Genomic DNA, 115343 nt, shown 5'->3' on the forward strand with positions numbered 1-115343 from the left:
CACGTCCGACACCGTCGAGCTTGTCGAAGGCAACAGCTACCGGGCACAGGGCACGCTCTCCATCAAGGGAATTTCCCAGCCGGTCGAGATGGATTTCACCCTGGACATCGCGGGCGACACCGCCACAGCTAAGGGGACGGCCATCGTCAACAGGCTCGACTATCAGCTTGGCAGCGGCGTCGGCACCGATACGGTCGGAGATATCGTCACCGTTACCCTGGATCTTACGGCGATCCGCTGACATCGCGTTCGGCAAACAAGACTTCCGGCTCCGACCATTTGATCAGGCTGCGGCACTTGGCGTCCGCAGCCTTTTTGCCGTATGAGAACAGCACTCAACGTTCCAGCGCTTCCCGATGTGACGGGAAGCAGCCAGATCAGGAAAGCCTCCTATGAACGCTCCGCTCACACCTCCAGCTTATCAGCACAGCGCCCTTTTCCCTCAGGGAGAAGACAAGACCCCGTATCGGAAATTGACGTCGGACCACGTCAAGACAGCCGAGTTCAACGGCGAAGAGGTACTGGTTGTCGAAGCTGAAGGTCTACGCCTTCTTGCCGAAGAGGCCTTCAAGGACATCAACCATTTCCTGCGTCCAGGCCACCTGGAACAGCTGAAGAAGATCCTGGAAGATCCGGAAGCGACCGAGAACGACAAATTCGTTGCGTTTGATCTCCTGAAAAACGCGAACATCGCCTCCCACGGTGTTCTGCCAATGTGCCAGGACACGGGCACCGCAATCATCATGGGCAAGAAGGGTCGTCGGGTCTGGACCGACGGGTCGGACGAAGCGGCACTCGGCGAAGGTTCCCGGGATGCCTATTTCAAAAAGAACCTGCGGTATTCCCAGCTTGCGCCGATTTCCATGTTCGAGGAAAAGAACACGAGCAACAACATGCCGGCACAGATCGAGCTCTATGCCGAAGGTGAAGATGCCTACAAGTTCCTGTTCATGGCCAAGGGTGGCGGTTCGGCCAACAAGACCTTCCTGTTCCAGGGCACACCATCCCTGCTGACCCATGACCGGCTGGTGGAATTTCTCAAGGAAAAGATCCTCACGCTCGGTACTGCTGCCTGCCCGCCCTATCACCTTGCGATCGTCATCGGCGGCACGTCTGCGGAAATGAACCTCAAGACAGCAAAACTGGCTTCGGCCCGATATCTTGACGGCCTGCCGACACAAGGGTCGGAACTCGGACATGCCTTCCGTGACCTTGAGCTGGAAGCCGAGATCCACAAACTGACCCAGGCAACCGGCGTCGGTGCCCAGTTCGGCGGCAAGTATTTCTGCCACGATGTGCGTGTCATCCGCCTGCCGCGTCACGGCGCGTCCTTGCCAATCGGCCTCGCCGTGTCCTGCTCTGCGGACCGGCAGGCCGTCGGCAAGATCACGAAAGACGGGATTTTCCTGGAACAGCTCGAGATGCACCCGGAAAAATACCTGCCGGAGGTCACCGACGACCACCTGTCCGACAATGTGGTGAAAGTCGACCTGACCCGGCCGATGTCCGAAATCCTGGGCGAACTTTCCAAACACCCGATCAAGACCCGGTTGTCGCTTTCCGGACCGCTGATCGTTGCCCGCGACCTTGCCCATTCCAAGCTGCGCGACCGGCTGGAAAGCGGTGAGCCCCTGCCCGACTATTTCAAGAACCATCCGATCTATTACGCTGGCCCGGCCAAGACACCGGAGGGAATGCCTTCAGGTTCGTTCGGTCCGACAACTGCAGGACGCATGGACGCTTACGTCGATCAGTTCCAGGCAGCTGGCGGTTCCATGGTCATGCTGGCCAAAGGCAACCGTTCCGCTCAGGTGCGCCGCGCCTGCCAGGCTCATGGCGGGTTTTATCTCGGCTCCATCGGCGGTCCGGCCGCTCGCCTTGCGCAGGATTGTATCAAGAAGGTGGAAGTGGTCGAGTTCGAGGAACTGGGCATGGAAGCCGTCTGGAGAATCGAAGTCGAGGATTTCCCGGCCTTTATCGTCATTGATGACAAGGGCAACGACTTCTTCAAGGAATTGAACCTCGGCTGAATGCGGCTTCAGCTGAAAACACCAGACCCGCGGCTGTTGCCGCGGGTTCTTTTTTGTCTGTCGACACACCAACAACAGTAACCACGCGCCGTTTTGGCGCGATTTGGATCGCGGTCATACGATTCGGCATCAGGCGCGGAATCGCCCAATCCGGATCAAAGATAGCTGACGATTTATGCCAAGGCGGGCAAATTCCACAATCTCAGCGAGCAAGCGCGTCTTCATCGCGTTTTTCACGAAAAATCCGTTGCAATTTCAGCACAGACGCAGGACATGGTCGGTGGTCACATCAACGTGAGATTTTCCCGAACGCCGTTTTGCGACATAATAATTAAGAGTGCGGCAAGGACATTTTCGTAACGTCACTTTGATTGAGAATCGCATCGTTGAGGCACGAGCCCGATGCTGATGGGGGATCGGAATGAAGAAACTTTTATTTGTAATGGTTGCGGTTCTGGCGGGCGCTTTTGCGCTGACCGCTCAGGCAGCTCCGCGATATGGCTACTTTGACCACAGCACGAACACCTGGGTCACTCCGAAATATCATCCGGGCGGCCCGTCCCCGGTCAAACGCAAGCGCGTGAAATATGATGGCCCCTACCCTGCAGGCACGATCGTCATCGATACCTCCGAGCGCCGTCTTTATCATGTCCTGCCTGGTGGCAAGGCCATGAAGTACGGCGTCGGCGTAGGCAAGGATGGCTTCCAGTGGGCCGGCACGCACCGCATCACCCGCAAGGCTGAATGGCCGAGCTGGACCCCGCCTGCACAGATGCGTGCTCGTGAACGTGCGAAAGGCCGTATCCTTCCGGCTTACATGCCGGGTGGACCGAACAACCCGATGGGTGCTCGCGCGATGTACATCGGCTCGACCCTCTACCGCATTCACGGCACGACTGAGCCGTGGACCATCGGTTCGGCTGTCTCTTCCGGCTGTATCCGTCTGGCAAATGAAGACGTGATCCACCTCTACAACAGCGTGACTGTTGGTTCGAAGGTCATCGTGAAGCGCTAAACTGCGGCACCAATTATCAAGAAATAAAGCCGGGCCCTGCCCGGCTTTTTTATTTGATGCTCACTTCTAAATCCCAGACTTGATCAATTTTCCGGGATGTGGGCATCGATCAGTACCGCTGCCGCGTTCTTTGCCGCACCTGACGGATCCGGGTCGAACCCCATCTGAGCGGCAACGATTGCCCCCTCCTTGAGAAGGAGGATCTGTCGCGCCAGCAGATCCGCCTCGCGAGACCCCGCGTGTTCCGCAAGGCTCCTGAGTGCCGACAGAAGCAGGCGCTTGTGTTCGGTGGACTGGACATATGCAGGGTGTACAGGGTCCTGAAACTCAGCCGATGCCTTGATGAACATACATCCCTTGAAACCGGGCTCTTCGAACCACTCCTTCAAAATATCAAAAACTGCCAGCAGCTTTTTCCTTGGCGAAAGATCGCGTTCATCCAGCCTGCGCAGGAACCAGTTCCGGAAAGTCTCGTCCCGGTATCTCAACACCGCCAGGATCAGATCATCCTTGGTTCTGAAATGCTTGAACATCGTCGTCTTGGAGATGCCTGTTTCAGCAACAAGCGTATCCATGCCGGTCGCATGGAAACCGTCTCTGTAAAAGACAGCCAGAGACTTGCGTACCAGTTCATCGCGTTTGCTTGGTCGCATGAGCTTCCTTTCTGTACTGACTTGTAAATAGTCAAACATCAGCGATCGTTCAAGATACCCAAAATAGGTGCTACCCAAACAGCCGAAACACGACCTCCTCACGTTTTAATGATCTCAGGCACGAAGTTAGCGCCTTGCCATCATGTACAGATCGGTACATATATAACTCGTAACTGAACAGATCGGTACACATTTATCTGTTTAACACTGCGAGGCAAACCCATGTTCTCACCAAGACCTGCATATCCGCGCGGCTTCTATCTCTTCGGCGCACTTGTTGCCGGGGTACTTGTGATCACATCAGCCTTGACCCCGGCCCCCCAGCCGCTGGACGCCCGCCTTCATGCGGGGTTGGCCTCGTCTCCTCAAATTCAGACTCTGGAGCTAGCGCGATGACAGAACAGCGCCCCCCGCTGCCGCCTTTTACCCTTGAGACCGCCCGCCAGAAGGTGCGTGCTGCGGAAGACGGCTGGAACAGCCGGAACCCGGAGAAGGTCTCGCTAGCCTATACACCGGACACCATTTGGCGGAACCGGTCGGACTTTCCGGTCGGTCGGGAGCAAGTGGTGGAATTCCTCACCAGCAAATGGCAGAGGGAACAGGAGTACCGCCTGATCAAGGAACTGTGGACCTTTGCCGGCAACCGGATTGCGGTTCGCTTTGCCTACGAATGGCACGATGCGGCCGGACAATGGTACCGCTCCTACGGCAACGAGAATTGGGAGTTCGCTCCCAATGGACTGATGCATCGCCGATTTGCCAGCATCAATGATCTCGCCATTTCCGCGAATGATCGCAAGATGCACTGGCCTCAGGGCCCGCGCCCGGCAGACCATCCTGGCCTGAGTGAACTCGGACTTTAAACATCCACAACCCACAAGCCCGCGAAAGCCCGGAACGTTTCAAGACGTTCAAGCAACCGGTGCCCTGCGTTCAGCAGGACACCGGCCGGTTATCTAAAAGACCGGCAGGGCAACTCAATGTCCGGACAGCATCATCTCGCCGTCGTGCAGGAAACAGCCCTTGTCGAAGTGCGATAGATCGACAGGATTGGTCGTGCGGATATCGGAGAACCCAGGCAGTGACCGGATCTCGGGATCAAAGCTTCTGTGGACCTGCGACAGGAAGACGAGCGTGATACGCTGCTTGTTTGCAAATTGTCTCAGCTCCTCGATCTGCGCACCGAGCGGAGGTTGCGAGCGATGCTGATCCATGACCTGAAGATAATCGATGACGGCTATGGAGCCCGGCACAGCGTCAGCCAGCGTCTCTTCAATCTTCTCGGCGCAGACGTTGTCGGTAAGCCTAATCCGGAACGATCCCGATTTTTCCGGATCGCGGTACCCGCTGGCGGATAGCTTCATACGAACATCGCGATAAGAACATTCTGACGAGAAGAACACGGACGTTCTGCCAGCCTTGGCCGCTTCTGCAAGCAACTCAAGCCCCAGCACCGTTTTGCCGTGCCCTGGCCGTGCACCAAGGATGACCATATCGCCGGGTTCAAGCGCTGACAAAAGCATGACCGACGGGCCTTTGTCGCGTACAGCAGACGCGAGATGGCTCCAGCTTCTGAAACCTTCGCGAACAGCAATTGCGTCCAATGCGCGGCTCAACGCGATGGATTTGCTGCGGGCGAGTGTCCGGGCTTCACGCTTCAGGCGGAAAACGGGTGCAGTGAGTTTCATGGTGCGACCTCCAGATCGCGTGCATCAGCCGCAGTCCCTCCATATGCGAACGCACGATCGTCTGGTTGCCAGTATGAAACGACCCTGCAGTTCGGCTGCTGCTCCTGATGGAGGGGGATGGCTTGGGTCGAGCCACCCATTTGTAGCTGATTCCAGCTGGCTTCAGCCAGCCCAGCCAGCTCTCAGTCAACGATCCCGTGTCAGGCCCTTGGCCGCCAGTTCCTGCAGGTAGACACCCCAGTGTGCTTCCGGATCTCTGCCTAGCTCGAGGAAATACGTCCAGGTAAAAATCCCGGAGTTATGCATGTCGTCAAAATGGATACGGACAGCATAGTTGCCGACAGGTTCGATCTTCATGATCTCGACGTTGCGTTTGCCGGGCACGGTCTGCTTCTGGGACGGATTGTGGCCCTTCACTTCCGCCGAAGGCGAACACACCCGGAGATATTCAGCAGACAATTCGTGCCGTTCACCCGTGTTGAAAGCAACAGTCAGGCTCTTCTTGTCTTTCGATACGCGTAGTTCCGTCGGCCAGGGAGCAGTCGGGTCGGTCATCTCCGGGTCCTTTGATTCCACCCGGCACATGTCGCCGGGACTTGCGCGCGGACGATACCGGTAGCACCGGCACCGTCAAGCGGCGTCTTGTCCCGCCTGCTTCACCGCTTCATAGCCGTCGAGCGCTGCCTTGCGTGCCTTGGCATGGTCGACCAGCGGTTTCGGATATGTCTCGCCAAGCGTGATACCTGCCTTTTTCAGGGTTTCGGCCGGGGCATCAAACGGCGCAAAGAGATAGTGCGTGTCCAGATCGCGCAGCTCTGGAACCCATTTGCGGATGTACACACCGTCCGGATCGAATTTTTCTCCCTGGGTGATCGGGTTGAAGACCCGAAAATAGGGAGCAGCATCAGCACCTGATCCTGCGACCCACTGCCAGCTTGCGGAATTGTTGGCAAGGTCCGCATCCACCAGCGTGTCGCGGAACCAGGCCTCGCCTTGGTGCCAATGAATACGCAGATGCTTGATCAGGAAACTCGCCACGATCATGCGCACCCGGTTGTGCATGTATCCGGTCTGCCAGAGTTCGCGCATGCCGGCGTCGACAATCGGATATCCCGTTTGTCCTTTCTGCCACTTCTCCAACGCGTCGCCCGGCTCCTGCCAGGGATAGGAATCAAAGGTTGAACGCCAGTTGTCCGACGGCAATTTCGGAAAATGGTAGAGCAAGTGGTACGCAAATTCCCGCCAGGCAATCTCGGACAGGAATTTCATACCGTCACCGGCAACCGACGATTTCCGGTCCATTACCTTCTGCGTTGCATGCCAGATCTGTCGGGGTGAGATTTCGCCGAAGTGGAGATGCGGCGACAAGCGCGACACGTTCGGAAGATCCGGGCGATTGCGCAATGTGCCATAGCCCTTTAAGCCTTCCTCGAAGAAGCCTTCCAGCCGCTCCGCAGCACCGGCTTCACCGGGCTGCCAGCAATCCTCCCATCCCTTTGCCCAGTTCGGTTTCGTGGGCAAGAGGTCAAAGCTCTCAAGCTTTTCACCGCCATCGTAGTCCGCAAATTCCAGCTTCTCCGGTGCTGGCAAGATGTCATCGATGGTCTTTTGCTGAGCAGCCTTCCAGAACGGCGAATACACCTTGAAGGGGCCGCCGGATTTTGTCTCCAGTTCCCAGGGTTCGAACAAGAGGGACGCCTTGAAGCTTTTGACTTCAAACCCGTCTTCTTTCAGCACCTTCTTGAGATCGGTGTCCCGCTCGATTGCATGTGGTTCGTAGCATCGATTCCAGAAGACGGCCTCGGCCTCGACTTCCTTTGCAAGCTGTGGGATCAGGTGTCTCGCGCTCCCCCGCAGGAAGATCAGACCTGGCAGATCCGCCTTCAATGACGCCAGGCTATGATGCAGCCACCAGAGGCTTGCCCCGCCAAGCGGGTGCGTTTCACCGGTCTGCTCTGCTGGTTCAAGGATGAAGACCGGAAGGACACGCCCCTTGCGGGCCGCCTCGAGCAGGGCCGGATTGTCCTTGATGCGCAAATCCTGTCGAAACCAAACAAGTGTTGTCATGCTGCTCCTGCCGCTTGCTACAGCTCAGATACGCCGCAAAACACTATCGGATCAACGGCGTGCCGGATTTATTGGCTCCAATACCGGGCGAGCGGCAAGTAAAGTGGAGCTCCTAGGATTGTGACCGGACCAAGCACTCGTCAGTGGGCGCTTCGATGCATGTTCCTGGTCGCGCAGGCGAGCGAATTCCGGCATCTTTCCAATTGATTTGACAAGAGTACACTCACGAGTTTACCTGATGCCGTAAACCGGACATTTGCAGTCCGGTTTCAATTGATCTTGCCCGCATCGACGCCATATGATCTGGATAAGATAAAAATCGAGGGAGAGCGAAACGTGACAGACGGCAAGATTGTGGTCCCGGCACAAGCGGCAATCGGAAAAGCGGAATCACATGGTCCGATGATCGACCCGTTCGGCCGCGCCGTCACCTACCTTCGCGTCTCCGTGACTGATCGTTGCGATTTCCGTTGCGTGTATTGCATGGCGGAAGACATGACCTTCCTGCCCAAACGCGAAGTGCTCAGCCTTGAAGAGCTCGACCGCCTGTGCACTGCCTTCATCGAAAAAGGCGTCCGTAAACTGCGCCTGACCGGCGGTGAGCCGCTGGTCCGCAAGAATATCATGAGCCTTATCCGCAGCCTTGGCCGGCATCTGGACAGTGGCGCTCTGGAAGAGTTGACCCTGACCACCAACGGCTCGCAGCTCGCCCGCTACGCGCAGGAACTCTACGATTGCGGCGTGCGCCGGATCAATGTGTCGATCGATACGCTCGATCCGCAGAAATTCAAGGCAGTCACCCGCTGGGGCGACCTTGGCAAGGTCATGGACGGGATCCGCGCAGCGACTGCCGCAGGCCTCCAGATCAAGATCAATATGGTTGCTCTCAAGGACGTCAACGAGCATGAGATCGTGACGATGCTTGAGTGGTGTCATGAGCACGGTCACGACCTGACCCTGATCGAGACCATGCCACTTGGCGAGATCGACGGCGACCGCACGGACCAGTATCTGCCGCTCTCGACCGTGCGTGCGCGCCTGGGCGAGCAATTCACATTGACGGACATCCCCTACAAGACTGGCGGACCTGCCCGGTATGTGACTATCGAGGAAACCGGTGGTCGTCTCGGCTTCATCACGCCGATGACGCATAACTTCTGTGAAAGCTGCAACCGGGTGCGCGTCACCTGCACCGGCCAGCTATACATGTGCCTTGGTCAGGAAGACATGTCGGATCTTCGGGCGCCTCTGCGCGCTTCGGAAGGCAACGACCTTCTGAACGATGCGATTGATGAGGCCATCGGACGGAAGCCAAAAGGGCATGATTTCGTAATTGACCGGAACCGCAACCAGCCTGCAGTTTCCCGGCACATGAGCGTCACCGGCGGTTAAACAGCCAAACCTTCAGTTACCCAGGCAACAGCAAGTTCAGCGACCTTGAAAACCGGCAAAACTATTCTGCCGGAACGAGGTCGGCGCGCGTGGTGTAGAACCTGATGCAGACGGTCGCGATCAGGCTGCACCCGATGCCCAGTCCCATCATCAGGATCATGCCCCAGGGCGAGGAGGCCAGCAGGCCATCGGCATAAAGCGAGGCGACAATGGATCCGGCCAGCGCGCCCATGGCGACCTGAAGTGACGCCGTCAGGCCGGAAGCAGCTCCCGTCAACTCCGGCCGCACACTGACAGCACCGGACAAGGCACTTGGCAGGCAAACCCCATTGCCGAGACCAAGAAGGAACATCGGCAGGAAGAGGCTGGGCGCGCTCAACGCTCCGAAATAGGCAAACCCGGAGATTATCGCCACGCAGACAACGCCGATGAGAGTGCCGGACAGTATCATCCGAAACAGGCCAACTCGCTCGGCAAACCGGCCGGAGATGAAGTTTCCAGCGATATAACCGAGCGCCACGAACATGAAGTAGAACCCCATTTCCTGCGCACTCAGGGACAGGAGATCGGCGGCGATAAAGGGAGCCCCTCCCAGATAGGCGAAGTAGGCAAGCGCGTTGGACGCCGCTGTCAGACTGTAGCTCCAGTAGAGCGGCTCACGGCAGAGGGTCGCGTAGGATTTCAGGATCTGCCGCCCACCGGCCGCTTTTCGGTTCAGGTGCGTTTCAGGCAGAAGCGCAATGCTTGCCCACAGAACCGCCACTCCGAACATCAGCAGCAGCACAAACCCGCCCTGCCAGCCATAGTATTGATCCAGAATTCCGCCGATTGCTGGTGCCACTGTCGGCATCACCGCCATGCCCATCGTGACGTAGCCGATCATGCTGGCCGCCTGCTTGGGGCTGTAGAGATCACGCAGGATCGCACGGCCAAGGACCATTCCCGTACAGCCACCGGCTGCCTGAAGAACCCGGGCGGCGATCAAGGCTTCGATTGTTTGTGCAAACAGACAGAACACGCTGCCGATTACGAACAAAGCCATGCCGAGAATGATTACCGGCCGGCGGCCGAACTGATCCGACAAGGGTCCCCAGAACAACTGGGAAACCGCAACCGCGATGAAATAAGCGGACATCGACAGCTGGATCTCTCCCGCGGTTGCGGAAAAGACCACCATCATCCCTGCCAGGGACGGCAGGTATATCTGCATGGCAAGCGGGCTGACCGATGAAATCGCTACAAGCACCGCCAGGGATGGTTTGGCATCGGTGCTGGAAGTCTGAGTTCGGCTGGTGAGCATGCCCGGGAAGGAACCTTTTGGTTTTCACCCTCGCGGGCGATATATTCAGGTTCGAATATATATTGGCCGCGTGATCCGGGCGTGAAAACCTGAATTGTTACAGGCCCAACATCGAAAGACGGCAGAAACCGCTAATGTTTCCCCTCATTGACTTTGAAATTGTTTCAAATTTTCAAGGCTGACCCGAGCCTTCGCAACGGGTGGAAACTGCTGCATTTCACGGATACATCTGCGATCAACACCACTAGTGCTGCAGCCAGCTAAACCCGGACGAAAAAAGGCCACAGCTCTCGCCGTGGCCAAAACTTGTCTCGTCGCCTAATCAGGAATTACCCAGGGATCGACCCTGCCCTGTATCAATCGAAGACGATGTTGGGGGCGGCTCGTGTGGGTTCCGCGCTCTCCCGATCAATGCTGTCGAGTACCTTGGCAGCAATGTCCTTGTAGATGCCTGCGACTGAGCCTTCCGGATCGGACACCACCACCGGTGTTCCGGCATCGGAGGTTTCACGGATCTTCATCGTCAAGGGCACTTCGCCCAGGAACGGAACGTTCAGTCGGTCCGCTTCCGCACGCGCTCCGCCATGGCCGAAGATATCATGGCGACCACCGCAATCGGGGCACAGGAAGTAGCTCATGTTCTCGACAATCCCCAGCACGGGAACATCGACACGCTTGAACATGTTGAGACCCTTGCGGGCATCGATCAGGGCAAGGTCCTGCGGTGTCGACACGATCACAGCTCCGGCCAGCGGCACTTGCTGGGCCATGGTGAGCTGGGCGTCGCCGGTTCCCGGTGGCATGTCGACGACAAGGACGTCAAGTTCGCCCCAGGCCACTTCGCGCAACATCTGGGTAAGCGCGGAAATCACCATCGGTCCACGCCAGATCATTGGCGTTTCCTCTTCCACCATGAAGCCCATGGACATCACCTTGATGCCATAGCCTTCCATTGGCTTGAGCATTCTGCCCGACAAAGCTTCCGGCCTGCCGGAAACATTAAACAGCCGCGGCACCGAGGGCCCGTAGATATCAGCATCCAGGACGCCGACCTTCTTGCCGAGGGAGGCCATCGCCAAGGCGAGGTTCGCCGTGGTGGTAGATTTGCCAACACCGCCCTTGCCGGACGCAACCGCAACAATGTGCTTGATGCCCGGCACGCCCGGTTTTGCAGGCGCTTGCTCTTCCGCAGGTCGCCGAGGCTGTTGGGGGGCTGGTTTGTGAGCTGATTGTGGTGCCGCATTGCGAGCGCCGCCTGCCGCCCGTTCGGCAGTCAGCGCGACCATCACGGTTTCGACGCCATCCACTTCCTTGACCACCTTTTCAGCGGCCTGGCGCAGAGGCTCAAGCTCCTGTGCGCGCTCTGCGGGAACTGTGATGGAAAAAACAACACGGCCATCGGACACAAACACATCCGAGACAAGGCCCAACGAGACGATATCGCCTTCAAGGTCTGGTCCCTTGATCTGCCTCAGTCGTTCCATGACTGCGCTTTTTATGGTGTCGGTCATCTTTCGGTCCTGTTTCGTACACCGGCCACTGTGTTCAACCGGCTATTTCCGGTACGAACTCTAGTTCGCCGCTCCTTTCAGGCAACCTGCCAAAATGAAGCACGGCGCGTTCCGGTTTCAGACCGCGAGTCATAGAAGGGGTGAAAATCCGACACAAGCCCTGCGCAGTTGAAAGCCGCAAGCTTCAGAAGCTTTCATAACCATGGAATTGGCCATGGTTGCTGCTGGATCTCGTGATTGTTACCCCTCCTCAAAGGGAGACAATGTTTTCGTTGAACAGTCAGACGGCCCGGTTAATTTGTTACGGCCCTACACAGCGTCCTTCCCAAGACATTCCAGTTTCAGGAATTTGACATGCCAACCTGCCTCATCACCGCAGCCAATCGCGGGATCGGTTATGAACTTGCCCGCGCCGCACTGGACAGTGGTTGGACCGTTTACGGCTCCGTCCGCACGCAGCAGTCGGCTGACGAGACAGCGGAACGGCTCGGCAAAGATTTTCATCCGTTGGTTTTCGATGTGAGAGACCATGCCGCCGTTCGCGCGGCCGCCGGCGACCTCGACACCCCGCTGAACCTTTTGATCAACAACGCGGGCATCATCACTCCGGAACGTCAAAGCGCGCTCGATATGGATTTCGAGGGTTTTGCCGAAACCCTGGCCGTCAACACCCTTGCACCTTTGGCGGTCTCACAAGCTTTCTTGCCTCATTTGCGCCGGTCGGGATCCAGTCGAATCCTGACTATCTCCAGCCAGATGGCCTGGATGGGATACCGGAAGTCGGACACCCTCGCCTACCGTGCCTCCAAGGCGGCAGTGAACAAGGTCATGCAGGGGCTGGCGACCGATCTGGAATCCGAAGGCATTCCGGTCGCACTGATAGATCCGGGCTGGGTGCGTACGGACATGGGCGGCCAGTTGGCAGACAATGACCCGGTGGATGTGGCGCGGGGCGTTCTGAAGATTGCCGGTTCCCTGTCTGTTACCGATACCGGAAAGTTCTTCAAATGGAGCGGAGAAGAGCGTCCGTTCTGACCTGCCAATTCGACTGGAGACACATGATGGCCTGGCCTCTCCCCGTAACCCTGAAGGGCAGTACCGGCACACTTGCGCCCTTGAGCCTTTCCCACGCCGCCGATCTGTCTGAAGCTGCCGCCGACGGCGAACTGTGGAAGCTTTGGTATACCAGCGTCCCGAAGCCGGATGCCGTTCGGGCGGAAATTGAAAGACGGCTCTCGCTTCAGGAAGCCGGCTCGATGCTTCCGTTCGCCGTGTTGACGCCAACCGGCAAGGCCGTCGGCATGACGACCTATATGAACATCGATGCGGCCAACAAGCGCGTCGAAATCGGTTCGACCTGGTATCGCAAGGCCGTGCAGCGCACTCGCCTCAACACGGAATGCAAACGCATGCTGCTGGCACATGCGTTTGAGGAACTGGACTGCATCGCGGTCGAATTCCGGACGCACTTCATGAATCACCAGAGCCGCGCCGCGATCGAAAGGCTAGGTGCCAAACTGGATGGTGTTCTGCGATCCCACCAGCGCTCGCCCAATGGAGCGCTCAGAGATACGGCGGTTTATTCGATTCTTCCTCACGAGTGGCCTGCCGTAAGAGCCAGTCTGGATTTCAAGCTCGAAGCCGGTGCCTGACCTCCTTATCCACACAAAGATGTGCGCACGTTGTTTTGCACAGTTTTCTTGTTCTGTTCACCGGACCGCAAAGCACACTTTTGCGGAGGACTTGGCGACGCTTCGGTAACACGAAAAACTCTTCTTCGTATTTGATTCAAATTTTAAGCAAATGTGAGGAATTGAAGCGCAGGCTGGTTTCATCGGCAAAAGGATGGACACACCATGGAACTTTACCGCGCCTGCTACCGAAGCAAGATCAACTGGGGCAAGATGCGTCTGCCCCTGCCCGACGAAATCGACAAGACGTTGCTGCGTATTCGGCGGATCAACAGAAAGGCCGGCGTAACCGGTGCGCTTCTGCTGGTCGATCAGCACATCATCCAGGTTCTGGAAGGCCTGACCGGCCCGGTGCTTGATACCGTCTATTGCGTGATGAACGATCCGCGTCTTGAAGCTATCGAGGGCATCATTCACGAACCGGCGGATTTCCGGCTGTTCCCGAATTCGCTGATGTTCTTCCGGGATCTGACCGATGGACTGGCTGCTTCCAAGCACGACGTGCTGCGCCCTCTGCTTGACCACCCTGCCGACGTAACGCGGGAAGAAGCCTACCGGGCGTTCGGACATTTCGCGCAGGAACTTCAGGAAGGCCGCCTGACCAACGACATGTTGATGATCTGAGCCGCTCCGGGTTTTCTGCCACGGAGCCCCAGCTCATCACATGTTTCGCAAAATTATCCGGTCCGTGGCCGCAAGGTCCTAGTCCGATTGCCAGGCATGCCGATATTGTGCGCCCTTGTTAACTGGGGGATTGCATCATGTCAGGCAGGTTCGCCGGCCTTCGCCCGGTATCAGCCGGCTTTCTTGCCGCCATTGTCGGCTTTGCAAGTTCATTCGCTATCGTCATTCAAGGGCTGACAGCAGCCGGCGCTTCCCCAGCCGAAGCAACCAGCGGCCTGATGGCACTGTCCATTTCCATGGGCCTTTGCGCGATCGTTGCCTCCCTCGCCACGAAGATCCCCGTCAGCATCGCGTGGTCGACACCCGGTGCCGCGCTCCTTGCGACAGCCGGCCCGCTCGAAGGAGGCTTTTCGGCAGCCGTTGGTGCTTTTCTGGTTTGTGGCGCGCTTATCGTACTCGCGGGCCTGATCAAGCCTTTCGGACGGGCGGTCGCAGCCATTCCGGCACCACTTGCCAACGCGATGCTGGCAGGTGTCCTGTTCGGACTGTGCCTTGCGCCGGTGAGAGCTGTCGCAGAACTGCCTTACAGCGCACTAGCCATCATTGCCGTCTGGGCGATTGCCCTGCGCTTTTTCAGGCTCTTCGCGGTTCCCCTTGCCATGGTCATGACATTCGCGATCGGCCTTTCGAGCAGCGGCCCGATCGACCTGAGCAACGTCCAGCCGATCACCGAACCAGTCTGGATCGCACCCTCGTTTTCCCTGGAAGCATTGATCAGTATCGCGCTGCCGCTCTTCATCGTGACGATGGCGTCCCAGAACATCCCTGGCGTCGCCGTGCTGTCCGCCTATGGCTACCGCCCCAAAAGCGGACCGCTTTTCACTCTCTCCGGCGTCTTCAGTTTGCTGTCTGCCCCATTTGGCGGACATGCGGTCAACCTTGCCGCCATCACGGCAGCAATGTGCGCAGGTGAAGATGCGCACAAGGATCCGGCAAAGCGTTACTGGGCGGCCGCGACCGCAGGTGCGGTCTATGTCCTGTTCGGCCTATTCGCAGGACTGGTGATGGCCTTTGTCGCGGCCACGCCGACTATCCTGATCGAAGCCGTTGCGGGATTGGCCCTGCTGGGTGCTTTTGCCTTTTCCATCAGCGAGGCCACAAAGGCTCCCACGGACAGGGACAGTGCCATCATTACCTTCATGGTGACGGCTTCCGGGGTTAGTTTCCTGGGTGTTTCGGGTGCATTCTGGGGACTGCTGGCCGGCGGTGCCTTCATGGCACTTTCGCGAACCAAAACGGCAAAGTAACACCTTGCCCCGCGGCAATCGCGTCCCATAGTGTTGAGACAATCGAAGCAAATGGAGTCGTTTGCCTGTGTCAGGCTCATATGTGCTGCAACCCGACCCGGAAGATTCGCGTCTTTCGACGTCCGTAACCGGTATCGATCAGGACGGACAGCCGGTCGAAACGCGTGTCGTGACGGAAAAACCCCTGACCCTCTACCTGAATTCTCAGGAAGTGGTCACCATGATGACCATTGGCGATCATCCGGACCTTCTCGCCGTCGGTTATCTGAAAAACCAGAACATGCTGGCCGAAGACGATGTCATCACCGGCATCGACCATGATGACGATCTGGATGTTGTGGTGGTTCGCACCGAGCGCGAAACCAATTTCGAGGAAAAGCTGAAGAAGAAGGTGCGCACCTCCGGCTGCGCCCAGGGCACGGTGTTCGGCGATGTCATGGACGGCTTCGATACCGTTCAACTCGACGAGGACGCCCGTCTCAACACTTCATGGCTCTATGCGCTGACCAAAACCATCAACACAACACCTTCCCTCTATCTCGAGGCGGGGGCGATCCATGGCTGTGTTCTGTGCCAGAAAGACCGTGCGCTGGTCTACATGGAAGATGTCGGCCGCCACAATGCGGTCGACAAGATCGCAGGCTGGATGGTCCTGAACGACATCCCCGCACACGACAAGATCTTCTATACCACTGGCAGACTGACCTCCGAAATGGTCATCAAGACCGTGATGATGGGCATTCCGATCCTCGTGTCACGCTCGGGGTTTACCGCCTGGGGCGTCGAACTCGCACGCAAGGCCGGCCTTACGCTGATCGGCCGCGCACGCGGCAAGCGGTTCGTTGCCTTGTCCGGTCACGACAGGATCGTGTTCGACATGTCCGCAAGCGACGTGGAAGACGAGCCGGATACGGCCCGCCGAAAAGGGAGCGTCCCGGCAGAATGACCAGACACAAGAAGACCCTTGAGAGCAGCAAGGTGCTTGGTTGCGTACTTGCCGGCGGCCAATCCCGCAGAATGGGCGGCGGCGACAAGAGCCTGATGGATCTTGGCGGCAAGACGATGCTTGATATGATCCTCGCCCGTCTGAAACCACAGCTGCACGATATAATCCTGAACGCCAATGGTGACCCAGACCGGTTTGCGCGCTTTCAGCTGCCTGTTGCCGCTGATCCGGTAGGCGATTTCGCAGGACCGCTGGCAGGTGTCCTGGCCGGCATGACTTATGCTCACAACGAACGACCGGATATCAGCCATGTGATTTCGGTAGCCGGTGACACGCCGTTTTTCCCTACCAGCCTTGTCAGCCGGTTCTGTGCTGCAGTCCCCGGTGACAGACCGGTCATTGCCCTCGCCTCCTCTGCGGACAAGCTCCACCCTGTCTTCGGTCTTTGGCCTGTCAGCCTGAAAGCGGATCTCGAGGACTGGCTGCAATCCGGCAAGACAGGCAAGGTGCTTGCCTTTGTCGACTGTTACGACAGTGTCGAAGTCGCCTTCGATGCGGATCCCGACAGCGGGTTGGACCCCTTCTTCAATGCCAACAAACCTGATGACCTTTCGACTGTCAGAGACGCGCTGAGCTTACATTCCAGATGACCACCACCCCTGTATTCGGCATCACCGGCTGGAAGAATTCCGGCAAGACACAACTCGTGGCGAGCCTCGTGGCCGAGTTCACCGCGCGGGGCCTGAAGGTTTCGACCGTAAAGCATGCTCATCACGGCTTCGATATCGACAAGCCGGGCACGGACAGTTTCCGGCACCGCGAAGCAGGTGCAGTGGAAGTTGCACTGGTGTCTGGACGCCGTTGGGCCTTGATGCATGAACTGAAAGAGGAAGACGAGCCGCCGTTGGAAGACGTTCTGGAGCGGCTTGCTCCCTGCGACCTGATCCTGATCGAAGGCTACAAGAGCGAACCCCATCCGAAGATCGAGGCACGCAGAACCGAGGCAAGCGAACGCGGCCCCCTTGCCGTTTCCGATCCGAATATTCTGGCCATCGCAACCGATCACGATTTACCGGACGAGGTGTTGCCGGTGTTTCATCTGGACGACATTGCCGCCATGGCGAATTTCATCGAGACCCATCTCGGGCTGAAAAGGTCGACAACATGACCGGCAAACAGCTTCTGGATGACTGCTTCCTGCACGACAAGGACCGCCTGCGCCACCACGAGGCGCTGGAGATCCTGAAACAGCGGCTGCATTGCATTGCCGAGACCGAAACCGTACCCCTGCAGGATGCCGCCGAACGCATCCTTGCAGGTACGGTGACCGCTCCCCGCAACGTGCCACTGGCCGACAATTCAGCCGTTGACGGTTACGCCTTCCGCAACGCCGATTTCGAGGAAGCCGGAGGTTTCTTCCGTCTGGAACAGAGGATAGCTGCAGGGCACGCGAGCAACGCCGATCTTGGCCCATGGGCAGCAGCCCGGATCTTTACTGGAGCGGTGATGCCACCCGGTGCGGATACGGTCGCCATGCAGGAAGATTGTGAAACGCACCAGCAGGATGGGCAGGACTTCGTGATCGTGCCGCAAGGCCTGAAAACGGGTGCCAACCGCCGCAAGGCGGGAGAAGACGTGGCGGAGGGAACGACGCTGCTGAGCCCCGGTCAGCGCTTGCGCCCGCAAGATATCGCGGCAATCGCGTCCACCGGACAGGCAGACGTTTCCGTTTACCGGAAACTGAAGGTGGCCCTTGTGTCGACAGGCGATGAGCTACGCCGGCCTGGCGACCTCATCACGCTCGGAGACGTTTACGATTCCAACCACTTTCTGCTGCGCAGCCTGTGCGCAACGCTGCCTGTCGAGATCGACGATCTGGGCATTCTGAAAGATGACGCCGACGCACTTGAAGAGGTGCTTTCGACGGCAGCAGCCAGCCATGACGTGATCCTGACCACCGGCGGAGCAAGCCGCGGCGAGGAAGATCACATGCTCAAGGTTCTGGACAAGATCGGAAAACGCCACATGTGGCAGCTTGCTATCAAGCCTGGCCGACCGATGATGTTCGGAAATATCGGATCCTGCGTTGTCCTCGGACTGCCGGGAAACCCGGTTGCCGCGATGGTCTGTTTTCTGCTTTACGCACGGCCGGTCTTCAGCGTTCTTGGCGGAGGTGCCTTTCTGGAGCCGCAGGCCTTTCAGGTTCCGGCAGCCTTCGAAGTTCCCAAGAAAAAGCCGGACCGCCGAGAGTTCTACCGTGCTTATCTGAAGCCTCGTCCAGACGGATCACTTGCAGCGCATAAATTCCAGCGCGACGGCTCCGGCCTGATCACTGGCCTGCGCGAGGCCGACGGTCTTATCGAAATACCTGAAGACGTGACCTCGATCCGCAAGGGTGAGCTGGTATCCTTCCTGCCCTTCTCCGGGTTCGGACTGCGCTGACCCGGCATCGTTGCCGGGCCAGAAAGAGTTTCTTCGTTAGTAGGCGTAGGGCCAGTTGGCCGGGACGAAGCGGTAACCCTCGCCGTCCTTTGCAACACGGCCCATACCGGGAAACGGAATATGCGCGCCTGCAAAGAACAACTTGTCGGCGGCGGCCTGGTCCAGGAATGTCTTGCGTGTCGACACTGCCTGCCCGGGATCAATGTCGAACCCGATACCCCAGTCCGGCCGGTTGAACTGATAGACGGCCATATGGACGATATCGCCTGCAATCACGAGGGTTTCGCCGTTGCTGTCGAACAGATAGCCGGTATGCCCCGGCGTGTGACCCGGAAGAGCCATCGGCCGGATGCCGGACAGGATTTCCTTGTCGCCGGAAATCAGGGTCTGGCTGTCCTTGTAGGCATCGGCAGCCTTGCGTGCACCGAGGAAGAACGGTTTGAACTGCTCGGGAGCGCCGTTCATTGCCGCATCATCGAACCAGAAGGCCTTGTCCACCTCCGGGAGGATCAGTTCCGCATTCTTGAACACCTTGTTGCCGTCACCATCGATCACGCCGAAGAGGTGATCCGGATGCATGTGGGTGATCAACAGCGCGTCCACCTGATCGGGCGATACACCTGCGGCTGCCAAGGCATCCGGCAGACGCCCCATGGTCGGGCCCAGAGCATCCGCAGTGCCGGCATCGACAAGGATCAGCCGGTCACCGGTGTTGACTAGGTAGGCATTGACGGGAATACGCAATGCCTCACCTTCAACCATGGCTGCATCTCTCAGGCGCTGCCCTTCTGATGCGTCGTAGCCGATCACCAGTTCCGGCGTGACATCGAGATAGCCGTCGAGCAAGGCGGTGATTTCAAGATCGCCGACCTTGTAGCGGAGTGCACCTGCCATCGGCTTTCCGGCCTGATCGACAGCGGCCTCTGCGGGTGCGGAAAGAAAAGTGACACCACCGGCAGCGGCAAGCGCCCCTGCCCCGGCAGCCGCACCGAGCAGCGAACGTCTGGAAACGGAAATCTGTGAAGTGGTCATAATTGGCCTCCCGGCTCGACCTGATGGAAAACTTTGACGCTCGAACCGTTGGATCGGTCCGGCAGCCCTAAAAGTGTTTCATTGGCTTTGTTTTTAAAGCGGCCAATATCTTATATTACTCATAACCCGTGCTTATGTATGAGATCGTTCCTCACTCGCTCTCCAACTGGGGCCGCCATGGACAAGCTTTCCTCCCTTTCCGGCTTTGTGCAGGCTGTCAATCTCGGCAGCTTCTCAGCAGCTGCAAAACTTCTCGGCATCTCGCAACCTGCCGTCAGCCAGCAGGTTCGGGCGCTTGAAGACGATCTGGGCATCAGACTGCTGAATCGGACCACACGTCAACTCAGCCTGACGGAAGCCGGGGAACGCTATTATGCCTATGCAAGGGATATTCTGGAGCGCCTCGATGAGGCCGACCGCTCGGTTCAGAGTGAAGAGGCCCAGATGTCCGGCCCGCTATCGGTGGGGCTGCCCCTTGGCTTTGCGGAAACCATCCTTTCGGACTTCCTGATCCGCTTCAAGAAGGATCACCCCGGCATCCTGCTGGATGTGTCGTTGTCCGACCAGTTTGTCGATGTCATCCAGCAACGGCTCGATGTGGCAATCCGCATGGGTGAGATCGAGGACGACCGGCTGATTGTTCGAAGGCTCGGGCTTGCTCAGCGCTGCCTGGTGGCATCACCAGACTATCTGGATAAACGTGGACGCCCTGACCATCCCGACGAGCTGCCCGATCACGATTACTTGCTTTACAAGAACATCGCGACCGGGAACCGGGTTCCGTTCATCAGTCCGATCGGTGAAAAGCTGTCTATCAAGATCACGCCGACAATGCTGGTCAACAACTCTTCGACCCTGCGCCGTGCGGCACTCGCCGGTCTCGGAATTGCGCTTTCCAATCGCTGGCTCATCGAGCCGTACCTGCGAACGGGAGACCTGGAAGTGGTGCTGCCACAATGGCAATACCCGCCGCACCCGGTCCATGCGGTCTATCCTTCCAATCGGTTCATTCCGCTGAAAGTACGCCGGTTTGTCGACAGCCTTTATAGCTTCTTCGAAGACGAAGGCGCATTCCAGTACGCCGGCAAACCTGATTCAGGCAGCCGTGATTTTCAGCAACGTGAGGACACTGCGTTGGCCAGCGACGCGGTTACGGCCTGATAGCCGCCCGGCGGCTGGCGCCGGGCTGACAGGAACCTCACTCGGTATCGACGACCCAGGTTTCCTTGAGTGCGGCCTCTTCCCAGACTTTCCAGGCCTCGGTTGCCTTCATGGCTTCGCTGTATTTGCTCACCACAGGGTCGTTGGATAGCTGGTAGGTCTCGAAACGGCTGACGACGGGCGCATACATGGCGTCGGCAATCGTGAAATCGCCAAACAGGAAAGGACCGCCTGATGATGCCAGGCATTCTTTCCAGACGGTCACGATGCGGTTGACCTCACCCTTAACCGCGTCGCTGACGGCTTTTACCGCCACAGGGCGCTGCATGTTCATGGAACATTCGCTGCGAAGAGCGGTGAAACCGGAATGCATCTCCGCCGAGATGGACCGTGCCCAGGCGCGCTTGGCCTTGTCCTTTGGCCACAGGCCTTTGTCCGGAAAGCAGTCGGCGACATATTCCAGGATCGCCAGGCTGTCCCACACCGTCAGGGTACCATCCTTGAGAACCGGTACTTTTCTGCTTGGTGAAAATGCCGCGAATTCCGGATTTCCATTTTCGAAATCGAAAGGAACCAGGGTCTCCCGGAATGGAATATCCTTGTGCCTGAGAGCGATCCACGGCCTGAAAGACCAGGAAGAGTAGTTCTTGTTTCCGATGAAAAGTTCGTAGTCCGACATTGCTGGGCCCTTTTCCGAAACCCGGCAGAAATAACCATGTGTCACCGGGTAGTCTTTTCCTAGGAAGTTCGGCTTCCAGCTTCAAATTCAATAAGTTCATGAGATTCATCAGGGTTTTTAATATCCCCTCTCGGCACAATTTTTGCTTGCATATTTGACAATGCCTGCAGCCAGAAAGAGGATCTGATGACATCTGCTCTGCCGCCCACGCCTTCCGTGTCACCGCAATCCGCCAAGGCGCCCCAAAAGCAGCCAAGCGAAACCGAAAGCCGGTTTCTGCAATTCCGCAGCATTCTTGCGGAACAATATGCAGAGTGGCGTGAACTGCCTGAAGAAGAGCGAATTCGGCACAAGTATCTTGAAGATCACGGGCTGACCGAACTCGGTCTGGACAACCTTTCCCCCAGAAACAGGGCTGTTCACGAAGAAAAGATCGCCGAATTGACCAAGCAGCCGGTTGTCTCGCCGACACCCTATCGTGGGGCAGATGCAGGGGATGCGCTTTCCCGCCCGGTGATTACCCTGCAATCCGTTCTCGACGTTCACGACGCTTCCCGGGAAGCTGAAGCAGCAGAGGCAACAGCCGACTCAAAGGCCTGATTTCTGCCCTTCGGCCGACATTTGGTTCAGGGTGGCATGCTTCTACAGCACGAAGAAAGGGCCTCAGGGAACAGTCAGGTTTCCACAATGACTTGACGCTTCCCCAACGACATGCCGGAAAAATTGAAAATTCGGCGAAATCACGCTGTGTTTTTTTCGTAGGCATGCTTGAAATTTGAACCGAAGTGTATGGAATAGAGCGCTCGGGCAAGAAGGCGGGACGAACCCGCTTGCGCCGCGAAGAAGATATTAGGGGAACAAAATATGCGTGTATTGCGTATGGCTGCGGCCGCAGTAGCAGTACTGGCTGCCGTGAGTGGCGCTGAGGCGAAAGACTGGTCAAAGGTGCGTATCGGCACCGAAGGCGCTTATCCTCCGTTCAACTCCCTGACCGCAGACGGCCAGCTGATAGGTTTCGACATCGATATTGCCAAGGCACTCTGCGAAGAAATGAAAGTCGAGTGCGAATTCGTTACCCAGGACTGGGACGGCATGATCCCCGCCCTTCAGGCTGGCAAGTTCGACGCCGTGATCGCTTCCATGTCGATCACCGAAGAGCGCAAGGAAAAGGTCGACTTCACCAACAAGTACTACAACACCCCGCCGGCAATTGCCGTGCCGAAGGATTCCGCTCTGACCGGGACGTCAGATGAAGACCTCAAGGGTGTCGCACTTGGTGCACAGTCCTCCACCACCCACTCCAACTATGCTGAAGAAAAGCTGCCGTCCGCAGACCTGAAGCTTTATCCGACGCCGGATGAATACAAGCTCGACGTTGCCAGCGGCCGTGTCGATGCCGTCATTGACGACGTTGTGGTTCTGTCCGATTGGCTGGCGACCGATGACGGTGCCTGCTGCAAGCTGCTGGGCACCCTGACGCCGGATCCGGTGATCAACGGTGAAGGCGCCGGCATTGCCATCCGCAAGGACGACGGCGAGTTGAAGGAAATGTTCAACAAGGCCATCGAAGGCATCCTGGCGAACGGCAAGTACAAGGAAATCAACGACAAGTACTTTACGTTCGACGTTTACGGCGGCTGATTGGCCTCCAGTTGATCGCATTCCGGTGTAGCGCGCCCTGTGCGCTGCACCACCTGCAGGGAAAAATCCCGCAGTACGGCCGGAGGGGCGGCCGGAATAACAACGACAAACAGAAAGAAGCGCCGGCTTATGAATGAAGCTTTGACGCTACTCTCCTTCGGACCAGAGGGTTGGGGAGACGAAATTGCCTGGGGCGTGGTTGTAACCGTCTGCCTGGCAATAGTGACTTTGCCGTTCGGATTGTTTCTGGGATTTCTGATTGCGCTTGCGAAAAAGTCATCGGAACCCAGCTTGCGCCTGGCGGCCAATATCTACACCACTCTTTTCCGGGGCTTGCCGGAACTGCTGACCTTGTTCCTGGTTTACTTCGGCCTACAGATCGCGATACAGGTCTTGCTGAAGATGGCCGGCTTCGACTTCTATTTTGAAGTCAATTCGTTTGTCGCCGGTGTCATCGCACTGTCCTTCGTCTTTTCTTCCTACGCTTCCGAAGCGTTTCTTTCCGCCTTTCGCGGGATCCCGCAGGGACAATACGAAGGCGGATATGCGCTTGGACTGTCGAAAGGCAAAACCCTTCGACTGGTGGTACTGCCGCAATTGATCCGGCTCGCACTGCCCGCACTTGGAAACAGCTGGCTCGTCCTTCTCAAGGACACCTCGCTCGTTTCGGTGGTCGGCTTGTCTGACGTCATGCGCCAGTCCGGGATCGCCGCAAGGGTGACCAAGGAACCCTTCATGTTCTTTGGCATCGCCTGCCTGATCTACCTGGTCCTGGCAATGATATCGTCCACCGGTCTCGTGCGTATCGAGCGCTGGAGCAAACGCGGAGATACGGCACGATGATCTCCGCTAACCCCGCCACAGGCCTGAAACGGCCGCCCGCACCGCCCCGGGGCTGGACCAAGACGCGAATTCTCGGCCATGTCCTCATGGCGCTCTGGATCGTCTCCGGTGCCTGGCTGCTCTACTATCTGGCGATAAACGTCGCCAGTCCTTTCGTGCTGAAGTATTGGCCCGAGTACCTCAGCGGTTTTCTGGTTACCCTTCAGATCGTCGGCCTGTCGTTGCTGATAGGTGCGGTGCTGAGCGTGCCCATCGCAGCTGCACGAGCGTCGAAATGGTGGCTTTTATCGAAGCCTGCCTATTGCTTCGTCTATTTCTTCCGCGGCACACCGCTGCTGGCACAGACCTTCCTTGTCTACTATGGCGCAGGCACCTTCCAGGCACAGCTGGAGGCAGTCGGCCTGTGGGGTCTTTTCCGGGAAGCCTGGTTCTGCGTGATCTTCGCGTTTTCACTGAACACCTCCGCGTATCAGGCCGAGATCCTGCGCGGTGCCATTCAAAACGTGCCCAGAGGTCAGTGGGAAGGGGCTGCTGCTCTCGGCCTCAACAAGCAGATCACCTTCTTCAAGATCATCCTGCCGCAGGCACTGATCGTTGCTCTGCGGCCCTATGGCAACGAGATCATTCTCATGCTCAAGGGTTCCGCCATTGCGGCAATCGTGACGGTGTTCGATCTGTTTGGAGAAACCAGACGGGCCTACTCGAGATCGTATGATTTCCAGGCCTACATCTGGGCAGCGGTGATCTATCTGTTCCTGGTAGAGATGCTGCGCCGTCTGTGGGACAAAATCGAAGCACGCCTGACGCGGCACCTGATACGCTGAGCAGACTTTCAGCGTTCGAATTAATTGGGCCGGACTTTTCAAGTTCCGGCCCGTTTTTCTGTGACCTTTCCCGCCTTCGCCTTCTCGATATTCCTTTGGAGGCAAGTCGGCACCGCTCTCCCAAATGGATTGATTTCATTTGATTATCGAAGCAGACGGCGATAACCCGAAGGGACCCCCATTCACGGAGCTCTCCCATGCCGAAAACGCCCTCCATTGCCCATGGCCTTCACCTCGACAGCCTGCTGGCCCATGGTGGTGGCGGTTTTGATGCGGCAACAGGCGCCATCGTGCCGCCGATACAGACTGCTACCACATTCGTGCGTGACGAAACCTATGAGCTGGTCAACCCGGGTCATATCTACAGCCGTGACGACAATGCGCTTTTCAAGAAGACCGAAAAACTGATCGCCGCTCTTGAAGGGGGAGAAGACAGTCGGCTGTTTGCATCCGGCATGGCTGCTGTCGCCGCCGTCGCCCGCATCGTCAAGCCAGGCGGCACACTGCTTGCCCAGTCCGGCATTTACTGGGGGACCACGTTGTTCCTGCGCAAGATGTGTGCACGCAACAACATTGCCCTCGTAGAAGCTGATGCAAGCGACCTTCAGTCCTTCCAGGACGAGATAGCCGTCACTCGCCCGGATCTTGTCTGGCTTGAAGTGCCCAGCAATCCGTTTTTGAAGGTCGCCGACATCAAGAACATCGCCAACCAGTGCAAACAGGCGGACGCTCTGCTTGCCGTCGATGCGACCGCCGCAACACCACTGATCCTCAAGCCTCTGTCGCTCGGAGCAGACCTGGTAATGCATTCGGCGACCAAGGCCCTCAACGGTCATTCAGACCTTCTGGGTGGCGTCGTCACAACCGACAATGCCGGCAGCGAAGCCTGGGCGTTTCTGACCGAGGAACGCAAGTTGGCCGGCGCCGTGCTCGGTTCGTTCGAAACCTGGCTTTTGCTCCGGGGCCTCAGGACACTTGCCTTGCGTGTGGAGCGCATGAACATATCGGCACAGGTTTTCGCGGAACACTTCGAAAAACACCCGAAAGTGGAGGCGGTGCTTTATCCCGGCGTCAAGAGCCACCCTCATCACGAACTTGCAAAAAGCCAGATGACCGGCGGTTTTGGCTCGCTCATGTCCATTCAGGTCAAGGGCGACAAAACGGCCGCCCTGAATGTCACCGGTGCGCTTGACCTGTTCCAGCGAGCAACCTCCCTCGGCGGCACCGAGAGTCTTGTCGAGCATCGTTTCACCATCGAGGGCGAAGGCTCCGGCATTCCGGAGAACCTGTTGCGGCTGTCCATCGGCATCGAGCATTGCGACGACCTGATTGCGGACATGGAGCAGGCCCTCACTGCAATCTGACGTCTGCCCAGGCTAATCGGCGAGCTGTTCGGCGCGCATGGCCCTGAGCCAGCTCATGAAGGCCTTGAGTGGTGGACGGTTGACACCGGGGCGGGTCACCAGATGGTATCCCGTCCCCGGATAAACGCCGTCTTCAAATAAGACCCTGAGGTTACCCGCCTCGATTTCAGGTTCGACAAAGGTCTTGGCAGTGGCTGAAATACCATCGCCCCGCCGCAAACCTTCCAGCACCATATAGCCGGGCAAATGGGTGATGTTGAGCTTGCCCTTGGGCACGACGCCCTGGCGCTCCAGCCAGATGGTCAATTCGTTGGTGCCGTATTCCTGCAACCAGGGAAACTCCAGGAGATCTTCAGGGCTTTCGATCTTCTTGTCTCCGATCAGGCAATTGGCACCGATCACCGCAAAATTCGTCGGGATGAACAGTTCCGATTCAAGCCCAGTCCAGTTGCCCTTGCCGAAGCGGATCGCCAGGTCGACGCCACCAGGTCTGAGTTCAACCACTTCGGCCGTCGGATTGAGCATCAGTTCGATGTCGGGATGCTTGTGCCGGAAATCGCTGATCCGTGGCATCAGCCAACTTATGGCAAAGGACGGCGTCATGGTGATGTTGAGCGGACGGACCAGATCTTCCCGCGTCAATTCATCGACTGTCTCCCTGATGATTTCAAAGCCTTCGCTCAGACCTTCAAAGAGCTGCTTGCCTTCAGGGGTCAATGCAATGCCCCTGCCCTCACGGACAATCAGTTTCAACCCCAGAAACTGCTCCAGAGCCTTGACCTGCTGACTGACGGCCGCGTGAGTGACGTTCAATTCTCTTCCCGCGGCCGAGAGACTGCAGGTCTCGGCAACGGCAGTAAAGGTTCTCAGACTGTTCAGGGATGGGAGAGATCGCCAATCCATATGTAATTTCACCTTACATTTTGAAAATCTTCCTGACTGGCATCAGCAGCCATAAACAGCCACATTACTCTCACACAACGCAGCGAGAGGATGTAAGCATATGTTTGATATTTACGCACGTAGCTTCCTGGAAGCAACCCGGTTCTCCAGCAACACTCGTCCGGATCCACGCACCCAGCGGCACCTGGACGCCCAGTCGGCGAAGCGGGAACGTCATTTGCGGCTCTGGCAGCGCGGGCCCTATTGGATCTAAGCTGACAGCAAGAGGCAAATGGCCTAAAACCATGATGAACCAGTTCAATTAAAGGCCCGGCTCGTACCGGGCCTTCGCATGCGAAGGGAGCGTCGTCATGGCAAAGGTTGCATTTATCGGTCTGGGCGTCATGGGATATCCGATGGCCGGATACCTGAAAACCAAGGGTGGGCACGACGTCACGGTCTATAACCGCACGACTGCTAAGGCCGAGAAATGGGCTGCCGAATATGGCGGCAACTTCGCCAAGACCCCGAAGGAAGCAGCTGAAGGTTGCGACTTCGTCTTTTCCTGCGTCGGAAACGACGATGATCTGCGCTCCGTCACGACCGGCGAAGATGGTGCCTTTCATGGATTGAAAGAAGGCGCAATCTTTGTCGACAACACCACCGCGTCTGCCGAAGTTGCCCGTGAGCTTTATGCAGCGGCCAAGGACAAGGGCTGCGGCTTCATCGATGCTCCGGTTTCCGGTGGCCAGGCAGGTGCCGAAAACGGCGTCCTGACAGTAATGTGCGGCGGAGATCAGGATGCTTTCGACAAGGCCAAGCCGGTCATCGAATGCTTCGCAAAATTCGTCGGTCTGATGGGAGAAAGCGGCGCAGGGCAATTGACCAAGATGGTCAACCAGATCTGCATTGCCGGCCTGGTGCAGGGCCTTTCCGAAGCCATCCACTTTGCCAAGAAAGCGGATCTCGACGTCGCAAAGGTCATCTCCGCAATTAAAGGCGGGGCTGCCCAATCCTGGCAGATGGAAAACCGGTGGGAGACCATGAATGCCGGCAAGTTCGACTATGGCTTTGCGGTCGACTGGATGCGCAAGGACCTCGGCATCTGCCTGAAGACCGCAAATGATACCGGTGCCCGCCTGCCTGTTACGGCGCTGGTCGATCAGTTCTATGCCGAAGTTCAGGCCATGGGTGGCAAACGTTGGGATACGTCCAGCCTGATTGCCCGCCTGGAAAACGCCGACAAGTCATAAACGGGCACCCATATGCCCCAGGTTTCGGACACGACCTTCACGCTTGAAAACGTATTGAACGATCTGCGTGAAGCGGGAACAGAGCCGAACCGTGCTGGAATGGCGCGGTTCGGCATCGAAACAGATCGGGCCTTCGGCGTTCCACTCTCTGTGCTGCGTCCGTTGGCCAAATCCATAGGCCCCTCACCGGACCTTGCCCGGGAACTCTGGGCCAGCGGCTTTCACGAAGCGCGGCTCTTGGCAATCCTTCTGACCCCACCCAGGCACCTGGCACCCGAGCTCGCTCTTAATTGGCTGAACGACATCAATTCCTGGGATCTGTGCGATCAGCTCATGAATGTTCTTGCCCGGCGTGCCGGTTCAAATGAACTGGTTCCGGCACTTGCCGCAGACGAACGCGAATTTGTCCGGCGGGCCGCCTTTGCACTGATCGCCTGGCGCGCCGTCCACGCCAAGACAGCGCCCGAAACCGAGTTTCTGGACTACTTTCCCTTGATCCGCGCTGCTGCCACGGACGAGCGAAACTTTGTCTGGAAAGCGGTGCACTGGGCCCTCCGCCAGATCGGCAAACGCTCCTTGCCTCTGCATGGCGCCGCTCTCGCGATTGCCGAAGACCTGGCAACATCCGAAAACCGGACAGCCCGCAAGGTCGGCAATGCGGCTGCCCGGGAGCTTTCGTCCGAGAAGGTTCTGAACCGCCTCAACAAGGCTGCAGACATCTAGTCAAATGTTGCTGTCGATCAGTTGCGGACGACCGCTTACTGACCTGCCGCTTCCTTGGCGATGGCATCCAGCAAGGCATTCACCTCGCCGATAGCCGCCTTGGATTCCTCAGAGCCTGTTTCACCGAGGTGACGATATCCGACTGTTACGGTGCCAGGCTGGTCCGGCGTTTCGTAGACGAATACCGAATAGGGGCAATAGGCGATGTTCGCAGCGTCAGCCTCCATCACCTTGCGCGAGAGATTGGCCGAGCAGAACAACATGGCCTGCGCCTTGACGAAGATCTGCTTCTTACCACCGACATCTTGTGATGTGCGATCCAGCATGTCGCCTATGTGTGAGACGTAATCGATGACCAGGCCACGATTGACGATGGCATTTTCAAGATCGAAACGCACATCATCAAAGGCCGCTGAAACCTGGTAGACGGTAACGCCTTCCGGAATTGACTGGGCGCTGGCGGCTCCGGTGCCGCAAACTGCGAGGCCCACAAAAGCAATTGCGATCCGAAACGGCTTCCTGAAACTTTCAAACATGCGACGTCCTCCCGAGCATGAAGACCAGAATACTCCGCTCTTCATGCCCGCGCCATTGATACATCGCAAACTTTGAATATTTCCTCGACTATCTCCGGCTCAGATATCGACCTCGACTGTACCGATCGGATTCGAGCAACAGGCCAGAATGAAACCGGCCTCGATATCTTCATCGCTGATGCCGCCAGAGTGGACCATGTGAACTTCACCGGAGAGTTTCTTCACCTTGCAGGTGCCACACACACCGAACGTACAGCCCGACGGGATATTGAGCCCTGCATCCTTTGCAACTGCCAGAACCGTGTCGGTTTCCGAACACCAGGAAGACACCTTGGAGTTGGCAAAGACGATCTGGGCCTGCACGTCGTCCTGAGGTACGACGTCATCGAACTCTGTCAGTTCAGCCTTGGTTTCTGCGGGCGCCTGGAAGCTTTCCTGGAAATAGTTTTCCATGTTGAAACCGAGCGAGTTCAGAATCTCGCGTACGGATTCCATGAAGCCTTCGGGGCCGCAGCAATAGACTTCGCGCTCCAGATAGTCGTTGCACATCAGGCCCAGCATCAGCTGGTTGAAGTGCCCGCGATAACCGGTCCAGACCTCGTAAGGATCGCTCTTCGTGACGACGAAGTGCAGTTGCAAACCGTTTACGCGGCTCGCCATGTACTCAAGCCGCTTGCGGAAGATCAGATCAACAGGCCGCGTTGCGCACTGGATGAAACAAATGTCCGGATCCTCACCGCGCTCGAAGAGCGTCGTCGCCATCGACATCATGGGCGTAACGCCGGAACCGGCTGAAATGAACAGGTACTTGTTGTCCGGATTGCGCGGCAGATGGAATAGCCCAGCCGGTCCATAAGCCTTGATCTGCATGCCGGGAACAAGGTTCTCCAGCATCCATTTCGTACCGACGCTGTCCTGCTGGACCTTTACCGTTACGGAGATATAGGCATTGGTCACCGGCGAAGAGGAAATCGTATAGGTGCGTTGAACGTTTCCGCCAGGCACCGGGAGATCGAGCGTGATGAACTGGCCGGCCCGATAGACGAAAGTCGCGCCTGATGGCGGACGGAAGGTGAAGGTTTTCACCCCCGGCGCCTCGGGCAGAACACTCACGCATTCCAGAACTTCACTGTCGGACCAGACCGGCGTATCGCGTCCGGGCATCGGGATCATCGTACTACTCCGCCGCGACACGGAAACGGCCCATCAGACCGTTTTCCAGGGTTCGGGCGTACCAGTCGACGAACTGGATGACGCCGCTTTCCTGAGCCGGAGAATACGGCCCCGGTTCATAGGCCGGCGACTTGATGCCGATCTGGTTTTCCTCAACGATCTGACGATCCTCATCGTTGGTGTGGACCCAGACTTCCGTCAGCCGCTTGAGGTCGTAGTCAACCCCTTCCTGAGCGTCCTTGTGCACCAGCCAGGTGGTTGTCACCTCGGTTTCCATGGGACTGATCGGCAAAACACGGAAAGTCAGCACCTGGTCGGACAGGAAGTGGTTCCAGGTGTTCGGATAATGGAAGAACAGGCAAGACCCCGCGTTGTCGAAGGGCACGGACCCGATACGCTTGGAAACGGCTGCCTTGCCATCCATGGTGTAGCTGACCGCATCTCCCAGGAACGGAATGCGCACGAAACGCCATTGCTCGGACGGCGAAATCAGGAACCTGGACGGAAGCCCTGCGCCTTCGCAACGTTCCACATGCGCCTTGCCGACGTTGGAAGAGGTTGAATCGTCACCACCCACGAGGTTGGGATCGTCCGGGAATGTCCGGCATAGCGACGGATGAGACCCGGAGCAGTGATAGCACTCGCGGTTGTTTTCCAGAACAAGCTTCCAGTTGCCCTGCTCGACGATGGTCGACTGGTGGGCAACCTTGAGGTTGGAAAGGTCGTGCGGACCGAGATAGCGTTCAGCCTGCTTTTCCAGTTCCGTGGTGTCGGGAGCAACGGCAGCAAGGCAGATGAACACCATGCCTGAAACGGTCACGCAGTGTACGGTCTTCAGTCCATGGTTTTCCGGCTTGAACTCCGGCCCCATTTCGCGCGCCCACAGAAGCTTGCCGTCGAGTTCGTAGGTCCACTGGTGGTACGGACAGACCAGCTTGGGCGCAGAACCTTTGGATGCTGCACAAATGCGGCTGCCGCGGTGACGGCAGGAATTGTGGAATGAGCGAATGACACCGTCGGCTCCACGCACGATGATGATGTTGTAATCACCGATCTGAAGCGTGACGTAATTTCCCGACTTCGGCAGCTCGGCAGACGGAATGGCGAAAATCCATTCCTTCTGCCAGATGTTCTTCAGGTCCGCCTGGTAGACGTCGGCATCGGTATAGAAGGCCTGGGGCAAAGAATACCCGGCTCGTCGGCCCATCAGAAGTGTTAGAATTTCCGCATCGCTGAACATGGTGACACATCCTCTTTGGCCGAGTCTCCCGGCCTGTCCTTGCCGGGAACGTTAGGCCCACCCGACCCCACCGCCGTAGCGCAAAAGCGTCATTTGGTTATCCATGTAAGACGCTGCCCAAATTTTCCGCGTGCGGTGCAGCATCACGTCAAATGTCCTTGACCAAGCGTAACGCATCATAGATTGCCGCATGGGTGTTGCGAGCCGCAACCGCGTCGCCAATGCGGAAAAGCGCGAATGTGCCATCCGGGTTGGCCTCGAGAGGCTGCGGGCGGCCAAAAATCAACGCTTCCTGCTGAACTGCACCAAGGTTTTTCGACATCGGCTTCAGCTCGAAATAGAGTTCGTCCATCGGTATTGTACCGTGATTGACGACGATTTGGTCGAATTCCCGCTCTTCCGTGTGGCTGGAATAGTCTGTTCCGACGACAGCGGTGATCAAGTTCCCGGAACGCTTTGCAGCTTTCAGGCGGTAGGTGACCGTGAAGCGAACGTCCTTGTCCTGCAGCGATCGCATGTAAGGCACCAGGTTCATTGCCATGACATCCGGGGCGAAGGACCTGTCCGGCGTCATGATCTCCACATGAGCGCCGGATTTTGCGATCATCTCGGCCGCCTGAAGTGCGGGATGATCACCAGCATCGTCGTAGACGAGTACACGTTTGCCCGGCTTGACGTCGCCAGCAATGATATCCCAGGCAGAGACAACAAGATCATTGCCTTCGCTCAGGACTTCCGTATGCGGCAAGCCTCCTGTTGCGACGATCACCACATCCGGGTTTTCTCCTGCGATATCTTCTGCTTCTGCAAAAGTGTTGAAACGGAACTTCACGTCTTTCGCCAGGCACTGGTCCATTCGCCAGTCGATTATGGAGATCATTTCGCGCCTGCGCTCGGATTGCGCTGTCAGCCGGACCTGACCACCGGCATGTGGCGCTGCCTCGAACACGATCACATCGTGCCCCCGTTCGCCTGCAACGCGCGCCGCTTCCATGCCGGCGGGCCCTGCGCCAACGACGACCACCTTCTTTTTCGTGTCCGCGAGTGGGATCTCGTGGGGCATGGTCAATTCCCGACCGGTTGCCGGGTTGTGGATGCAAAGTGCATCGCCAGCCTGATAGATGCGGTCGAGACAATAGGTTGCTCCCACACAGGGGCGGATATCCCCTTCCCGCTTTTCGGCAATTTTCCTGACCACCATCGGGTCGGCCATATGTGCCCGCGTCATGCCGACCATGTCCAGAAGCCCTTCAGCAATGGCATGGCGCGCTGTTGCGACATCGGGGATCTTGGCTGCATGGAAGGTCGGCATGCCGACTTCCTTCTTGATGCGGCCGGCGAAATCCAGATGCGGGGCGTTGCGCATGCCCTGAACGGGAATCACGTCGGTGAGCCCCGGATCAGTGTCGATGTGGCCCCGAATGACATTGAGGAAGTCGACCTGTCCCGTAGCCTTCAGGCGACGGGCAATTTCAAGACCTTCGTCTTCCGTGATGCCTCCGTCCAGATCCTCGTCCGCAGTAAAACGGATGCCCAGAATGAAGTCGTCACCAACCCTCTGCCGAACCGCCTCGATGACTTCGAGTGAAAAGCGCATCCGGTTTTCCAGTGAACCACCGTACGGCCCATCCAGCGTGTTGGTGACCGGAGACCAGAACTGGTCCATCAGATGACCGTAGGCCTGTAGCTCTATGCCATCCATCCCGCCGGCCTTCATGCGTTCCGCCGCGTCGGCATAGTCGGCGATGATGCGGGCGATGTCCCACTCTTCGACCTGCTTGGGAAAGGCCCGGTGCGCCGCTTCACGTTCATGGCTGGACGAAACCGCGGGCAACCAGTCACCCTTGTTCCAGTGTGTCCGGCGACCAAGATGGGTCAGTTGGATCATCACCGCACAATCGTGTTCGTGGCAGGTATCCGTGAGCCGCTTGATCCACGGCACGACTTCGTCCTTGTAGGCAAGGATATTGTTGAAGACGGGCGGCGAGTTGCGAGAGACGGCTGCGGAGCCGGCGGTCATGGTCAGTGCGACACCGGCCTTTGCCCGAACCTCGTGATAGGCGCGATACCGGTCTTTTGGCATGCCATCCTCAGGATAGGCAGGCTCGTGCGACGTGATCATGATCCGGTTTTTCAGCGTTAAATGTTTCAGCTGATAGGGCTGCAACAACGGATCTTTCGACATCTCTTTCCTCTCCGGGCATTCCACCGCGTCACGGATTTCCTCAGGTTTGCAAAGATTAATTCCCACCGATCAACTTTGAAAAGTCTGAAAAGCGACATAGGTGTCGCTTTTGTCGACATTGGTGTCAATTTTGATTGTCGGCAAGCCGGAGCTTTGTTATCGCAAGCACATGAGCGACCTATTGATCGAAAAAACGTCCGGTTGGCGCGGCACACGTGAAATCTGGATCGAAGCTGCCTACCAGGCGCTGATTGAACATGGCATTGATGCCGTCAAGGTGATGCCCCTGGCCGACAGGCTCGGTCTGTCGCGGACCAGTTTCTATGGCCATTTCTCAGACCGGAACGACCTGCTCGACGCCTTGATCACCCAGTGGCAAACGAAAAACACCGGCAATCTGGTGAAACGGACCGAGGATTACGCGGAGACAATCACCGAGGCGATCCTGAACCTTTTCGATTTGTGGCTACTGCCGGAGCTGTTCGATTCCCGGCTGGAATTTGCGATGCGCAACTGGGCACACGCGGATCCGGACCTGACGCCCATGCTGGAAGAAGCCGACCGGGTGCGGATTGAGGCTTTTACGGCGATGTTCGAACGTTTTGGCTATGAACACGCCTCGGCCGACGTGAGAGCCAACACCATGTATCTGACGCAGATCGGCTATATCTCCATCGTCAAGGATCGGCCGAGCGAGCCGCTTGGCCCCAGGCTTCAGCGCATGCCCCACTACATCGAGATCTTTACCGGGAAAACCGTATCCGATGCGGAATTCGCCAGGTTTCGCGCGCGCCATCCGCTGGGTCCCGGTGAGACTGAATGATTATGGGTGACCAAGACCCGAGTTGATCCTATCCTGCCCCGACAAGGAAGGATCATGACCACCTCGCAAGATGCCTCACCGCCCTCCTCCTCGGTTCCCCCCGGCATTGATGCCGGTTTCTGGCGCCGGACAGCACCGCCGGACTTGCGCAGCCTTTTCACCGACATCATCGGCTACGAAGAGCGAAACCCGCAGACGAACAGGCAGGTTGAAACCGCCTCGCTGACCATTCCGCTCATCCTGAGTTTCGGCGATCCGTTTGAAATCGCACTCGGTCAGCATCCAACCGCTGAAAATGAGCGTCCCACCTTTCTGGCTGGGCTCAGTAGTTCTCCGGTTTTCATTCAGTCAAATGGCCGTGCCAAATGCCTGCAGATCAACTTTACTCCCGTCGGTGCCCGTCATTTTTTCCGGTTCCCAATGGACCTGCTGACGGACCAGATGTTGCCGTTTGCCGATGTCGCGGAACCGGAACTGGCTGAATTTGTCCGCCGGATCGAGGATCTGACAAGCTGGAATGCGCGGCTTGATCTTGCCCTTGCCTACGTCATCAAACGCCTACGGCAAGACACCGTCCAACTGACCCCGGCGGACCATGTGTTGCGACGGCTACTTGAAACCGGAGGCCAGGTCTCAGTCACATCGTTGGCTAAGGAGATTGGCTGGAGCCGAAAGCACCTGGCACAAAAATTTCGGAAGGATATCGGCCTTCGACCCAAGACGGTTGCCCGGGTGATCCGCTTCGGCAAGGTGCTCAAACATGCTCAGAACTGCTTCGACATCGACTGGGCCGGCTTGGCGGTCGATTGTGGTTACGCCGATCAGGCCCATCTCATTCGGGACTTTTCCGAGTTTTCCGGTCAGTCACCGGAAGTCTGGCGCGCACGGCTGCTGAATGGCACTGCCAACACCTGGTAGGTAACAAAACTTCAATCCCGCAAAATCGCGAAGAGCTATCACCTCCTTCATCAAAGGAGGTACGAAATGTCTCATGAAGCAAGCAGAATTTATCCCGTTTTCCGGTTCGGCAATGCCAATGCCATGATCAAGTGGCTCGCAGATTCATTCGGGTTTGTCGAACACGAAGTGCACAGGGACGACCACGGCACTGTGGTGCATGCAGAGCTGGCTTTCGGATCAGCCATGATCATGGTCGGTCAGGCCCGCGAAGACGCTTTTGCAAAGATCATCGGGCATCCGGACGGCCCTTGCGGCAAGGCAATTTACCTGGCGGTGGAGAATGCCGACAAACTGTTCGACCGCGCCACTGCGGCTGGGGCGACAGTCCTGGAGGGGTTGACGAACCGGGACTACGGCAGCCGGGAATTCATTTGCCAGGATCCTGAAGGAAACATCTGGAGCATCGGCACCTATTGGCCCAAAACGTCCACGTGAACCAACCAGAAGACCGAATGAACCTGAGGGGTTCGCTGGCCGGAACGGATCGTGTTGCCGGCCAGTTTACTTGTCCCGGTCGGGTTTAGGCTTTTCCGGTGCAACATAGCTGAGCGGCAAGGCCGTCGTGTTCTTGATCTGCTCCATTGCGAAAGTGGTCGAGACATCCGAAATGTCGATCCGGGAAATCAGCTTCTTGTAAAAGGCGTCATAGGCCTCGATGTCCGGCACGGCGACACGCAACAGATAGTCGACCTGACCTGCCATCCTGTAGAATTCGACCACTTCGGGAAACTCCCGGATGACATCGGCGAATTTCTTCAGCCAGTCTTCGGAGTGCTGGCTCGTGGTAATGGCGACGAAGGCCGTTACCTTCGCATTGACCTTTGCCGGGTCCAGCAAGGCGACGCGACCGGTGATGACCCCGTCTTCTTCCATTTTCTGAATGCGCCGCCAGCACGGCGTGGTCGACAGCCCCACCCTGCGGCCGATTTCAGCCACCGGAACGGTACAATCTTCCTGGAGAATGGACAGGATGCGACGGTCGATACGATCAATCATGAATTCAAGATCCGGCCAGGAGCAACAGAGATTCCCGACCGCGCAGACCGCAACATGTTGGGAAATCATTTTCATTGAAGATAAAAACTCGTAACTGAGTTTCAATGAAAATGTCAATTCTCACCGAAATGAGAATTATTTTCGAATTCCAGCAATTAGGGCACCATTGTAAGTCGCTGAACCTCGCCTCTCAGAACCGGCAGCAGCTCGGTTTCAAACCACGGGTTCTTTCTCAGCCACGCATTGTTGCGCCAGGAAGGATGCGGCAATGGCAGGACCGCCGGTTTGCCGTCCATCTGCCGAGCAAAATGCTGACGCCAGTTCGACACTGTCTCGGTAAGGGATTTCTGCCGATTTGACCCGAGATGATAGGCTTGGGCGTATTGGCCGATAACCAGCACCAGTTCTATCTGCGGCATGGCAGCAAACAAGCGGTCATGCCAGGCCTTGCGGCATTCGGTGCGCGGCGGCAGATCGCCCCCTTTTGCGTCCAGTCCAGGAAAACAAAACCCCATCGGCACGATGGCCAGTTTACCGGCGTCGTAGAAAATATCCTCGTCGATGCCCATCCAGTTTCTCAACCGGTCACCTGAGGGATCGGTGAACGGTCTGCCGCTCTGGTGAACGCGTGTGCCTGGCGCTTGTCCGCAGACACAAAGCCTTGCTGTTCCAGACACTTGCAGAACTGGTCTGGGCTCATGCGGTAACACCGACTTTTCAGGGTTCTCGACGCAGATCCGGCACGACCGCACGTCAGCCGCAAGTCTGTCGAGTGTTTTGGAATTCGTCTTTTCTGACAATGAGTTGCACCTTGGCACAGCCTGTTAACACTTCCCTTACCACGATCTTGAGGATGATCTTAAGGAATGGTGAGTCAGGTTGAATAAACACGCGGCAGCGCGATAACAAAATCAAAACTTTGGGCAGCAAATGGCATCGGTTGCGTCAGAAACCGGCGACGACAAAGTCACCATCAACGAACAGCGCGCCAAGCGTCGTCGTGAGATGGCGCGCTCGGCCAACGATGTGCGCAGCCGCCTTGGTACGCCTGAAAACTGGTACACGTCTTTCGATCTGGAACGGCAGCATCTGTTTGCCGACACCCGCATCAACGCTGCCTATGCGGTCCCCCTTCTCGCCCTGATCGTTGCCGCGATCTCCGTTCTGTGGATCAACCCGCTCTTCATCGGCGCCTGGTTTACGGCGACGCTTTGCACCCACTTCATGATGGTGATTACCAGCCATTCCTACGAGAAGGCTCCTTCCGACCAGAAAGCCCGCATCTACTGGCGGCGCAGGTTCGCCTTTGGTGACTTCGTCTACGGCTGCAGCTGGGCCAGCTTCTTTCTGCTGCCTCAGACCAGCGAATCCGGCGACGGATTTGTCATCTTTCATTTCGCGACGCTGCTGATCGTGGTTGCCATGAACACGATGCAGTCGGCCACCCTGCCGAAATGCCTGCTTGCCAGCACCTTGCCCATGACACTGATCGTCACCGTCAGCTTCCTGCAGCAGGTGAACCCGATCCACTATACGCTCGCCGCCATGGCGATCGGCGCGCAGGGTTTCTTCCTGATCCTGGGCAACCAGCTTCTGAAGAACGCCAACACGATGCTGGAATACCGGGCCGACAAGGATCACCTGATCGCCGAGTTGGAAACTGCGAACGCGATGTCGGACGAAGCGCGCCGCCGCGCAGAAGCTGCCAACCTTGCCAAGTCCCGCTTCCTGGCCACGATGAGCCATGAACTGCGGACACCGCTCAACGCCATCCTCGGATTTTCCGAAATCATGAAGGATGAAGTGCTCGGCAAGATGCACAACAAGAACTACCAGTCCTATGCCGAAGACATTCACGGCTCGGGACAACACCTGCTCAACCTGATCAACGAAATTCTGGACCTGTCCCGCATCGAGGCCGGTCGGCACGAATTGCACGAGGAACCGATCTTCCTGGACGATATCGTCGAGGAATGCGGGACCATGATGAAGGTTCGGGCGAAGGCCAAGACGATTTCGCTTCACCACACTCACGAGCCGGACTTGCCGCGCGTTTGGGCGGACGAGCGAGCCCTGCGTCAGGTGGTGCTCAATCTCCTGTCCAACGCCGTGAAGTTCACACCGGTGAACGGCGAAGTCTGGATCAAGGTCGGACCAACGTCAGATGGCGGACAATACGTCTCGATAAAGGATACGGGCCCCGGCATTCCGGAAGACGAAATTCCGACCGTACTGGAAGCTTTCGGTCAAGGGTCTCATGCCATCAAGACGGCAGAACCGGGGACAGGTCTTGGCCTGTCCATCGTCCAGGCGCTGATCAACATGCATGACGGCAAGTTCTCGCTGAAGTCCAGGCCCGGCGAAGGCACTGAGGTGATCGTCACCCTGCCGAGAGCCAGGATCATGAACTATTCGCCGGATGTCATCTGGGTGGACCCGAACGACAAGGACAGCGGCGTACCCTCCGGCAAGGCAAGATCGGCCTGATCCGCATCAGCGGTTTCAGGCCGCTTCAATTTCAGAAAGAGCTTCAGTCGTCTTTTTCGGACACACCGGCGTCCGCAAAGGTGGCCATGCCGGAGTGCATTTCGGCGGCTGCCTTGGCAATACCTGCTGCGAGCGCAGCACCGGAGCCTTCACCCAGACGCATGCCAAAATCGAGCAGCGCATCCTTGCCCATGTGCTCGAGCACCTTCGCATGGGCCTGCTCTGCCGAAACATGGGCGAAGAGGCAGTGGTCGAGACCGGCCGGGTCCATCGCATAGACAACAGCAGCAGCAGCCGTCGTGACAAAGCCATCGACAATCACCGGAACGCGCTGCAGGCGTGCGGCAATGATGAGGCCGGTCATGGCAGCAATCTCACGGCCACCGATGCGACGCAGGATCTCCAGCGGATCACGTTCGCCGTTCAGTCGAGCAACTGCTTTTTCGACAGCATCGCGTTTGCGGGCAAGGCCCTCGTCGTCAACGCCGGTACCGCGCCCGATCCAGTCTTCAGCCTTGCCGCCGAACAGCGCATTGATAACCGCAGCAGCGACTGTGGTGTTGCCGATCCCCATTTCGCCAAGACAGATCAGGTCAATCCCGCCGGCGAGCGCTTCCATGCCGTATGCCATGGTCGCAGCGCAATTGGCTTCGTCCATCGCGTCTTCCCGCGTGATGCTGGGGGTCGGCATATCGACCGCCAGGTCGAATACCTTCAGACCGATGTCGTATGCCCGGCAGATCTGGTTGATTGCAGCACCGCCAGCCGCGAAGTTCTCGACCATCTGCCGGTTGACCGCACTTGGAAACGCGGACACGCCTTCATCCGCAACCCCATGGGCGGTCGCGAAGATGCCGACCATCGGCCGCGTAATCTTCGGCGGTGCCTTGCCAGACCAGGCAGCCAGCCATTCGGCAATTTCCTCAAGCCTTCCGAGCGAACCGGCAGGTTTGGTCAACTCCGCATCCCGGGCCTTCACCCTCGCGAGCGCATCCTCGTCCGGCCCCGGCATGGATTTCACCAGATTGCGGATATCGTCAAAGGGCAGCGCGGTCTCGGAGAGGGACATGTTCTTTTGGTTCCGGTTGTTCGCGGCCGTCGAGTGGCCACTTGGTCTCGCTTAGCCGCTGTTCTATAACTTCGCCCGGTAAAAACTCAAGCACGGGACCGGCCTGATGAGCTCTGAAACCGACCAAGAGCCTGATTCACAGGTTGAAACGCGGTCCAGGAAAACCCGGGATCAGCACCAGGTCTGGCTGCACGGGGGCAAGGCACTCGCCGCGGACACGGCAGCTTGCGTACGATTCTTCTCCCGGCTGCCGCTGCCTGCAGTCAACACCGAAGACGACCCGATGTCCCCTCCGGACTTTGTTCGGATCGCCCGTGCAGCGCCTCTGGCAGGTGCAATCATTGCCCTGCCCGCGGCCGGCGTCGGTGTTGCGCTCGGTTTCACTCAACTGCCACTTCTGGCCGTTGCAGTTCTCCTGACCGCGGTTCTTGCGGCAACAACCGGAGCTCTTCACGAAGATGGCTTGAGCGACGTAGCCGACGGCTTCTTCGGCGGTGCAACCCGCGAAAGACGCCTCGACATCATGAAGGACAGCCGCATTGGAGCCTTTGGGGCTCTCGCCCTGATGATCTCGGTACTCCTGCGCGCCGTCCTGCTTGCAGCGCTTTGGCAAAAATTCGGACCGGCTGATGCGGCGCTGCTTTTTCTGGCGGGAGAAGCCCTCAGCCGGATGCTGCTTGTCTGGCAGTGGCAATGTCTGCCATCTGCAAGACCCGAAGGGCTCGGAGCTCGCTTTGGAAAGCCGTCCCGTTCAACCGTGCAACAAGCTTTTCTTGTGACCTTGCCCGTGATGCTGCCTGCGTTCTTCCTGCTCTCCCTGCCGACCTTGCTGCTGGCCCTTGTCATCGCCATCGCTGCGGCACATGCGACCGGTCGGCTTGCCGTGGCCAAGATTGGCGGAGCCACTGGCGATGTTTTAGGCGCAGTTCAACAACTCACTGGTCTTGGCTTTCTTGCAGGGATGCTTATGGTGCCGTGAGTATCGGATAGAGGCCTTGGTGGCGGGAATAGCTCACATGTCAGTATCGGGCAATTCAGTTAGACGAGAAGCAACAGGTTTGCGCGCAGCAACCCTGTTGATCGTTTTTGCCATCTTGTCCGCCTGTTCCGGAAGGCCGGAAGTCGGAGCGCTCGCGCTCAACGAGGACCCGGTCGTTGGTGCCAGGGTAAATGATATCCTGATCGTCACCACCCGCCAGCGGGACGACCGCCCCGACACCTATTTCAGCGGTGAGCGTTCAGCCGCGGTCAATTACGCGGAAGCCTCGATTTCGGTACCGCCTTCTCACAAACCGGGACAGATCGAGTGGCCCGAAAGTCTGCCGGGTAACCCCAAGACCGACTTCGTTGCGCGCAAGGCCGACTACATTGCCGACAAGGCCGCCTTCCGGCGTTCCGTCAACGCCAGGCTTGCCAGTTTGCCGCGCGGCGAACGCGACATAATGCTGTTCATTCACGGCTACAACACGCGCTTTCCGGAAGGGCTTTACCGGTTCGCGCAGATTGTCAACGACAGTCAGTTCCAGGGCGTCCCGGTTCTGTTTACCTGGGCCTCACGCGGCAAGCTTCAGGATTACGTCTACGACCTCAACAGCGCCGCGATTGCTCGTGGAGCCCTTGAAGAAACGCTTGTGGAACTTGCCAAGACCAATGCCGACAACATCACCATTCTCGCCCACTCCATGGGCAATTGGCTGTTGATGGAAACCGCGGTACAGGCACGACCGGAAAACCGCCGGCTTGTCGCAAAGCATGTCAACGACATCATTCTGGCGGCGCCCGACATCGATATCGACCTCTTCAAGACCCAGCTCAAGCGAATTGGCCCGATGCCCCGACCATTTACCGTTATCGTTTCGCGTGACGACAAGGCCCTGCGCATCTCGCGCACCATCGCAGGCGGCAAGGAACGTGTCGGGGCTTTCTCCAACGATCAGGAACTGGCGGAACTCGGTGCTGTCGTTATCGATGTGACCGAGCTTGAATCGCTGGACAGCACGAACCATTCGAAATTTGCACAGCTTGCACAGCTGCAGCCTGACTTGCGCAAGGCACTCGGCAGCTCCGCACTCGGGTCCGGTGCCGACCACAACCGTGGCGCCAATCTTGGCGATGACCTGGGGTCCTTTGTGGGCACGACGGCACAGGCAGCAGTTACCTTGCCGATCAAGGTCATCACCGCGCCGTTCACCTATGCGTCAGGCGGCTATTGATCCGGTCATTATTCGCTGTTTTCCGCCCAATACAGTCTTGGCAACGCCACAATCTGCGGCCATATGCGCTTCATGAAGTCACCTTGTATCAACATCTGCCAGATCGACGCCAAATCAGGCCTTTGCGCAGGCTGTCTGCGCACTCTTGACGAAATCGCGTCCTGGGCGAGTTACAGTGAGGCCAAGCGCAACCAGATCCTCGCAGAATTGGCGAACCGACCTCAGCCGACCACTGAGCCCGGAGTGCGCGGATGAACAATCCCAGAAACTACCGCGGCCTGATGGTCGTCATTCTGGTGCTGGTCATGGCAGTTGCCGCTTTCTATGCGTTTTTTGGTGACCCGACCGACCCGGCGAATGTCAACTTCGATGACACTGGCCCCCGGGTTGTTGCCCTTTCCGCACTCGCCTTCGTTTTTCTGGCCAGTTTCCTGTTCGGCCAGCCGAAAGCCCGCGAAATCCTGCATGGCACGGTTTTCTGGGGTGGGTTCTGTGCCCTGCTCGTTGTCGGCTATGTCTACAAGGCGGAACTGGTTCAGGCGGGTTACCGCGTTCTTGGGGCACTGGCACCCGGACTTGCCGTGACCCAGCCCGACGGCACCATTCTGATTGTCCGCGATGCTGGCGGGCATTTTGTGTTGGATGGACGCATCAACGGTGCCCGTGCAGAGTTTCTGCTTGATACAGGCGCCAGTGCCGTTGTCCTGACCTATGAAGACGCGCTGCGTGCCGGCTATCGGCCACAAGACCTGACATTTTCAGTACCGGTTTCCACCGCCAACGGCCGTGCACTGGTCGCCCCGGTGAAGATCGACACGATCACGATCGGCGATCACACGCTGCGCAACATCCGCGGTTTCGTCGGGCGCCAGGGGACGCTCGATTCCAGCCTTTTCGGCATGACCGCACTTGATCATCTGCGCAGTTGGCGCATCGAAGGCGACAAGTTGATCATGACGCCTTGAGCGGATCGGGAACTGCGCGATAATCCTACTCGGCTGCCGCCAGTTCGGCTCCTGCAGGACTGACCGCTGCAAGCGCCTTTTCGACCACTTCCAGACCAGCACCGGGCTTGATCGCCTCCACTGTCAGAATGCGCCGCCAGGACCTCGCCCCCGGACGCCCGTGGAACAGGCCCAGCATGTGCCGCGTCATATGTGCCAGCTTTACGCCCTTGCCCAATTGATCCTCCAGATAAGCCATATGCGCCTTCACCGCATCCCAGGGCGAGACGTCCGGCCCGCTGGCGCCATAGAGCCGCCGGTCGACCTCTCCCATGATCTGCGGAGTGTGATAGGCAGCGCGGCCAAACATCAGGCCATCCAGGGTCTCCAGGAATGGTTCCGCCTGGTCCAGCGTCTGCAAGCCACCGTTGAGGCCGATGAACCTGTCCGGCAGACGCTGCTTCAGGCGCAGAACCCGCTCATAGTCGAGCGGCGGAATGTCCCGGTTTTCCTTTGGGCTGAGTCCCTTGAGCCAGGCCTTGCGCGCGTGCACCCACAAGGCATCTGCACCCGCAGCAAAAACGGCATCTGCCATGGCGTCAAGCGCCACTTCAGTGTCCTGTTCGTCGACACCGATCCGGCATTTCACGGTTACGGGAATATCGACGGCGGCCTTCATGGCTTCGACACATGCCGCCACCAATGCCGGTTCTTCCATCAGGCACGCGCCGAAGCGGCCGGATTGAACCCGGTCGGACGGGCAACCGACGTTGATATTGACCTCGTCATAGCCAAAATCAGCAACGGTCCGCGCGGCTTCCGCCATGTCCTTCGGATCGGAACCGCCCAACTGACAGGCAACCGGGTGCTCAATATCGGAAAAGCCTAGCAGATGCTGCCGGTCGCCATGGATCACCGCTCCAGTCGTCACCATCTCCGTATAGAGCAGCGCATGCCGCGTCAGTTGCCGGTGAAACGCGCGGCAATGGCGATCCGTCCACTCCATCATGGGGGCGATGGAAAACTTATGCTCTTGATACTGTTGCATTTTTCTTCAACTGCAAGGAACTGGCTCCGGACGTCCACCGTCCAGGATGGACAGGCCGCGTGTCGCGTCGTCCAAGCTTGTTCTCATGTCGATCGACTTTAGTAGACGCGAAATAACAAATTTCGCGGCTTTTCAAAAGCTCCGCTTTTCACAAAGGGTAATTTCAACGTCCCTTGCGTCTATTCCCCCAAAGACCGCCAGCGCGACACGCCAGTGCCCTGAACGCCGGCTGATCTGGAAGGAACTGGCCGGACGGCGGAGGTTGGGCGGCGCAGAAATTGCGATGTCCCGATCGTCAGCCAAGGTAAAGCTGACGGTGGTCAGATCGGCTGTAATGCCCAGGCCAACAGCTTTCAGATACGCCTCTTTCAGCGTCCAGAAATCCAGAAATCTGGAGGTCTTGTGAGCTCCTTCAACCTTCGCCAGCTCTTGTCTTTCTCCGGGTGAACAAACGTCGCGCATCAACATGTCTACTTCGACCGTGCGCTGATCCGTTTCCGCATCAATGCCGATCACGCCTTCCCTTGTCACGGCGCACGCAACCAGGCCACGTGTATGCGTCAGGCTGAAGTCGAGTTCCGACCGACCGGCGACTGCCGGCTTTCCCGTAGCCATTGGCGCGAACTGCCAGTCGCGCGGTGCCGTACCTGGTTCCAGATCACTCAAGGTTTTCCGCAGCAACCCATGTGCAAGCGCGTAGTCCTTCCGGTCCTGATCGAAATGAAACGCATGAAACCGCTGAAGTTCATCCTCCGAGAGAATTTCCAGCGCAGATTCGAGATCCTCGGAGCTGCAGCCGGTCGTCTCCAGAATGATCGCCTTGGTGCCTGGCAAGTTAACTCCCGGAACTCTGGAGATGGTAATCGGAAGGCAGAGTGTTTCACCCTGTTGAGAAGTGACCTGGACACTGGCCAGGCTTTACCGTCAAGAACTCAGCCGACGGTTTCAGACCGTGGCATCAGCCGGACTGGACACCTTGCTGATCCTGCCTTCTTCCATCCAGACGATCTTGTCTGCAACATCGAAATACCGGTCGTCATGCGTGATCGCGATGACTGTGCGGCCCTCTTTCTTCAGTTTCATCAGGAAATCTGTATAGAACCAGCGCCGATACTCCGGATCCTGATCGGCGGCCCATTCGTCAAAGAGGTAGACATCCCTGTCTTCCAGCAGGGCAACGACCATGGCGAGCCGCTTTCTCTGGCCGGTGGACAGGTTCGTCGTGCTGAACCTGTTGTTCCGGTAGTGAACCTTCTCGTCCAGTTTCATGTCTTCCAGCAGGTCGTAAAGCTTCTGCTCGTCCGTCAGATCCACACCATAAAGCCGGTCGAAGAGGTGGAAATCGGAAAAGATGACCGAAAACAGGCTGCGATACCGGTCGATGTTTTCAGGTTTGACGACCTTGTCGTCCCAAGACAGATGACCGCCATCCGGCTCATAGAGACCGGTCAGGATCTTCGCGAGAGTCGACTTGCCGCTGCCGTTGCCACCAACGATGAAGACCATTTCGCCCGATGCAATTTCCAGGTCACAAGGCCCGATCGAAAATGGGCGGTCGCCATCTTCGCTATGATAGGTGTAGGCAATCTTCTTCAGGGATATACCTTTGGAAAGCCTTGCCTGCCGCACTTCGCTGCGCTCATCCATGGCTTCGCTGTGTTTTTCCAGAAGCTCTCTCAATTCCTCGATATTGGACACCGCCAGATTGGCACGCGAAACCACCGGCAACATGCGGATGATCGAGGTGATCGCGCCGCTGGCAAAGACGATCACCGTGACAATCTTGCCCGGGATCGAGAGGTCCGACACATAAAACGGTATCGCAAAGACCAGCGTTCCCATGAGCGTATAGAAGAAGACATCACTGACAGATTGGCCATAGTTGAAGGAGCGGCCGGATTCCACACGTAGATCCTCGACCTGCTCTGATCGCGGAATGATGTAGTTGTGGAAGAGATCGTCGCTGCGCTGCGCGTTCAGCTTCACTTCCTTGAAGCCGCTGAGAATGTTCTCGAAGCTGTTGTGAAAGGCCTGTTCGCTTAGGCTTGCCTGGCGCATCAGTTCCTCCGCATCGCGGTAGCTCTTGCGATAGAAGAAGATGGCGCCTGCCAGAAACGCCAGGGTGACGATGAAGGCAAGCGGCGAGAGATAGCAGATATAGAGCGCCGACATGACCAACTGCATGACGAAATAGATCAGACCGACAAGCGCTGGCGCTGTTTCCTCGATTGTCTGATGGTCACGACCAACTGCTGCCCTGATACGGGTCAGGCCGATTTCTTCTACGGTTGCGAGGTTCAGACTGCGGACTTGCGCGGTCACCCGGATCCGCAAGCGACACAGATAATCGGCGATGATTGCGGTTGCCATGTTGAGGGCGCGATTCATCGTGAACAGAACGGTCGCGCAGCCAAGCACGAAGAGACCGAGATACTGCCACTGCAGACCGGTGTTCTGCTGATAGTTCGTCACCGCGTTGATGACAGCGATGATCAGCCCCATGACCAGCCCGGGCACCAGGGAAAGCAGCAGGAAGGTGCGTTTGCTGTCGCCCGCTTCACGATACAAGAGACGAAAGAAATTCATCGAAGACCAGGCGCTCCAGGTGGATCATCACCGTTTGAGAAATATGTCAGTTCAGGGCAGCATCCCGAAGGCTTTTCGGGCGGATGTCGGTCCAGTTGGCGTTGACGTAGTCCACGCAGTCCTGCCGCTTGCCGGGGCCGAAGACCGACCGCCAGCCATCGGGGATCGGCACGAATTCGGGCCAGAGAGAATGCTGTTCCTCGTCATTCACCAGCACATGGAAAATGCCGTCCGGATCGTCGAATGGATTTGTCATCGCCGTCTCTCCCAACCTTGCGCGTCAGTCTTTCCACGCCGTGTTGCACCAGCCGAATTCATCATAATCATCAAGGCACTGGTCAACAAGCGACAGCATCTGGTCCATTGAACCGTCGCGCCGTGCGATTGCAGGAAGCTGCAGTTTCACCTCTTCATGATTGCCGGCATAATTGCGCTCGTAAAGCTCGTGACGCCCTGCAAATTCCGAGCCCGTGGCGTCCCACAGCAGCTTCATCAGCTTGATACGGTCTTTGTAGCCGACGCCGTTGGAGCCGCGCACGTACCGTTCCAGATAACCGTCGATTTCAGGGTTCTGGAAATCCTTTGCGGAAGACGGCAGATAGATCAGCGCGGACGCGACGATCTTCTGGACAATCTCCTTCACACGACCGTAGGCATCGGGCGCAAGCGCGCGATAGGCCTGCGCGGCCGATAGTCCCGGCAGGAAAGCGCCGTCTGCAAAGGCTTCTGGTGTCCGGGCCATTGCATCCGACAACGACCAGAACAGGTGACGCAGGGCGATCACCTCCCCTTGCAGAACCTGATTTCCGCGAAACTCGTCACCGCTGGTGATGTGCAACGCCCTGGTCAGCAGACCGGCGAGAAAGTCCAGCTTCACCGCAAACCGGGTGCATCCGTGGAAACAGGTGCCTTGCAGGTAGCCCGTGTCCATCAGGAAGTCGATCGGCTTGTGTGCAGGCCCATAGACCAGCACGTTCTCCCAGGGCACGAAAACATTGTCGAGAACGAGGATGGCGTCGTTTTCGTCGAAGCGGGAAGACAGCGGGCTGTCGAACGGCGTCGAGGATTGGCTCGCCGCATATTCGTAGGAATTCCGGCAGATCAGCTTGATGCCCGGCGTCGACATGTCGAGAAAGAACATGAAAGCCGTAGGCGGTTCGTTGGTTTCCGAGACCGCGTGGTGGCTGAGAAAGTTGTAGTGGGTCAGTGCTGCCGAAGTCGCGACGACCTTTGCACCTGAAAGATATAGCCCCGCGTCTGTTTCCTTGACAACGTGAACCAGGATGTCTTTTGCATCGCTGAAAGGCTTCGCCCGGTCAATCGGCGGATTGGCCACAGCATGGTTCATGAAATAGGTGCGCTGCTGAGCCAGATGATACCAGCAACGCGCGTTGTCTGCGAAAGGCCCATAATAGGCCGCGTTGGCGTCCAGCGTGTTGACGATCGCTGCCTTGTAGTCCGGTGAGCGCCCCATCCAGCCGTAGCTCATCTTTGCCCATTCCGCGATCGCCTTCTGTTGACCGAGCAGGTCCTCTGCCGATCTGGCCACCTTGAAATATCGGTGTGTGTAACCGGTTGGATCGGCATCGGCAGGTGCGGTCAGGACGTTGGTGCCACTATCGTGATCCTGATGCAGGGCATCGTAAAGCCGTGCCAGGGAACGTACCGAGTTGCGAAAGGCAGGATGACCCGTCAGATCGGTCACCCGCTCTCCATTGAAATAGACACAGCGCTGGTCCTGGAGACTGTCGATGAACTCCGCGCCGGTCATGGGTATCGCGCGCTGTACAGCGTGTTCAGGTTCCACGGGATTGAGGATATCAACCGACATTCTTTAGTCTCCCTTCCGCAACGGCCTGCCTGAACGGCTGATCGCCAAGGTTCATCAAAGCATTCAGCCCCTCGCCGATTTCGCAAAGGGCCTGCTGCGATGTCATTTCATGGTGTGTACAGTCGAGTGCGTGCGCCTCGAATTGTCCGCTTGTCCGGTTTTCCCAGGGATCGGCCTCAACACCCAGCATACGCTTCGTATCGTTCGAAGCGTAATGCACCAGGGGACAGTTTAACGTCTTGGGCCGATAACCATGTGCGAGCAGCGCGTTGTTTCGGGCGATCCGCAGCATGTTGTTGAAGTCGACTGGGCTGAGGTCTGCCAGAGGATGGGCACTGTCTTCCAGAAATCTCCGGACATCATCAAAGGTAATGTCTTCGGGTACTCGTCCATGCGGATCGAAGCCGATCATTTCAAGGAACGCACCGCGCGCTCCACTATCTGAAAGATCCGGCAACGGGTCTCCTTCGTGCATCGGATAACTGTCCAGAAGCATCAGGAACTCGACGTCTCTGCCGCTTTCTTCCAAAAGACGTGCCATTTCGAAGGCAGCCAGCCCTCCGAACGACCAACCAAGCAACCGAACCGGGCCCGTGCTGGCCACCTTGTTGACACTTGCGACGTAATCGGCCGCCATTTGGTTCAGCGTTGAAGGCAAATCGGCCTCGCCGATGTAGCCGCGCGCCTGAAGCGCGATGATCGGGACATCGGCTGGCAGGACTGAAGCAAGGCCGGCATACGTCCAACCAAGACCGAAGCCCGGATGAACGCAGAATAGTGGCGCCTGACATCCTGCCCGCCGGATCTGCAGCACCGGCTCCAGCAAACCGGTCTTGCGCCCCTGCCGGAGCGACAGCAGACCGCGCACCGTCGGTGTTTCGAAAATATCTCGAAGGCTGACGTCCAGGCCCATGCGTTCCTTCATCAGTGCCTTCAGGCGTGCGGCGAGCAGCGAATGCCCCCCCATATCAAAGAAACTGTCTTCCGGTCCCGGCACTACGCCGGGCAGCAGTTCAGCGAAGAGATTGCACAACAACGTTTCCTGGAGTGTTGCCGGACTTGTTTCTCCCTGTTTCCAGACAGGATCCGGCAGCGCCAGACGGTTCAGCTTTCCATTTGGTGTCAGCGGCAATTCCGGGAGTACGATAAAAGCGCCAGGCACCATGTAGTCAGGCAGGTTTCGCTGGAGCACGGAACGAAGCTCTTCAGTTTTGAGTTCAGCCCCTTCTTCCGGAACAACATAGGCAACGAGCGAAGAACCTCGCGCTCCATCCGGCCGGTCCAAGACCACCGCCTGCGCAATATTCGTCATCGATGCGATGGTCGCCTCGATCTCGCCAAGCTCGATACGATGGCCTCGAATCTTGACCTGGCTGTCTCCGCGTCCCAGGAACACAAGCTCACCGTTGCGTCTGCGATAGACCGTGTCCCCGGTCCGGTACATGCGAGCTCCATGGCCTGCAAACGGATCGGCAACAAAGCGTTCGCTCGTCAGATCCGAACGCCCGTGATAGCCACGTGCGAGCCCAAGCCCGCCGATGTAGAGTTCGCCGGAAATACCTTCGGCGACAGGCTGAAGGGTCTCATCAAGTACGTAGACCTGCGAGTTCCACAAAGGTTGCCCGATAGACGGAATGCCAGAACTTTCGAGGGAAACAGATGCGCTCACAGACCAGATCGTTGTCTCGGTCGGGCCATAGACATTCGTCACCGGCCCTGCGGTTTGCAGCTGCGACGCTAGTCCGCCGTCCAGAGCCTCACCGCCCACAAGAACCTGCAAACGCGGCAGTGGCCCAACCTCCAGAAGCGACCGCCAGAGCGATGGCGTTGCCTGCATGACCGTTGGTTTTTCCTGGCCGATCCAGTCATGGAGGCGATCCGCTTCGCGCTGATTGCCTTCAAACAGCACTACGCCTGCACCAACCAGCAGCGGGCCGTAGAGCTCAAGCCCGGCAATGTCGAACCCGATCGTGGTCGCGCTGAGCACCTTGTCCTGCGGCAGAAGGCGAAGCTCGGTACTCAGGCAACACAGAAGGTTCTTGAGCCCCTCGCGTGTAACGACGACACCTTTCGGCTTACCGGTGGAACCAGACGTGTAGATGACGTAGGCCGGGTGCGCGGAATCAATCGGTTGTTTCCGGTCGGCATCGGTCAGGGTCGAAGCGGACATTGCAGCCAGCTCGGCACCGGTCGCCTCGGCATCCAGCAGCAGAAGTGCCGATGTCGGCGCACCGTCCGTCAAGGCGGCGGCGGTCACCGTCTCGGAGATCACAAGACGCGGCGCGGCATCGTCCAGCATCATCGCAATGCGGGCTGCCGGATAGTCCGGATCCAGCGGCAGATAGGCGGCGCCCGTTTTCAGCACCGCCAGCAGCGCCACGATCATGTTCGGGTTTCTCGGCAAGGCGATCGCGACCCGGTCCTCTGCACCAATGCCGCGCCGGATCAGAAGATGCGCCAGGCGGTTTGCCCGCGCCTCAAGCTCGGCATGGGTCAGCCGCTCCGTGCTGCCGATAACCGCTTCCCGCGTTCCAAACCGGGAAGCCATTGCAGAGATCAGCTCTGTCAGATCCCCTTCCGGCAAGGCGTGCCGTGTTGCGTTCCACCGGTCCTGCACAGCCTTTCTTTCAGAAGCCGGCAGCATCTCGAGAGATCCGAGCGGCGCTTCCGGACGGGAGGCCATCTGCGCCAGTACATTGCACAGCTGCCCCAGGAGACTGCGGCCAAGGTCTGCGCCGATCCTCTCTTCCCGGCAATCCAGCCGCAGCAGCAGCCGTTTGCCCGGAACAACCATCAGGCTCAAAGGATAGTGGGTCTGGTCATGCACCTCGACACCGCTGATACGCAGGCCATCCGGCGAAGCCTCATGGGTCTCGTCGCTGAAGGGATAGTTCTCGAACACCACCAGCGTGTCGAACAGGTCTCCAAGTCCCGCTTCTGCCTGAATCTCCGGCAGCCCCAGATGCTGGTGCGGCAGAAGTGCGGCCTGACGGGACTGCAGCTCCTTCAGGAAGCTGCTGACGGTTGTTGCCGGAACAGGCTTTGCCCTTACCGGCACGGTGTTGATGAAGAGGCCCGCCATGGTTTCGACGCCGGTGATCTCGGCAGGTCGGCCGGAGACCGTCGTGCCGAAGATCAGATCATCCCGTCCACAGATGCGGCCAAGCACGACCGACCAGGCGCCCTGGAGCACCGTGTTCAAGGTGATGTCCAGCGTGCGGGCCAGGCCTTCCAATGACCGGGTTGCGTCCTCGCTCAGGAGATCGTCAAAGCGCAACACCGCACTGCCTTCAGCAGACGTGGAGCCGGAGGAAGTGTTTGCAGACTGGCCATAGACAGAGGCCGCCAGCCGGGTCGGTTCCTCCAGACCGGACAGAGCTTCTTGCCAGGCCGCTTTCGCAGCCGTCTTGTCCTGGTGCTGCAGCCAGCCGAGATACCGGTCAAACGGCGTTACAGGCGGCAGCCCCCCTGCCTCGCCGGCTTCGTAAATCTCCTTCAACTCCCGCATCAGCACCGGCAGCGACCAGCCGTCGAGAAGAATGTGGTGATTGGTCAACACCAGCCAGGCACCGCCGTCCGGACGTTTTACGAGGCAGACACGCAGCAATGGACCTTGAGCAAGGTCGAAACGGGTCTTCCTGTCTTCCCGAAGAAAGAGATCCAGCTCCGCTTCCGGATCTGCGTCCTCGGACAAGTCCACCTGCTCAAACGGCAGCTCGACCTTCGACAGGATCACCTGAACGGGATCACTCAGGCCTTCGTGGCAGAAGACAGCCCGCAGAGATGCGTGCCGGGCAACGAGAACCTGAAGGCTCGCCTCAAGACGCTGCGCATCCACCGGGCCATCGAGGCTGACAACCGTCTGCACCTTGTAGGCGTCCTCCCCCGTCTCAGCGTCCATCAAGGCGTGAAACAGCAAACCCGACTGAAGACCCGTCAACGGCCACACCGTCGATAACAAACCGCCGTAGCGTTCAACAAGCAAGTCGACATCGTCCTGGGAAACAGCAGCCAGCGGGAAATCCGAAGGCGACTGACCACCGGCTTTCGACCAGTTGCCGTGTGCTGCCAGCCGGATCAGAGCGTCTTCCCAGAGAGCCCTGAATTCAGCGGTCTCTTTTTCCGAAAGATGTCTGCTGGCAAACCCGAACTCGGTGTGGAGGCAAAAGCCCTTTTCCTCTTCGATCGCCTGACAATCGATGGAAAGCATGTGAGCAAGCGGTGTTACCGGATCGAAACCGCCGCGCAATCCTCCAAAGAACGGCGCCGCGCTCCAAGCACCACCAGCCCCGGCCGGAAAACGACCGAGATAGTTGAAGGCGATCTGCGCCTTGTTTTCACTCACAAGTTTGGCGGAGGTCTCCTTGTTGAGATACCGCAGCATTCCATAACCAAGGCCATGATCGGGACGTACGGAGGCTTGCTCCTTGATCTCGATAATGAGCTGCTTCAAGTCCGCGTCGGAGATACCGGAAATTCCATTTCCTGCCTTCGTGACCTCCAGCCGTGCCGGGAAGACGCTAGTGAACCAGCCGACAGTTCGGCTGAGGTCGGCGTCTCCAATCGCTTCGCGTCCATGCCCTTCGACGTCACACAGGATCGGACCACCCGGTTTTCCAAACCTGGAAGTTTTGAAAGCCCCAACGGCAAGGCCAAGTGCCGCCAGAAGCACATCCTGCGGTCCGCAGCTGTAAAGAGCAGGCAGACGGGTCAGGATCTGCTCGGTTTCCTCAGCGCTCAGAAGGCTGGCAAGGGACTTCAACGTCTGAACCGTATCCTGCTTGCGATCCAGATCACCTGCCAGAAAGCGCTCAGCGCCGGATGATAGAAGCGCGCTCCAGTACCCCTCTTCAGATACGCGCGCATCGGAGGCCGCATCGACTTGCAGCAGCCTACTCCACGCTGGGAAAGAAGTGCTTTCAGGTTCCAGGCTGATCGGGCGGTCGGCCGACCAATCGTCCCAAGCTGTCCGAAGATCATCGGTCAGGATGCGCCAGGAGACACCATCGATCACCAGGTGATGCGCCACAAGCAGAAGCAGACCCGGCCCCATCTGGCCACGGTCAAACCAGATGGCACTGAATACCTTGCCTCGGGAAAGAGACAAGGCTTCAACTGCGGCGGCATGCTCTTCTTCCAGAAGATCTTTCAGCCCGTTTTCGTTTTCGATCTCACTCAGGCTGATGTGCTTTAAAGGGAAAACGTCGGCGAGCTCGGCAACCGGAGCAATCTTCATCGCCGGCGTAGTCTGGTTCGCTCGAGCCCGCAGCATCCCGTGTCGCTGGACGATTGCCCATAGTGCAGCTTGCAGGAATTCGGCATTTGCCCCCTTCGGAAGCATCAGACAGGTCGACTGGAAAAAGCCGTCGGCGGGACCACCCAGTTCTGCAAACCAGCGCAGGATTGGCGTCTGCAAAACGGTATCTGACCCGAATTCGTTCAGTTCATTGACTTCCGGTCCTTCAAACGTCCTTGCCACGCTCGCAAGCTTTGCAACCGTCTTGTGATCGAAGACGTCTTTCGGTGTTGCCTTGAGACCCTTTCGACGCAACAGTCCAACAAGCCGGATTGCCGATATGCTGTCGCCGCCGAGACCGAAGAAGCTGTCGTCGAGCGCGGGAGGCGATATGCCGAGCGTTTCGGCAAAAGCGGCGGCTACCGCCTGTTCTGCCGGAGACTGCCGTCTTGTTTCTTCAGCTCTTTGCGGGCGGCTGGGTGCCGGCAGGGCTTTCCTGTCGATCTTGCCGTTCGGAAGCCTTGGCAAGTAGGGCAAGAGGTCTATCTGTGCCGGAACCATATAATCCGGCAGACGGTCGGCGCAGTAGCGCTGCAGCTCTTCTGCACTTGGATCCGATCGTTCCTGCCCGATCACATAGGCAACAAGCCTAGAAGCGCCCTTCCGGTCGCTGTAGACGCTCACGAGACATTGGGCGACATCGCTGCGTTCCAGAAGCACACGTTCGATCTCGCCCGGCTCGATACGTCGTCCCCTGACCTTGACCTGCGCATCACTGCGGCCCAGGAAAAAGAGGTTGCCGTCCTCCGCCCGATAGACGAGATCCCCTGTTCGGTACATTCGCTGTCCGGCACCGGCGAACGGGTCGGCGACAAATCTGGAAGAGGTCAGATCCGCAAGGTTCTGATAGCCCCGCGCAAGACCGGCACCGCCGATGTACAGTTCTCCAGCCACACCGTTCGGGACGGGCTGAAGCGTTTGATCAAGTACGTAGAGGCTGGAATTCCAGATCGGCAACCCGATGGGCGCGATATCGACTTCCTGAACAGGTGTCAGCGGCAAGCTCATGGAACCGCACACGGTCACTTCTGTAGGGCCGTAAGCATTGACGAGGCAACAACGGTCAGACCATCTGCGAACTTCCGGCACGCTGATGGCTTCGCCGGCCGTTACCAGCACACAACCTTCGGGAAGATCTGTCGTCGACATCACGCTCAAGAGGCTCGGCGACAACGTGATATGCGTTACCCGTTGCGCATACATGAATGTCTTCAGGGCTGCAGGATCTGTGAATGCCTGTCTTGGCCAGATCACAAGAGCCGCACCGGAGACCAGGGCCGTGGCGATTTCCGAAAAGGCGGCGTCGAAACTGAAGGATGCGAACTGCGCGACCCGAGACTGTTCCGAAATCGCAAACCGTTCGATCTGGGCATAGGCGAGATTTGAAAGCCCCTCGCGGGTAACGACGACACCTTTCGGCTTACCGGTCGAGCCGGACGTGTAGATGACGTAGGCCGGGTGCGCGGGATCAATCGGCTGTTTCCGGTCGGCATCGGTCGGGGCCGAAGCGGACATCTTGGCCAGCTCGGACCCGGTCGCCTCGGCATCCAGCAGCAGAAGCGCCGATGTCGGCGCACCGTCCGTCAAGGCGGCTGCCGTTGCCGTCTCGGAGATCACAAGACGCGGCGCGGCATCGTCCAGCATCATCGCAATGCGGGCTGCCGGATAGTCCGGATCCAGCGGCAGATAGGCGGCGCCCGTTTTCAGCACCGCCAGCAGCGCCACGATCATGTCCGGGTTTCTCGGCAAGGCAATCGCGACCCGGTCCTCAGCACCAACGCCGCGCCGGATCAGAAGATGCGCCAGGCGGTTGGCCCGCGCCTCAAGCACGGCATAGGTCAGCCGCTCCGTGCTGCCGATAACCGCTTCCCGCGTTCCAAACCGGGAAGCCGTTGCAGAGACAAGCTCCGTCAGATCCCCTTCCGGCAAGGCGTGCCGTGTTGCGTTCCACCGGTCCTGCACAGCCTTTCTTTCGGAAGCCGGCAGCATCTCGAGAGATCCGAGCGGAGCTTCCGGGCGGGAGACCATCTGCGCCAGTACATTGCACAACTGCCCCAGGAGACTGCGGCCAAGGTCTGCGCCGATCCTCTCTTCCCGGCAATCCAGCCGCAGCAGCAGCCGTTTGCCCGGAACAACCATCAGGCTCAAAGGATAGTGGGTCTGGTCATGCACCTCGACACCGCTGATCCGCAGGCCATCCGGCGAAGCCTCATGGGTCTCGTCGCTGAAGGGATAGTTCTCGAACACCACCAGCGTGTCGAACAGGTCTCCAAGTCCCGCTTCTGCCTGGATCTCCGGCAGCCCCAGATGCTGGTGAGGCAGAAGTGCGGCCTGACGGGACTGCAGCTCCTTCAGGAAGCTGCTGACAGATGTTGCCGGAACAGGCTTTGCCCTTACCGGCACGGTGTTGATGAAGAGGCCCGCCATGGTTTCGACGCCGGTGATCTCGGCAGGTCGGCCGGAGACCGTCGTGCCGAAGACCAGATCATCCCGCCCACAGATGCGGCCAAGCACGACCGACCAGGCGCCCTGGAGTACCGTGTTCAAGGTGATGTCCAGCGTGCGGGCCAGGCCTTCCAAGGACCGGGTTGCGTCCTCGCTCAGCAGATCGTCAAAGCGCAGCACCGCACTGCCTTCAGCAGACGAGGAGCCGGAGGAAATGTTTGCAGACTGGCCATAGACAGAGGCCGCCAGCCGGGTCGGTTCCTCCAGACCGGACAGAGCTTCTTGCCAGGCCGCTTTCGCAGCCGTCTTGTCCTGCTGCTGCAGCCAGCCGAGATACCGGTCAAACGGTGTTACTGGCGGCAGAACCCCTGCCCCGCCGGCTTCGTAAATCTCCTTCAGCTCCCGCATCAGCACCGGCAACGACCAGCCGTCGAGAAGAATGTGGTGATTGGTCAACACCAGCCAGACGCCACCGTCCGGACGTTTTACGAGGCAGACACGCAGCAATGGACCTTGAGCAAGGTCGAAACGGGTCTTCCTGTCTTCCAGGAGAAACCGCTCCAGCGCCGCTTCCGGATCTGCGTCCTCGGACAAGTCCACCTGCTCAAACGGCAGTTCGACCTTCGAAAGGATCACCTGAACAGGATCGCTCAGGCCTTCGTGGCAGAAGACAGCCCGCAGGGGAGCGTGCCGGGCAACGAGAGCCTGAAGGCTCGCCTCAAGACGCTGCGTATCCACCGGGCCATCCAGGCTGACAACCGTCTGCACCTTGTAGGCGTCCTCCCCCGTCTCAGCGTCCATCAAGGCGTGAAACAGCAAACCCGACTGAAGACCCGTCAACGGCCACACCGTCGATAGCAAGCCGCCGTAGCGGCTGCTGACAATGCTCAGATCTTCCTCGCTGATCCATCCTGACTTGAGATCAGTTCCGATCTCCGGCAATTGCTGCCTTTGCGCAGCCGTTGCCAGCTCTGCAGGGGTCTTGTTGCTGAAGACATCCCTTGCCGAAAACACCAGCCCTGCTCGCCGTGCTCGACTGACCAACTGAATGGAGAGAATACTGTCGCCGCCAAGTGCGAAGAAGTTGTCGGCAGGCCCTACGGTTTCCAGACCCAGTACATCAGCAAACAATGCGCAGATATCGGTCTCGGTTTGCCCCGCAGGTACCTTCGCTCCATCGCCGTGAATTTCAGGCGCAGGCAGGCGCTTGATGTCCAGCTTGCCATTGGTCGTGAAAGGAAGTTGTTCCAGAAGAACAAAATGGGCTGGCACCATGAATGCAGGGAGTGTCTCGGCAAGCCTTTTTCGCAAGCCTGCAAGATCTGGTTCTCCTGTCCCCGTACCAACCACATAGGCAACGAGTTTCTTTTCCCCGGGCCTGTCTTCACGCACGATCACCGTGCACTGGCCTATGTCCGACTGCCTACCGATAGCGTTTTCGATTTCCTGCGGCTCGATACGGAAGCCATTGATCTTGACCTGGTGATCGGCACGTCCGACGAAGGTCAGCAAGCCGTCGCTGCGCCAGCGCACCAGATCCCCGGTCCGATACATTCTGCTGCCTGCGGGCCCCGCGGGATCGGCAACGAAGCGCTCGGCCGTCAGACCGGTCCGGTCGAGATAGCCAAGCGTCAGGCAGTCACCGGCCAGGTAAAGCTCGCCCACCATGCCGATACCGACAGGTTGCAGGCGGTCATCCAGAATTCGGACGCTACAATTGTCACGCGGCAACCCGATGGGAACCTTGTGCGCGGATTTCTCCAGCGTGTGCATTGCATGCCAGGTCACGAAGGTCGTGCCCTCTGCCGGGCCATAGCCATTGACGAACCGCGTCCCTGGCGAGGCCGCCGTTGCCCGGCGCAAGGCTTCTGCGGAAGCCGCCTCACCACCTATCAGCACTGACCTCAAAGGCTTGAATGCTTCGGGTTTTTCACCTGCAATGATGTTGAAAAGACGTGTCGTGATACAGGCCGCAGATACCTTGTGCTCTTCGACCAGCCGCGCAATCGTTTCAGCATCGAGAATGCCAGGCGGCGCGACGAAAAGCTCCTGCCCCAACATGAGCGGTGTCCAGATTTCATAGGTCGAAGCGTCAAATGCATAGGGCGAATGCAGCAAGACCCGCTCATGGGAGCCTTCCGGCCAGCATCCGTCGAGCGCGAGGGCCTGAATATTGCGGTGGCTGATCGCGATCCCCTTCGGCCTGCCTGTGGAGCCGGAGGTGAAGAGAACGCAGGCGATCTGTCCATTGGTGATATTCGGTAAGGTCTCCTTTCCCGCCGCCACTTGCAGGTGGCTGAAAGGAACGCAGGGTGCATCATTGAAACTGACTGATATCGCGTCTTCACTGTCAGTCAGCACGAGGTGGGCCCGGGTGTCGGCAACGAGTTGTTGAAGCCGGTTGGCAGGATCGTTCCTGTTCAAGGGAACATATGCCCCACCTGCCTTCACGATCGCGAGCGTTGCGACGACAAGATCAATGGAACGGTCCATCAGGACCGCGACCCGCGCCCCGGGTGCAACGCCCCAGCGGAGGAGGTTTTGCGCAACGCGGTCCGACAATGCATCGAGCTCTGCATAGGAAAGCATGCGGGTCTGGCTGGAGAGAGCGACCTTCTCGCCCTTTTCCCTGGCCAGCAGACGAAACCGCTCGGGCAAAGACATTTCGATCGCAGCGTTTTCGACCCGCTCGCCTTCGCACAAGGCGGCAAGGCGTGACGCTTCGTCGGGATCGACAATCATGAGGTGGTCGATCCGTTTGTCCGGATTTTCCACGGCTGCGCGAAGCAGATCGATGAAACGCCGGGAAATATTGCCCGCAACCTCCCGATCCAGAAGATCTGTCCGGAATTCGATCCGCCCGTCGATACCGCCTGCGCCTCCGACCTCGTCGCGATGAGCAGTCAGGTCGAAGGAAAGATCGAACTTTGAGGCTTCGACAGGCACGTCTTCAACTTCGCAGTCCAACCCCGGCAAGGTAAGAACAGTCGCTCCTGCCATATCGAGCGCCAGAACGGTCTGGAACACCGGATGAAAGGACAGGTCCCTGCGTGGTGCGACCTTGTCGACCACGAGCTCGAACGGCAAGTCCCGGCGGGAATAGGCGGCAAGGTTCCGCTGACGTGTATCGGCCAATAACGCGCGAAAGGTCGGCCTGCCGGAAAGATCGCTCCGGAGCGCCAGCATGTTGACAAAGAGACCTATGGTTTCTTCGAAAGAGCTGTCCGGGCGGCCATCGACAGGCGTTCCGATGACGATGTCGTCCCCTGCGCCGAGCCGCGACAAGGTCGCAGCCATCGCAGTCTGCAGTACCATGAACAGGCTGGTCCGAGTTTCCGTTGCCAGTCGCTCAAGCTTGCAATGAAGCTCTGGCGGGATTGCGACGGCTACTCCGTCGCCTTGCCAATAGGTATTCTTTCGTTGCCCTTCGGCACAAGGCAGATCAACGCAATCCGGAGCGCCTGCGAGGTCTTCGCTTGCTTCAGCAAGACGAGCGGCAAGTTCCTGTTCTGCTGCCTCGGACAGCCGGGTATGCTGCCAACTTGCGAAGTCGGCATATTGGACTGCCGGCTTTTGCCAGACAGGTTCCTTGCCGCTCATTCTCGCCGCAAAGGCCATCTCGAAGTCGGCAAGCAATGGACGCAGGGCGCCACCGTCAATCGCGATATGATGCACGACAATCTGCATCATGCATTGCGGTTCAGGACCGAAATTTTCGTCTGTAACGATCGACACTCTCACCGGCAGGTCCTTGCACAGATCGAACGGACTGGAAGACTGACGGGAGAGTTCTGACCGACCTTCAGCTACTGGTACTGAAACAATCCGTATGACATCTTCCGAAACGAAACCCGTACGGATCTCCTGATACGGCTCTCCGGCCCCGTCTTGCGGATAAACGGTCCGCAAGACCTCGTGCCTCTCGATAACGTCTGACCAGGCTTGCCCGAGAACGGACGGATCGACAGCGCCGGAAAGCCGGAAGCGGTAGGCCAGATTGTAGGAAGTATCTTCCGGGTGAAGCCGCTGCAGGAACCAGAGACGCTTTTGAGCAGAAGACAGCGGAACCTTGTCGGGTCGCGCAACGGATTTCTGTTTCAGGGAACATGGTTTCGCTGCCCCTATCAGACGGGCAAGCGCAGCCGATGTCGGCGCGTCGAAAATCTCGCCTGGAGCGATCTGCACGCCAAATCGGTCTCTCAGTCGATAAGCAAGACGCGCGGCGAGCAGTGAATGCCCACCCAGGAGAAAGAAATTATCCTGGACTGAAACTGAGTGGACGCCGAGCAGCTCTGTAAATGCCTCACAGATTGCGGTTTCAAGGTCGCTCTGCGTTCCGCTTGCGCTCCGCCCAGCCGTCGGCACCGGATCCGGCAACGCTTCCCTGTCCAACTTGCCATTGGGTGTGAGCGGAAGTGCATCGAGAGCCATGATCGCCGACGGCAGAAAGGCTGGGGGGAGAGCTTCTGCCAAGGCGACCATAAGCCTTGCGATATCCTTGTCGGCTCCCACTTCCCAGACAACATAGGCAGCAAGATAGACGTCCGTGTCGTCACGTCGCTTCGCAACGACAGCCGAGCGGGCAACTTCCGGCAATCTGTCCAGGGCTGCTGCGACCTCTCCCGGTTCGACACGAACGCCGCGTATCTTCACCTGATGATCGGAACGCCCCAGATATTCGTAACCACCGTCAGGCATTCGCCGCGCAACGTCGCCTGTTCTGTAAAGCAAGGCACCAGCGGGTCCAAAGGGCGAAGCGACGAACCGTTCTGCGGTCTTGTCCGGTTGGCGATGATATCCAAGCGCAAGACCTGTGCCGGTTATGTAGAGTTCACCGGTCTCCCCGTCGGAGACAGGCTGAAGCAGATCGTCGAGCAGGTAGACGACTGTTTCCCGTATAGGGTAGCCGATGGCAATTTTCCTGTCTGCATCACATCGCGCCCAGAGGCTGTCCCCCGCAGCTTCTGACGCACCGTAGAAGTTGAACAAGCGGGCGTCTGGCAGTTTCTCGCAGAATTTTTGCAGGAGACTTGATGGTAGAGGCTCGCCACTCGTGACCCAGGTCCGGCAGCCCTTCAAGTCTGGCAAACAGTCGTCCTCGAGAAGACTTGCCAGCAGGCTCGGCACAACGGTCAACCGCGTGACGGCAAACGTCGCCACCGTCTCTGCCAGTCGCCTTGGGTCAGCGGAAACATTTCCACCTTCGAGGACGACCGCACAACCATTGCACAAGGCGCCCAACAGCTCGGTCGACCCGTCAATGAAGTTCAAGGAGGTCTTGAACAGCGTCCGCTCACCCGGAACGAAGGGCAAGGCTTCCGATATCCAGGCCAGCCTGTTGGCAAGAGCGGCCTGCCGTCCCAGCACGCCCTTGGGCCGCCCGGTGGAACCGGACGTATAGACCAGATAGGCAGGATCATCGCCCGTCAGCCGGCGAACAAGATCACCACCCACAGGTGCGATATCAGGCTGTCTGGCGATGTCCCGGCTCAGCGAACCGTTTCCAAGCATGACCGCCCGTGCTGTCTGACCAGCCGCCTTTACAACGCCGGTGACCGGTTGCTCCGCTAGGATCAGATCCGGTTCTGCGTCTTGAAGCATGTCAATCAGACGCTGTCGAGGATAGGTCGGATCGAGCGGCATGTAGCACGCTCCGGTCTTGATCACGCCCAGCAGGCTTACGACGAGGTCCGGCCCGGCAGCACAGCCGAGTGCCACGATCTTGCCAGGCCCGATACCCCGGCCGATGAGGTACCACGCGACACGGTTCGCCTTCCGGTCCAGTTCCTCGAAGGTCAGAACCTTATCCGGCAGTATCAGTGCCGTGTCACCAGGTCTCGACTTCACCTGCCTGGCAAAAAGTGCGCGAACAGAATCAGTCTCATTGTCCGATGTTGCTTCCAACGGCAAATGGCTGGCATCCGGACGCGCAATGCTGCCTGAGGCAGCCTTTGCCCTTGCTGTCTGGAAACCACTTTCGCGGGATGTCATTGAGATCAACTCCGTCGAAGAATTGCCGTTTCTGTTTTGCCTGTCCGGCCGAAACCGAATTGAAATATCGTCAGCCTTGCAGCCCGAGGCGCTGCCTGAGTGTCAAAGGTTCGTGCCCCGCCGGCCGTACGTGCCCTCGCTGGCGGAGAATTGGCACGACGGAGCGGGAAAACTCGTCAAAGCTTCCGGGAAAGTGGGTCGGGGTAATCACGAAGCCGTCGCAAGCGCCGCTTGTAAAATAGCTCTCAAGCTGATCGGCTACCTGTTCCGGTGTTCCGACAAGACGCGGCGTCGACGTGCTCCGCGCCATCCGAATGGCAATGTCGCGAAGCGTCCAGAGCCTTCCCCTGTCCTCTTCCCGGATCCTCTCCAACCAGGGAAATGCGGCTCCGCCATCGACAGCCGCCTTGTTTGGCGACTTGCCAGAACTCTCCAATACCTTGTCGATTGGCGTATCAGGATCGAAACCTGTCGCGTCGACGCCGATCATGCCCGACAGAAAGGCGATGGCGACATCCGGATGGATCAGCTCGTCCAGATATTCGGCCCGCGCTTTTGCAATGGCTTCTGTTTCACCGATCACAGGCTGCACCGCCGTCAGCAGGAATATCTTCTCCGGGTCGCGCCCCATCTCTGCAGCCCGGCGGCGAACATCTGCACGCAGTTCCGACATACCCTCGGCGTCTGCCTGAATGGCGAAAACGACATCAACCCACTTGGCGGAAAAATCACGACCCCGCGGAGAAACGCCGACACTCATCAGGATCGGTTCGCCGTCCGGTCCGGCGGGAAGTGACAAGGGACCTCGGAGCTTGAAGCGTTCGCCTTCGTGATCAATGGGATGGATCTTGCCGGTGTCCGCGTAAAGCCCGGACGCCTTGTCACTTACCAGCGCGTCCGGTTCCCAGGACTTCCAGAGCTTGCGGCAGATCTCCAGGATCTCTTCCGCCCTGTCATAGGCTTCGGGAGAAATGAGCTTTGGGAAATGACCGAAATTGTGCCCGTTGCTCGGACCAGCAGAGGTCACGACGTTCCACGAGATCCGGCCCCTGCTGAAATGGTCCAGCGTACTGAGCGTACGGGCCAGATGATAAGGTTCCATGTAGGTGGTCGATAGCGTGACCGTAAAACCGAGCGACTTCGTTACCGAGGCCATGAGGGAAACCAGCAGGTTCGGGTCATGGCGGATGGCACCAACCGCACCGTGTTTCAAAAAGGTTTCGTAGTTGTCGTTCAGTCCGGTTGTCACGCTGAGCGATTCTGGAATGAATGCGAGGTCGAACCCGCCCCGTTCCAATGTGACCGCCGTATCCTTGAAGAGATCGGGATCACAGAAATCCGTTTCGCTGTACGGGTGGCGCCACATGCCGGCGAAATGGCTTCCAGGCACCAGAATATACCCGGCCAGAAACATATGACGATTTGCAACACCAGAACTCAAATCACCCCCCAGGACCGGTTTTAAGCAAAGTAATCGATCGTTTAAATTAGCTACCTACTCACTTTTCATTCTCATGACCTAACGGCAATAAAAAACAATTCACGAATTTTTCGCAGAAGATAAGTTAATTTTTATTCACATTCGTCGTTCAACATATCTCTTTTCGACGTTTACTAAATTTTTCGAAAAACCCTCAGGGTGTTGCCGTAAAAGACCCTTGGTATTTCGAGACTCTCGACCAGTTCAAAGCCCGCAGCCCTTACCTGCTTCTCAACTTCTGCGGTTTTCACCTGCTTCACCCATTCACCGGAAAAAATCAGGTCATCGATATTGTGGGCCAGGCGGCGCCAGAAAGGTGCTTCGACCATATCCTTGAAAAGGAACACTCCTGCGGGACCGACCCGTTTGATCGCCTCTTCAACAGCCGTCATCCGTTCAGGTTCGGCAACATGGTGCAGCACGTCGACCATGGTCACCACATCGAAGCAGTCGTCCGGCAGCTCCGCGAAGCTGCCAATTCGCAGGAAGGATACTTCCGCTGAGTGCCCCGTTCTCCCCGCTGCCTTGCGGGCCGAGGCAAGAGCGCCTTCGTGTACATCGCAGCCGGTTGCTTCGCTTATCCTCCCGGATGCCAGCAGAATCGCCAGCAACGCGCCATTGCCGCAGCCTACATCCAGAACCTTTGCATTTGCTGGAACATGCCGCTCCATCTCTTCGAATGGGCAGACGTAGGGCCTGGCGGAGATCAGCTTGCGCAAGAGCCTTGGCTCATAATCGTAAAGGTCGAAAAGGAACCGGCTAAGGTCCTTGCGATCGAAACTGAATGACCCTGTGCTGGCTGACACTCACCACTCCCATTGTCTGTTTCGATCTTGGTTTCACAAACCGTGAAATTAACCATACGTTGTAGTGACGCAACGCTACACAACACAACTTAAGCAAATTCTTTGGCTCTTGCCTAGCTCAAGAAACACGCTTGCCACAGAGTTGTTTTCTTGCAACTGTGCTGCAATTGACGCAGACAAGACTGCTCGGAAAGCATTGAGAGTTCTTGTTTTTATGCGTTTCTTGGCCGCTAGGTCACCTTAACGAGCTGCGGAGCCGTTTCAATTCCTGGGAGCGCTGAATGAGCGTTGCGGAAGACGACGTCGAAGTTGGTAAGCCGAAAAAGAAGCCGCGCAAGATCCACAGGATGAGCCGGACCGACAAGGCCATCGCCTATCTGCTGCTGCTCGGCTTCGTCTCGATTGTCTTGTGGCCGCTGACGTTCTTTGTCATCGGGCCGGGTGAAGTCGGCGTCCTGTTCAGAACCCTCACCGTCGGCACCGAAACCAGGTTTGTTTATCCCGAAGGCATCAACATCAAATGGCCGTGGAACCGCATCTACCGCTACGAAGTCCGCATCCAGAAACAGGATGAAACGGTCCACGGCCTGGCAGCGGACGGCTTGCGCATCACATCCGATATTTCGGTTCTGTATTACCCGAAGGCGGATAATGCCGGCAAACTGCACCGGGCGATCGGGCCGGAATACGCCGACCGTTTCGTCCGCCCGACCGCCGTGGAAGCGGTTCGCTCGGTGATCGGCAAATACGACCCTCATGAGCTTTATCAGGTCGACATGACGCGCCTCGAAAAGGAAGTCATGGAGACCATTGAAGCCAACAATCAGGATCTCATCGTCTTCGACCAGGTTATCATTCGCCGGATCGAACTGCCGAAGGAAATCAATCAGGCGATTTCACGTAAGCTGACCGAGGAACAGAACGCCCTCGCCTATGAATACGTGCTGGAGCAGGCCCGCAAGGAAGCGGAACGCAAGCGGATCGACGCCATCGGCTACCAGACATTCTACTCGATTGTTGCAGATGCCCTGACGCCGCAACTGCTGACCTGGCGCGGAATTGAAGCGACCGTCGAACTGTCCAAGTCCAACAACAGCAAGATCGTGATCGTCGGTGGCGGGAAAGATCAGCTTCCGCTCATCCTGGGCAGCGACATTGCAAACCAGCCGAATTTACCAGCGCCCGCTCCGGTTAATCCGCAGCGCTACCGATTGCCTGATTTTGATAACCTGCCACAGCTTTTCCCGAACGCTCCTACAGCAGAGGCAGATACATCTCAGGATCAGGAGACACAGCTGAGGCCTGACGAAAATTCGAACGGCGACAGTACATCAAGCGAAAGCACGACGTCAGGTGAGACCGCGCCTGCTTCGTATGATCAAAACACGGAAAAGCCGCAAACTGACAATTGATACCGCGCTGATTGTAAGATTGAAATCGGACCGCACTCAAGCTACGCTCACGTAGAGTAAGCAGCGGGGAGCTGCGACGCTGAAGGAAGGAAACTGTGAAATGACAACGAAGTCCACTCGCACAAGTTCCGCAAAATCAGAAGCTGAGGACACTGTTGATGCAGCTGAAAAGCTGGCAGATGGCAAGGCTCAGACCGAAAGTGCTCCGCTGACCCCGGAAGAACGCACGCTGGCAGCCGAAAAGATCATTCGGGACCATGTTATCGTCGGCACAGGTACCGGCCTCATTCCAGTTCCGATCTTCGATCTCGTCGCCGCAATCGGAACGCAGCTCAACCTCATCCGCAAGCTGGCAGCCGTCTATGACGTGCCATTCTCGGAAAATCGCGCAAGAACCGCAGTAACCACGCTTCTGGGAAGTCTCGGCGGTGTCGGTGCGGGAACCTTTATTGCCACCAGCTTCATGAAGACCATTCCCGTGCTCGGCACTGCGCTCGGTATCGTCGGATCAGGCGCTACGCTTGGTGCCTTCACCTTTGCCGTCGGCAAGGTATTCCAGCAGCATTTTGAAACGGGTGGAGATTTCCTGAGTTTCGACGCGGCCGCCTACAAGGAGCATTTCAAGAAGATGGTGAAGAAGGGCGAAGACATCGCGGAAGAGAAGTCGGAAGCCGCCTGATGTTTGTCGCGCCACTGGTCATCTATCTGCTCCTGTGTGTCCTGGTCGGTTACCGCGGTCGGGACACTCGGCTTGGTTCCTTCGGCTGCTTCCTGGCAAGCGTGGTGCTGACACCCGTTCTGGTGTTCGTCATCCTTTTGCTGACAGAACCTGCCGGTTTTCAGTCGCAGAAGTAATCTGACCGAAAAAAGCAAACCGGGTAACACCGTTCCCGGTTTCTCTTCAGCTGCCTCAAAAGCCTCATCAGCTTACGAGCAGCACGATGCTGTTGAGGTACCCCAAACAAATAGCGCTGCAATCTACCCTGACCTTAACGAACTCCAAAAGGTCAGGGTAAGTGCTTATATGCGTTCGCAGCTAATCCTGAAAAGTCACGTTGCTCAGCTCCTGGAATGCCCCATCGTCAAGACGGCAGGCGGATCACAAAAAGCTTGCGAGTGGTTTCAAGGACTTCCCAGGTTCCGGAGAAACCGGGCTGCAGGACAAAGCTGTCTCCGGGGCCAATTTCCCGGGTGACGCCGTCCTTGTCGGTCAGCACCGACCTGCCGGAAAGGATCGAACAGAACTCCCATTCGTCATAAGAGATTTTCCAGGCTCCCGGTGTTGCTTCCCATACGCCCGAAAACAGCGTCTCGTTGTCCGTCGTTTCAACCAACCAGGTGGTAAACTTAGGATCGCCCGCAATGACCTTTTCCGGTGCTGGCGCATCTTGTTCGGGAACGATGTCGTCTAGATTGAACGGCAGGAAGGCGTGCATGCGGGTCTCTCTGTCAAAGATGGATCAGTTTGAACTGCCGGATGCTAGCCTCCGCTAACGATGCTGACCAGATGACCTTGGCCTTCAATCATCCGTCGTCACGCCCGCAACAGCCGAATGTTGCGCCGCATCTGCTGAATCTGTTCGAAACTCAACACAAAGGGCGTGGTCCGGGGCAGTGTCGCCAGGATGTTCTGCTTGTGCGCCACATGCTCGCTCACACCCCGTGGACTGTCGATCAGATTATGGGCGACCTCATGGGCAAGTGTGCTGGCATCCGCGTTCTTCTTGATTCGGGTAACAGCACCCGTGTGGTTGGCCTTGGACAGGGCCAGGTCCGTGTCGGGATTGAAGCGACGGATATAGAACACCATGATTTCATTCGGACGAATCCTGACGGACGTATGCGCCTCGGCAAGTTCCTTCATCCGGGCAAACAAGAGGCCATGCTGCGAAAACTCCGTCTCCTCGGCAGCGGTCAATGCCAGCGACTGGATGGAAGCAACCTCGAAGTTGATACCGTAATGTCCATAAAGCTCCTTAGCAGTCGTTTCCGCAGTTGCCACCGGAGCATCCGGCGTCACCACGACAAAGATGTGCACACGAACCTTGTGAGTGAAGGACGCGAGCGCCCGGTCCAGCTTGGCCATGGTATTTCGTCCGACGGCGCCGTCGTCCTTGATCGGGGCTCCGCCATGCGTTGAACGCTGGAACTCCTTGACCTTTTGCACGGTTTCACTGCCGTAGACCCCATCCGGACTGAGCCCCGTTCCACCAACGGATTTTGGCATGGGAAACCCCAGGTCAATCAACCCGAACTGAACCAGATGCACTCCATGACCGCTCGACCCGCTGCCGAGCCAAGGGCTGTTGGTGGACGCTGCGGTGAGCTGCGGCACGTTGCGGAAATAGGGAGACGTCAATGCCATGGGATGGGGCTTCCGGACAGTGGACCTGGGAACATCGAAAACAATCGATGATTGCATCTTACCGCAAAACACTATCGCCCCGAAACGAATTACGTAGCGGCATCAGCAATTTCCGTATTCCAGTTTCTCCTGGTGTCCGGACAGGCCTGATTTCGTGAAATCGTGCCTTGCCGCCCTGCCTGCCCCGATGCTTCACTGCGCCAAAACCAGGGAGACACGGGAATGGAAACGGCCATGACCGGCGGTCGCAATCAGGTGACCACCGGAATCGGAATGATGTGTGCAGGTGTCGTGTGCCTATGCCTCAACGACGCCATTGCCAAAACACTGACGGCTGACTACAGCCCCATCCAGATCCTGTTTCTGCGCAATTTGATCGCGCTTCCGATTGCGGTTCTGATCGCACTGAAAATGGGTGGAAGATCTGCCTTGATCTCGCACCGCCCGGCAGCCCATCTTCTGCGCGGAGTGTTGTGGCTCTGCGCCGCCACGCTGTTTTTCACCGGGCTGAGCCTTCTTGGCCTCGCCGAAGCAACAGCGCTGATTTTTGTCATGCCTGTTTTTGTGACAGCGCTTTCCGCCCTGGTCTTGCGAGAACAAGTGGGCTGGCGTCGATGGACGGCAGTGCTCGTGGGATTTCTGGGCGTTCTGGTGGTTGTCCGTCCGGGTTCAGGCACTTTCCAGGCAGCATCGCTCCTCCCAATCGCAACGGCTTTCTTCTATGCCGCGCTGATGCTCAGCGCCCGCCTTGTCGACCCGCGCGAGAGTGTCTGGACCCTGATGCTTTATCTGGTGGGGGCCGGCGCGATCATGAGTGCCCTTGCGATGCCCTTTGTCTGGGTGCAGCCACGCGCGGAGGACATCTGGCTGTTTCTTGGCATCGCACTATTCGGCACGGCCGGCATCACCCTGATGACACAGGCCTTCCGCTTTGCCCCGGCAGCCGTTGTCGCGCCATTCGATTATACCGCGCTCTTGTGGGCGACCCTCCTCGGCTGGCTCTTGTGGGGAGAAATTCCCGACATTGCGACTTATGTCGGTGCCGCGATCATCATCGCGAGCGGCATCGCCATCGTCCTGCGCGAACGGCAGCTGGAAACCTGAAGCCCCGCCGGTGGCCAATGCCACCGGCAGGATCAACTCTGCTTACATGCGCTGGGTGAAAGTGGTTGCCTTCACCAGTGCCGCGTAGTCCTTGGCAAGCTCGAGGAACGCGTCATAGCTTTTCTGCACTTCGGCAAACTTCGGATTGGCGGCAGCGTTTTCCGCCATCACTTCCGCAACCGCCGTCTTCAGCGCAGCCAGGACATCATCAGGGAAGTTGGCAAAGGTAACGCCGTCTTCCTTCAGTTTCTTCATGGCAACCGCGTTGTAATAATCGAACTGTGCGGTGGTCTCGACGGAAGCCGCTTCCGCAGCATAGGCGATGATTGCCTGAAGGTTCGCCGGCAAGCTGTCGTAGGCTTCCTTGTTGACGACGATTTCCAGCGCGGCTGACGGCTCGTGGAAGGCCGGAACATAGCAGTAGCTGGCGACCTTCTGCAGGCCGAATGCCTGGTCCAGCATGGGACCAACCCACTCGGCCGCATCAATGGCGCCGGACTGGAAGGCCGGGAAGATTTCCGGAGGCGGCAGCAGGACGGCGTTGACGCCGAGCTTGCGCATGGCTTCACCGCCCAGACCGGCAATGCGCATATTGAGGCCGGCAAGATCATTGAGGCTTTCCACCGGGTTCTTGAACCAGCCGGCCGCCTGTACGCCCGAACTGCCGGAATAAAACGGCTTGAGGCCGCGTTCTTCATAAAGGCTGTCCCACAGGTCCTGTCCGCCGCCATAGCGAAGCCAGGCGGTTGTTTCGACCGCGGTCATGCCGAAAGGAACGGCAGAGAAGAAGTGCATGGCGGTGTTCTTGGACGCGGCATAGTAAGGCGTCGAATGACCGATCTCGGCAGTGCCCTGCTCCACGGCATCTTCAACACCGAACGGCGGTACGAGCTCACCACTGGAATAGACCTTGAAAGTCAGCTGACCATCGGACATTGCAGCCACGCGGTCGGCAAAGGCGGTCACGTTGGTGCCGACACCCGGCGCCTTCGCCGGAAAGGAAGTCGGCAACTTCCATTCGATCTTGCCTTGCGCAATTGCGGGTGCTGCCAGCAGGCTGGCAGGTGCGGCAACGGCACCAGCCTTCAGAAAATCACGTCTTTTCATGCTTGTGTCTCCCTCGATTTTCAAAACAGGACGTCCGGCAACAGGGTTGCCAGTGCCGGAAAGGCGGCGACCAGACCGAGCGCCAGAAGCTGGATGGCGACAAACGGGATCACCGAAACATAAATGTCAGAGGTGCGGATATCCGCCGGTGCAACCGATCGAAAATAGAAAAGCGCAAACCCGAATGGCGGCGTCAAGAACGAAGTTTGCAGGTTAAGCGCAATCAGGACCGCAAACCAGACCGGGCTTATGTCGCTTTGCAGGATAATCGGCCCGACAATCGGAACAACAATGAAAATGATCTCCACGAATTCCAGAATGAATCCGAGCAGGAAGATCACCAGCATTGTCAGCAACAACATGCCATAAGCACCGCCTGGCAAGGCGTGCAGCAACTCGGCCACATGTTCATCACCGTTGAACCCTCGGAACACGAGCGACAGGATGCTGGCAGCAATCACGATACCGAAGATCATTCCGGTGATGGTGACGGTTTCCCGCAGCGCGGGCACGAGTACTCCTCCCCGGATCAGAGAAGCTGCTGCGATGGCCAGCATGACAAGGGCAGCGGCCGTCATAACGACGGAGACGATCGTCAGTGTCGTCCAGCTGATCCGGCCTCCTTCAAACTCCAGACCGAACAGACCGAGCCTGCGCAGGATCAACAGCAGAATAGCAAAGGCAGCGCAGGCCATGGCAACACGCGCCACCTTGCCGTCGCTTCCTGCAGCCGCGATCAGGACAGCCCCTGCGACACCGACGCTTGCGGCTTCCGTTGGCGTTGCAATGCCGATCAGGATGCTGCCGAGCACGGCGATGATCAACCCGAGCGTGGGCGCGATATCCCGGAATAATTCCCGGCCTGACACGCGAGGCTTTGGTGTCGGGGTCTTAGCTTCCTGTCCCTTCGGAGAGGCCCGGCGCAGTCGCAGCAGGACGTATGCCGCATATAGCGCGACCAGGAGCAGCCCCGGGATCAGCGCACCGGCAAAGAGATCCCCCACCGTGACCGGGTCTGGCGCGAAGTTGCCGGCTTCCTGCTGCGCTTCGAAGTAGGCATTGGACACCTGATCTCCCAGGAGGATCAGAACGATCGACGGCGGAATGATCTGACCGAGCGTGCCGCTGGCGCAAATGAGGCCACTGCTCATGTGCTTGTTCACGCCCGCGGCCAACAGAGCCGGGAGTGTGATCGTGCCCAGCATGACGATGGTTGCCCCGATGATACCGGTCGAGGCGGCAATGAGTGCGCTTACCAGAACCACAGAAAGCGCCAGAGCGGACTGCTGCCCGCCCATTGCGGCCGTCAGGCTCTGGAGCATCCGCTCTGCCTGGCGTGACTTTTCAAGAAGCAACCCCATCAGCACGAAAAGCGGCACCGCCAACAGGAGCGGATTTGTCATCACGCCATAAACGCGCTGGGGAACAGCCTGGAAGAACACGAGGTCAAAATGCCCGGTGGCGGCGGCAACCAGCGCGACAATCGTCGGTGCGCCGGCGATTGCAAGCAGGACCGGCACGCCGGAAAGAATACAGGCAAATACGGAAAGGGCCAGAATGATGAGCCAGATGATATCGGCAGTCATGAAAATTTCCGTCGCATCGCGCCGAACAGCTTTTGAAGGATGTAGATCACCACCAGCGCAGGCAGGATCACCAGACAGGTCTTGACCAGAAACAGGCCGGGCAGACCGCCGGTTTCCGGAGAGCCTTCCAATATCGCCCAGGAGCTTTTGACGAGCGGGAATGCCGTCCAGAGCATGATCGCAAATACCGGTAGCGCGAGCAGGAGGTCTCCAAGCCAGTCGATACGCCGGTTTGTCCGCTCGCTCCAGTTCTGGCGAAATACATCGACCCGCACGTGCTTGTCTGCATCGAAGGAAACGGCGACAGAAAGGGCCACGAGGGCTGCAAAAGCGTAGTTGACCGCGTCCTGGATTTCCAGAAGACCGAAGCCAAGCAGATAGCGCATGAGCACCATGGCCAGCTGGCCGAAAAAGACGATCGCGGCAAACCCCATGCAAAGCATGTGTACCGCCCGAAAGACCCTACGCATTCATCACTCTTGCTGCTGGAAGTCGCATTTCGCTCTGGTCACGGCGTCGAGACCCGACCTTCTGGAGCCCCCTCCTTAGCCCCGCATTGCGCCACAGGCGAACCACACGGGACGTGGTCAGCTTAATGACCGAAATTGAGCGTGTATACAATGATTTGAGTGCTTTTTCCGGAAAAGGCGGACCACCCACAGAAGTCCGCCAACCGTGCCCCTGGAAATGCCGACCAGCGGCATATCGCCTCGATTGAGTGCTTCGCACAGGCTTCTTGTCTATTGCGGAGCAAAATGGATTGCGGCATTGCAGCAAATGGGCTAGGCCGAACTTCTCCTCCACTTTCAGGGCGCTTGTGCCCTGCCCGGTTCTCCTCCCGCGGGCAAGGCACGATTTCGGCGCTCTGGACAGTTTGCAACCATTCAATTTCTGGAGTTTGCGATGCTCAGCAAAAAAGTTCCGTTCGTTACCTTCCGCACCCGCGTCCGTGATGAATCCATTGAAGGTCCGAACCCGTTCCGCTGGGAAGACAAGACCAGCGACGACTACTTCAAGGGCAAGAAGGTCGTTCTGTTTTCACTTCCAGGCGCATTCACTCCGACCTGCTCCACCTATCAGCTTCCGGATTTCGAAAAGCTGTTTGAAGAGTTCAAGGCTGAAGGCGTTGATGAAATCTACTGCATCTCCGTCAACGACGCTTTCGTGATGAATGCCTGGGCAAAGGCCCAGGGCGTCGAGAACGTCAAGGTTATTCCGGATGGATCCGGCGAGTTCACCCGCAAGATGGGCATGCTGGTTGCCAAGGACAATCTCGGGTTCGGCATGCGCTCCTGGCGCTATGGTGCGGTCATCAATGACGGCATCGTCGAGCAGTGGTTCGAAGAAGAAGGCTTCTCCGACAACTGCGAAAGCGATCCTTACGGCGTTTCCTCGCCGCAGAACATCCTGGAAAAGCTGCGCGCTGCAAAAGTGCAGGCCGCCTGATCCACCAGGAACTGGTTCAGCAAAAAGCCCCGGAGCAATCCGGGGCTTTTTCATTTTCCAACACGATTTCCGGAAAAGCCGGAACTACTTGCGGCCTTCCAGACGGCGGCGTTCGTCCTCCGACCTCAGCTCCAGCCACATCGCGTTCAGGATCGCCATGGCGCAGGCCAAAGGCATTCCGAGGACCCAGGCAAAATACCACATGTTGCAGTCTCCTCAGTAAGCGCTGTGGTTGTCACGTTCGATGGTTTCTTCATCCACCTTGCCCCACAGGACCTTGTACACCCAAGCGGTGTAGACAAGGATGATCGGCAGGAAGATAAGCGTCGCCACCAGCATGTTGAACAAGGTCCGGTGGCTGGAAGATGCGTCCCAAACCGTCAGGCTGGCTTCGGGCTGTATCGATGATGGCAGGATGAACGGGAACATCGAGACACCGACTGTCGAGATGATCCCGAAAATCGCCAGCTTCGAGAAGAGGAAGATCAGCATTTCGAAACGCGTCTGCAAAAGCACGAGCGTTCCGAACAGGCCAAGGAACCCGAGACCGGGGGCCAGCCAGAGGATGGGGTGGACTGTGTAGTTGTACATCCACGCACCACCTTCGGTGATTGCCTGCTTCGCCAGTGGATTGGCCGCCATGTTCGGATCGATTTCGGATGTAATGCGGAAACCTTCCACATAGCCGCTGGCAACGAGATAGCCTCCGAGAGCGAACAGAGCGATGCTGAGGCCTGCCGTTACCGTGCCGAACCGCCGGGCGCGCGCAGCAATATCACCTGACGCCCGCATCACCAGCCAGACAGACCCATGCGTGACGAGCATTGTCACCGACAACAGCCCGCACAGCAGTGAGAACGGCGAGAACAGAGCGAAGAACGACCCTTCGTATGTCATGCGCAGATCGTTATCGAGCGAGAACGGGACCCCGAGCAACACATTGCCGACGGCAACACCGAAGACAAGCGCCGGTACGAAAGACCCCGTGAACAGTGCCCAGTCCCAGGCGTTGCGCCAGGAGGGATCCGGCCGCTTGGACCGATATTTGAAGGCCACCGGCCGCAGGATCATTGCGGCCAGTACCACGAACATCGCCAGATAGAACCCCGAGAAGCTGATGGCATAGAGCGGCGGCCAGGCAGCAAAGATCGCCCCACCCCCCAGGATGAACCAAACCTGGTTTCCTTCCCAGGTCGGGCCGATCGTGTTGATGACGACACGCCGTTCGATATCTGTCTCGGCAACGAAGGGCAGCATCGCGCCAACGCCCATGTCGAAACCGTCCATCACGGCAAATCCGATCAGAAGGACGCCGAGCAGCAGCCACCAGATCATCTTCAGGATGGAGTAGTCGATCATTTCATAGAGGATCATTTTCGATTACTCCGCTGGTACAGAGGCTGCGGCCGGGACCGGCTGCTTTGGCGCGGCCGGAACCGCATCCGGGTTCTCGCCGTCTTCCGGACCGATCTTGATGTATTTGATCATCAGCGTGATCTCGATCACCAGAAGCGTGCTGTAGAGTGCAACAAAACCGGCGAGCGTCAGCAGGACCTCGGTCACGCTAAGGCTCGAGACACCGGCAGAGGTCGGCAACATACTTTCGATGATCCAGGGCTGACGGCCATACTCGGCGACGAACCAGCCCATTTCGCAGGCGATCCACGGCAACGGGATCGACCAGACTGCGACATGCAGCAGCCAACGACGCTTTTCTCTGAGAACGTCCAGCCGTCCGGACGACGAATAGTAGAAGAATACCGTGGTCATCAGGATGAAGAAGAAGCCGCACGCCACCATGATCCGGAAGGAATAGAACATCGGCATGACTTCCGGCACGGTGGACCAGGCGGCCGCGTCTACCTGAGCGGTGGTCGCATCCATCGGATTGTCCGTGAACGGCAGCAGCAGATAGGCGTACCCAAGCGAGTTTTCGTTCTGCAGGAAGGTCTCGCGGACATCCGCACTTGCATTTGCCGGATCCTGCCGGATTTTCTGCAGCGCATCCCAGGCTATGGCACCCTGCCGGATGCGGTCCTTTGTCCGCTCAACCAGATCCTTGATGCCGGGAATGATCGTGTCGAGGGAACGCGTTGCGATCAGGCCCATGACATAGGGCACTTCGATGGCAAAGACGTTCTCCCGCTTCTCCATATCCGCCCAAGCAATCACGTTGAACGAGGCCGGAGCCGGCTCGGTCTCCCACATGGCTTCGATCGTCGCCAGTTTCATCTTCTGGTTCAGGTTGGCCTCGTAGCCGCTTTCATCCCCGAGAACGACAACCGAAAGTGCAGATGCAAAGCCGAATGCGGACGCAATGGCCATGGATCGTTTGGCGATCGGAATATGTCGGCCTTTCAACATGTACCAGGCAGAAATACCCAGAACGAACATGGATGCGGTGACATAACCTGCAGAAACGGTGTGCACGAACTTCGCCTGGGCCACCGGATTGAACAGCACTTCATAGAAACTGGTGACTTCCATGCGCATGGTGTCGGGGTTGAATGCGGACCCGACAGGGTGTTGCATCCAGCCGTTGGCGATCAGGATCCAGAGTGCCGACAGGTTTGTTCCAATCGCGACGGCCCACGTGGCAGCCAGATGCTGGCGCTTGGAGAGCCTGTCCCAGCCGAAGAAGAACAGCCCAACGAATGTGGCTTCCAGAAAGAAAGCCATCAGGCCCTCGATCGCCAGAGGCGCACCAAAGACATCGCCGACATACTGACTAAAGTAGGCCCAGTTCATGCCGAACTGGAACTCCATCGTCAGACCGGTAGCGACCCCCAGGACGAAGTTGATCCCGAACAACGTGCCCCAGAACTTGACCATGCGTTTCCAGACCTCTCGGCCGGTCATCACATAGACTGTTTCCATGGTGGCCAGCAGGATTGACAGGCCGATGGTCAAAGGCACAAACAGGAAGTGGTAGAGCGCTGTCATGGCAAATTGCAGCCGGGACAGGTCAACGACGTTCAGTTCCATCGTATTCCCCCTTTACGGACCGGAGAGGCCCGAGCATTTCGGCAGTCGTGTCAAAGGTTCTATCGAACCGCAACAGGCACGTCTGCACATCAGGACGATCGACGGGTAAATGCCCTGTCGGAGGAGACCGGGCCTGTGTCGATCTTGATTGAAAACCCGGTTTTCGTCCCGATCCGGCAACGGCAATCAACTTCACAGTGAATGCGGATTGCGGCCGCCAATCCCGTCAATGAACCGGCTTGGAAAACGAGTCTTCCTATGGCCTGATCGTGGCCCACCGCCCCCCCAAGGTCAATGCGACAGTTAGGTCGCGGCAACCTCAAGATGCGGAAAACTGCGGGAGAACTCATTGAAATTCGGAAAGAATTATTTCCGGCGACCGAATGCCGCTGCCGCATGGTGCCGTCAGATCCAGCACGCGGTCTGCCCGCTCCAACTCCTGTCGACGGTGCGCAATCATCAAGACGGCCGCATCGCCGCGGTAGGACAAAAACCGGTCCAGAACATCCGCAGCGGTTGCAGCGTCCAGTCCCTCGGTCATCTCGTCCAGAACAAACAGGGCCGGCCGCGTCAGAAAGGCACGCGCCAGGGCAAGCCGCCTCTGCTCTCCACCGGACAGTCCGAGTCCCCCCTCACCGAGTATGGTCTGCAGGCCTTCCGGATTTTCAGAAATGCGTTCAGCAAGCGCCGCCTGTTCGAGCGCACGCCAAAGTTCCGTGTCGCCAGCATCCGGGTTTGCAACACGCAAGTTCTCGGCAACGGTCTCGTTGAAGAGATAGGCCTTTTGCCCAATGACGGTAACCTTGCGGCGTAGCTCTTTCTCGGAGATACGGTCGATTTCCAGCCCACCCAGAAGTATCTTCCCCTGCCCTGGCTTTCGTAACCGCGCGGCCAATGCCCCAATCGTCGACTTGCCGCAACCGCTGCGCCCTGCCAATGCGAGAATTTCGCCCTGCGCAAGGTGAAAGGAGAGCCCCTCCAGAACGCTTCTGTCAGCACCGGGATAGCCAAAACTGACGTCCTCGAAAGCGAGCGCAGGCACGGTGCCTTGGCGTCCAGTCTCTGGTACGGCAAGGCTCTGCGAAGGCTCGACCTCATCGGGGCGACGCATCAAGTGCATGATCCGACCAGCTGCCAACGCAACGCGAGGCAGTCTGGAAAGGCCAGGCAAGCTCATCGAGAATATTTCCGGAAGCCCCATCACCACCAGTATCAGACCGACGCTGAAAGCAGCCGTCAGCGCGCCATTCCCGACTTCGTGCAGACAGACAAGAAGCATGACGGCAAGAAACAGCTGTCCAAGGAGTGTGGAACCCGCTGTCAGCTTGCTGGTACGGTGATCCTCAACCTCCTGGGCTTCCGCCAATCGCGTGTCGGCGACAAGGACCGAGTCGGCTGCCGCTTCCAGCCCCCCGTAAATCGCAAGATCCCGCCGGCCTGCCGCCAGATCCGCCGCTCGAAGCCGCATGGCATCCAGCGCCGCGTCAGAGCGGCGGGCGGTTTTGGTGTCGGACCGTGCAAAGGTCCAGACCGCGAGCCCGAGCCAGGCCAAAACGAAGGCTGCTCCGGTAAGCAACAAAAGCGGCGATACGCTGCTCCAGACCAGAAGCAGCGAGACAGCAACAACCAGCGACAGCACCAGAGGAACCACCAGACGCAAATAAACCGTATCGAGGACGGCAACGTCGAGTGTCAGACGATTGAGCAGCAATCCGGATCGCTGACCGTCGTTTGTCTTTAGTGCCATCGCCGCAAACAGCCGGTTTCTGAACCCAGTCAGAAACCGGAACGTGGCGTCATGTGTCAGGACCCTTTCACCGTAACGGCCGGCGGTACGGACTATTGCAAAGGCCCGAATGAGCGCGCTTGGCGCAAAAATGTTCAAGAACGCGCCACTCAAACCCGCAATAGCCGCAGCGGTGATGAACCAGCCGGAAACGCCGAGCAGAAGAAGCCCGGCAGCCGCAGGCAGCAATGCCACAAGAATGCCAAGCCAGAAATGAAAGCTGTCGTACCGGTGCTGGGTGCGAATGATATGCCAGACAGACCTCACCCGAACACCTCCCCTTCGGCGAGGACGCCGAGCGCCTTCAGGTCAATCCGCCGCGAGGCGATTTTCCGAAGGGCCGGGTCGTGTGTGGCGATCACGGCGGTCCGGCCATCGCAAAGTTTCCGCAATCCCTCGATGACATCTGCTGCCGTTTCTTCATCCAGCGAGGCTGTTGGTTCGTCCGCCAGCAGCAGGACAGCATCCTTGCGCATTGCCGCCCTCGCGAGAGCCACCCGCCGGATCTCCCCGACAGAAAGGCCGAAACCGTCTTCTCCCAAAGGTGTTTCCAGACCACGAGGCAAACGCTGGACGAGCGCTTCGGCCCCGGCAAGGCGAAGGGCTTGCCAGAGATCGTCCTCCGTAACCGCTGCAGATGTATCAACAGCTCTCAGGAGGTTGGCCTTGAGACTGCCGTGGAACAGCCTGGGCGACTGGCCGAGCCATATAACCTTTCGACGCAGCAACGGTGCAATCGCGGTTGCAGTAAGGTCATTCACCTGAATTTCGCCGGAATCAGGCTCCTGGAAGCCCAGTATCCCGTCAATCAGTGTGGTCTTGCCGCTGCCGCTCGGCCCTTCGACCAAAAGCGTTTCATCCGGCTCAATCCTCAGATCGAACTCCTTGAAGACACAGCGCTCATCATGGGAAATGCCGACAGACCTGAACTGAATGGCGGGCGGGCCTGAAAGTGAAATGGTACCGACCGGCTCGTCTGATCGTTCAGCGCGCTTAGGGTTTCCGGGGGTTTCCTGCGACGGGAAAAGTGTCGCCAGCTTCTTCCGCGCGGCAAGTCCGCCTGCCCTGTCATGATAGGCTGCCGCGTAGGCACGCAAGGGGGCAAAGAACTCCGGTGCGAGCAGCAGAATGAACAGGCCCTGCGCAAAGGTCAGGGGCCCGCCCCAGGTTCCAGCCTGGATTTCACCCAATAGCGAAAACCCCACATAGACCGCGCAGAAGGCTATTCCGAGTGCAGAAAAGAGTTCCAGAACGGTTGAGGATAGGAATGCGATCTTCAGGACGCGCATGGTGCCGGTTCTGAACCGTTCGCCCGCGTCAGCGATTTGCCGCTGGGTACGCTCGATTGCGCCAAACAAGGTCAGTGTTTCCAGGCCCCTGATCCTGTCCAGCAGACTGCCGCTCAGCCGCACCAGTTCTTCCTGTTGCGTCTCGCTCGCAGCCTTGGCACGCATACCAATCAGCGCCATGAAAACAGGAATGAGCGGCCCGCAGACAACCAGGATCAGCGCGCCGACCCAACTGAACACGGCAGTGGCGGCAACGATCCCGAGGGGCACAAGACGAAGCCGAACCTTCTGAGGTTCGAAATTCCGATAGTACGGTCCGAGCAGGTCGACCTGTTCGGTAACATGGGCGGCAAAGGCACCCGAAGATGGGAATTCTGAAGATGGCGACGTTCTGGCGGCAACGGAAAGCAGCTCTGCACGTGCCCTGCTCTGGATTGCACGCGCAGTTTGCCGGGCAACCGTTTCGGCTCGGTTTTGCAGAAACACTCTCAACACAGCAACCAGTGCGATGCCGGCGGCAGCCTGGAAGGCCAAGCCTGTCAGATCGCTTTCGATAACCTGGCCGTCATCTGCGGCGGAAAAAATCATGGGGAGCGATCCGAGCGCCCAGGAAATCAATCCGGCCTGTGCAATCCACAGCAGATCGGATACGGCCAGCAGCCGACCAGCCCGTTTCAGGCTGCGGCTTTCTCCTTTGTCCGGCCAGCCGAAAGCAGCTGCTGCTTCGCTGTCCTGCCCCTCACCCTCAAGCACCGTCCCGATCTTTTCCCTTTTTATTGTCATCAGCCGTTTAGTGTCGCCCCGTCCGCCCAAATTCAAGAGGCAGATTGCCACGGTGGCAATGGGAATGCCATGCAAGGGCGACCGGTATCGGCGCAGTACTGCGCCAGCAAATGCCTATTTTCTTTCACCGGATGCACAATCCTGACAAGAGGTTTTCAGGACGCTTGTGAGATCTTCGTTCATGAAATCATCTCCTGAAACTCCAGGAGACAGCTTTGTGCAGGCCTTGTTTCCAACAAACGCCCGAAAAAGGCAGCTGCTGCGTCTAACAGCCAGTGCCTTTAGCGGAGGTTCGCGGTGACAGCTATCGCACGAGACGATGCTCCAATTCGGAAAGCACCGCGGCGAGAACCGCTTCGGCGCGTTCTTCCGTGCACCTTGGCCTAAGGCGGGCAATCAGAAACGGGTCCCTGAACAGATGCGTTGCGTCTTCAGCCAATTCGCACGCCCTTTTCAGTTCGCGTCCTTCAAATACGGCGCCAAGGATCCCTTCCAGCATTTTCCGTAATCTGCTCACATGGATGGTGACAGGTTCGGGATGCTCTCCAGCCAGTGTTAGATAGGCCCGGAACAGGTCCGGATCGTCGTCAAACCTTTCTGACTTGATTACGAGCTGTACCCTGACAAAAGCTGCCAGTTTCGATTGCCAGCTTTCCGCAGCTGAAATTTCCACCTGAAGCGCAACTTCCACGTCTGCGAACCAGCGTTCCGCCAAGCCGGCCATGAGAGCCGCCTTGTTGGGAAAAAACCGGTAGACATTCGATTGCGACATCCGACAATCGGCCGCCAGATCAGTCACGGAAAAGCGCGGCGAACCTTGCCGCCGCAAGCGGTGTTCCGCAGCCTGCAGCAGGCTCTCCCGGATTTCGGCGTTTTCAACCTTCGGTCTTGCCATTTCTAAAGCCAGCGCCTCACATTTTTTCTGTAGTCTAGGTAAGGCTGGCCAAACGTCTTCTCGGCGTTCCGCTCCTCAATCGGGATGTACCAAAACTGCGCGGCCAGAAAAAAGACGATTGCGAAAAGGACGTTCAATGCTTCGTTGGTGCAGACAGCAACCCCGAGCAGCATCAACAAAAACCCAAGATACATCGGATTGCGCGAAAGCGCGTAGATGCCGGAGGTGACCAAGCGGGTTGGCTGCCGGAACGTATGGATTTCCGTTTCTTGCGAAAGGAAAGTGCCATGCCCCTTTTTGAGGAAAAACAACCCCAGGGCGACGACTGCCAAACCGGTCCACTGGAACGGTGCAGGAAGCATGGGCGAACCGGGAGACAAGATCGTGACCGGGACCATCGACAACAGGAACAGGCCGAAAAGGACAGGCGGAATTATCTGAGGCATGAGAGGTCTCCACACGCATTTCATAATAAATAATAAAAATAATCTTTTATCATTTTACAAGACAAAAAAGAGGCGCTCCAGGCGAAGCCGGGAGCGCCAGACCGGACTTGGTCCGGGAGGAATTACTTCATCGTCGGGATCACGAACTCGGCCCCGTCCTTCAGACCTGACGGCCAGCGGGAGGTCACGGTCTTGGTGCGGGTGTAGAACTTGAACCCGTCCGGACCATGCTGGTTGAGATCGCCGAAGCCTGACTTCTTCCAGCCGCCGAAAGTGTGGTAGGCGAGCGGCACCGGGATCGGCACGTTGATGCCGACCATGCCGATGTTGATGCGGGACGCGAAGTCGCGGGCGGTGTCGCCGTCACGGGTGAAGATCGCAGTGCCGTTGCCGTATTCGTGGCTGAGCGGCAGATCGAGAGCTTCTTCGTAGGTCTCTGCGCGAACCACGGACAGGACCGGACCGAAGATTTCGGTCTTGTAGATGTCCATGTCCTTGGTGACGTTGTCGAACAGGCAGCCGCCCATGAAGAAGCCGTTCTCATAGCCCTGCATGGAGAAATCGCGGCCATCGACAACCAGCTTCGCACCTTCCTTGATGCCCTGGTCGACGAGCCCCTTTACGCGGGCAAGCGCTTCCTTGGTCACCAGTGGACCGAAGTCGACGTCATTGCCAGCCGTGTACGGCCCGATCTTCAGTGCCTCCACCTTCGGCGCAAGCTTCTCGATCAGTGCGTTTGCGGTGCTTTCGCCAACCGGCACGGCAACAGAAACAGCCATGCAACGCTCGCCGGCCGCGCCGTAACCGGCACCGATCAGAGCATCGGCTGCCTGATCAAGGTCGGCATCCGGCATGATGATCATGTGGTTCTTTGCGCCACCGAAGCACTGGGCGCGTTTGCCGGATGCAGTTGCACGGGCATAAACATACTGGGCAATCGGCGTGGAACCGACGAAGCCGACAGCCTGGATGGTTTCATCGTCCAGGATTGCATCGACCGCGCTCTTGTCGCCGTTGACGACGTTCAGAACACCTTCCGGCAGACCGGCTTCGATCATCAGTTCAGCAAGCATGATCGGCACGGACGGATCGCGCTCGGACGGCTTCAGAATGAAGGCGTTGCCACAAGCGATCGCCGGGCAGAATTTCCACATCGGGATCATGGCCGGGAAGTTGAACGGCGTGATGCCGGCAACGACGCCAAGCGGCTGGCGCATGGAGTACATGTCGATGCCAGGACCGGCGCCTTCGGTAAATTCACCCTTCAGGAGATGCGGCGCACCAATGCAGAACTCGGCGACTTCCAGACCGCGGATAACGTCGCCCTTGGCGTCCGGAATCGTTTTGCCGTGTTCGCGGGAAAGAGCTTCTGCCAGCTTGTCCATGTCGCGGTTGAGAAGATCTACGAACTTCATCATCACGCGAGCGCGACGCTGCGGGTTGGTGGCAGCCCAGGCAGGCTGTGCGGCAGCAGCATTGGCAATTGCCGCGTCCATCTCGGCCTGGCTGGCCAGGGCGACCTGCGCCTCGACTTCACCGGTTGCCGGGTTGTAGACGTCTGCAAAGCGGCCGGAGGTTCCCTCCACGTGCTTGCCGCCGATAAAATGACCGATCTTCCGCATGTCGCGTTTCTCCCAATATGTCCTGACACCAGCCAAAAGGATTTTGGGCGAGCGTCCGAGATGACGTCTTTTTTGACTTTTATTTTTGCCACAAACAAGAGCCAGATTTCCGGACCCGTTGTGCGTTTTTTAAAGTTATGCAATAAAACGCCACGAAGCGTCTGAGACAAACGATAGGTCCAATCCCCCTCGGTTGTCATCCCGGTTGAAACTCTACCAAAAGCCGGTGTGCAGCAAGGCGTGAACTCACCACCATGAACGCGGCGGCATCGTGCCTGGTATCTGACACCAGCTGAAAAACAAACCGGAGCGGGCTGGTCATCGCGGAAAGAAAATCGACATGAACTGGGACGACATCCGCATCTTTCTCGCGATCGCTCGAACAGGACAAATCCTGGCGGCAGCGCGCCGTCTCGGCCTCAACCACGCCACGGTGGCGCGCAGGCTGACGAGCCTCGAAGACAGCATCGGCACACGCCTCTTCGACAGATCAACATCCGGCTGCCTTCTGACGGAAGCCGGCAGCCGGTTCTTTGACCGGGCAGAACGGATCGAAGCCGAGGCGGTGGCAGCGGAAGCCGACCTGACAAACAATACGCCGGAAATTTCCGGAACCGTTCGCATCGGCGCGCCCGATGGTTTCGGTGTCGCGTATCTTGCGCCCCGGCTTGGCAAGCTCACGGAAAAACATCCAGGACTGACGGTGCAGCTCGTTCCCGTACCCCGCTCCTTCTCGCTCTCCCGCCGTGAAGCTGATATCGCCGTGACAATAGACAGGCCGGAAACAGGCAGGCTGGTTGCCGGCAAGCTCATCGACTATTCGCTCGGCCTTTATGCGTCAAAAACCTATCTGAAAAGCCGGGGAACACCTGCCTCCGCAAGCAATCTGATCGACCACGATCTTATTGGCTACGTGGAAGACCTGCTCTACTCGCCATCGCTGAACTATGGCACCGAGATCCTGAAAGACTGGACCGCGCGATTTGAAATCGCCTCCGCACTTGGCCAGACCGAAGCAGTCAGGTCCGGCGCCGGTATCGGCATTCTTCACGATTTTATCGCACGCGACAATGCGGACCTGGTCGCCGTTCTCCCGGAGATAAAGCTTCACCGGGCCTACTGGATGGTGACACATGAAAGTTCGCGCCCTCTCCGCCATGTCGCCGCGGCACAGGATTTTCTGCGCGATCAAGTCGCGCGCGATAAAGCGATTTTCGTTTAACCAGGCCGAAGGCGAAACGAGTTCCACCTACCGCCAGGGATCTGTCGCCATTATCCATTCCCTGGTGCGCGCTTCCGGATCGGCATTCCGGGTGATGTCGGTGACAACGGCTGCGATATCTGCGCCGTTCCCGAACACACCCGGCAGACGCTCCGGATTGAGGCCGCCAATAGCAACAAGCGGCAATTCGCCGATCTGCCGCTTCCACCGACCAACCTTTTCAACGCCTTGGGGCGCCCATTTCATTTCTTTCAGGATCGTTGGATAGACAGGCCCCAGCGCGACATAATCGGGCTCGATAGAAAGAGCGGTTTCCAGTTCCTCACCGTCATGGGTCGAAACGCCAAGTTTCAGCCCCGCCTTGCGAATGGCCGCCACATCGGCGTGAGCAAGGTCTTCCTGACCAAGGTGGACAAAGTCGCAGTCCAGTTCAATCGCGAGCTGCCAATAGTCGTTCACGACAAGTTGGCAGCCGTGCTTTTCGCAAGCGCTCTTGGATGCTGCGATTTCCTTGCGCAGGACTTCGTCGCTCGCGTCCTTGATGCGCAGTTGAACCAGTTTGACGCCAAGCGGAACCAGCCGCTCGATCCAGTCGGAACTGTCGACGATGAGGTAAAAGGGATCGAGCTTCATTCAAACACCGCCATTCCGAGAACCGGGGTAGAAGGAACCGCCATGTCGCGAGGTTCCAGGGGTTGGGCTTCATAGGCCAGGCGACCGGCCTCAATTGCAACTGCAAAGGCCTTGGCCATTGCGACAGGGTCTCCGGCCTTTGCCACAGCCGTATTCAGCAGCACCGCATCGAAACCGAGTTCCAGAACAGCGGTCGCATGGGACGGTCTGCCAAGACCGGCATCCACAACAAGTGGGATGCCTTTGAAGTGACTGCGATAGGCACGAAGGGCATCCGGATTGACCGGCCCTTTCGCCGAACCGATTGGCGCACACCAGGGCATCAACACCTGGCACCCCGCCTCAAGCAACCGTTCGCCGACGACAATATCGTCCGTCGTATAGGGAAACACCTTGAAGCCGTCATCGCTCAGGATACGTGCGGCTTCCACGAGGCCAAAGACATCCGGCTGCAGGCTGTCGTGATGACCGATCACTTCCAGCTTGATCCAGTCGGTACCAAAAAGGTCGCGTGCCATTTTTGCGGTGGTGACGGCTTCCTTCACCGAATGACATCCGGCAGTGTTGGGCAGAACCTTGACGTTCAGTTCCCGGATCAGGTCCCAGAACCGGCCGCCTCCGCCACTTCCTGCCGTTTCGCGCCGAAGGGACACCGTCAGAATTTCAGCCCCAGATACCTTCACCGCGTCCGACAGAATTTGGGGTGATGGGTACTGGGCAGTTCCAAGCAGGAAACGCGACGCAACGCTTTCGCCATAAACTTCGAACATGGGCGTCATCCTCCCTGCATCGGCGACAGGATCTCGATACGGTCGCCAGCTTGAAGGAAGCAATCGCTTCGTTCTTCAGCACAAACCAGATCGCCGTTGCGCGCCGTTGCAAGAAACTCGTGGTCATAGGCCAGTTCGTCCAGAAGCGCAGCCAGCGTCGCGCTGACAACTTCCTGAGGTTCGCCGTTAATGGTTAGCTTCAAGGGACTTCTCCTGAAGGTGTTGCATGATCCTGTCTGCCGCTTCCATGGCAAAATGCGGAGCAAGCAGGAAACCATGCCGGTAGAATCCGTTCACTGACAACGTGTTGCCGGTAAACGTGAGACGAGGAAGATTGTTTGGATATGCCGGGCGGAGGCCCACCCCGGTTTCGATGATCTTTGCCTCGGCAAATCCCGGATGCAGGCTGTAGGCGGCATTTAGAAGTTCCATGGTGGACCGAACACTGACCGCTCCCTGGTCACCGCTTTCGATCATGGTTGCCCCGACCATGAAGACACCGTTGTCACGAGGCACGACATAGACCGGGATGCGCGGGTGCAGAAAACGCACCGGCCGCGAAAGCGAGACATCCGGCGCGTGGAGGATCAGCATTTCACCGCGTACGGGACGCAAGTGCGGATCCGGCGAGGCCATGCCGGTACAATCGGCGACAATATCGGTCGCCGCGGTGAAGTGCTGCGCCTCTAACCTCACCTTGGCACCACTTTCAGACACCTTTGCCCTCAATGCCGTGAGGGCCCGCCGCGGATCGAGATAGGCTTCCCCGGCAAAATGGAGCCCCTTTGCAAATCGGCCTGCGAGGTCCGGCTCGAGTGCGCCCAGCGCGTCAGCGTCGAGCCAGGCAAAGCCGCTGGTTCGAGAAGCAAAGCGACTTAACTCGCCGGTATCGCGCGGCGCGGCAACAACCAGCGTGCCATTGTGCGAAACCTGGCCCGGCAGGACCTTGCTCCACCAGCCAATGGAGGCTTGCCCGAGCCGCAGAACATCTTCCTCGGCACTTTCCCGCTCACACCATGGCGCCAACATGCCGCCTGCGAGCCAGGAGGCACTGGCTGTGAGATCCTTGTGTTTTTCCAGCAGCTCCACCCGCACACCGCGCGAGACAAGCTCATGTGCCAGTGCCAGACCGGCGACACCCGCCCCTTTGATACCGACCTTCATTCCGCCTCTCCTGCCAGGGTGGACGTCAGTCGTTCGACATCACGGAATGTCTGGTAGCCCGCTTGCATTCAACGGATCTCCGCAAGGACCGGAAAAGGGCCCGCATTTCGGACATTCGGCTTGGAAAGGTGGCCGGGTTGGAGCATTGCCGTGGCGAACGCAGCTGGCCAAGAACACCTTCCCTTCGCCAGCATGACCTGGATCAGGTTCGTCGGGTCCCTGCACTGCGCAAGTGCGCCAGCAGTATCTCAGCCTCTTCTGGAGGCACCCCGGGTGAGCCCCTGTTGTGCCGCCCGTCAGGCGCACCTGTCAAGAGACAGGATGAGCCTTCATCCTTGTTGCCAGGGGCGCGCCAGAAAGTCGTCGATTTCGGCAAGGGTATTGAACCGATAGACTTTCAGATGATCCGGAGGTTCGCGGTAGATGTGCTCCAGCTTGGCTCTGGCGGAGTGTCTCGTTCGCCAGATGAACCTCAGGAATTCAACAGTTTGCCAGTTGAACTGCTCCGGGCAGCCCTCGGCCAGATCCGGACGGCTTTGCCCATTGTATTTCACCGACCGTTTCAGCACTCGAAATATGCGGCGCGTCACCGGGACATCGAGCCAGATGAAAGTGTCGGCACGTTCGATACGTTCCGCATAGGTGCTTGAATGACCGCCCTCGAAGATCCACACATCCTTCAGATGGACCTCATGCGTCAGCCGGTCTTTCTCTTCCCGCGTCCGCTCGTTCCAACCGGAGCGGTAGTGGATCTTGTCCATATGATAGACCGGCAGTCCGGTTTTCCACCCAAGGGCAACGGCAAGCGTGCTTTTGCCCGAGCCCGGGCCGCCAACGATCATCACGCGTTTCATGTCGCACCAAACAAAAGCAAGGAAGGGCCGGTCGTTATACAGATTGTGCAGGGGATGAAAACCCGAAACAGACTGTTCAATGGACACTTCGGCTTCGCAGGCCCTATCTAGTTTGCAAGACAGAATGTTCTTTGATGGAGAGGCAGATGAGCTGGTTGAATTGCCCTGATCCCGTACCGGGAAATGCTGCAAGCTGTGACCCGATTGAAACGATCATCGTACCACGGACATCCGACCTCGGCGGATTTTCGGTAAGACGTGCCTTGCCGTCTGCCAGGCGGCGGATGGTTGGCCCTTTCATCTTCTTCGACCAGATGGGCCCGGCAGAACTTTTGGTCGGCGGCGGTATCGACGTGCGCCCGCATCCTCACATCGGGTTGGCGACGGTGACCTATCTCTTCGAAGGAGAGATGTATCACCGTGACAGCCTTGGAACGGAGATTGCGATTGCCCCCGGTGCTCTGAACTGGATGAGCGCCGGCAAGGGCATCGTGCATTCCGAACGTGAGAGGCCGGAACGCCTGCAGAAAAAACGTCCCCTGTTCGGCCTGCAGAGCTGGGTGGCCCTGCCCAAACACCTGGAAGAGACCGATCCGACCTTCCAGCACCACGGCACCGAAGAACAGCCGGAATTTGCCGACAAGGGCGCTTCAGTCAAACTTATCGCGGGCGAGCTTTATGGCCATAAGGCACCGGTAAAGACAGCGTCCGACATGTTCTATGCCGATATCACGCTGGAACCGGGAGCGAAGATCCCGCTGGATGCCGGATGGGAAGAGCGCGGCCTTTACACGGTCTCGGGCCAGATCACCATCGCCGGCCAGAATTTCGATCCGGCCCAGCTGCTGGTGTTCAAACCGGGTGATCATCTGGTGATCGAAAACACGTCTCCCGTGCCGGCTCGTTTCGTAGTGCTTGGCGGCGAACCGATGGACGGCCGGCGTTATATCTGGTGGAACTTTGTGTCTTCATCGAAAGAGCGCATCGAGCAGGCCAAGGAAGACTGGCGTCTTGGCCGTTTCGATACGGTACCCGGCGATGCGGAAGAGTTCATTCCCTTGCCTGACCGTCCGGGGCCCTGACACTCCAGCCGCTTTCCAGTGGCGGTGCTTTTTCAAACCTGTCGGCGGGCCGGATAAGGTCCGGCTCGCCAAAGTCCAGAATGATGTTGAGCCGTTGGCTTGCCAGCGGGTCCCCCGTCAGATTTGGATCTTCCGGCGAAACCGACAGCCGCACGCCCCGGTGTGTCGTCTCCAGTTGCCTGAACCCGGAAACCGCCTCGCGAAACACTTCCGGAACCGTCCAGCCATACCGAAGCGAGAGGGCGTCGATCACCAGCCAGACCGCATCAAGGCCGATCTGCATCTGGCGCGGATCCTCCACCACCAGCTTCAGCCGCAGATAATCGATGCTTTTTTCCGATGGGCCGCGCAGCAGAAAGAAAAGGGTTGTCGAGCCGTAGTCGACGCTGGGTGTGGTCAAGGGCACCAGGTCGGATGCACATTGCCAACGGCCTTCACTGAAAGGTGCCCGGCTCCAACCAGGATTTCCGAGCCCCAGAGACCGTAATTCGTCGCATAGCTGATCCGGCTGGCCCAGGAAGCTGCGTTTCAGCTCCGCGGACAGTTCCGGTTCCGGAGCCAGCAGCACCTGCTTGGCCGGAGACTGCAGGGAAGAAAGCGGATCAGGCATCAAGGGGGCGGTTGCAACGCTTTCCTCACTCCCTTGCCCGGCAAGGTGCAGGAACAGGCCGCCAACGGCGAAACCGGCAGCCAGCAACGCCAGGGTTCCCCAGATGTAGTACGGCGTCACCTGAGCACGTTTACGAGATCTGGACGCGCGGGTTGGCAGGCCGGGCCTCCTGGGCTCGCCTCCTTCAGACAGAGTTTCCATGTCCGGCTCGGCCCAGCGCGGGCCCTTGGAACGGTGCCCCGGCCTCGACCTGGAATGCGCTCCCCTACCCGTCCGGTCTGCCGACATTGCAGCCGATCCAAGCAAATGCCTGAGCTTGTCTGCGAAACCTGCCATTCAGTCCCTTAACACCACGATCCTCAACCGAGTGGTCAAGGGCACGGGATTTATCAAACCAATACCTTGAAAAGGCAACCGGATACCTGTCATGTAAGCGCCGCTTCCACGGTCGCGCAGCCAAACGTAACGCTCGCACCCGAACCAGAACCAAAGAGGCCCCGAATGCCCACCTTTCCAGGTGACACACCTGACCTGCGCCGTGCGATCATCGAGACAGCCCGTGCCTTGCCTCGTCTCGGACTGACCAAGGGCACCTCAGGAAATGTCAGTGCACGCACCGAATCCGGTTTTTTGGTGACGCCGTCGGGAACGCCTTACGAAAATCTGACTGAAGACAAGATTGTCGCGCTGGACTGGGAGGGCTGCTACCGCGGCGAGACACTACCGTCTTCCGAATGGCGGATGCATCTCGACTTCTATCTGGCGAAGCCGGATTGCGGCGCGGTGGTGCATTGCCATAGTCCTCGCGCGACCGCCCTGTCCTGTCACCGGCGCGGTATTCCTGCATTTCACTATATGGTGGCGCTTGCCGGTGGCGACCGTATTGAATGCGCCCATTACGCCACCTTCGGCACCCGTGGATTGTCCGAGGCAATGATTTCAGCACTTGGCGACAGAAACGCCTGCCTGCTTGCAAATCATGGGCAGATCGCCGGTGGAGAAACCTTGCAGAAGGCGCTTTCGACCGCGGAAGGCGTGGAAGATCTGGCAGACCAGTATCTATCAGCCCTGATCCTGGGTGAACCTGTGATACTGGATGCGGAGGAAATGACCGTAATCTTGAAAAAATTCAAAACCTACGGAAAACAAACAAGCGAACTTGAAGACGGCCAGACAGCTGCCTTCGAACTGCCAAGACGGATGGACTGAAAATGCGGCTGGGAATTGACTGGGGTGGAACCAAGATCGAAATCATCGCTCTTTCCAACGAGGGCGAGGAACTGTTCCGGCAACGGGTCGACACACCCAGGGACGACTATGAAGGTTGTCTGGAAGCAGTCCGTTTTCTGGTCGAGGCGGCCGAAAAGGCAACCGGACTGACGGGAACGCTCGGTCTTGGAATTCCCGGTTCGCTTTCCCCCAAGACAGGTCTGGTCAAGAACGCCAATTCCACCTGGATGAACGGCAAGCCCCTGGACCAGGACCTGCAGAGGGTTCTTGGCCGCCCGGTTCGTATCCAGAATGACGCAAACTGTCTGGCTGTTTCCGAAGCGACCGATGGCGCAGGTGCTGGAGCGCATATCGTTCACGCGATCATCATCGGCACAGGCAGCGGCTCGGGCATTGCCATCGACGCGAAAGCCCATCTTGGTGCCAACGGCATCGGTGGCGAATGGGGAGCGATCACCGTGCCCTGGCTAAAGCCGGAGGAGTATCCGGGTCCCGACAGCTGGATCGGCCACAAGGGCGCCATCGATCGCTGGTGTTCGGGAACGGGTTTTCAGCTTGACTACAATGACAGGACCGGAACGCTGCTGAAAGGCCATGAGATCATGGCACTGAAACGCTCCGGCGACGTGGTGGCAACTGCCGTCTACGAGGCTTATGTTAGCCGTCTTGCCCGTGCGCTCGCGATGTCGGCAAATCTGCTCGATCCGGACGTATTCGTCCTGGGTGGCGGCATGTCGAATATCGACGAACTTTATGCCGACCTTCCGCCCGCGATGACGCCTTACATTTTCTCAGATACCTTCGAGACACCGATCCGCAAGGCTATGCACGGCGACAGCTCTGGTGTGCGGGGAGCTGCCTGGCTCTGGGGGTGAGAAATCACCTGGAAGCCAAAGACGAAAAACCGATCCCGCGAGTTGCGGGATCGGTTCTTAGGGGTATGGCAAGACTAGCCTGACTTTTTCGCTCCAGCGCCGCGCCCTTTGCTGACGAGCACAATCCCTGCCCCGACAGCTGCGACGGCCGCCAGTTTCGCCATGTTTGGCACTTCACCAAAGGCGAGATATCCGAGGCCAAGACCAATCACCGCGGCAACGGAACCTATCTGGCTGAGATAGACAGGCCCGGCTGTGTGCTGCAGGCGGAAATACAGCCCGTACTGAAAAGCGAATATCGTTATTTGGGCTGCCAGCAGGCCAGTGGCCTCCAGTGACCAGGTGCCAGGCACAACGGGGATACCGGCCATGGCAGTAAATAATCCGAGTGCCGCAAACCCGACCAGCATCATGCCGAGAGCAAGATTGACCGGCCGCGCGCCTGCTGGCCACTTCACCGTGCGAAAAATGTTACCGGAAGCCAGGAATACAGGGATCGACAGAGCAAACATCGCCCACCAGGAGGCATCCACGGAAAGCTGACGTCCGGACGCCGCCAGCAAGATGCCACCAGCCAGACCGAACAGAACGCCGACCCCACGCAGAACCTGAAACTTCTCCAGGCGCAACAGAACAGCAAATCCATAAGTCAGAACCAGCGGAAAAGCGTAGCTCAGGGAAACAAACCCCGCCCCGACCTTTGGCGCAGCAACCACTGCGATCATGTTCGGGGCAATGAACAGGAGACCGCTGACCAGCAGGTAGAAGGCAAACTGGCCCCGGCTGACACCTGTGTCCCCTTTGGCGGCGATACTTCCTCCGGACGCAATCCTGCTAATAACGAACAAACCCGCAGCACCGCCAAGGATGGACCATTGCAACAAGGCCAAAGGATGCCACCCGGTCATGGGGGCGGCCTTGGCAATCACCGTGGATACGGCGAGAAAACCACCGACAATCAACAACAGCACCAACGGCTGATCCAAAGGACTTTCACGCCTTTCGCCTGAAAGAGATGCTTGTTGCTGCAGGGAAGCCGCACTTGCGGATGTTCCTAATCTGGTCGTGTCCACCATGGGACTGTCCTTCCTCACATTTTGGCGCTGGCTTGATGCTGCACCGTTGCCAGAACAGATAACGCATTTTATCTTGATTTCAAGATACTTAATTTCAAGATTCTTGACATCAGTTGACAGAACCACCCGAAACAGCGAGTATCGGAACAACAAAAACAGTCGATATGTCAGCTAGTTACGCAACCTCTTGTTCCCTTGTAAAAAAGTGCGTCATCTGACTGGAAATGATCTGGAGTTTCCGACCATGACCACCCGGTCAAGCGACACCAAGAAGCCATCGGATCACCTGTTCGGAGATCCGGAAGACCTGCTAATCGACCGTGCGGAGCGCGCGCGCAGGCAATGGCAAAGGGAAATACCCGAGATCGCGGAGCAGTTGTCGCCAATGGTTCTGCTTGGTCGATTGAACGAAGCGTCTCAGGTGATGGGCCGCGACTATCTTGCCCCTGCCTACGCGGATATCGGACTGAAGACGGGTGAATTCGATGTTCTGGCGACCCTCGTGCGGTCCGGCCCCCCCTACAAGCTGACACCGACGGAATTGTACCGGACCACGATGATGAGCTCGGGCGGCATGACGGCCCGGGTCGATAAACTGGAGAAAGCAGGTCTGGTTGAACGCTGCCCGCATCCAGATGACAGGCGGGCACTCACCGTTTGCCTGACCCCAAAGGGACTGGACCTGATAAAGGGACAAATGCCCGACTACATTGCAAAACAGCAGCAGGCGGTGAGCGGGTTAAGCGAAAAAGAACAACAGCAATTGTCAGACCTTCTGGAAAAGCTCATTCGCTCCGTCAACGATCCTCTTGGCAAGACCTGACTGGCGCATAGGCTAGCCAGGCGCCTCTGGTCTGGAAACCACAAGCCACCCCGGCCTTGTGACTTACCGTCACTGTGATGGAAACCCGGATTGTTTTCCTGTCCCAGATGACCAATTCTTGTCCGTAACAACACACCGGGACAACACATCATGCTCAAATGGGTTACGCGCATTCTCGCCATCATGCTTTTCATCCTGCCGGCACAGGCGCAGGAAGAGCTGCAGATCCGGGATATTGAAAAAGGAACCGGCGAAGAAGCAAACGTCGGTGAAACGGTGGTGGTGCACTACACCGGCTGGCTGATGGACGGAACGAAGTTCGACTCCAGCATCGACCGAGGCACGCCATTTTCGTTCACGCTGGGAGAGCGGCGCGTTATTCCCGGTTGGGAAAAAGGCGTCGAGGGCATGCAGGTCGGCGGCAAGCGCGAGCTGATCATTCCGCCGGACATGGCTTACGGGTCCCAAGGCGCAGGCGGGATCATTCCGCCGGATGCAACATTGAAATTCGAAATCGAACTGCTTGAGGTCAAGGCGAAGAAATTCTCCGATATCGACAACGGCACCCTGAAGGCAAAGCTCGCCTCAGGCACCACGGTCATTGATATCCGGCGTCCTGACGAATGGAAGCAAACCGGCGTCATTCCGGGCAGCCATCTGGTTACGTTCTTCAATGACAGTGGCCAGGTGAACCCTGCCTTCGGCAGCGAACTTCAGAAGTTGATTTCCGGCCCCTCGGACGAAGTGGTGTTTATCTGCCAGACGGGGCAACGAAGCCAGGCTCTGTCAGAATATCTCGCCGGACAGGCCGGCTTCACAAACGTGGTCAACGTCGAAAAGGGAATTGCACACTGGATCGAAGATGGCGGCGAAGTCACTCAGGCAGCCTTGCCGGAGAATTGCTGGCTCTGCTGAGTTCGGATCGTCCGCCTTATTCCAGTTGATCTGGAAGAGCTCGTCAGACAAGGCCGCCACCGCTGGTTCAGTGATCCAGTGGCGGCATACGGTTCCAGGCATCGAGCGCGGCGATCTTGTAAGCCTCGGCCAGCGTGGGGTAATTGAAGGTGTTTTCGACGAAATACTCCAGCGTACCACGCAGATTGAGCACGGCCTGGCCGATGTGAACCAGTTCGGTCGCGCCCTCGCCCACAATATGACATCCCAGAAGCCGGCGGGTCTTGAGCGAGAAGATCATCTTCAGCATGCCGGTATCGAGGCCCATGATGTGGCCGCGTGACGTTTCGCGGAAACGGGCAACGCCGCACTCGTAGGGAATGCCGCGTTCCTTGATCTCCTCCTCGGTCATGCCGACAGTCGAAATTTCCGGAACCGCATAGATGCCATAGGGAAAATACTCTGGCGGATCGTAGGCCTTTTCTCCCAATGCCTGGCAGGCTGCAATGCGCCCCTGCTCCATGGATGTCGAGGCAAGGCTCGGAAATCCGATGACATCACCAGCCGCATAGATATGCGGCACGTCGGTCTGAAAAGTCATCGGATCGACCTTCAGACGACCACGGTGGTCCACTTCCAGGCCGCAGCTTTGCAGGTTCAGGTTCGGGGTCGCGCCCATGCGCCCTGCCGCAAACAGGATGACGTTGGACCGGACACTACGGCCGCCTTCCAGCGTGATTTCACATTCTGCGGGACCGTGTTTTTCGATCTTCTGGACCTTTGCCCCGAAGCGCAGCGCAATTCCGCGGTCTCGGAGCTGATGCGTGAAATCGGCAACGAGCTCCTTGTCCAGGAAGTCGAGCATCGTTTCACGCGGCTCGATCAGCGTCACGTGTACATCGAGCGCGGAAAATATCGAGGCATATTCGACACCGATAACACCTGCACCGATGACAGCGACCGACCGGGGCAATTCGCCAAGCTCGAGGATCTCGTCGCTATCGAGAACATATTCTCCATCAAAGGGAACATAGTCGGGACGGAAGGGCTTGGTGCCGACGGCGATGATGAACTTGTCCGAGGTGATGAAATGAACTTCCCCGGCATCGCCCTCCACTTCGATCTTGTGCGGCTCGATGAACCTTGCCTCGCCCCGGATCGTATCGACCTTGTTTCGGGCAAACTGGTGCTCCAGAACCTCGACCTCGTGATTGAGGGTGATGTGCAACCGCGCACGAAGGTCCGCAGCCGTCAGGTCTTCCTTCACCCGGTAGGAGCGACCGTAGAAGCCTCGTTCGCGCCATCCGGTCAGGTTGAGCACGGTCTCACGCAAAGTCTTGGAAGGAATGGTCCCGGTGTGCACCGAAACGCCGCCGACCCGCCGTCCGCGTTCCACCACGAGAACATTATAGCCGAATTTTGCCGCCTGAATCGCCGCCCGGCGCCCGGCCGGTCCGCTGCCGATCACAACCAGATCGTAGTGTTCCATGTGCCCCTCACTGCCAGTTTTCTGTCAGCCACTCGGCCTCCGTTCGTGCGGAGGCACCTTGTTGAAAATCGCTGCACTGCAAAAACAGCATCTTGGCGGAAGGGTCAAGAAGGCAAGCAGAAAATGAAGGTTTTCCGTGAGCTTTGGTGGAGAAGCCGGTCCTGACCAGAACTTGTATCCAGGTTGCAAGACAAACACGGTCGGTCGTCTATATACTCGCCATCGATGAGATTCTCGGTCTCTGCAGAGCCATTTCTCTCACATTTCATGCGACCTTTCAGGAAGCTGAAGTTCGAGAGCGAAACGTAAATATGAAGGACCTTCACGACAGCCAGGCGTGAACGGGTTTCCCAACACTGAAAGGGTCGACCACCGAAATGGGATCATCGCCTTCCCAGACGGCGTGCCGGGCAATGGCATTGCTTGAATGTATTACAGTCAGGCTGCCGCATGCGTTGGTTCTATTCAGTGCGATGCTGCTGTCGCCGATCGATAACGCGAAGGCGGAACAATCCGGGCAATGCCCGATGCATGAAGAGATCGTTCTTGCAGCGGAAGATGCCTTTTTTCCCTATTCAGGCCTTCATGAGGGAGAGCTACGCGGATTTGCAGTGGATCTAGTAACCGCCGCCTTGAGCGCAAAACACTGCGACGTCACGCTTCACGTCATGCCGTACAACAGGTGCATACGCGAGGTCGCGCAGGGCAGACAGCTTGGCTGCTTCGACACCACCGGCTCGGATGAAAACAAGCGTAATTTCATTTTTCACCAGACACCGCTCTTTTTCGGAAAGATCCTGGTTTACAGCCATCCGGACAACACGGCGAAATTTCATCCCGATTTCTTGAAAGACAAGACCTTCTCCGTGGTCAGAGGGTACACCTACACCGACGCCTTCGATGCCGATGAGACGATCTCGAAGGTTGAAGTGGATTCCGATCTGCAGACACTTGCGCTCGTAGCGAAGAGGCGAACCGACTACGCCGTCGCTTACGAAAAGGTCGCCGACTTTCACATCAGCAACAGTCAGGATCTCATTTCCCCAGCCCCCAGGGCTGTCCACGAACTCGCAAGGTTCGGTCTTTTCGTGTCGTTTTCCAAATTGACGCCCGAGCGCTCAAGCGCGGTAGCAGCCCTTCTCGATGAGGGACTGCAGGCCATACAGGAGAATGGGACTTATGAAGATATCGATGCAGCCTGGGACGAATGGCTGAAGCACGGTCTGAAGGATGGGCGCCCCGCGCCGCACTGGAAAAGCCGGTAAAACGTCAGGTAGTCTTTTTTCATTGCCATCCAGAAGCGTATAATCTATCCCTCTTGCCATGAACATGAACCTGAAAGCAGCTTGGTGGTGGCGTCGCGCGAAATAGGCGGCCAGCGATCAGTCATGCTCTGAAGGGATCGAGTATCAAACCAAAGGCCGCCGCGGGACACCGCTGGCGGCCTTGGTTCTTTATAAGGCCGTCACAAAGGCAGCCACCAGAACGGGACCAGAGACATGCCGGTGCTGGCAGACCAGACCTATGAAACCGATTGCGGGATCACCATCCTGCGCACATCGCGCCCTTCTGACTACGAAACCGGAACGTCGGAATGGATCGACCGACTGGATGCCGAAATGGGGGCGGTCCTTTCCTCCTCCTATGAATATCCCGGACGGTATACTCGCTGGGACATGGCGCTGGTGAACCCGCCCCTGGTGATGGAAGCAACGGACAGAAACGTCGAAATCCGTGCGCTGAACGACCGTGGCGGCCTGCTGCTGCCGGCGATTGCCGAAGTGCTGAAAAGACATGACGATGTGGACACGTTCAATGCCGACACCGGCAAGATCCAGCTAACGGTCAAGCGGCCCGACCGGTTGTTCAACGAGGAAGAACGCTCACGCCAGCCGTCTACCTTTTCGATCATCCGTGCCCTGAAGGACATGTTCGCCTGTGGCGATGACCAGCTAGGGCTTTACGGCGCCTTCGGCTATGACGTTGCCTTTCAGTTCGAACCCATCGAACAGAAGCTCGACCGACCGGACGACCAGCGCGACGTCGTCCTGTTTTTGCCGGATGAGATCCTGATCGTCGATCACCACGGCAAGCGCGCCTACGTGCTGGAATATGACTTTGTTGTCGGTGGTCGTACCACCAAGGGAATGGAGCGGACGGGAGCCAAGCAGCAGTATACTCCGGCGAACCGTGACCCTGGCCGCGGTGATCATGAACCTGGCGAATATGCAAAGCTCGTCGAAAAGGCTAAGGACTACTTCCGCCGGGGTGATCTGTTCGAGACCGTGCCCGGCCAGACCTTCTACGAGCCCTGCGCCAATCCACCGTCCGCCGTTTCGCGGCGCCTCGCCCAGATCAACCCTTCCCCCTATTCTTTCTTCTTCAATCTCGGCAACCAGGAATATCTCGTCGGCGCTTCGCCGGAGATGTACGTACGGGTCACCGGTGGTCGCCGGGTGGAAACCTGCCCGATTTCCGGAACGATCCGGCGCGGCAAGAACGCCATTGAAGACGAAGCCCAAATCCGCAAGCTGCTGAACTCTGCCAAAGACGAAGCGGAACTGACCATGTGTTCCGATGTCGACCGCAACGACAAGAGCCGCGTCTGCGTTCCCGGCTCTGTTCGGGTGATCGGGCGGCGGCAGATCGAGATGTACTCCCGGCTGATCCATACGGTGGACCACATAGAAGGCATCCTGCGCGAAGACATGGATGCGCTCGATGCTTTCCTCTCCCACACCTGGGCGGTGACCGTGACAGGCGCGCCCAAACGCTGGGCCATGCAGTTTATCGAAGACCACGAAAAGTCCCCACGCGCCTGGTATGGCGGCGCAATTGGTGCCGTGCTCTTTAATGGAGACATGAACACCGGCCTGACGTTGCGCACCGTGCGCATCAAGGATGGCACAGCCCAGATCCGTGCCGGCGCGACCCTGCTGTACGACAGTGTTCCGGAAGACGAGGAAGCGGAAACCGAACTGAAGGCGGAAGCCATGCGGGCAGCCGTTCGCGAGGCCGGTCTTGCCGTCAACGCGCAGGAAAAGCGCGAGGACCGGAAACCCGGCAAAGGTATGAAGATCCTGCTGGTCGATCACGAAGACAGTTTCGTGCACACGCTTGCCAACTATTTCCGCCAGACCGGCGCAGATGTCGTTACCTACCGAACCCCGGTGGCAGACCACGTCTTTCACGACGTCAATCCGGATCTGGTGGTCCTGTCTCCCGGCCCAGGCAATCCCAAGGACTTCGACTGTGCCGCCACCATCGGCCGGGCTCGCGCGCGCGCCTTGCCCATCTTCGGTGTCTGCCTCGGGCTGCAGGCGCTCTCCGAATACTTCGGGGCGGAACTGGGCCAGCTTGACGTACCGATGCACGGCAAGCCATCGCCGATTTCCGTTTCCGGAAACTCGTTGCTGTTTGAAGGCCTCAACGCCCCGGTGGTCGTCGGCCGCTACCACTCGCTTTACGCCAAACGGGAAACGGTGCCGGCAGATATCCGCGTGACTGCGGAAACCGACGACGGGATCGTGATGGCGATAGAACATGAGAAAGAAGCGATCGCGGCGGTGCAATTCCATCCGGAGTCGATCATGTCTCTGGATCAGGATGCCGGCCACAAGATTATAGAAAACGTGGTTACACGCCTTGTTGCGTCAAAAGACCAACAGGTGGCTGCAGCTTCCTGATTTGCGAGCAGCAGGGCAATGTCAGCCCTCTCCTAACGTTGAAATCACGAACGGCGCCGTTGATGGCGCCGTTTCACTTTTTCTATTCAACGTCTTGTTTCTCAATACCGTTTACCCACGCGCGCGAATGGTGCCGGCCCATTTCGTTCCTGAAACTTGGTGTTCCACATCTGAAAATTTCGTGACTGAAAAATCAGGAACGATACCGGGTGTCATTGCATTTTCTCCCCGACCGCCTCAACGGCACGGACCTCAAGTCAGGTTTCAGCGAGTTGAAGGTGTCTCACGAAGCAAAGGAGAAAACCAATGCTTACCCTTAAGAAGACAATCGTTCCGCTCATGAGCGCATTCATCGCCTCCACGGCAATGGTCAGCTTCGCACAGGCGGAAGACCCTTGCGGCAGCGACGGAAGCGGCGACAAGCCAATCGTTGCATGTCCTGAAGCAAACGCAGCAGCTGCGGCTGACGCACCGGTTGATGCCCCCAAAGCAATGGTGGGCGACCTTGACGGCGACGAACCGTTGACAGCCGAACAGCAGGTTGAAGGCCGTGTTGAAAGCCACGCTTCAACCAAAATGGACCTGGACGGCAATCAGGCAACCAACCAGCCGCTCATGGACAAGACCGACGGCAACGATTCCTGATTGAGCCGTCGAAAAACAGTCGCGCCGAACCGGCGCGGCTTTTTTTCTTTCAACTCCCGGCACCCTCGTGATTTTTGTCACGATTTTTCCCGCAACCTGAGGTAAAGCTGACGCAGTTTTTTTGAAGGAGATTTTCCTTGCATATTCTGCTTGCAGCTCTTGGCATTTTAGCCGCTGGCGCTTTTTGGATCTATCGAGTTCGCAGGGTCGCCGACAACACCAGGGTGGTGCTTGATGCTGCTCAAGACATCAAGGCAGCCGCGCGGCGTTTCGGTTTCAGGACACGAGCAAACCAGCACCCGGCGGAAGGTGTCGATGACCCTCGTGTTTCGGCTGCAGCTCTGCTGGTCCTCGTCGCCGAAACCGATGGCGGCATTTCCAGAGCCGAACAGGATATGATCCTGGAACAGCTTCAGTCGGTGTTTGCAATGCCTGCCGGTGAAGTGGAGGAACTGTTCCAGTTTGCCAAATGGCTCGCCAACCAGAGCAGCAATCCGGACGACATGATCCGGCGCCTCATCAAACGTACGGTAAATCTTGGCGGTCGCGACACTCTGCCAGATTTGATCCGCATGGTCAGTGCGGTGGGAAAGGCCGACACCGGAACCCTTACAGACGACACCCAACAAGTGATCGAGCGTCTCAAACAACTGAATGCCTGAGATCTAATTTTACGTTACGTAACTTTAGTATCGAAAGATAAGTTCTGCATCTTCGTTTCGCATGTTTCAGCATGATTTGAAGACTGCTTTGCCAAAAGAAAGTTGATTAACAGATTACAACAGAGTTCTATAGATATACGCAGTCTGATTTATTCAGCCTTCACTGTTGAAAAGTATAAATACCAAATCCTGTCAAAACAGGTTTCAGGGAGACATGATGGCCGTAAGCGTACCAGAGGCAAGGAAACGCCGGGTTCGGTCGTGGGGTGACGCATGCCGCCGCCTCGTGGCGGCAGCCATTGTGATGTTTCCCTTTTATGGTCAACCTTCCGCAGCCGAAGACGGCGCGTCGTTGAAGAACCACATCCTTGGTCTTGGAACCTGCCCTCCCTGGAACCCGCAATCGGTCGAAATCTGCCGTTACAGCGTGGACAAGGTGATGTCCTCACTGGCCCCAAGGCTCGACGCCGGGCCAGACCGGCAACACTTGCTTGTCAACGAGGGCGCCAGTGCTGCGGCTCTCAAACTCAAGGCAACCGAACTTGCCAACAAGCTCGGACCTGAAGACCGGCTGGTGATCTATGCCAACTTGCCACTTGGTGTTGTCGAGCAAACCGGCACTGGTGACCAAACCAACTATGCGCTGGAGCTCTGGGCCAGTGCCAAGCCCGAGACAACGCTTCAGGCGATCAGCGACGGAACCTGGATGTCTGCTTCCGCATTTGCGGCGCTGATCCACGCCATTCCTGCTGGCGAAGTCATTCTGATACTGGACACCAACAATCCTCAGGCGTTCGACCTTGGCCTTCTTGAACATCATGCGGTCGATAACAAGAACAGGCCGGAAGCGTTGGTCATTTCCTCAGGTCCAGGCCAGTTAGCCAATTATTCCGCAGACCGTACGATATCGCTGTTCGGAAAGCATCTCGCTGTCGCGTTGCACGCTGGCGAAGGCACCCTGCAAGACATCGTGACGACGGCTGTCAACGGCACCCGGCAGGCGGCCATTCCCATCTGCGCGGAACTCAAGGAAAAGCGCGGCGAGACAACCGAACCGCAGCCCGACTGCACCCAGGTGCCGGAAATACACGATCCCGATGCCCTGCTGAACAGGACCGTGCTTCTGCCACTGTCGGAATCCAACGTGAACTGAAGCAGGCGTCTAGCTGGCCAGGTGCTTCTGGTTGGCCGCTTCAAACACCTGCAGCCCGCCGAACTTCAGCCGATCGAGTGCCTCACTCACTTCTTCCGGGATACTCCGGACAAGTTTGGACGTTGGTGCGGGCATTCCGATCAGATAACCCTGAGCTTCGTGGCATCCGCGCTGTGCCAACAGGCAGAGCTTTTCCGTGTCTTCCACGCCTTCGGCGACGACGCGCATCTTGAGAGCCTTGCCGAGCCTGACCACCGTTTCGATGATCGCCAATGAACCGTAATTGCGCTGTGCTTCGGAAACGAAGGACCGGTCGATCTTGATGCAATCGAAGGGAAAGCGGCTCAGGTAGCTGAGGGACGAATAACCGACGCCGAAATCGTCCAGCGCTATTTTCACCCCGATTTCCTTCAGGCGCGTCAGCACCGCCAATGCTCTGGCGTCGTCTTCAATCAGGGTGTTTTCTGTGATTTCCAGTTCGATCCGTCCTGCCGGAACACCTGACGTTTCGATGGCTCTGCGAACGTCATCGACAAAATCCCGATCGCGGAACTGAACCGGGCTGACGTTGATACTGATGCTGGCAGTCGTGATTGTCGAGGAGGCTATCCTCAAGGCTTCAGCCAACACATATTTGCCGATCGGAACGATCTGTCCGGAAGCCTCCGCGACGGGAATGAACTCGGCAGGACTGACAAGCCCACGCTCCGGATGGTTCCAGCGGATGAGCGCTTCATAGCTGACGATACGCGCGGATGCCAGGCACATGCGCGGCTGGAAAAACAACTCGAATTCGCCCGCTGAGAGTGCCGTATTCATGTCCTTTTCCAAGGCCCTGCGCTGGCGAACTTCATCCCCCATGCCCGGCTGGAAGACACAATAGGTATGCCGTCCGCCGTTCTTGGCATTGTAAAGCGCGATGTCGGCATTGGAGATGACCTGGTCTTCGGCGTCGTATCCGGTCATCAGCGCAACACCGATGCTTGCTCCCGGTTTCAGTATTAGCCCGTGGCCACAGTCGATCGGCTCCGACAGGGACTTGACCAGACGCATGGCCATATCCTCTGCCTGATTGGCGAATTGGATGCCGTTCTGGATGATCGCAAACTCATCGCCGCCGAGGCGTGAAACCGTATCACCGTGGCGGCACGAGTGGCGCAAACGCTCTGCGGTGACCCGGATGACGATGTCACCGACCGGGTGACCGTGCAGATCGTTGATATCCTTGAAGCGGTCCAGATCTATGATCAGAAGGGCTGCCGATATACCATGCTGCTTGCACTTGCCGATGGTCTGTTTGAGCTCGGCATTGAAGACGGCGCGATTGGGCAGGTCCGTCAACGGATCGTGCTGGGCAAGGTGCAGGATCTGTGCCTCAGCCTTCTTGCGCTCCCTCAGGTCAACCAGAGCGGAGACGCGGGTCGGAATGCCGCGATAGGAAATGACACGGGTGCGGATCTCGACGGGCACACGCTCACCAGAGCGGTTGATCAGAGTGACTTCCCTCGGTTCCTTTTCCGCCTTGACCAGATGCTCCTCGAGCGTGCCGGCGAGTTCATTGTCGACAAACTCGTATAGTCCGCGCATCTCGAGTTCGTCGATCGGATAGCCGATGAGATCCTCGAAGGTCTTGTTACCGTCCAGGATCCGTCCGTCGACCGAAATGACGATTGCATCGAATGTGGCGTTGGCAAGGGCCGACAGGCGTTCAGCCTCTTCGCGCGTCCGCTTGGCATCTGCGGCACGATTGTGAGCCTGTTCCTCGTTCTGAACGGTATCCATGAGCGCATTGAACAGACGCGTCAGGCGCTCTGAATCATCGCCCTTGGCAACTTCCAGCCTCATCGAGAGGTCCGCCTTGCCGGCAATCAGGCGATCAAGGGCATCTTCCACATGTCCGATACCAAGCCGCGTGCCGTGCTCCGCCTCGTTGAGGCCAAGATCCTCGCTTGCAAGGTCGAGCCGGATCGGCTGCATCTTGTTCAAGACGGACAGCACGAGCCAACCGGACCCGAAACTCCAGACAAAGCAGGCAAGCGCTCCGGTGAACTGGACCAGAAACTGCGGCAGATGCGCTCCCAGCGGCAACTGGTCTGCTGGTGCCAGAAGCGCCAGTCCCAGCGTACCGGCAACGCCTGAAAATCCGTGTACGCTGATTGCACCGACGGGATCGTCAATCTTCAGGACACGTTCCAGAAGGACCGCACCGAAAATGGCAACGGCACCACCGACGGCGCCGATCACCAGTGCACCGACCGGGGTCAGAAGATGGCAACCGGCAGTGACGGCAACCAGGCCACCCAATAGCCCCGAGATCGAGTTTTCCGGCAGAATGACCTTGTCTTTCTGACGGCCAAGAAGATACCCCGCCCCGGTGCCAGCCGCGGCGGCAAGAACGGTGTTCGCGAGGATCATCGGCACATGCCAGGAGGCGGCAAGTGTGGAGCCGCCGTTGAAGCCAAGCCAGCCGACAAAAAGGATTAACGCACCAGACGTTGCAAGAACGGAACTGTGGCCCTGAATGCGATAGGCCCGCCCGTCGACTCCGAAGCGGCCGGATCTCGGCCCCAGGATCACACAGGCAGCCAGCGCGATCCATGCGCCCGTGCCATGGACCACCGTTGACCCGGCGAAATCGACAAAGCCGATGTTGGCAAGCATTGCCGTGGCATCTGAAAACAGCGCCTGTCCCCACGCCCAATGCGCAAACACAGGGTAGATCAGCCCGGCGGTCAGCACGGAACACCAGATGTACGCTGAAAGGCGCATGCGTTCAGCCACCGCACCGGAAATGATTGTTGCCGCCGTACCGCAGAACATGACCTGAAAGGCGAAGATGGTCAGACCCCAGGGATCAAGGTCGGACAGACCGAACAGCCGCGTGTCAAATCCCCCGAACCAGCTTCCGCCGGCGCCGAATGCCAGCGAAAAGCCAAAGACCGCAAAGATCAGAACGGAGACGGCGAGATCGAGAAGGTTCTTCTGGGCAACGTTGATCGAGTTCTTGGAACGGACGAGGCCAGCTTCCAGCAACATGAAACCAACTTGCATCAACAAAACCAGCCCGGCTGCAAACAGCACCCAGACCATGTCCAGGCTTTTCTGGAAAGTCGCCAGCTCCATTGTCTGCGCGGCCATTGCCGGTTCCGCCACCAGAAAACCGGCACCGCAGAGAACGGATCTAGTGTATGCCGCCCGGCTCATGATGTATTTGCCCCACTGTTCGAAAACATGGGCATGATTTCGCCGAGAGGTTAATTCTGTCTTGCTAATTTTGTCAGGTCTTTTACTGCAAAATGGATGCCCAATTCTTCAGCAAACCCGCCAAAATTCCAACGAGCAAAAATTTCAATTTAAGTAATTGAAATACTTGCCCAAAATCCTCTCAACCACGCCAACTCCAACGACGTGCCGGGTATATTCCACCAAAAAACATGCTCAAAATTAAAGCAGCTAACAATCTGTAAAAGTTGAAGAATTTCCGCTGTTACTTGCCAACAGGCGGCTTCACATCAACTCACACAAGCGGATTGCAGGGGCATCTGTTTCAACGACCCTGCAGTATCCAACCGGAAGTCTCACCAGCAAGCGCACATGCCTGCCCGGCAATGGCCTCACCAGTTCCTGCAACAGCTGCCTCCGCCTGGCGCACCGCTACCATACCCTTGAGCCGGGCAGTCAGCCACGTCCAGTCTTGAGGATCCACACTCACCTCTCCCGTTGCACTTCGTGGAGGGATCTCCCGGAAGCCATCGTCCTGGGCCTCGGCAATCGCAAAGCGGAAAACATAGTTCGGGGTCATGCCCATGCGCAGATCGGAAATGACGAGCTTTCCGTCGTCCAGTTCGGCCCTGTAGTAGCCATGGCTGAACCAGTTCAGTTTCCGGAAGGCTTGCGTATCTTCAACACAGGCAACGAGTTCCGGGTGTCGAGGATGGGTATAGATCTCCGGTTTCCCGCCCTCGTCCAGAAGCGAATAATACAGATTGTCGTAGCGGTCTTCCTGAAGGCCGATAACCTTCCAGACGAGAATGTTGAAGGGAGCCGCAATTGCAAAAACCTTGTCCGGAAGAATGCCTTCATGCCTGAAAAGATCTTGCGCCTTCTGCTCGACATGACGCTGAAGGACGACGCTCAGGCCAAGATATCCGGTCGAAACCACCAGCGCAGCCGTCATCCAGGCCTGAAAGCGTCGTGTCCAGTTTTTCCTGAACAGAGCCCAGATCACGACGGCCAAAAGAGGCAGGGTATAGAGCGGATCAATAATAAACACCGACCCGACGCCGACGGGATCCGGATAAAAAGGCCAGAACAGCCGCGTGCCGTAGACCGTCATTGCATCAATGCCTGCATGGGTGGCAAGACACAGGAAGACAGTGAGCCAGGTCAGCCAGCGGCAGTCCCTCAAGCCCTTGAACAGCCTTATCAGCCCCTCGCCCAACAATGGCGCCGCCAATGCATGTACAAAGACCGAATGGGTCCAGCCACGATGGTAGACGAAACTGTCGATGGGATCGTCATAGGGGATCAGGACATCCAGGTCCGGCAACGTCCCGAGGACCCCGCCGATTAGAGCAGCCTTTCTGGGGCCAAGTTTTTTGCCAAGGAATGCTGTGGAGACGGCTGCGCCGAGAACAAACTGGGTAAGAGAATCCATCTACTGCCTTGGATCTGAACCGGAAGATAAGCCGGATATGTGCGGCGGAAGCATGCGAATGGCAAGGGTCTTGGACGAATTGATTTCCCGAACCACCAACTAGCCTTCAGGCTGAAGCGATTGTCTTGCCTTGTCATAACCTTGAAATGACAAACGCCCCGCGGCCTATCGGGCGCAGGGCGTTGCAATTTCGGTATGCCGAATTTCAGTTCAGCTCGTCGTCAGTCGACCACCCGGAAGGCGCCCTTGGAAGCGCTGGTGGTCAGTTTGGCGTAGGCGCGAAGTGCCGTTGAAACCTTGCGCTTGCGGATCTCGACCGGCTTCCAGGCCTGATCGCCCTTTGCTTCCATTGCAGCGCGGCGTTCGGCAAAGACTGAATCCGGCAGATCGACCTTCAGAACACGGTTCGGAATATCGATCACGATAGGATCGCCTTCCTCGACCAGTCCGATAGCACCGCCTTCGGCAGCTTCCGGCGAAATGTGGCCAATGGACAGGCCCGAAGAACCACCCGAGAAACGGCCATCGGTGATCAACGCGCAGGCTTTCCCGAGACCCTTGGATTTCAGGTAGCTGGTCGGATAGAGCATTTCCTGCATGCCCGGACCACCGCGCGGACCTTCGTAGCGGATCAGCACCACGTCGCCTTCCTTGACCTTGTTGGTCAGGATCGCGGAGACGGCACTGTCCTGGCTCTCGAAGATCCGAGCCGGACCGGAAAACTTCAGGATGCTTTCATCAACACCGGCAGTCTTCACCACACAGCCATCCTCGGCAATGTTGCCGTAAAGCACGGCGAGGCCGCCATCCTTGCTGTAGGCATGTTCCGCCTCGCGGATGACACCGGTCTTGCGGTCGATGTCGAGATCGTCCCAGCGACGCTCCTGGCTGAAGGCAACCTGTGTCGGCACACCGCCCGGTGCTGCACTGAAGAACTTGTGCACGCTCTCGGAGTTCGTCTGGCGGATATCCCAACGCGAGAGTGCTTCCTTCATCGTGGCCGAATGAACTGTCGGAAGGTCGGTATGGAGCAGCCCTGCCCGGTCCAGTTCACCGAGAATACCCATGATGCCGCCCGCCCGGTGGACGTCTTCCATGTGGATGTTTTCGACCGCGGGCGCGACCTTGCAGAGCACCGGAACCTGTTTCGACAGACGGTCGATGTCATCGATGGTGAAGCCGATTTCGCCTTCATGGGACGCTGCCAGAAGGTGCAGGATCGTGTTGGTGGATCCGCCCATGGAGATATCGAGGCTCATGGCGTTCTCGAACGCCTTGAAGTTCGCAATGTTCCGCGGCAGCACGCTTTCGTCGTCCTGCTCGTAGTAGCGTTTAGCAAGATCGACGATCAGATGCCCCGCTTCCACGAAAAGCCGTTCGCGATCTGCGTGGGTTGCCAGCGTCGAACCGTTGCCCGGCAAGGCCAGGCCAAGGGCTTCCGTCAGGCAGTTCATGGAGTTCGCCGTGAACATGCCCGAGCAGGAGCCGCATGTCGGGCAGGCATTCTGTTCCATTGTCAGAACGTCTGCATCGGACATCCGGTCGTCGGCAGCGGCAATCATCGCGTCGATCAGGTCGACAGACTTGGCAACGCCATTTTCCAGCACCACCTTGCCGGCTTCCATCGGCCCGCCGGAAACGAAGACAACCGGAATGTTGAGCCGCATGGCAGCGTTCAGCATGCCCGGGGTAATCTTGTCGCAGTTGGAAATACAGACCAGCGCATCTGCGCAATGGCCGTTGACCATGTATTCAACCGCATCGGAAATCACTTCGCGCGAGGGCAGCGAATAGAGCATGCCATCGTGACCCATGGCGATACCGTCATCGACCGCGATGGTGTTGAATTCCTTGGCGACACCGCCAGCCTTTTCCACTTCTCGGGCAACCAGCTGGCCGAGGTCCTTCAGATGGACGTGGCCCGGCACAAACTGTGTGAAGGAGTTGGCGATGGCGATGATCGGCTTGCCGAAGTCGTCGTCCTTCATGCCGGTCGCGCGCCAAAGGCCGCGCGCACCAGCCATGTTGCGGCCGTGAGTGGATGTTCTGGAACGATACGGGGGCATTTTCGTTTCTCCCTACGTGTGCAGGCCTTTGTCCCTCCGGCGCGACGTGCTGCCGGAGCGGATCAGGTTTCCGCGCCCGATTTAGCTCTGATATGGGTTTGACAGGTTTTTTTGCCGAACGAAAGGCCGGAATGGGAAAAAAGAGTACGCTCCGGTACGGTTACCAGTCACAGCCGTGGTCGATGTTGAAATCACTCCGGTTTATTGCCTTCGATATGCCCCCGGCGACGTCCCGACAATTCGTTTGAAGGCCCTTGCAAATGCTGCTTCGGACTCGTAGCCGAGCCCGATGGCAATCTCCGCCAGTGTACGCTTTCCTTCCCTCAGATCCATTCGTGCCAATTGCATGCGCCAATGCAGGGCATACTGCATGGCACCTTCCCCGGTCAGTTGCTTGAAGCGCGCGGCAAACGCGGAACGTGACATACCAGCCCTTTCCGCCAACCGGGCAATGGTCCAGCCTTCTTGCGGAGCCCGGTGAAAGGCCTGCAGGGCCCGCCCGATCTTTGGATCGCGCAAGGCTGCAAGCCAACCTGTTCCAAGCGCCTCGTTGCTCTGCAGCCACGCCCGGATCGCCTGTACGACGAGAATATCCGTCAGGCGTGTCAGCACCGTTTCTCCGCCCGGCTGCGGATTGCATGCCTCTTCTGCCAGGTATTTCAGCGTGCTGTAGATCCATGGGCCGGCGTGCTGAGCGAAGGTGTCCAATCGTATGACCGGGGGCAACAGCTGCTGCAGTCGTTCGGCAGCCGCGTGGTCAAGCTTCAACACACCACAGGTCATCCGGGTGACGGCCCCGCCCCCACCAAATACCATGGTTTCGTAGGAGGGGCTGTGTCGGATGGCAGGAATGTCGAACAGAGGCGTCGCGACAGCTTCGGCATCACTACTCATGACAACCGGTTTGCCATGCGGCAAGAGCACAAGCTGCCCGGCGGTCAAGGAAATCGTCTCGCAGTGCTCCGTCTGCAGCAAACAACTCCCCTCGGTCACCACCAGAAGAACCATCTGCCCACCCATGTCCGGAACATCAATTGCCCAGGGAGCTGACAGTTCGGGATTGCAGTAGAAGGTTCCCGTGAGCCTTAGAAGATGCAACACATCGCCAAGCGGGGCAAAATCCAGCGAGGGCGAGGATTGGTCGGCTTGCAAGACCGGGCTCGGCAAGGACATCAGGAACTCCCACTTGAACGCTGGTCACCCGCCCAGAAATCTGGACGATCTGCAAGTTTTCTTATTCTTTATATCATAGATCATCTGACGCACGTATCAGATCCTGGATTCCAGTTCAAACGAACCGGAGACAGCCAATGAACACCCTGAGCAAAAAAGCCGCCCTCGCCCTGTCCGCCCTGACCTTTCTGGTGATCGGCTCCCTGATCGTCTTTGCGCCGGAGCTTCTGTTTTCTTCAAACGGAATAACCCTCAATCCTTCCGCGGCGATGATGAGCGAGGTTCGCTCACCCGGCGTCCTCATCTTGCTGGCGTGTTTCGCCGCTTCGATGGGTCTTTTCTATCGTTCGTGGGAGACAATCGGATTGCTGGCGTCCGCCGCCTTGCTGCTTGGCTATGGCGCAGGCCGGCTTGTCAGCCTGGCCCTCGACGGCATGCCCCCTGCACCACTTGTCGCCGCGACCGCAGTGGAGTTGGGACTTGGCTGCTGGTGTGCCGCTCAACTGCTTGTCAGCAGGGCAAATCCCCCTTTGCACGCATAAAAAGAAAGCCGGTGCGGGTCGAAACCCTGCACCGGCTATCCTTCAGACCGCCCCGGAGGGGGTGGATGTCGGGCGGCCCGAAACCTTCTGGATTACTCCGCCGCGACAGACGCTTCTGACAAGGTGGGATAATCCGTGTAGCCTTTTTCGCTGCCGCCATAGAGCGTATCGGTATCCAGCGCGTTCAGCGGAGCATTCTTCTCAAGCCTCTCGACCAGATCCGGATTGGAAATGAACGGACGACCGAACGCGACCAGATCGACTGCGCCTGTTTCCACTGCCTCGATTGCGGAAGCACGGTCGTAACCGTTGTTGCCCATATGGGCACCGTCAAAGAGTGCGTAGAGAGCTGACAAATCGCCACCATTCGGGATATCGCGCGGACCACCGGTCTGGCCTTCAACCAGATGCAGGTAGGCAAGACCATAGCCGTTGAGCAATTTGATCGCGTGCGAGAAGGTCGCTTGCGGATTGCTGTCGGCAATGTCGTTGGCGCTGGAGAACGGGCTCAGCCTGATGCCGACCCGGTCACCACCCAGCACACCAACAACGGCATCCATAACTTCCTTCAGGAAGCGGGTCCGGTTCTCGATGGATCCGCCGTAGGCATCGTCACGCTTGTTGGAGCCATCGCGCAGGAACTGGTCGATCAGATAACCGTTGGCAGCATGCACCTCGACACCGTCGAAGCCAGCTTTCTTCGCGTTTTCGGCGGCTTTTCTATAGTCCTCGACAATGCCCGGGATCTCGCTGGCGTCCAACGCACGCGGCGTCGGCGTATCAACGAATTGCGTTCCGTCAAACGTCTTGGATTTGGCAGCAATTGCAGAAGGAGCCACCGGATCTGCGCCACCCGGCTGGAGAACCGGATGAGAAATACGGCCGACATGCCAGAGCTGAATGACAATCTTGCCACCTTTTGCATGAACCGCATCGGTGACCTTCTTCCAGCCCGCCACTTGCGCATCTGAATAGATGCCAGGCGTCCATGCATATCCCTTACCCTGCGGCGAGATCTGCGAGGCCTCGGTGATGATCAATCCTGCTCCGGCACGCTGATCGTAATATTTCACTGTCAGATCATGCGGTGCATCGTCTTCGTGCCGAGCCCGGTTGCGGGTCAACGGTGCCATCACGATACGGTTCTTCAGTTCGATTGCCCCTGCCTTTGCGGGCGAAAACAGTTTTGCTTCTGACATGTTCTTCTTTCCTTTTGAAGTTTGTCTGCTTCACTATTTCTGGACTAAACAGTCCAATATTATGCGCACAACTCCGTGGTTCTTCATGAACGCTACCACACCGCCCGGGCGATTATGGCATCAGGACGGTCCTTGCCTGCTTCAGGGTTCTGGCAATCCGCTCTGCCGGAACTCCAGCCTTGCGCAGCGCCAGGGTTCCAATGGCAAGCGATGAATAGGCGCTCGCCCTATCCCGGACAGCATCCGGGTTGTCCGGGTCGATCGCCCTGGCAAAGAGGTCTTCGATATTTTCCAGGTGACGACGGCCAATCTCGGCAACCTTGTCGTCATGGGGCGCAAGTTCGGTGATGCAATTGACCAGAAGGCAGCCCCTTGGCCCCCCTTTCGGATCGGACAAAGCCTGCATCATCGCGTCCACCGCGTCATCTTCAGCGGTTTCGGCAACTTCCTTCAGGCCACGGATTCCGTTTTTCGAATAATGCTCCAGCGCTCGCAGAAACAGCGTCTGCTTGCAGCCGAAAGTGGCGTAGAAACTGGAACGGCTAAGCCCCATTGCCTTGGTGAGATCGTCCAGAGACGTCGCTTCGAAGCCCTTCTGCCAGAAAACATGCATGGCCGCCTCAAGCGCCGCCGCTTCATCGAAGCTGCGCGGCCTGCCCGGACCTGCCGTGCGTTTCTCCGAGCCGGAAATATGGACCTCTGCGTTTCTCATGCCTCTGATATGGACTACGCAGTCCAGAATGCAAGAGGAGCAAGTCTGATTTCTGGACCGATCGTTTCAGATCATCCCGATGCCTGGTCTGTGCAGGATAAAACTACATACGGCACGAACCGGCATAGGCATCGCCGACATCGTCGAAGACCCGGGCAACGGCTTCCATCTCATAGAGCTTGCTGGTGCGCCGGACCCCTTCCACAATATAGAAATCCTGAATGGGGAACTGGTTGGAATTGAAGCGGAAGTCGCCTCGAACGCTTTCAAAGGGAGCCGCACTGATAGCCGAGATCAACGCTTCCTGGTCCTTGATGCCCCCGGTCAGTTCCAGGGCAAAATGGATCAGCTTGGCAGCATCATAGCCTTGCGCAGCGTAGACCGAGGGCTCGTATTTGTAGGCCTTGCTGAACTCCCGCACGAACCTCTTGTTGGCCGGATTATCAAGGTTTGGCGCCCAATGAGATGCGCTGTAAAGTCCCTCAGCCATCTCCGCCGTATAGGGTAGCGTGACGGCATTGACCGTGTCGGACGAGAGGAACGGTACAATACCCTTCAGCCCGGAAGTGTGGAACTGTTTCACCAGTTCTACCCCCATGCCGCCCGGCATGAAGGTGAAAATCGCATCCGGTTCTATTTCCTCGATCTGCTTGAACTCATCCGAGAAATCGGTCTGACCCAGTTTCGGGAACAGTTCGCGGGCGATCTGTCCCTTGAAATGGCGGCGGAACGCGGCAACGGCATCCCGGGCAGCTTCATAGTCAGGAGCGATCGTGACGACGTCCTGGTACCCTTTGAGACTGGCGTAACGCCCCATCGTCTCGTGGACCTGATCGTCCTGTGACGCGGTGGAGAAGAAATAACGGCTGCAATTGCGCCCGGCGATCGGCGCAGGCCCGGAATGCGTTCCGATAAACAAGGTCTTCGACCGCACGATAGGATCGTGCACGGCAAGCATCACCTTGGAGAAATTGACGCCGACGATGAGATCGACGCCATTTTCCTCGATCAGTTTCGTTGCCTGCTCCAGCGCATTGTCCGGATCCAGCTTGTCATCGACCACGATCACATTGGTGGGCAAGCCACCAAGCGCGCCATTGGATTGCTCGACGGCCAGCATGAAACCGTCGCGCATGTGTTCACCGTAGACGGCCGCCGGGCCGGACAGTGTCGCCAACAGACCGATCTTCAATTCCTGCACATCCTGCGCGGCCGCCGAGTGGCACGTGAGCGCCATTCCAGCAGCAACGCCCGCCGCCAATCCGACCGTTCGAGAGATGAGGTGAGAGATCCAGCGCGTCATGATCTTTTTTGCCTGTCGTTTCTGGCTTCGCCTTTCGCCCTGCCCGGGCGAAATGCCTGCCGTTCATTCTATTGGCAGGCCGTTTGCGCGCAGTTTGTCAGAGACAGGTTAGGCTTTTGCAAACGCACATCCATTTGGCCCCGCAAGACCACAGACCCGTCACATTTCATGCAAAATTCCCTACTGCCGCCGCAATCCGGCCTGCGTGCCGACGCATTAACGAAGATTAATGCTCCGGTACCCAGATATGGCAACCGCTCCGAGCGTGCCCGAACCGCAAATCCAGGAGGGCCACATGTATTCCGTCACCGCGCCAGCCAACACTTGCGACTTCCCCGAAGGCCACGATCCGGACAATGCACCTCAAAAGAACGAGCTGAAGCTCGTCGTTCCCAACGATCCGTCCGAGGACGATGAAGTCCCTCTTAGCGAAACCGAAGTTCACACAGTGGCGGCAGACACAGGTTCTGACGCCAGCACACTTGCCGCCAAGATCCTTCAGATGCATGCAGCCGCCGACGAACTGAAGCCGACAGCCTCCCGCCGCCCAACGCTGACAGGTGCAACGGACGAAGCCGGCTTTGATATGCCAGGCGTGTTGCGCACTCCGGTACGAGGCTCCCGGAATATCGGTCTTCAGCCTGAACAAGTCCCCGCACCTGCAGCCGCTTCCAAAGCGGCAGCCAATTTCCGACATGGTCCGAGTTTCAGAACCCTGCTGGTCAGTACACTTGTGATTGTCGGCATCGGCGCAGGAGCAATCTATTTGAGCCTGAGCGACCTGCTGGCCGGCAAAGAGGCAGACAGCCGCACGGTCCAG

At 58.0% G+C, this 115343-nt stretch carries 100 protein-coding genes and 1 riboswitch (2 of these 101 running past the window's edge); of the genes, 48 read left to right on the forward strand and 52 right to left on the reverse strand.

All coding sequences use genetic code 11. The annotated features are described in order from the left end of the window. The 3 genes from HCG46_RS18075 to HCG46_RS18085 all read left to right on the forward strand — a co-directional run. Nucleotides 1-241 carry the 3' end of a YceI family protein gene (locus HCG46_RS18075; RefSeq protein ID WP_168686985.1) on the forward strand. The gene continues 317 nt to the left of window position 1, outside the view, so the window shows 241 of its 558 coding nt (coding positions 318-558); its start codon lies beyond the left edge, outside the window; it ends in the stop codon at nucleotides 239-241. 151 nt (nucleotides 242-392) lie between these two features. Then, entirely contained in the window at nucleotides 393-2030 is a 1638-nt protein-coding gene (locus HCG46_RS18080; RefSeq protein ID WP_075283804.1) for a fumarate hydratase, read from the forward strand. A 421-nt stretch (nucleotides 2031-2451) separates the two neighbouring features. Next, nucleotides 2452-3045 carry a L,D-transpeptidase gene (locus HCG46_RS18085; protein WP_031268808.1) on the forward strand — a complete coding sequence of 198 codons (594 nt, stop codon included), beginning with the start codon at nucleotides 2452-2454 and terminating at the stop codon, nucleotides 3043-3045. A gap of 83 nt (nucleotides 3046-3128) precedes the next feature. Here HCG46_RS18085 and HCG46_RS18090 read toward each other — a convergent pair whose 3' ends face one another. Beyond that, nucleotides 3129-3698 (reverse strand): TetR/AcrR family transcriptional regulator, encoded by a 570-nt coding sequence (locus HCG46_RS18090; RefSeq protein WP_168686986.1) that lies wholly within the window; start codon nucleotides 3696-3698, stop codon nucleotides 3129-3131. Nucleotides 3699-4090: 392 nt separating this feature from the next. Between HCG46_RS18090 and HCG46_RS18095 the strand changes: the two genes are divergently transcribed. After that, nucleotides 4091-4561, forward strand: a complete 471-nt coding sequence (locus tag HCG46_RS18095) for a nuclear transport factor 2 family protein (RefSeq protein WP_022999458.1) — start codon at nucleotides 4091-4093, stop codon at nucleotides 4559-4561. A gap of 114 nt (nucleotides 4562-4675) precedes the next feature. On the opposite strand, the gene HCG46_RS18100 is transcribed toward HCG46_RS18095, so the two are convergent. The 3 genes from HCG46_RS18100 to HCG46_RS18110 all read right to left on the reverse strand — a co-directional run bounded on the left by HCG46_RS18100 (nucleotide 4676) and on the right by HCG46_RS18110 (nucleotide 7453). After that, a complete protein-coding gene (locus HCG46_RS18100; protein ID WP_168686987.1) occupies nucleotides 4676-5386 on the reverse strand; it encodes a DNA helicase in 711 nt (236 codons plus the stop codon). A 186-nt stretch (nucleotides 5387-5572) separates the two neighbouring features. Then, the gene (locus HCG46_RS18105) at nucleotides 5573-5941 is read right to left on the reverse strand and encodes a DUF971 domain-containing protein (RefSeq protein ID WP_031268809.1); all 369 of its coding nucleotides are present in this window, start codon (nucleotides 5939-5941) and stop codon (nucleotides 5573-5575) included. 75 nt (nucleotides 5942-6016) lie between these two features. After that, nucleotides 6017-7453, reverse strand: coding sequence for a deoxyribodipyrimidine photo-lyase (locus tag HCG46_RS18110; protein WP_168686988.1), 1437 nt, complete (start codon nucleotides 7451-7453; stop codon nucleotides 6017-6019). Between the two features lie 402 nt (nucleotides 7454-7855). Here HCG46_RS18110 and moaA point away from each other — a divergent pair, with 402 nt between their 5' ends. Next, nucleotides 7856-8845 (forward strand): GTP 3',8-cyclase MoaA, encoded by a 990-nt coding sequence (gene moaA / locus HCG46_RS18115; protein WP_031268810.1) that lies wholly within the window; start codon nucleotides 7856-7858, stop codon nucleotides 8843-8845. A gap of 61 nt (nucleotides 8846-8906) precedes the next feature. Here the strand turns inward: moaA and HCG46_RS18120 are convergent, their stop codons facing one another. Together HCG46_RS18120 and HCG46_RS18125 are read right to left on the reverse strand one after the other, a co-directional pair. Further along, complete coding sequence (locus HCG46_RS18120; RefSeq protein WP_022999463.1) at nucleotides 8907-10145, reverse strand: multidrug effflux MFS transporter; 1239 nt, start codon at nucleotides 10143-10145, stop codon at nucleotides 8907-8909. Nucleotides 10146-10501: 356 nt separating this feature from the next. After that, on the reverse strand, nucleotides 10502-11656 hold the full coding sequence (locus HCG46_RS18125; RefSeq protein ID WP_168686989.1) for an Mrp/NBP35 family ATP-binding protein: 1155 nt from the start codon (nucleotides 11654-11656) through the stop codon (nucleotides 10502-10504). Between the two features lie 354 nt (nucleotides 11657-12010). On the opposite strand from HCG46_RS18125, the gene HCG46_RS18130 reads away from it, so the two are divergent. The 8 genes from HCG46_RS18130 to glp all read left to right on the forward strand — a co-directional run bounded on the left by HCG46_RS18130 (nucleotide 12011) and on the right by glp (nucleotide 18666). Then, on the forward strand, nucleotides 12011-12691 hold the full coding sequence (locus HCG46_RS18130; protein WP_168686990.1) for an SDR family oxidoreductase: 681 nt from the start codon (nucleotides 12011-12013) through the stop codon (nucleotides 12689-12691). Between the two features lie 26 nt (nucleotides 12692-12717). Beyond that, nucleotides 12718-13308 carry a GNAT family protein gene (locus tag HCG46_RS18135; protein ID WP_209009519.1) on the forward strand — a complete coding sequence of 197 codons (591 nt, stop codon included), beginning with the start codon at nucleotides 12718-12720 and terminating at the stop codon, nucleotides 13306-13308. Between the two features lie 204 nt (nucleotides 13309-13512). Then, the gene (locus HCG46_RS18140) at nucleotides 13513-13971 is read left to right on the forward strand and encodes a BLUF domain-containing protein (RefSeq protein WP_152506763.1); all 459 of its coding nucleotides are present in this window, start codon (nucleotides 13513-13515) and stop codon (nucleotides 13969-13971) included. Between the two features lie 137 nt (nucleotides 13972-14108). Next, nucleotides 14109-15278, forward strand: a complete 1170-nt coding sequence (locus tag HCG46_RS18145; RefSeq protein WP_168686991.1) for a benzoate/H(+) symporter BenE family transporter — start codon at nucleotides 14109-14111, stop codon at nucleotides 15276-15278. A gap of 67 nt (nucleotides 15279-15345) precedes the next feature. After that, nucleotides 15346-16224: a formate dehydrogenase accessory sulfurtransferase FdhD gene (fdhD, locus tag HCG46_RS18150; protein WP_168686992.1), complete on the forward strand. Its 879-nt coding sequence runs from the start codon at nucleotides 15346-15348 to the stop codon at nucleotides 16222-16224. Then, nucleotides 16221-16874, forward strand: coding sequence for a molybdenum cofactor guanylyltransferase MobA (gene mobA / locus HCG46_RS18155; RefSeq protein WP_055653869.1), 654 nt, complete (start codon nucleotides 16221-16223; stop codon nucleotides 16872-16874). Before fdhD ends, mobA begins: the two co-directional genes overlap by 4 nt. Next, the gene (gene mobB, locus HCG46_RS18160; RefSeq protein ID WP_022999471.1) at nucleotides 16871-17392 is read left to right on the forward strand and encodes a molybdopterin-guanine dinucleotide biosynthesis protein B; all 522 of its coding nucleotides are present in this window, start codon (nucleotides 16871-16873) and stop codon (nucleotides 17390-17392) included. Before mobA ends, mobB begins: the two co-directional genes overlap by 4 nt. Further along, nucleotides 17389-18666: a gephyrin-like molybdotransferase Glp gene (gene glp, locus HCG46_RS18165; protein ID WP_168686993.1), complete on the forward strand. Its 1278-nt coding sequence runs from the start codon at nucleotides 17389-17391 to the stop codon at nucleotides 18664-18666. Before mobB ends, glp begins: the two co-directional genes overlap by 4 nt. Nucleotides 18667-18702: 36 nt before the next feature. Here the strand turns inward: glp and HCG46_RS18170 are convergent, their stop codons facing one another. Further along, entirely contained in the window at nucleotides 18703-19698 is a 996-nt protein-coding gene (locus HCG46_RS18170) for an MBL fold metallo-hydrolase (protein ID WP_075283816.1), read from the reverse strand. 177 nt (nucleotides 19699-19875) lie between these two features. Here HCG46_RS18170 and HCG46_RS18175 point away from each other — a divergent pair, with 177 nt between their 5' ends. Beyond that, nucleotides 19876-20859: a LysR family transcriptional regulator gene (locus HCG46_RS18175; protein WP_209009520.1), complete on the forward strand. Its 984-nt coding sequence runs from the start codon at nucleotides 19876-19878 to the stop codon at nucleotides 20857-20859. A gap of 37 nt (nucleotides 20860-20896) precedes the next feature. On the opposite strand, the gene HCG46_RS18180 is transcribed toward HCG46_RS18175, so the two are convergent. Further along, nucleotides 20897-21538, reverse strand: a complete 642-nt coding sequence (locus HCG46_RS18180; protein WP_168686994.1) for a glutathione S-transferase family protein — start codon at nucleotides 21536-21538, stop codon at nucleotides 20897-20899. Nucleotides 21539-21724: 186 nt separating this feature from the next. Between HCG46_RS18180 and HCG46_RS18185 the strand changes: the two genes are divergently transcribed. The 5 genes from HCG46_RS18185 (at nucleotide 21725) to HCG46_RS18205 (ending at nucleotide 26210) form a co-directional block, all read left to right on the forward strand. Next, the gene (locus tag HCG46_RS18185; protein ID WP_055653860.1) at nucleotides 21725-22138 is read left to right on the forward strand and encodes a hypothetical protein; all 414 of its coding nucleotides are present in this window, start codon (nucleotides 21725-21727) and stop codon (nucleotides 22136-22138) included. 264 nt (nucleotides 22139-22402) lie between these two features. After that, nucleotides 22403-23179 carry an ABC transporter substrate-binding protein gene (locus HCG46_RS18190; protein ID WP_031268815.1) on the forward strand — a complete coding sequence of 259 codons (777 nt, stop codon included), beginning with the start codon at nucleotides 22403-22405 and terminating at the stop codon, nucleotides 23177-23179. A 129-nt stretch (nucleotides 23180-23308) separates the two neighbouring features. Then, on the forward strand, nucleotides 23309-24022 hold the full coding sequence (locus HCG46_RS18195) for an ABC transporter permease (RefSeq protein WP_031268816.1): 714 nt from the start codon (nucleotides 23309-23311) through the stop codon (nucleotides 24020-24022). Beyond that, nucleotides 24019-24846, forward strand: a complete 828-nt coding sequence (locus HCG46_RS18200; protein WP_022999479.1) for an ABC transporter permease — start codon at nucleotides 24019-24021, stop codon at nucleotides 24844-24846. Before HCG46_RS18195 ends, HCG46_RS18200 begins: the two co-directional genes overlap by 4 nt. Nucleotides 24847-25043: 197 nt before the next feature. After that, a complete protein-coding gene (locus tag HCG46_RS18205; protein ID WP_168686995.1) occupies nucleotides 25044-26210 on the forward strand; it encodes a PLP-dependent aspartate aminotransferase family protein in 1167 nt (388 codons plus the stop codon). A 12-nt stretch (nucleotides 26211-26222) separates the two neighbouring features. Here HCG46_RS18205 and HCG46_RS18210 read toward each other — a convergent pair whose 3' ends face one another. Continuing rightward, nucleotides 26223-27113 (reverse strand): LysR substrate-binding domain-containing protein, encoded by an 891-nt coding sequence (locus HCG46_RS18210; RefSeq protein ID WP_022999481.1) that lies wholly within the window; start codon nucleotides 27111-27113, stop codon nucleotides 26223-26225. Between the two features lie 100 nt (nucleotides 27114-27213). On the opposite strand from HCG46_RS18210, the gene HCG46_RS18215 reads away from it, so the two are divergent. From HCG46_RS18215 to HCG46_RS18225, 3 genes are all read left to right on the forward strand, one after another. Next, nucleotides 27214-27366 (forward strand): hypothetical protein, encoded by a 153-nt coding sequence (locus HCG46_RS18215; RefSeq protein ID WP_022999482.1) that lies wholly within the window; start codon nucleotides 27214-27216, stop codon nucleotides 27364-27366. A gap of 97 nt (nucleotides 27367-27463) precedes the next feature. Further along, nucleotides 27464-28345: an NAD(P)-dependent oxidoreductase gene (locus HCG46_RS18220; protein ID WP_022999483.1), complete on the forward strand. Its 882-nt coding sequence runs from the start codon at nucleotides 27464-27466 to the stop codon at nucleotides 28343-28345. Between the two features lie 12 nt (nucleotides 28346-28357). Beyond that, nucleotides 28358-29068: a DNA alkylation repair protein gene (locus HCG46_RS18225; RefSeq protein ID WP_168686996.1), complete on the forward strand. Its 711-nt coding sequence runs from the start codon at nucleotides 28358-28360 to the stop codon at nucleotides 29066-29068. Between the two features lie 35 nt (nucleotides 29069-29103). Here HCG46_RS18225 and HCG46_RS18230 read toward each other — a convergent pair whose 3' ends face one another. The 4 genes from HCG46_RS18230 to HCG46_RS18245 all read right to left on the reverse strand — a co-directional run bounded on the left by HCG46_RS18230 (nucleotide 29104) and on the right by HCG46_RS18245 (nucleotide 34202). Then, nucleotides 29104-29604 (reverse strand): DUF302 domain-containing protein, encoded by a 501-nt coding sequence (locus HCG46_RS18230; RefSeq protein ID WP_168686997.1) that lies wholly within the window; start codon nucleotides 29602-29604, stop codon nucleotides 29104-29106. A 99-nt stretch (nucleotides 29605-29703) separates the two neighbouring features. Continuing rightward, complete coding sequence (locus tag HCG46_RS18235) at nucleotides 29704-30777, reverse strand: hybrid-cluster NAD(P)-dependent oxidoreductase (protein ID WP_022999486.1); 1074 nt, start codon at nucleotides 30775-30777, stop codon at nucleotides 29704-29706. A gap of 4 nt (nucleotides 30778-30781) precedes the next feature. Next, nucleotides 30782-32017: an aromatic ring-hydroxylating dioxygenase subunit alpha gene (locus HCG46_RS18240; protein WP_168686998.1), complete on the reverse strand. Its 1236-nt coding sequence runs from the start codon at nucleotides 32015-32017 to the stop codon at nucleotides 30782-30784. Between the two features lie 148 nt (nucleotides 32018-32165). Further along, nucleotides 32166-34202 (reverse strand): NADH:flavin oxidoreductase, encoded by a 2037-nt coding sequence (locus HCG46_RS18245; protein WP_168686999.1) that lies wholly within the window; start codon nucleotides 34200-34202, stop codon nucleotides 32166-32168. A 169-nt stretch (nucleotides 34203-34371) separates the two neighbouring features. On the opposite strand from HCG46_RS18245, the gene HCG46_RS18250 reads away from it, so the two are divergent. The 3 genes from HCG46_RS18250 (at nucleotide 34372) to HCG46_RS18260 (ending at nucleotide 36420) form a co-directional block, all read left to right on the forward strand. Beyond that, on the forward strand, nucleotides 34372-35025 hold the full coding sequence (locus HCG46_RS18250; RefSeq protein ID WP_075283826.1) for a TetR/AcrR family transcriptional regulator: 654 nt from the start codon (nucleotides 34372-34374) through the stop codon (nucleotides 35023-35025). A gap of 54 nt (nucleotides 35026-35079) precedes the next feature. Further along, nucleotides 35080-35943, forward strand: coding sequence for a helix-turn-helix domain-containing protein (locus HCG46_RS18255; RefSeq protein WP_168687000.1), 864 nt, complete (start codon nucleotides 35080-35082; stop codon nucleotides 35941-35943). 66 nt (nucleotides 35944-36009) lie between these two features. Further along, the gene (locus HCG46_RS18260) at nucleotides 36010-36420 is read left to right on the forward strand and encodes a VOC family protein (RefSeq protein ID WP_168687001.1); all 411 of its coding nucleotides are present in this window, start codon (nucleotides 36010-36012) and stop codon (nucleotides 36418-36420) included. A 66-nt stretch (nucleotides 36421-36486) separates the two neighbouring features. Here HCG46_RS18260 and HCG46_RS18265 read toward each other — a convergent pair whose 3' ends face one another. Continuing rightward, nucleotides 36487-36978, reverse strand: coding sequence for an Lrp/AsnC family transcriptional regulator (locus HCG46_RS18265; RefSeq protein WP_031268819.1), 492 nt, complete (start codon nucleotides 36976-36978; stop codon nucleotides 36487-36489). 158 nt (nucleotides 36979-37136) lie between these two features. Further along, nucleotides 37137-37781, reverse strand: a complete 645-nt coding sequence (locus HCG46_RS18270) for a uracil-DNA glycosylase family protein (RefSeq protein ID WP_168687002.1) — start codon at nucleotides 37779-37781, stop codon at nucleotides 37137-37139. Nucleotides 37782-37911: 130 nt separating this feature from the next. Between HCG46_RS18270 and HCG46_RS18275 the strand changes: the two genes are divergently transcribed. Next, a complete protein-coding gene (locus HCG46_RS18275) occupies nucleotides 37912-39468 on the forward strand; it encodes a HAMP domain-containing sensor histidine kinase (protein WP_022999494.1) in 1557 nt (518 codons plus the stop codon). A 43-nt stretch (nucleotides 39469-39511) separates the two neighbouring features. Here HCG46_RS18275 and cobT read toward each other — a convergent pair whose 3' ends face one another. Continuing rightward, nucleotides 39512-40537 carry a nicotinate-nucleotide--dimethylbenzimidazole phosphoribosyltransferase gene (gene cobT / locus HCG46_RS18280; RefSeq protein WP_055653840.1) on the reverse strand — a complete coding sequence of 342 codons (1026 nt, stop codon included), beginning with the start codon at nucleotides 40535-40537 and terminating at the stop codon, nucleotides 39512-39514. Nucleotides 40538-40643: 106 nt separating this feature from the next. On the opposite strand from cobT, the gene cobS reads away from it, so the two are divergent. From cobS to HCG46_RS18300, 4 genes are all read left to right on the forward strand, one after another. Further along, nucleotides 40644-41516 (forward strand): adenosylcobinamide-GDP ribazoletransferase, encoded by an 873-nt coding sequence (gene cobS / locus HCG46_RS18285; protein ID WP_168687003.1) that lies wholly within the window; start codon nucleotides 40644-40646, stop codon nucleotides 41514-41516. Nucleotides 41517-41595: 79 nt separating this feature from the next. Next, nucleotides 41596-42750 (forward strand): alpha/beta hydrolase, encoded by a 1155-nt coding sequence (locus tag HCG46_RS18290; RefSeq protein WP_208992404.1) that lies wholly within the window; start codon nucleotides 41596-41598, stop codon nucleotides 42748-42750. 72 nt (nucleotides 42751-42822) lie between these two features. Beyond that, a complete protein-coding gene (locus HCG46_RS18295; RefSeq protein ID WP_209009521.1) occupies nucleotides 42823-43005 on the forward strand; it encodes a DUF1289 domain-containing protein in 183 nt (60 codons plus the stop codon). Continuing rightward, nucleotides 43002-43715, forward strand: coding sequence for a TIGR02281 family clan AA aspartic protease (locus HCG46_RS18300; RefSeq protein ID WP_062488963.1), 714 nt, complete (start codon nucleotides 43002-43004; stop codon nucleotides 43713-43715). Before HCG46_RS18295 ends, HCG46_RS18300 begins: the two co-directional genes overlap by 4 nt. Nucleotides 43716-43740: 25 nt before the next feature. On the opposite strand, the gene dusA is transcribed toward HCG46_RS18300, so the two are convergent. The 8 genes from dusA to HCG46_RS18340 all read right to left on the reverse strand — a co-directional run bounded on the left by dusA (nucleotide 43741) and on the right by HCG46_RS18340 (nucleotide 65177). Continuing rightward, nucleotides 43741-44742, reverse strand: a complete 1002-nt coding sequence (gene dusA, locus HCG46_RS18305; protein ID WP_168687005.1) for a tRNA dihydrouridine(20/20a) synthase DusA — start codon at nucleotides 44740-44742, stop codon at nucleotides 43741-43743. 132 nt (nucleotides 44743-44874) lie between these two features. Continuing rightward, complete coding sequence (locus tag HCG46_RS18310) at nucleotides 44875-45576, reverse strand: 4'-phosphopantetheinyl transferase superfamily protein (protein ID WP_168687006.1); 702 nt, start codon at nucleotides 45574-45576, stop codon at nucleotides 44875-44877. Nucleotides 45577-45687: 111 nt separating this feature from the next. Then, nucleotides 45688-47328 (reverse strand): cyclic peptide export ABC transporter, encoded by a 1641-nt coding sequence (locus HCG46_RS18315; protein ID WP_055653825.1) that lies wholly within the window; start codon nucleotides 47326-47328, stop codon nucleotides 45688-45690. Between the two features lie 46 nt (nucleotides 47329-47374). Continuing rightward, nucleotides 47375-47584 carry an MbtH family protein gene (locus tag HCG46_RS18320; protein ID WP_022999502.1) on the reverse strand — a complete coding sequence of 70 codons (210 nt, stop codon included), beginning with the start codon at nucleotides 47582-47584 and terminating at the stop codon, nucleotides 47375-47377. A 24-nt stretch (nucleotides 47585-47608) separates the two neighbouring features. Further along, nucleotides 47609-49159 (reverse strand): 4-hydroxyphenylacetate 3-hydroxylase N-terminal domain-containing protein, encoded by a 1551-nt coding sequence (locus HCG46_RS18325; protein WP_168687007.1) that lies wholly within the window; start codon nucleotides 49157-49159, stop codon nucleotides 47609-47611. After that, nucleotides 49149-62891: a non-ribosomal peptide synthetase gene (locus HCG46_RS18330; protein WP_168687008.1), complete on the reverse strand. Its 13743-nt coding sequence runs from the start codon at nucleotides 62889-62891 to the stop codon at nucleotides 49149-49151. Before HCG46_RS18330 ends, HCG46_RS18325 begins: the two co-directional genes overlap by 11 nt. A gap of 70 nt (nucleotides 62892-62961) precedes the next feature. Continuing rightward, nucleotides 62962-64332 (reverse strand): NtaA/DmoA family FMN-dependent monooxygenase, encoded by a 1371-nt coding sequence (locus tag HCG46_RS18335; RefSeq protein WP_230057562.1) that lies wholly within the window; start codon nucleotides 64330-64332, stop codon nucleotides 62962-62964. Nucleotides 64333-64505: 173 nt separating this feature from the next. Continuing rightward, nucleotides 64506-65177, reverse strand: coding sequence for a class I SAM-dependent methyltransferase (locus HCG46_RS18340; protein WP_139314040.1), 672 nt, complete (start codon nucleotides 65175-65177; stop codon nucleotides 64506-64508). 281 nt (nucleotides 65178-65458) lie between these two features. Here HCG46_RS18340 and HCG46_RS18345 point away from each other — a divergent pair, with 281 nt between their 5' ends. The 3 genes from HCG46_RS18345 to HCG46_RS18355 all read left to right on the forward strand — a co-directional run bounded on the left by HCG46_RS18345 (nucleotide 65459) and on the right by HCG46_RS18355 (nucleotide 67444). After that, the gene (locus HCG46_RS18345; RefSeq protein ID WP_055653814.1) at nucleotides 65459-66589 is read left to right on the forward strand and encodes a prohibitin family protein; all 1131 of its coding nucleotides are present in this window, start codon (nucleotides 65459-65461) and stop codon (nucleotides 66587-66589) included. A gap of 100 nt (nucleotides 66590-66689) precedes the next feature. Further along, nucleotides 66690-67268, forward strand: a complete 579-nt coding sequence (locus HCG46_RS18350) for a DUF697 domain-containing protein (RefSeq protein ID WP_023004114.1) — start codon at nucleotides 66690-66692, stop codon at nucleotides 67266-67268. Further along, nucleotides 67268-67444 carry a hypothetical protein gene (locus tag HCG46_RS18355; protein ID WP_023004113.1) on the forward strand — a complete coding sequence of 59 codons (177 nt, stop codon included), beginning with the start codon at nucleotides 67268-67270 and terminating at the stop codon, nucleotides 67442-67444. The genes HCG46_RS18350 and HCG46_RS18355 overlap by 1 nt, the downstream gene beginning before the upstream one ends. Before the next feature lie 227 nt (nucleotides 67445-67671). Here HCG46_RS18355 and HCG46_RS18360 read toward each other — a convergent pair whose 3' ends face one another. Continuing rightward, nucleotides 67672-68025, reverse strand: coding sequence for a cupin domain-containing protein (locus tag HCG46_RS18360; RefSeq protein WP_055653813.1), 354 nt, complete (start codon nucleotides 68023-68025; stop codon nucleotides 67672-67674). Nucleotides 68026-68123: 98 nt separating this feature from the next. After that, nucleotides 68124-68954, reverse strand: a complete 831-nt coding sequence (locus HCG46_RS18365) for a peptidoglycan-binding protein (protein ID WP_023004111.1) — start codon at nucleotides 68952-68954, stop codon at nucleotides 68124-68126. Nucleotides 68955-69176: 222 nt separating this feature from the next. On the opposite strand from HCG46_RS18365, the gene HCG46_RS18370 reads away from it, so the two are divergent. Then, on the forward strand, nucleotides 69177-70058 hold the full coding sequence (locus HCG46_RS18370) for a DMT family transporter (RefSeq protein WP_062488972.1): 882 nt from the start codon (nucleotides 69177-69179) through the stop codon (nucleotides 70056-70058). Nucleotides 70059-70100: 42 nt separating this feature from the next. Here the strand turns inward: HCG46_RS18370 and HCG46_RS18375 are convergent, their stop codons facing one another. From HCG46_RS18375 to HCG46_RS18385, 3 genes are read right to left on the reverse strand one after another with little or no spacing between them, the layout of a single operon-like run. Further along, nucleotides 70101-71165 carry a TRAP transporter substrate-binding protein gene (locus HCG46_RS18375; RefSeq protein ID WP_023004109.1) on the reverse strand — a complete coding sequence of 355 codons (1065 nt, stop codon included), beginning with the start codon at nucleotides 71163-71165 and terminating at the stop codon, nucleotides 70101-70103. A 20-nt stretch (nucleotides 71166-71185) separates the two neighbouring features. Beyond that, nucleotides 71186-72751 (reverse strand): TRAP transporter large permease subunit, encoded by a 1566-nt coding sequence (locus tag HCG46_RS18380; RefSeq protein ID WP_062488973.1) that lies wholly within the window; start codon nucleotides 72749-72751, stop codon nucleotides 71186-71188. Beyond that, a complete protein-coding gene (locus HCG46_RS18385) occupies nucleotides 72748-73221 on the reverse strand; it encodes a TRAP transporter small permease subunit (protein ID WP_208984142.1) in 474 nt (157 codons plus the stop codon). The genes HCG46_RS18380 and HCG46_RS18385 overlap by 4 nt, the downstream gene beginning before the upstream one ends. Nucleotides 73222-73654: 433 nt before the next feature. Between HCG46_RS18385 and HCG46_RS18390 the strand changes: the two genes are divergently transcribed. Further along, nucleotides 73655-74197: a peroxiredoxin gene (locus HCG46_RS18390; protein ID WP_055653804.1), complete on the forward strand. Its 543-nt coding sequence runs from the start codon at nucleotides 73655-73657 to the stop codon at nucleotides 74195-74197. Nucleotides 74198-74281: 84 nt separating this feature from the next. On the opposite strand, the gene cydX is transcribed toward HCG46_RS18390, so the two are convergent. The 8 genes from cydX to HCG46_RS18430 form a co-directional block, all read right to left on the reverse strand. Beyond that, nucleotides 74282-74401 (reverse strand): cytochrome bd-I oxidase subunit CydX, encoded by a 120-nt coding sequence (gene cydX / locus HCG46_RS18395; protein WP_031270783.1) that lies wholly within the window; start codon nucleotides 74399-74401, stop codon nucleotides 74282-74284. 12 nt (nucleotides 74402-74413) lie between these two features. Then, the gene (gene cydB, locus HCG46_RS18400) at nucleotides 74414-75571 is read right to left on the reverse strand and encodes a cytochrome d ubiquinol oxidase subunit II (RefSeq protein ID WP_168687009.1); all 1158 of its coding nucleotides are present in this window, start codon (nucleotides 75569-75571) and stop codon (nucleotides 74414-74416) included. Between the two features lie 6 nt (nucleotides 75572-75577). Next, nucleotides 75578-77182 carry a cytochrome ubiquinol oxidase subunit I gene (locus HCG46_RS18405; protein ID WP_168687010.1) on the reverse strand — a complete coding sequence of 535 codons (1605 nt, stop codon included), beginning with the start codon at nucleotides 77180-77182 and terminating at the stop codon, nucleotides 75578-75580. A gap of 346 nt (nucleotides 77183-77528) precedes the next feature. Continuing rightward, nucleotides 77529-79235, reverse strand: coding sequence for a thiol reductant ABC exporter subunit CydC (cydC, locus tag HCG46_RS18410; RefSeq protein WP_168687011.1), 1707 nt, complete (start codon nucleotides 79233-79235; stop codon nucleotides 77529-77531). Next, nucleotides 79232-81040, reverse strand: coding sequence for a thiol reductant ABC exporter subunit CydD (gene cydD / locus HCG46_RS18415; protein ID WP_168687012.1), 1809 nt, complete (start codon nucleotides 81038-81040; stop codon nucleotides 79232-79234). The genes cydC and cydD overlap by 4 nt, the downstream gene beginning before the upstream one ends. A gap of 304 nt (nucleotides 81041-81344) precedes the next feature. Then, a complete protein-coding gene (locus HCG46_RS18420; protein ID WP_168687013.1) occupies nucleotides 81345-81935 on the reverse strand; it encodes a TetR family transcriptional regulator in 591 nt (196 codons plus the stop codon). 2 nt (nucleotides 81936-81937) lie between these two features. Further along, entirely contained in the window at nucleotides 81938-82297 is a 360-nt protein-coding gene (locus HCG46_RS18425; protein ID WP_168687014.1) for an isoprenylcysteine carboxylmethyltransferase family protein, read from the reverse strand. 206 nt (nucleotides 82298-82503) lie between these two features. Next, entirely contained in the window at nucleotides 82504-84003 is a 1500-nt protein-coding gene (locus HCG46_RS18430) for a CoA-acylating methylmalonate-semialdehyde dehydrogenase (protein ID WP_077293079.1), read from the reverse strand. Nucleotides 84004-84343: 340 nt separating this feature from the next. Between HCG46_RS18430 and HCG46_RS18435 the strand changes: the two genes are divergently transcribed. Then, a complete protein-coding gene (locus HCG46_RS18435) occupies nucleotides 84344-85225 on the forward strand; it encodes a LysR family transcriptional regulator (protein ID WP_168687015.1) in 882 nt (293 codons plus the stop codon). A 27-nt stretch (nucleotides 85226-85252) separates the two neighbouring features. Here HCG46_RS18435 and HCG46_RS18440 read toward each other — a convergent pair whose 3' ends face one another. The 5 genes from HCG46_RS18440 to HCG46_RS18460 all read right to left on the reverse strand — a co-directional run bounded on the left by HCG46_RS18440 (nucleotide 85253) and on the right by HCG46_RS18460 (nucleotide 88646). Next, on the reverse strand, nucleotides 85253-85858 hold the full coding sequence (locus HCG46_RS18440) for a thiamine phosphate synthase (RefSeq protein WP_168687016.1): 606 nt from the start codon (nucleotides 85856-85858) through the stop codon (nucleotides 85253-85255). Next, nucleotides 85855-86628, reverse strand: coding sequence for a thiazole synthase (locus HCG46_RS18445; protein ID WP_031270781.1), 774 nt, complete (start codon nucleotides 86626-86628; stop codon nucleotides 85855-85857). Before HCG46_RS18445 ends, HCG46_RS18440 begins: the two co-directional genes overlap by 4 nt. 5 nt (nucleotides 86629-86633) lie before the next feature. Next, the gene (thiS, locus tag HCG46_RS18450) at nucleotides 86634-86831 is read right to left on the reverse strand and encodes a sulfur carrier protein ThiS (RefSeq protein WP_055653784.1); all 198 of its coding nucleotides are present in this window, start codon (nucleotides 86829-86831) and stop codon (nucleotides 86634-86636) included. After that, nucleotides 86815-87792, reverse strand: a complete 978-nt coding sequence (thiO, locus tag HCG46_RS18455) for a glycine oxidase ThiO (protein WP_055653782.1) — start codon at nucleotides 87790-87792, stop codon at nucleotides 86815-86817. Before thiO ends, thiS begins: the two co-directional genes overlap by 17 nt. 161 nt (nucleotides 87793-87953) lie before the next feature. Then, a riboswitch (TPP riboswitch) is annotated at nucleotides 87954-88074 on the reverse strand. A gap of 47 nt (nucleotides 88075-88121) precedes the next feature. After that, nucleotides 88122-88646, reverse strand: coding sequence for a DNA topology modulation protein FlaR (locus HCG46_RS18460; protein WP_205838579.1), 525 nt, complete (start codon nucleotides 88644-88646; stop codon nucleotides 88122-88124). 146 nt (nucleotides 88647-88792) lie between these two features. Here HCG46_RS18460 and HCG46_RS18465 point away from each other — a divergent pair, with 146 nt between their 5' ends. Further along, nucleotides 88793-89728, forward strand: coding sequence for a pirin family protein (locus HCG46_RS18465; RefSeq protein ID WP_168687018.1), 936 nt, complete (start codon nucleotides 88793-88795; stop codon nucleotides 89726-89728). On the opposite strand, the gene HCG46_RS18470 is transcribed toward HCG46_RS18465, so the two are convergent. Beyond that, nucleotides 89697-90539 (reverse strand): DUF6030 family protein, encoded by an 843-nt coding sequence (locus tag HCG46_RS18470; RefSeq protein ID WP_152506886.1) that lies wholly within the window; start codon nucleotides 90537-90539, stop codon nucleotides 89697-89699. The two genes, HCG46_RS18465 and HCG46_RS18470, sit on opposite strands and share 32 nt — an antisense overlap. A 300-nt stretch (nucleotides 90540-90839) precedes the next feature. Here HCG46_RS18470 and HCG46_RS18475 point away from each other — a divergent pair, with 300 nt between their 5' ends. Beyond that, nucleotides 90840-91547, forward strand: coding sequence for a class II aldolase/adducin family protein (locus tag HCG46_RS18475; protein WP_168687019.1), 708 nt, complete (start codon nucleotides 90840-90842; stop codon nucleotides 91545-91547). A gap of 2 nt (nucleotides 91548-91549) precedes the next feature. Beyond that, nucleotides 91550-92443 carry an ROK family protein gene (locus HCG46_RS18480; RefSeq protein WP_168687020.1) on the forward strand — a complete coding sequence of 298 codons (894 nt, stop codon included), beginning with the start codon at nucleotides 91550-91552 and terminating at the stop codon, nucleotides 92441-92443. Nucleotides 92444-92517: 74 nt separating this feature from the next. Here the strand turns inward: HCG46_RS18480 and HCG46_RS18485 are convergent, their stop codons facing one another. Further along, nucleotides 92518-93429 carry a DMT family transporter gene (locus HCG46_RS18485; protein WP_023004087.1) on the reverse strand — a complete coding sequence of 304 codons (912 nt, stop codon included), beginning with the start codon at nucleotides 93427-93429 and terminating at the stop codon, nucleotides 92518-92520. Nucleotides 93430-93763: 334 nt separating this feature from the next. Here HCG46_RS18485 and HCG46_RS18490 point away from each other — a divergent pair, with 334 nt between their 5' ends. Beyond that, nucleotides 93764-94342 (forward strand): MarR family winged helix-turn-helix transcriptional regulator, encoded by a 579-nt coding sequence (locus HCG46_RS18490; RefSeq protein ID WP_023014493.1) that lies wholly within the window; start codon nucleotides 93764-93766, stop codon nucleotides 94340-94342. Between the two features lie 150 nt (nucleotides 94343-94492). Further along, nucleotides 94493-95257 (forward strand): FKBP-type peptidyl-prolyl cis-trans isomerase, encoded by a 765-nt coding sequence (locus HCG46_RS18495; protein WP_168687022.1) that lies wholly within the window; start codon nucleotides 94493-94495, stop codon nucleotides 95255-95257. A 67-nt stretch (nucleotides 95258-95324) separates the two neighbouring features. Here HCG46_RS18495 and sthA read toward each other — a convergent pair whose 3' ends face one another. Beyond that, the gene (sthA, locus tag HCG46_RS18500; RefSeq protein WP_023004084.1) at nucleotides 95325-96725 is read right to left on the reverse strand and encodes a Si-specific NAD(P)(+) transhydrogenase; all 1401 of its coding nucleotides are present in this window, start codon (nucleotides 96723-96725) and stop codon (nucleotides 95325-95327) included. A gap of 413 nt (nucleotides 96726-97138) precedes the next feature. Between sthA and HCG46_RS18505 the strand changes: the two genes are divergently transcribed. The 5 genes from HCG46_RS18505 to HCG46_RS18525 all read left to right on the forward strand — a co-directional run bounded on the left by HCG46_RS18505 (nucleotide 97139) and on the right by HCG46_RS18525 (nucleotide 102871). After that, complete coding sequence (locus tag HCG46_RS18505) at nucleotides 97139-97990, forward strand: transporter substrate-binding domain-containing protein (RefSeq protein WP_168687023.1); 852 nt, start codon at nucleotides 97139-97141, stop codon at nucleotides 97988-97990. Between the two features lie 234 nt (nucleotides 97991-98224). Further along, entirely contained in the window at nucleotides 98225-100411 is a 2187-nt protein-coding gene (locus HCG46_RS18510) for an anthranilate synthase component I (RefSeq protein WP_168687024.1), read from the forward strand. A 306-nt stretch (nucleotides 100412-100717) separates the two neighbouring features. Beyond that, nucleotides 100718-101056, forward strand: a complete 339-nt coding sequence (locus HCG46_RS18515; protein WP_168687025.1) for a hypothetical protein — start codon at nucleotides 100718-100720, stop codon at nucleotides 101054-101056. A gap of 137 nt (nucleotides 101057-101193) precedes the next feature. Next, nucleotides 101194-101718: a TerB family tellurite resistance protein gene (locus tag HCG46_RS18520; protein WP_023004079.1), complete on the forward strand. Its 525-nt coding sequence runs from the start codon at nucleotides 101194-101196 to the stop codon at nucleotides 101716-101718. 217 nt (nucleotides 101719-101935) lie between these two features. Beyond that, entirely contained in the window at nucleotides 101936-102871 is a 936-nt protein-coding gene (locus HCG46_RS18525; RefSeq protein WP_209009522.1) for a hypothetical protein, read from the forward strand. A 9-nt stretch (nucleotides 102872-102880) separates the two neighbouring features. On the opposite strand, the gene amt is transcribed toward HCG46_RS18525, so the two are convergent. From amt to HCG46_RS18545, 4 genes are all read right to left on the reverse strand, one after another. Next, nucleotides 102881-106075 carry an ammonium transporter gene (amt, locus tag HCG46_RS18530; RefSeq protein ID WP_209009523.1) on the reverse strand — a complete coding sequence of 1065 codons (3195 nt, stop codon included), beginning with the start codon at nucleotides 106073-106075 and terminating at the stop codon, nucleotides 102881-102883. A gap of 343 nt (nucleotides 106076-106418) precedes the next feature. After that, on the reverse strand, nucleotides 106419-107528 hold the full coding sequence (locus HCG46_RS18535; RefSeq protein ID WP_168687026.1) for a metal-dependent hydrolase: 1110 nt from the start codon (nucleotides 107526-107528) through the stop codon (nucleotides 106419-106421). 221 nt (nucleotides 107529-107749) lie between these two features. After that, nucleotides 107750-109594 carry a dihydroxy-acid dehydratase gene (ilvD, locus tag HCG46_RS18540; protein WP_152511049.1) on the reverse strand — a complete coding sequence of 615 codons (1845 nt, stop codon included), beginning with the start codon at nucleotides 109592-109594 and terminating at the stop codon, nucleotides 107750-107752. 201 nt (nucleotides 109595-109795) lie between these two features. Next, complete coding sequence (locus HCG46_RS18545; RefSeq protein WP_168687027.1) at nucleotides 109796-110767, reverse strand: AraC family transcriptional regulator; 972 nt, start codon at nucleotides 110765-110767, stop codon at nucleotides 109796-109798. A 137-nt stretch (nucleotides 110768-110904) separates the two neighbouring features. Between HCG46_RS18545 and HCG46_RS18550 the strand changes: the two genes are divergently transcribed. After that, entirely contained in the window at nucleotides 110905-111309 is a 405-nt protein-coding gene (locus HCG46_RS18550; RefSeq protein ID WP_168687028.1) for a DUF4345 domain-containing protein, read from the forward strand. 92 nt (nucleotides 111310-111401) lie between these two features. Here the strand turns inward: HCG46_RS18550 and HCG46_RS18555 are convergent, their stop codons facing one another. The 3 genes from HCG46_RS18555 to HCG46_RS18565 form a co-directional block, all read right to left on the reverse strand. Next, nucleotides 111402-112508 (reverse strand): alkene reductase, encoded by a 1107-nt coding sequence (locus HCG46_RS18555; protein WP_168687029.1) that lies wholly within the window; start codon nucleotides 112506-112508, stop codon nucleotides 111402-111404. A gap of 112 nt (nucleotides 112509-112620) precedes the next feature. Then, nucleotides 112621-113220: a TetR/AcrR family transcriptional regulator gene (locus tag HCG46_RS18560; RefSeq protein ID WP_023004070.1), complete on the reverse strand. Its 600-nt coding sequence runs from the start codon at nucleotides 113218-113220 to the stop codon at nucleotides 112621-112623. A 103-nt stretch (nucleotides 113221-113323) separates the two neighbouring features. Then, nucleotides 113324-114523 (reverse strand): ABC transporter substrate-binding protein, encoded by a 1200-nt coding sequence (locus tag HCG46_RS18565; protein WP_055653752.1) that lies wholly within the window; start codon nucleotides 114521-114523, stop codon nucleotides 113324-113326. Nucleotides 114524-114818: 295 nt separating this feature from the next. Here HCG46_RS18565 and HCG46_RS18570 point away from each other — a divergent pair, with 295 nt between their 5' ends. Continuing rightward, nucleotides 114819-115343 carry the 5' end (the start) of an SH3 domain-containing protein gene (locus HCG46_RS18570; RefSeq protein ID WP_168687030.1) on the forward strand. Its footprint extends 660 nt past the window's final position, so only the first 525 of its 1185 coding nucleotides appear in the window; it begins with the start codon at nucleotides 114819-114821; its stop codon lies off the right edge, out of view.

The organism is Labrenzia sp. PO1, assembly GCF_012273635.1.
Classification (GTDB): Bacteria; Pseudomonadota; Alphaproteobacteria; order Rhizobiales; family Stappiaceae; genus Roseibium; species Roseibium algicola.

What these genes read in the sequence shown, in the direction of transcription:
- HCG46_RS18080 (WP_075283804.1), top strand. Translation starts at nt 393, where the DNA reads ATGAACGCTCCGCTCACACCTCCAGCTTATCAGCACAGCGCCCTTTTC.
- HCG46_RS18085 (WP_031268808.1), top strand. Translation starts at nt 2,452, where the DNA reads ATGAAGAAACTTTTATTTGTAATGGTTGCGGTTCTGGCGGGCGCTTTT.
- HCG46_RS18090 (WP_168686986.1), bottom strand. Translation starts at nt 3,698, where the DNA reads ATGCGACCAAGCAAACGCGATGAACTGGTACGCAAGTCTCTGGCTGTC.
- HCG46_RS18095 (WP_022999458.1), top strand. Translation starts at nt 4,091, where the DNA reads ATGACAGAACAGCGCCCCCCGCTGCCGCCTTTTACCCTTGAGACCGCC.
- HCG46_RS18100 (WP_168686987.1), bottom strand. Translation starts at nt 5,386, where the DNA reads ATGAAACTCACTGCACCCGTTTTCCGCCTGAAGCGTGAAGCCCGGACA.
- HCG46_RS18105 (WP_031268809.1), bottom strand. Translation starts at nt 5,941, where the DNA reads ATGACCGACCCGACTGCTCCCTGGCCGACGGAACTACGCGTATCGAAA.
- HCG46_RS18110 (WP_168686988.1), bottom strand. Translation starts at nt 7,453, where the DNA reads ATGACAACACTTGTTTGGTTTCGACAGGATTTGCGCATCAAGGACAAT.
- moaA (WP_031268810.1), top strand. Translation starts at nt 7,856, where the DNA reads ATGATCGACCCGTTCGGCCGCGCCGTCACCTACCTTCGCGTCTCCGTG.
- HCG46_RS18120 (WP_022999463.1), bottom strand. Translation starts at nt 10,145, where the DNA reads ATGCTCACCAGCCGAACTCAGACTTCCAGCACCGATGCCAAACCATCC.
- HCG46_RS18125 (WP_168686989.1), bottom strand. Translation starts at nt 11,656, where the DNA reads ATGACCGACACCATAAAAAGCGCAGTCATGGAACGACTGAGGCAGATC.
- HCG46_RS18130 (WP_168686990.1), top strand. Translation starts at nt 12,011, where the DNA reads ATGCCAACCTGCCTCATCACCGCAGCCAATCGCGGGATCGGTTATGAA.
- HCG46_RS18135 (WP_209009519.1), top strand. Translation starts at nt 12,718, where the DNA reads ATGGCCTGGCCTCTCCCCGTAACCCTGAAGGGCAGTACCGGCACACTT.
- HCG46_RS18140 (WP_152506763.1), top strand. Translation starts at nt 13,513, where the DNA reads ATGGAACTTTACCGCGCCTGCTACCGAAGCAAGATCAACTGGGGCAAG.
- HCG46_RS18145 (WP_168686991.1), top strand. Translation starts at nt 14,109, where the DNA reads ATGTCAGGCAGGTTCGCCGGCCTTCGCCCGGTATCAGCCGGCTTTCTT.
- mobA (WP_055653869.1), top strand. Translation starts at nt 16,221, where the DNA reads ATGACCAGACACAAGAAGACCCTTGAGAGCAGCAAGGTGCTTGGTTGC.
- mobB (WP_022999471.1), top strand. Translation starts at nt 16,871, where the DNA reads ATGACCACCACCCCTGTATTCGGCATCACCGGCTGGAAGAATTCCGGC.
- glp (WP_168686993.1), top strand. Translation starts at nt 17,389, where the DNA reads ATGACCGGCAAACAGCTTCTGGATGACTGCTTCCTGCACGACAAGGAC.
- HCG46_RS18170 (WP_075283816.1), bottom strand. Translation starts at nt 19,698, where the DNA reads ATGACCACTTCACAGATTTCCGTTTCCAGACGTTCGCTGCTCGGTGCG.
- HCG46_RS18175 (WP_209009520.1), top strand. Translation starts at nt 19,876, where the DNA reads ATGGACAAGCTTTCCTCCCTTTCCGGCTTTGTGCAGGCTGTCAATCTC.
- HCG46_RS18180 (WP_168686994.1), bottom strand. Translation starts at nt 21,538, where the DNA reads ATGTCGGACTACGAACTTTTCATCGGAAACAAGAACTACTCTTCCTGG.
- HCG46_RS18185 (WP_055653860.1), top strand. Translation starts at nt 21,725, where the DNA reads ATGACATCTGCTCTGCCGCCCACGCCTTCCGTGTCACCGCAATCCGCC.
- HCG46_RS18190 (WP_031268815.1), top strand. Translation starts at nt 22,403, where the DNA reads ATGCGTGTATTGCGTATGGCTGCGGCCGCAGTAGCAGTACTGGCTGCC.
- HCG46_RS18195 (WP_031268816.1), top strand. Translation starts at nt 23,309, where the DNA reads ATGAATGAAGCTTTGACGCTACTCTCCTTCGGACCAGAGGGTTGGGGA.
- HCG46_RS18200 (WP_022999479.1), top strand. Translation starts at nt 24,019, where the DNA reads ATGATCTCCGCTAACCCCGCCACAGGCCTGAAACGGCCGCCCGCACCG.
- HCG46_RS18205 (WP_168686995.1), top strand. Translation starts at nt 25,044, where the DNA reads ATGCCGAAAACGCCCTCCATTGCCCATGGCCTTCACCTCGACAGCCTG.
- HCG46_RS18210 (WP_022999481.1), bottom strand. Translation starts at nt 27,113, where the DNA reads ATGGATTGGCGATCTCTCCCATCCCTGAACAGTCTGAGAACCTTTACT.
- HCG46_RS18215 (WP_022999482.1), top strand. Translation starts at nt 27,214, where the DNA reads ATGTTTGATATTTACGCACGTAGCTTCCTGGAAGCAACCCGGTTCTCC.
- HCG46_RS18220 (WP_022999483.1), top strand. Translation starts at nt 27,464, where the DNA reads ATGGCAAAGGTTGCATTTATCGGTCTGGGCGTCATGGGATATCCGATG.
- HCG46_RS18225 (WP_168686996.1), top strand. Translation starts at nt 28,358, where the DNA reads ATGCCCCAGGTTTCGGACACGACCTTCACGCTTGAAAACGTATTGAAC.
- HCG46_RS18230 (WP_168686997.1), bottom strand. Translation starts at nt 29,604, where the DNA reads ATGTTTGAAAGTTTCAGGAAGCCGTTTCGGATCGCAATTGCTTTTGTG.
- HCG46_RS18235 (WP_022999486.1), bottom strand. Translation starts at nt 30,777, where the DNA reads ATGATCCCGATGCCCGGACGCGATACGCCGGTCTGGTCCGACAGTGAA.
- HCG46_RS18240 (WP_168686998.1), bottom strand. Translation starts at nt 32,017, where the DNA reads ATGTTCAGCGATGCGGAAATTCTAACACTTCTGATGGGCCGACGAGCC.
- HCG46_RS18245 (WP_168686999.1), bottom strand. Translation starts at nt 34,202, where the DNA reads ATGTCGAAAGATCCGTTGTTGCAGCCCTATCAGCTGAAACATTTAACG.
- HCG46_RS18250 (WP_075283826.1), top strand. Translation starts at nt 34,372, where the DNA reads ATGAGCGACCTATTGATCGAAAAAACGTCCGGTTGGCGCGGCACACGT.
- HCG46_RS18255 (WP_168687000.1), top strand. Translation starts at nt 35,080, where the DNA reads ATGACCACCTCGCAAGATGCCTCACCGCCCTCCTCCTCGGTTCCCCCC.
- HCG46_RS18260 (WP_168687001.1), top strand. Translation starts at nt 36,010, where the DNA reads ATGTCTCATGAAGCAAGCAGAATTTATCCCGTTTTCCGGTTCGGCAAT.
- HCG46_RS18275 (WP_022999494.1), top strand. Translation starts at nt 37,912, where the DNA reads ATGGCATCGGTTGCGTCAGAAACCGGCGACGACAAAGTCACCATCAAC.
- cobT (WP_055653840.1), bottom strand. Translation starts at nt 40,537, where the DNA reads ATGTCCCTCTCCGAGACCGCGCTGCCCTTTGACGATATCCGCAATCTG.
- cobS (WP_168687003.1), top strand. Translation starts at nt 40,644, where the DNA reads ATGAGCTCTGAAACCGACCAAGAGCCTGATTCACAGGTTGAAACGCGG.
- HCG46_RS18295 (WP_209009521.1), top strand. Translation starts at nt 42,823, where the DNA reads ATGAAGTCACCTTGTATCAACATCTGCCAGATCGACGCCAAATCAGGC.
- HCG46_RS18300 (WP_062488963.1), top strand. Translation starts at nt 43,002, where the DNA reads ATGAACAATCCCAGAAACTACCGCGGCCTGATGGTCGTCATTCTGGTG.
- dusA (WP_168687005.1), bottom strand. Translation starts at nt 44,742, where the DNA reads ATGCAACAGTATCAAGAGCATAAGTTTTCCATCGCCCCCATGATGGAG.
- HCG46_RS18315 (WP_055653825.1), bottom strand. Translation starts at nt 47,328, where the DNA reads ATGAATTTCTTTCGTCTCTTGTATCGTGAAGCGGGCGACAGCAAACGC.
- HCG46_RS18320 (WP_022999502.1), bottom strand. Translation starts at nt 47,584, where the DNA reads ATGACAAATCCATTCGACGATCCGGACGGCATTTTCCATGTGCTGGTG.
- HCG46_RS18325 (WP_168687007.1), bottom strand. Translation starts at nt 49,159, where the DNA reads ATGTCGGTTGATATCCTCAATCCCGTGGAACCTGAACACGCTGTACAG.
- HCG46_RS18330 (WP_168687008.1), bottom strand. Translation starts at nt 62,891, where the DNA reads ATGACATCCCGCGAAAGTGGTTTCCAGACAGCAAGGGCAAAGGCTGCC.
- HCG46_RS18345 (WP_055653814.1), top strand. Translation starts at nt 65,459, where the DNA reads ATGAGCGTTGCGGAAGACGACGTCGAAGTTGGTAAGCCGAAAAAGAAG.
- HCG46_RS18350 (WP_023004114.1), top strand. Translation starts at nt 66,690, where the DNA reads ATGACAACGAAGTCCACTCGCACAAGTTCCGCAAAATCAGAAGCTGAG.
- HCG46_RS18355 (WP_023004113.1), top strand. Translation starts at nt 67,268, where the DNA reads ATGTTTGTCGCGCCACTGGTCATCTATCTGCTCCTGTGTGTCCTGGTC.
- HCG46_RS18360 (WP_055653813.1), bottom strand. Translation starts at nt 68,025, where the DNA reads ATGCACGCCTTCCTGCCGTTCAATCTAGACGACATCGTTCCCGAACAA.
- HCG46_RS18365 (WP_023004111.1), bottom strand. Translation starts at nt 68,954, where the DNA reads ATGGCATTGACGTCTCCCTATTTCCGCAACGTGCCGCAGCTCACCGCA.
- HCG46_RS18370 (WP_062488972.1), top strand. Translation starts at nt 69,177, where the DNA reads ATGGAAACGGCCATGACCGGCGGTCGCAATCAGGTGACCACCGGAATC.
- HCG46_RS18375 (WP_023004109.1), bottom strand. Translation starts at nt 71,165, where the DNA reads ATGAAAAGACGTGATTTTCTGAAGGCTGGTGCCGTTGCCGCACCTGCC.
- HCG46_RS18380 (WP_062488973.1), bottom strand. Translation starts at nt 72,751, where the DNA reads ATGACTGCCGATATCATCTGGCTCATCATTCTGGCCCTTTCCGTATTT.
- HCG46_RS18385 (WP_208984142.1), bottom strand. Translation starts at nt 73,221, where the DNA reads ATGCGTAGGGTCTTTCGGGCGGTACACATGCTTTGCATGGGGTTTGCC.
- HCG46_RS18390 (WP_055653804.1), top strand. Translation starts at nt 73,655, where the DNA reads ATGCTCAGCAAAAAAGTTCCGTTCGTTACCTTCCGCACCCGCGTCCGT.
- cydX (WP_031270783.1), bottom strand. Translation starts at nt 74,401, where the DNA reads ATGTGGTATTTTGCCTGGGTCCTCGGAATGCCTTTGGCCTGCGCCATG.
- cydB (WP_168687009.1), bottom strand. Translation starts at nt 75,571, where the DNA reads ATGATCCTCTATGAAATGATCGACTACTCCATCCTGAAGATGATCTGG.
- HCG46_RS18405 (WP_168687010.1), bottom strand. Translation starts at nt 77,182, where the DNA reads ATGGAACTGAACGTCGTTGACCTGTCCCGGCTGCAATTTGCCATGACA.
- cydD (WP_168687012.1), bottom strand. Translation starts at nt 81,040, where the DNA reads ATGACAATAAAAAGGGAAAAGATCGGGACGGTGCTTGAGGGTGAGGGG.
- HCG46_RS18420 (WP_168687013.1), bottom strand. Translation starts at nt 81,935, where the DNA reads ATGGCAAGACCGAAGGTTGAAAACGCCGAAATCCGGGAGAGCCTGCTG.
- HCG46_RS18425 (WP_168687014.1), bottom strand. Translation starts at nt 82,297, where the DNA reads ATGCTTCCTGCACCGTTCCAGTGGACCGGTTTGGCAGTCGTCGCCCTG.
- HCG46_RS18430 (WP_077293079.1), bottom strand. Translation starts at nt 84,003, where the DNA reads ATGCGGAAGATCGGTCATTTTATCGGCGGCAAGCACGTGGAGGGAACC.
- HCG46_RS18435 (WP_168687015.1), top strand. Translation starts at nt 84,344, where the DNA reads ATGAACTGGGACGACATCCGCATCTTTCTCGCGATCGCTCGAACAGGA.
- HCG46_RS18440 (WP_168687016.1), bottom strand. Translation starts at nt 85,858, where the DNA reads ATGAAGCTCGATCCCTTTTACCTCATCGTCGACAGTTCCGACTGGATC.
- HCG46_RS18445 (WP_031270781.1), bottom strand. Translation starts at nt 86,628, where the DNA reads ATGTTCGAAGTTTATGGCGAAAGCGTTGCGTCGCGTTTCCTGCTTGGA.
- thiO (WP_055653782.1), bottom strand. Translation starts at nt 87,792, where the DNA reads ATGAAGGTCGGTATCAAAGGGGCGGGTGTCGCCGGTCTGGCACTGGCA.
- HCG46_RS18460 (WP_205838579.1), bottom strand. Translation starts at nt 88,646, where the DNA reads ATGAAACGCGTGATGATCGTTGGCGGCCCGGGCTCGGGCAAAAGCACG.
- HCG46_RS18465 (WP_168687018.1), top strand. Translation starts at nt 88,793, where the DNA reads ATGAGCTGGTTGAATTGCCCTGATCCCGTACCGGGAAATGCTGCAAGC.
- HCG46_RS18470 (WP_152506886.1), bottom strand. Translation starts at nt 90,539, where the DNA reads ATGGAAACTCTGTCTGAAGGAGGCGAGCCCAGGAGGCCCGGCCTGCCA.
- HCG46_RS18475 (WP_168687019.1), top strand. Translation starts at nt 90,840, where the DNA reads ATGCCCACCTTTCCAGGTGACACACCTGACCTGCGCCGTGCGATCATC.
- HCG46_RS18480 (WP_168687020.1), top strand. Translation starts at nt 91,550, where the DNA reads ATGCGGCTGGGAATTGACTGGGGTGGAACCAAGATCGAAATCATCGCT.
- HCG46_RS18490 (WP_023014493.1), top strand. Translation starts at nt 93,764, where the DNA reads ATGACCACCCGGTCAAGCGACACCAAGAAGCCATCGGATCACCTGTTC.
- HCG46_RS18495 (WP_168687022.1), top strand. Translation starts at nt 94,493, where the DNA reads ATGCTCAAATGGGTTACGCGCATTCTCGCCATCATGCTTTTCATCCTG.
- sthA (WP_023004084.1), bottom strand. Translation starts at nt 96,725, where the DNA reads ATGGAACACTACGATCTGGTTGTGATCGGCAGCGGACCGGCCGGGCGC.
- HCG46_RS18505 (WP_168687023.1), top strand. Translation starts at nt 97,139, where the DNA reads ATGGCATTGCTTGAATGTATTACAGTCAGGCTGCCGCATGCGTTGGTT.
- HCG46_RS18510 (WP_168687024.1), top strand. Translation starts at nt 98,225, where the DNA reads ATGCCGGTGCTGGCAGACCAGACCTATGAAACCGATTGCGGGATCACC.
- HCG46_RS18515 (WP_168687025.1), top strand. Translation starts at nt 100,718, where the DNA reads ATGCTTACCCTTAAGAAGACAATCGTTCCGCTCATGAGCGCATTCATC.
- HCG46_RS18525 (WP_209009522.1), top strand. Translation starts at nt 101,936, where the DNA reads ATGGCCGTAAGCGTACCAGAGGCAAGGAAACGCCGGGTTCGGTCGTGG.
- amt (WP_209009523.1), bottom strand. Translation starts at nt 106,075, where the DNA reads ATGAGCCGGGCGGCATACACTAGATCCGTTCTCTGCGGTGCCGGTTTT.
- HCG46_RS18535 (WP_168687026.1), bottom strand. Translation starts at nt 107,528, where the DNA reads ATGGATTCTCTTACCCAGTTTGTTCTCGGCGCAGCCGTCTCCACAGCA.
- ilvD (WP_152511049.1), bottom strand. Translation starts at nt 109,594, where the DNA reads ATGCCCCCGTATCGTTCCAGAACATCCACTCACGGCCGCAACATGGCT.
- HCG46_RS18545 (WP_168687027.1), bottom strand. Translation starts at nt 110,767, where the DNA reads ATGTCCTTGCCGAGCCCGGTCTTGCAAGCCGACCAATCCTCGCCCTCG.
- HCG46_RS18550 (WP_168687028.1), top strand. Translation starts at nt 110,905, where the DNA reads ATGAACACCCTGAGCAAAAAAGCCGCCCTCGCCCTGTCCGCCCTGACC.
- HCG46_RS18555 (WP_168687029.1), bottom strand. Translation starts at nt 112,508, where the DNA reads ATGTCAGAAGCAAAACTGTTTTCGCCCGCAAAGGCAGGGGCAATCGAA.
- HCG46_RS18560 (WP_023004070.1), bottom strand. Translation starts at nt 113,220, where the DNA reads ATGAGAAACGCAGAGGTCCATATTTCCGGCTCGGAGAAACGCACGGCA.
- HCG46_RS18565 (WP_055653752.1), bottom strand. Translation starts at nt 114,523, where the DNA reads ATGACGCGCTGGATCTCTCACCTCATCTCTCGAACGGTCGGATTGGCG.